This is a genomic window from Moraxella marmotae (assembly GCF_042219885.1).
Lineage (GTDB): Bacteria > Pseudomonadota > Gammaproteobacteria > Pseudomonadales > Moraxellaceae > Moraxella > Moraxella marmotae.
The window spans coordinates 2,073,845-2,189,187 of the sequence record NZ_JBHJHR010000002.1; the positions used below are offsets into that span (position 1 = coordinate 2,073,845).

Consider the following 115,343-nt stretch of genomic DNA (forward strand, 5'->3'; position numbering starts at 1 on the left):
ATGATATTCCTACATGGATTGGTATCTATGTAGGTGATAATTATCATGGGTTTAAAGTCATTTATGACCCATCAATAGCAGCCCCACCCTAATCATCTCTTACCTATCACAGATATACCGCTTTTTATGGTGGTATATCTTTTTTATTTATTTATTTATTCATTTATCACTATCAGCCATGAGACAGGATTTGTTATGAACTACACCAACAATGCCAATATTCCCCTACCACTAGCGGTATTCTTAGCCACAGATACTTATGATGGACTACCTAACAGTATCAGTGCCACTACCCTACTTAAGCCAATCAGACAGATTATCCTAAGCCAAAGATTAGATAATGAAGCTACCTTTACTGATGTGGCTGACTTGGTCTCATCTCGTATGGGTAGTGCCATTCATACAGCGATTGAGCAAGCATGGCTTAATCCCACCAATGCCTTGCGTGCTTTAGGTTATAGCCAAAAGGTGATTGATAAGATTAAGGTTAATCCTACCAATCCCAATCCAGACGATATTAATATCTATATGGAGCAGCGTAGCTGTAAAGACATTGCTGGTATGACAGTAACAGGTAAGTTTGACTTTGTTGCAGAAGGACAAGTCCAAGACTTTAAGAGTACTTCTGTATGGACTTATCTAAACCAATCCAATGCAGAAAAGTATCAGCTACAAGGCTCTATTTACCGTTGGCTTAATCCACGGATTATCCATAAAGACTATATGACCATTCATTATATCTTTACAGATTTTAATAAGGTTGAGTCATTGCGTAATAAGGATTATCCACCCAATCGTGTTCATTCCCAACGCATTCCTTTATTAGACCTAGATGCCACAGAGCATTATGTACGCACTAAGATTAAGCAAATCATATCTCATAAAGACACCCCAGAGTGTGATTTGCCCCAGTGTACTGATGCTGATTTATGGCGTAAACCTACGGTCTATAAATATTACAAAGACCCAAACAAGCTAGACAGAAGTACCAAGAACTTTGACAACTTTACAGATGCGGCTGCTTATATGGCTACCAAATACCATAACAACGGCATGATTAAAGAAGTCAAAGGACAAGTGGTTGCTTGTCGTTATTGTCCTGCATTAACCCTATGCACCCAAAAAGATGCTTATTTAGCCAGTGGAGAGCTTATCTTATGACAGAACTATTTTTTGTATTTACGGTACTGATTGGTTTACCTTGTGTATTTGCAGCCTTAGAAGTGCTTTATCGTTTATTCACCAAACAAAAGGACAGCTACCATGATTAGTTGGTTTGATTTTATCAAAGCCCTAGCCATCAGTATGATACTGGCTTTGTGTACGCTTTATATTACCCAAGAGCTATTAGCACCTACTTTGGTTTATGTAGCCAGTTTACTTATCACCTGTTATTTACTCATTGTATTTAAGGATACATTATGAAACCCTTTGAACAGATGAAGTATCACCCTACATCAGAGCGGTTGGTAGAGATACTTCAAACCAAAACCCAAAATACCAATCCCTTATTTTTTAGAGTGATTGTGGCTTATTACATGGCTTTGATGGCATCACATATGCGTGTGAGTATCAAAGGCTGGTCAGGACGCAGTACCATTCCTGTCAATATGTATGCCATGGCTTTATCACCGTCAGGTTCAGGTAAAGGACACAGCACTTCACTGATGGAAAATGAAGTGATTAACAGCTTTAAAACGGTATTTATGGAACACACCTTCCCCATTACCGCAGAGCAAAACTGTGAGCTATTAGCAGCCAAGAGAGCCACTCGTAATGGTACAGACATTGAAGATGAGTTAATCAAGCTGGGTAAAGCATTCCAAGAGCTAGGTGCATTGTTATTTAGCTTTGATAGTGCCACAGTCCCAGCGATTAAGCAGATGCGTCAAAAGCTACTGATGGCAAATGCTGGTTCATGTAACTTACAAGTAGATGAGATTGGAGCTAATTTCAGTGGCTCTATTGAAGCATTGACTGCTTATTTAGAGCTGTATGACAAAGGCTTGATTAAAGATAAGCTGGTTAAATCCAGTGCAGATAACACACGCTTTGAACGCATTGATGGCTACACGCCTGCCAATATGCTGCTGTTTGGTACACCATCTAAGTTATTGGACGGTGCTAGAACTGAAGAGCAGCTGATGGAGATGCTGGAGATGGGTTATGCACGCAGATGCTTTTTTGGCTTTGCTGATAAATCCACCAAGCAGACTTCACTGACCGTAGAAGAAGTGATGGAGCAATTGTTTAATACTGATAATGATGATTATATTGAACAAATCTCAGAGCAGTTTGGCTTATTAGCAGATTTATCATTAATCAATAAGACAGTGAGCTTACCTAAGTCATCAGTACAGTTATTGATTGAGTATAAGCTACATTGTGAGCATCTAAGCCAAAATATCAGTGAGCTTGAAACCATCAAAAAAGCAGAGCTAGAGCATCGTTATTTTAAAGTAATGAAATTGGCTGGTGTTTATGCTTTTGTGGATAATAGTGATGAAATCCTACCACAGCATATTGAATACGCCATTCGCTTAGCTGAAGATTCAGGTCAAGCATTTGTTCGCTTGATGACCCCACAGCGTCCTTATATCAAGCTGGCTAATTATCTAGCCCAAACCAACACCCAAGTTACCTTAGCAGACTTAGACGAAGACTTACCCAGTTTTCGTGGGAGTAAAGCCCAAAAAGATGAGCAAATCATGATGGCAATTGCTTGGGGTTATAAAAATAACATTGTGATTAAAAAGACCTATGCAGAGTCTATTTTATTCCTACACGCAGATACTATCCAAGAAACCAATCTGGATAATTTGATTGTCAGTTATACCAATAACCCTAACATGACCCAAGACTACTTTAACGATACAGTCAGCTTTGATAACTTAGCCAAGCTCGTCAGTATGGACGGATTTCATTGGCTTAGTCATCATGTCAAAGATGGTTATCGTAAAGAAGAAAATGCCATAGACGGCTTTAATCTGTTGGTTTTAGATGTGGATAGTGGTACTAAGTTATCTACGGCAATGATGCTACTTAAGAAGTATCAAGCCATCTATTACACCACCAAGCGTCATACAGACGATGAGAATCGCTATCGCATTATCTTACCACTAAACTATACCCTACGCTTAGATGCCAAAGAGTATAAAGAGCTGTACAACAATGTCATCAGCTCATTGCCCTTTGAAGTAGATATGCAATGTGGTCAGCGTGCTAAGAAGTGGCTTACCCACCCTGATGGACAAGTGATTGTTACTGATGGTGAGTTGTTTGATATATTGCCATTCATTCCTAAGACATCTAAGAATGAAGAGCGAGAAAAATTATTACATGACCAAAGCCAGTTAGATAATCTAGAACGCTGGGTTATCAATAACACAGGTGATGGAAACCGTAATAATATGCTACTACGCTTTGCGATGGTATTGGTAGATGCTGGCTTTAGCTTTGAAGCCATCAAGGATAAAGTAATTTCACTCAATCATAAACTTAGCGATAAGTTAGATGAGTTGGAGTTGCACAATACCATCTTTCATACCGTTGCAGCCAAGCTAGTAGCCTAAGAGTAACCCAATGCCGCATTCTGCGGTGTTGTGGTTTTTATTTTTATTTATGGAGTAATCATATGACAACCAATGACCATTTAGTACTGGTTTGTGGTGAATCATCTACTGGTAAATCAGTAAGTTTAGCTAATTTAGAAAATGTACTTTATCTAAATTGCGAATCGGGTTATTAATTAGCCCCCTACCCCAGTGATGGGGATAGGATAATCCATTGAAATGCTGGAAACCCCTTAGAGCCTTTAGTACCACAGTGTAACAATCTAAAGGATTGGGCAATCAGCAGGTAAGACTTAATGATTAAGTAAACCCCAACGACTATTGCGTAAGCAAGTAGCATCAAGCGATGCGAAGTGGTGGACACCTTAGTAAAGGTGAAGATATAGTCTGCTCTTATATGAAAGTATAAGCAGTTCATTAAAGAACGCAGTGGAAGTAGCGAACCCACTGGAACACACAGGAAAAAACTGCCCTTCAAACCCAAATCATTTATCCAAAAAACCATCACAGACCCATATCAAATCTATGAAGCATTTGATTGGGCTGAAGGGCAAGATGAGATTAAAACCATTGTCATTGATGGTTTAAATTATCTGATGGATATGTATGAGTCTGTTCATGTACTGACCGCAGCCAATACCATGAAAGCATGGTCTGATTATGCCCAGTACTTTAAAAATCTGATGCAGCAATATGTCGCATCTAGCTCAAAGGCAGTGATTTTTACAGCACATACCAAGACTGCTTTGAATGACAAAAACATGGTGATGGAAACCAAAGTACCTATCAAAGGTGCATTGGCAAATCAGGGCGTGGAATCGTATTTTAGTTGTATTGTCAGTACCAAAAAAGTAACGGTAGATAGTCTGAATGACTACCAAAATGAGTTATTGACTTATACAGACCGTGAAAAAGCACTAGGTATTAAATATGTCTTTCAAACCCAAATCACCAAAGAAACCGTAGATGAGCGTATGCGTAGTCCTATGGGTCTATTTGATGACAGTGAGACATTTATTAATAACGATGTCAATTTGGTACTCAAACGCCTAAATGAGTATTATGAATAAACCATGGAATAAATCATGAGTGATTTAACCCAACAACGCTTACAGCAATATCTAAGATACGATGAGCAGTCAGGTGAATTTACTTGGATTAAAAGACCCAGTAAGAACATTCACCTACACACTCGTGCAGGAACTTTAGACAAATCATCTGGTTATCGCAGTATCACTTTATTTGGTAAACGCTATCTTGAGCATCGCTTGGTATGGCTTTATGTACATGGTGAGATGCCCAAGCATCAAATAGACCATATCAACCAAATCCGTGATGATAACCGTCTTAGTAATCTAAGACACATTACCAAAGCAGAAAACCAACGCAATAAGACACGCCGTACCAGTAGGCTAGATGAAATAGGCATCTGGTGGTGTAAGCGTAGAAAACGCTATATTGCGGAGATTAGCTTAAACGGTAAAAAGGTTTATCAAAAGTCCTTTACAGATATTGATGAAGCCATCAAAGCACGCAAACAAAAATCCTTAGAGCTTGGTTTTCATGACAATCATGGTAGCCAAGCCAAATATTAATTATTTAATTATCTATTCACTTAACCCAACCTAACGGAGTATTTTATGAGTTTTTTGACCAATCTATCTTATAGCGATGAAGTTACCCAAGATAAAGACACAGTAGGCGGTAACTTTAGTCTGTTTGAATCAGGTGTCTATCCAGCAACCATTAAGTATGCTTATCTATCTCAAGCCAAATCAGGTGCTGGAGCAGTAAACTTTGAGTTTGATGTAGAAGGTAAAACACTCAAAGAAACCATGTATGTAACCAACAAAGAAGGTAAGAATTACTATGAACGCAACGGTCAGCGTAATTACCTACCATCATTTGTCAATGCTGATGCCATCAGTCTGTTTGCATCAGGTAAGCCATTGTTTGAACAAAAAGATGAAACCAAAATCATCAATCTGTATAATTTTGAAACCAAGTCAGAAGTACCTACTGAAGTCCCTATGCTAACCGCTTTGATTGGTAAACAAGTCAAGCTAGGTATTTTAAAAGAGAAAGTCTTTAAACAAGAAAAGACAGACAACGGCTATCAAGACACGGAAGAGACTCGTGAACAAAACAGTATTAATAAAGTATTTTCAGCCAAAGACAATCGTACAGTTAATGAAGTTCGTGCAGAACAATCAGACGCTGTGTTTATCAATACTTGGCTTGATAAGTGGGAAGGTCAAACCAATGACAAAACCTTGGGTAAAAAACCAACCCAAAGCTCACCAGCTAAGAAAACATCATCACTATTTGCCTAAGACTGACGGAGATACACACATGACTTCACATACTTTATTACACACTGCCAGTGATATGGTTGATGTCATCTCTAAATGGCATAGCAATATCCTATGGGTACTTGAGCGTGATATTGCCAATGCTACTTCCGTAGATGAAAAAGAAGCACTAATCCATGCTTTTGATATGTTCAAAGAATTGCCTTATGACACAGCGATTTATGCTAAGGAATTTTGATGAACGATAATCCAGTGAAAACCATCATTGGCTTTGACCCCAGTTTACGCAACTGGGGTTATTGTATTGCCAATTACAATGAGAATACCCAAGTCCTTGAGTTCACCAAAGGCGGTGTGATTCATTCTAAACCAGATAAAGAACAACGCCAGAACTTACAAGACTTGCAATCAGCCACTCAGTTATATCATGGCTTACACAATTTGATTGGTTTATATCAGCCTAACTTTTTGGTTGCTGAATTACCTGTTGGTAGCCAATCATCTCGTGCGATGGTGTCTTATGCCACTTGTATCAGTCTATCTGCTGCATTGGCTTATCAAGATGGAGAACATACCATTCCCCTGCTGTCCATCACCCCACAACAAGTCAAAGCCACAGTGGGTAAAAAAGATGCCAGTAAAGATGAAGTCATGAACTGGGTATCTGAATACTACCCTGAAGTAGATGACTGGCTTTTACAATTTCCCAAAGGCGAAAGAGAGCATATTTGTGATGCCATCGTAGCCACACATACCGCTATTTTTAATTAATCATTATGGAGTTATTATGAAAATCACCCTAGACAAACAAGAGCTAAACCAAGCTGTCATTGAGTATCTATCAAACCAAGGCTTAACCATTGATGAGTCCAAAGTATCTGTACAAATCACATCAGAAGGTGTGCAGATTGATACCAATAAACCAGCTCAATCTAACCAATCTAACAAACAAAACCAACAGTCAAACAAACCATCTAAACCAGTGAATAATGAGTCTGTAAAGCCTTCTGATGAGCCTAAAGCATCAGCTGGTACAACAATACCAGATGAGCCACAAAACGCCAATACGAGCCATACAGAGCCAACCAAAGCATTGTTTGGTAATACAGCATCAGCACCAGTTACAGATGATGTCATTGAAGATGATACCCATGTTATCCCAGATAAGTCTGATAAGAACAGTGTTGAAAAGACACGCAAGTTATTTCAATAACTGGATTAAGCCATGAGAAATCCCATTACTTTAATGCTACTGGGTTGGTGTTTGATTGCAGCGATATTTATCTATGAATCTGCTCATGCCCAGTCAGCAACTTATTATGCAGATAAATTCCATGGGCGTAAGACAGCATCAGGTGAAAGGTTTAGTCAATATAAACTCACCTGTGCCAGTAATCGCTATGCCTTTGGTACTTATCTAAAAGTTACCAATACTAAGACCAAAGCATCTGTGATTTGTCGTGTCAATGATACTGGCAGATTGGGTCATGGTGTTGTTGTGGATTTATCCAAAGCAGCATTTAAGCAGATAGCCCCATTGTCTTATGGTAAAGTCCCTGTACAGCTGGAGATAGTCAAATGAGCTATACCGTGTTTAATACCACACACAATGACGCTACCAAAGAACCCATGTTCTTAGGTCAAGGTGTCAATGTCTCACGCTTTGATAAGCAGCATTATGCGTTCTTTGAGAACATTACTCAGCAGCAGTTGTCATTCTTTTGGCGACCTGAAGAGATTGATGTATCCAAAGACCGCATAGATTTTATGGAGCTACCAGAGCATGAAAAGCATATCTTTGTTAGCAATCTAAAATACCAAACTTTGCTTGACAGTGTCCAAGGACGCAGTCCCAATGTGGTACTATTACCTTTGGTTTCTATCCCAGAGCTTGAAACTTGGATTGAAACATGGGCATTTTTTGAGTCAATCCACGCACGCAGTTATACGCACATTATCCGTAATATCTTTAATAATCCTAGTGAAGTGTTAGATGATATTGTGGTTAATCCAGAGATTATTAAGCGTGCAGAGTCTATCAGTCAGTACTATGACAGCTTGCATGAGCTATCACTTGAATATCAGCAAGGTAAGCCAGTGGATATGTATGAGCTAAAAAGACGCTTATATCTATGTATTATGAGTGTCAATGTGCTAGAAGCCATTCGCTTTTATGTATCCTTTGCTTGTTCATTTGCTTTTGCTGAGCGTAAGCTGATGGAAGGTAATGCTAAGATTATTAAGATGATTGCTCGTGATGAAGCATTACACCTTAATGGTACACAGCATATGCTTAAGCTGATGCTTGAAGAAGATACTGATTATCAACAGATAGCCAATGAATGTAAAAATGAAATCTATGATATTTTCTGGTTTGCTTATGAACAAGAAAAGGCATGGATTGAATATCTGTTTAAAGACGGTTCAATGATTGGTTTAAATACCCCAATCTTAACGCAGTACTTAGAGTATATCACTGCTCTACGCATGAAAGCCATTGGCTTAAGACCGTTCTTTAATACCAGTAATCCAATCCCATGGATTAATGCGTGGCTATCATCAGACAATGTACAAGTTGCCCCACAAGAGACAGAAATTACTTCTTATCTTGTAGGACAGATTGACGCTGAAGTGTCTGATGATGCGTTTAATGATTTTGAATTGTAAAATTGTAAATAGGAAATAGTTATGAGCAAAAACAAAAGTATTACCCTTACAATGGATACCGCTATGTCAGTATTGACTAGTTGCGTAACATTGGCTTATGCCGTTACCCAGCTACCTGAGTCTATTAATACAGACACTCCCTTTGATATTACCAGAGTCAATAAACTAACAGGTGAAAGAGAGCCAATGACCTTGCAGGAATTTGCCGCTTACATCTTAGACACTGTGGATTTGTCTGCCATACCAAATATTCATTTTGAAAATGATAACGATGATGATAAAATCATTCCCTTTTCACCCACAGTATCTTAATCCTACCTAATAACCACTCACCATCTCTACCAGTTCATCTACCGTAGGATTGTAGTAAGTATTTAATAATACTCGTAAATCCTTATGTCCTGTAATCTTAGCCAAGACTTCCACAGGCATTTGGTATTGATGAACAAATCTGCTGATGGCTTCATGTCTGGTATCATGAAAATGTAAATTTGTGATACCAGCATCTTTTAGTAGATTATGCCAAGTTGTGCTGTTAAATGTCTTTTGTTTAATAGGTATAAATGTCTTATCTGCATCTGCTGTATTGAGCCATAGCTGTCTTAGTAATGCTTTGGCTTGTTTATTTAAGGGTACATTCCTACTTGTCCCATTTTTAGTCTTAGGCAGATGTACATGGTCTTTATGCATGTGCTTGGGTGTCATACCCAGTATTTCCCCTTGTCGCATACAAGTCTGTAAGGCAAATAATACCGTCCATACTATCCACTGTCTGACTGTCTTAGGCGGTGTGTTGGAGCAATACTTAGATACTTTAATCAGTGCGTTAATTTCAGCCTGTGTAATGCGTCTGTTTCTTGGTGGTGATTTGGTGGGTTTGGTTACTTTACTGACTGGATTTTCATCTATCCAATAACGCTCTTTGATTGCATAATTAAATACCCCACTTAACTGGGTTAGCCTATTGACCACAGTACTGTTACTGATGCGTTTCATTAATACATTTCTGTGTGCTGTGATGTCTTGTGGTGTAACTTGATGGATTGGTTTATTAGCAATTGTAGGGTTATCACGGATAAATGATTTCAGATAGTAGTAAGTACATTCACCTGATTTTAATTGCCTAAGATGATGTTGATAATAATCTTGTATCACTTCTTGTAGTGTGGGTGAATAACGCTCATCTGTTTGGAGTTGGTCTTGTATATCGTATAGCTTAATAATCAGTTGTCTTTCACATTCGTATTCACTGTCTGCTGTGATGGTGATACGATGTCCATTTTTCATAATTTGAGCACGGTATTTTTTACCATGCTTTACAATCTTTGGTAATTTCATGGCTTAAATATGGTGTAATATTATTGTTATTTTGATGGGATTTATGCAGATTTTATGATGTACATTGTGCGTGAGATGTTGCTCTATCAATGTGATTTATTATGACTGTTTACTTTATGGTTTTATTTATGAGTACTCAATAAATTTGTCTATTTATTTATAATAAAAATACACCCATAAAAATTAAAAATGATATATCTCAAATACAGCAATTGCTCTCACCAGTCAGTACAAGCATTCGCCAAGATTTACCATCATTTTTAGGAATATTTTTTGTAATAAATTAACAACTTGATTACCATAAAATCATCAAGCAAATAGCCCAAAATCACAACATTACAGCAAAAACACATCATTTTGGTGTAAAACTGGTGATGGGGAGTATTTTACTATGTTTGGGTGGGTTTTGGATATTGATTGGTTTTAATAATGGCTATTTTATTACTTTATGGATTTTGGGTTCTTTTTGTGCCGTCTTTTTTGTGCTATAATAAGGCGATTTTATCCATATCATCAGCCATAAAGAAGAACAGACATGTATGTCCACACCCCCACCGCCCCTGAGCAACCCAATGAGCCACCCATTCGCAGTGCGTTTTTTATCTCTGATGGTACTGCCATCACCGCCGAGACACTGGGAAAATCCCTACTGAGCCAGTTTAGCGATGTGGAATTTGACATTCAGGTCATTCCTTATGTCGATACGCCCGAGCTTGCCCAAATTGCCGTTGGGCGTATCAATCAAGCCTTTGAAAAAAGCGGACTTCGCCCCCTAGTTTTTGACACCATTGTCAGTGATGAAATCCGTGAAATCATCAACTCTGCCAATGCCCATAACCTAGATATTTATGAAGGTCTAATCAACCGCATCGCCACCGAAATCGACCACAAGCCCAATCCGCACGCAGGCATGGCACACAGCAATGTGGATTCGGACGATTATAAAGCTCGCATCGATGCGGTGCATTTTGCTCTAGATAATGACGACGGTGCTCGCACCAATCACTATGACGGTGCTGATATTATCCTAGTTGGGTTATCTCGCTCAGGCAAGACGCCAACTTCTTTATATTTGGCATTACAATACGGTATCCGTGCCGCCAATTATCCTTTGACCGAAGAAGACTTGGACACCAGCCAGCTGCCACGAGCCCTAAAACCTTATCAAAGCAAGCTGTTTGGGCTAACCATCGACACCGAACGCTTGGTGCGTATCCGCCAAGAACGCAAAGCTGGCAGCCGTTATGCCAGCCTTGCCCAGTGCCAAGAAGAGCAGCGTGCCATTCAAGCGATTTATAGCCGCCAAAAAATCCCCAATCTGAATGTCTCAGAGATGTCGGTTGAAGAAATCGCCACTCGCATTCTGCAAATCACAGGATTAAAACGCCGCATCGGTGTCTAAATCAGTGTCTGATTTGGTGCTTGCTTGGTGTATGTTGCAAATTTTGCACGCTATCCAAGCAAAAGGATTTGAGTAAAGCTGCCCAATTGGACTGATGATTTTAAAAGTTTTATTTAAAATTAAATTTACGATTTAATTAATAAAATTGTATTAATAATCGTATTAAGAATTGCGTTAAGCATTTGATTTGGATTTGATTTGGAACTTGAATTTAATTTTTACTCCAAATTTACCCCAAATTAAATCAGCCATTTGCCAAACCATTTAACAACAGTAGTAAATTGTAACCATGATGTCAAAAAATATGCCAAAAAAACGCACCATTTCATCGGTTTTTGCCCTTGCCTGCCTGTCGGTTGCCCTGACTGCGTGTCAAAGCACCGCCCCAAAGCCTGACGCTTGGTACACGCCAGCGTTAGCAACCAAAGACAGTCAAGTGCTAGAAATCCTGCCCACTCGCACTTCTTGCAACTCAGGCAGTCCGATGCAGTGCCTACTGGTCAAGCCGCTGGGTACTGGCGATGGTGAGATTTTTGGTATCGGATTTAATGACATCAAGGGCTTTGAACCCCGTGCAGGCATTTATTATAAAATTCGTGCCAGCCAAGAATATGACCAAAATACTGGCGAGCTGACAGGTCTGTGGCAGCTTGATGAAATCTTATCACAAAGCAAATAAACCACGCCCATCACGCCAGTCCAACCCAAGGGGAGATTATGTCAAAAAAACAAAAAACCACGCAGCAGACCGCCCAAGCCAATGCTGATGCGACCACTGCGACCGCCAAGGCAAATACCCAGACCTTTGAACACATCGATCATGAGCATCTGCACCCTAGCCTAATCAGTCCGCTAGACGGCCATCGCATCGGTATTCGCCGCACGCACAAAAGCCCCATCAAGCACAATTATGAATACGATGCCATCGTACTGGGTGCAGGCCCCGCTGGTGAAGCAGCGGCGATGAAACTTGCCAAATCTGGCTATCGTGTCGCCATCATTGACCCCCGTGATCAAGTTGGCGGTAACTGCGCTCATGTGGGGACAATCCCCAGTAAGGCACTGCGTCAATCGGTGTTTAACATCATTAACTTTCGCCGAGACCCCCTATTTAAGCAAACCAAAGACAGCTATCAAGTACCACTAAGTAAAGTACTGAGCCGCGCTCGTGAAGTAATCCGCCACCAAGTCAATACCCATAAGCTGTTTTATGAGCGTAACCATATCCAAGTAATCCACGGCTGGGGCAGCTTTATTGACTCGCACACGCTAGAGATTTATGCCAATGAGCATGAGCCGACTCGCACCATCACCTTTAACCAAGCGGTGATTGCCGTGGGTTCTCGTCCTTATCGCCCTGATATGCTGGACTTTGACCACCCCCGTGTTTTTGACTCTGACAAAATCCTACAAATGGACTATGTCGCTCGCAAAATCATCATCTATGGTGCTGGTGTCATCGGCTGCGAATATGCGTCCATCTTTACTGGCTTGGGCTATGTGGTTGATTTGATTAATAATAAAGAGCAGCTATTAAGCTACTTGGACGAAGAAATCTCGGACGCACTGAGCCACGACTTGCGTCAGTTTGGCGTGCGTATCCGCAACCACGAAGAGATTGACCACCTAGAGACGCACGATGATTGCGTGATTTTGCACCTAAAAAGCGGCAAAAAAATCAAATCCGATGCCATCTTATGGTGTAACGGTCGCTCAGGCAACACCGATAGCCTAAATCTGGAAGCCGTCGGTCTGACTGCCAACAGCCGTGGTCAGCTAGAAGTCGATCAGACTTACCGCACCAGCGTACCACACATCTACGCTGTCGGTGATGTCATCGGCTGGCCGTCTTTGGCATCTGCCGCCTATGACCAAGGCCGCAATGCCGCAGGCTTTATGGTTGGTGATGAAGATGCCGAATTTATCAGCAGCGTACCGACAGGGATTTACACCATTCCTGAGATTTCTAGCATCGGCAAGACCGAAGCGGAACTGACCGCCGAGCAGATTCCTTATGAAGTGGGTCAAGCGTTCTTTAGACATTTGGCACGCTCGCAGATTATCGGTGAACGCTCAGGCGTCCTAAAAATCCTATTCCACCGTGAGACCTTAGAGATACTTGGCATTCACTGCTACGGCAACCACGCATCGGAGATTATCCACATCGGTCAGGCGGTGATGAAATGTGGGCATACGCTTGAATATTTTATTAACACCACCTTTAATTACCCCACCATGGCAGAAGCCTATCGTGTGGCGGCATTAAACGGCATGAACCGCATTTTTTGATTGATTGATTAAATTCATCAAAAATAATCACCGTCCAACTTACCAAAGCCAGTCATTGCACTGGCTTTTGTTTTATCGGTTTTTTGTTGCATGACAGTAAGTTAAACGATAAATAAACAATACATTTGTTTGCATATTGAAATATTGATAAGAATGAATTAGAATATTTTGTATTGTCCAAACATTTCAGCATTCAAGGATTGCGTATGAAAAAGATGCTAATTTTATCTGGAGCGATTGTCGGTGCGACCATGCTGACCGCTTGCGATGACATCGTCAAGGGCGTGGCTCGTGAAATTCTAAAAGACGAAGCCCCAGCCCAGCAAGCACCAGCTGCCCAGCCGCAAGTACAGAACCTACAACCTGTGATTGTGGACGGTCAAGCACAGCAGCCTGTACAGCAACAATACGACCAAAACGGTCATCCAGTGGCACAGCAGCCTGTCCAACAAGTCCCTGTACAGCAAGCACCCGTCCAACAAGCCCCTGTCCAAGCTGCTCCACCGCCAACCGTGGTTGTATACAAAGAGCGTCAGCCGCCAAAACAAGAAGTTGTGTTCATTGAATCATCGGGCGATAATTATATCCTAACCCAAAAAGATGGTTTTGTTTATATGCGTAGCGAACCATACGCCAAAGCTCACAAAATTGCCAAACTAAAAGATTACACCCCTGTTGCCATTCTTGACTGTGGTGGTGTAACATACCGTCATGATGTTACAGAAGGCAATCGTGGAGCATGGTGTCTTGTAGAAGCTAACGGTAAGCGAGGATATGTATTCAACAGCTATATCCACTCTAGATAATTAAGAATAACAAAAATAATAAATATAAAAAAGCAAAAAGAATGGTTAAAATCGCACCTTAACCATTCTTTTTTTATTTAAATTTAGGGCAAATTAATCACTAACTCAGATTATAGTTTTATCAATTCATATACCACTTTAGGGCTTCTTACCGAATAGCAATTTGGTCGATGTGCCTAAGCAATACACGGCAAAAGCTGAAAAAAATCCACCGAGAAGTTTATGAGCCTTTGATGCAAATGATTGCCGCCGCACGAGCTGATGGCGTTCGCTTGAGCATTGTTTCTGCTTATCGCTCATACGACCACCAAAGACGCATTTGGGAACGCAAATGGGGCAATAACGCCAATAATGACACCAAAAAAGCCTTGGATATTCTTAGATGGTCGTCTTTTCCCGGCACCAGCCGCCATCACTGGGGAACAGATGTTGATTTTAACAGCGTAGAAACAGGCTACTGGAACAGTGCAGAAGGTAAGAAAGTTTATCGCTGGCTCAAACAAAACGCCGCTGATTTTGGTTTTTGCCAAACTTATGACAGTGGGCGTACACAAGGCTATAATGAAGAACCTTGGCATTGGTCGCACTTGCCAACAGCTGATAAATATTATGCACAAATCACCAACCCAGCGGTGCTAGACATTGCCTTGACCCAAAAAATCAAAGGTGCGGTAGCGGTGCGTCAGCTTGGCGTTATGATGAATTATGTTACTGGTATCAATCATTGCCAAGTCAATCAAAGCCGAGTTAAACAAGGCAGCCAAGCCGCTCACAAGCAAGCCGAGCCAGTGCAAATTGTTGATACAGCAGCAAAACCACAATCGCAGCCGCTACATCAACAACAGCCAGAAATGCCACAACAACCAACCATTCAACATGTCCAAAATAGCAATGTACCAAAGCCGCCTTTGGGTGATTTAGAAAGCATTGCTATTCAAAACCCTGACAAATAATCAGGTCTAAAAAATAACGGTATCTAAATCCAAGATGCCGTTATTTTTATTAATCACATTAATCCAATTAAATTTAACTTAAATTATAATTTTTATCAATTTGCCACGCATCTGGCAACGGCTTGTCCAATAACATCAGCGTCTCACGCTCAATCATTCGCACCATATTATCCAACGCCAAATCGTGATGGTCCATGCCAAATGGCTCTTCTAACTGATGGCTCAACTCATCAAGCCCAATCAGCAAATAAGAAATAAAACCCACCAACAGCGGTGTCCACAGCCCCATCACCGACTCCAGCCCAAACGGCAACATCCAACAAAAACAAAACACCGCTCGATGCAGCAGTACCGAATACGGAAACGGCAACGGCGTGCTATGGATACGGTCGCAGCCTGCCTGTACGCCGCCCATCTCCACCAGATGCTTTTGGATTGTGGCGTAGATGATGTCGCTGATTTTGCCTTGTTGTACGGCGGCGGTCAGTTGTTTTTGCATGGATTCTAGCACACGCTGCGGCACATTGATTTGGCTATCGAGCCAGTCTAGGCGTTCTGTGCTGATGTCGGTATAGCCGAACTGCTCACGGCGGATTTTTTGCCCACGCAGGCGGTCTCTGAGCGTCGCCACAAACAAGAGCATATCCATCAATAACGCTTCACGATCCGCCGCTGGCAAAAAACAACTGTCTCGGCTCAGATGGCGAGTATTTGCCACCAATGCACCCCACAGCTTACGCCCTTCCCACCAGCGGTCATAGCAAGCATTATTACGAAAACCCAAAAAAATCGAAATCGCCACACCAAACATGGTAAAACCCACCGCAGGCACTGTGGTCGCACCATACCAGTGAAAGCGTGCCAGCGTGCCAGCCAGTAGCGACAGCGTCATAATGCCCAGAATAATCGGCAGCACCTTTGGCAGTACCGTGCCATGCCAAACAAACAGCAGCTTTAGCCCATTGGATTTGTCCCGAACAATCATTTTTACCCCACAATAACAATCATTTATAATATAACAAATGCTTGCTATTATACGCTGGAAAAATTCTCAAGCAAGCGATTTTGTGCCTGCGTGGTGTTTTGGGAGAAAAATGGGCGGTTTGATGGTTTGGTGGTTTGATAATATAGAAAAAGCACCCTTGATGATAGGGTGCTTTAGGGTGGGGTTTTGGGGTAAAAGTTAAACAGCTAAACAGTTAAACAATTAAAAATCAGATTAAACCAACCAAATTTAAGGTGTTTAAGGCTTAATCAAGCGTGGATTTGAATTGCCCCAAATGGTGTATAAATCGGCAAGCAAGGCATCGTTGATGTCTTCGATTTCGGCTTGGCTAATTTGCCCTTCGCCTTGACGACCATAAATCACCACTTCATCGCCGATATTAATGGCGGTTTTGTTAATAATGTCTGTTACATCAACCATAGTCGTATTCATTGATACCTTACCCAAAACAGGGGCGCGCATACCGCCGATAAGCACCACGCCCTTATTGGTAAAGGCACGGCGATAACCATCAGAATAGCCAAACGGCAGATTTGCCAAATAAGAATCTCTGGTCAAGGTGTGCATACCATCATAGCCGACCTTTGTGCCAGCAGGATAAAACTGCACCGATGCCACTTTGGTCTTAAAGCTCATAATCGGCTGATAGGCGGGCTTGGCATCGATGGTATCGCCATAAATCAAACCACCGGGACGCACCATGTCCAAATGACTCTCAGGCACGGCAATGGTCGCAAATGAGTTGGCGGTGTGCAAAGTCAGCTGGCTGCGGTCAAGTTTGGCAGCTGCTATCAACCAAGCAGTTTGTTCGTTAAATAACGCCAAGCGTTCACGCACATAGCTTTCATCTTCAAAGGCATAATGGGTCATGATGCCTGTCAAGTGCAATGCTGGTAAAGCAGTGATTGCCAAAGCATCACGCTTGCCCTGCTCACTGCCGACATCTAAGCCATTGCGATCCATGCCGCCGCTGTTTAACGCCAAATGCACATTGATGGATTTGCCTTGTGATGCCGCCAAATCATTTAGGGCTTTGGCGTGAGCCAGACTGCCTGTCAGCTCGGTCATCTCATAGGGTAATGCTGCCTTGATTTCTTCCATATCTGCCATACGCACACGCATGATTGTCCCTTGATAGCCGTGTGCCCGTGCCACTCGTGCTTCTTCGTTACTGGCGATACCAATACATGGTACATTGAGCTTAATGATGCTTGGCATCAACAAATCAATGCCGTTACCATAAGCATCTGCTTTCATGATGGCACAAATTTTGGTGCTATCAGACAGATTATTTTGTAGGCGAATGATGTTATTTTCAAAGGCTTGTACATCAATCTCCAGCCAAGCATTGGCTTTTTTGTGATTTTGATAACCATAATCGCCATGCGTCTGTAAGATCGGGGCGGCTTGTACAGTGGCACTCATTAGGCTTGTACCAAAAAGCACGCCTGCCATGGCAAGTTTTAGCGGTGCATATTTCATCAGTATTTCCTTGTTTGTCAAAAATAGAGACAAGGATATTTTTAAATAAAAATCAGCAGACTGCAAGCGTTTTTTGTGTTTTTGTGCATTGATGTGCCGATTTGGCCAAACTGTTGGCAAATTTTTACCAAACGATCTTTGGTTAAACTGGCTTAAAATTGCACGCACCACAGCCCATCTTAATGCCAAAAATAAAAGCACCCTTAATGATAAGCGTGCTTTAAAGTGGATTTTTGGGTTAAAAAGTGAATTAATCCATTTTCATCATCTGATGATAAGCGTCAATTTTGCTTTGACGCAAGGACTGTATCTCGGACGGTGTCAGGACTTTTACCTGAATTGATGATGAATTTTGCTTCCCATTCGGTGAGTTTTGAGAAGTCGTAGCCGAATGTTTGCGTCCAGAATGTTTCAAGTTGTCCATAATTTTCTCTTAATTGCTGCAAAGTTTTAGCACTTAGGCGAAGTTGTGCCGAATATTGCTTGCCAGTTAGAGCGTATGCACCATCGCAAGCATCTTACTTAAAAATCAGATTAAGCCCACCGACCTTAGGGCTTGCTCGACTTCTTGTCTGAATTGAACTTCGTCAATATCGAACTTATGCGGCGAATTGACATCATAATCAGGGTTGAACCTATCACAGGCAGAAAATATCTCACATTCAGCTTTGCTAATAGCCGCATTTTCATAGATAGAAGTGATTTTGCCTTCCCTTTCTTTAATGTATCTGAGCATAAAAACATCTGCTGGCATTTTACCATGATAAAAATCTAACGCCATGTCTAATAAATAAGTCAAAACAGAACTCCATTTTTTAAAAAATTGCGATGCTGGTCGCCATCTGGGTCAAGTTTAAACAAAGTCTTAAATTCGCCCTTGCCGTCAAACGCTGCCGCTACGCCTGTTTTGTCATTATAACCTATTTTATCATTATGGTGTACCACGATGTCTTTCATCATGACAATCACCCACTGGCAAATCCGACTTTGGATTTCGCAATCAAATTTCGCAAAGTGTAAAACAAATTACAAAAAAAATCTCAAGTCGGGGGAGACTTGAGATTACAAAGCAAATAATGGCGCAGCGGACGGGACTCGAACCCGCGACCCCCGGCGTGACAGGCCGGTATTCTAACCAACTGAACTACCGCTGCTAAAGTGGTGGGTGGTAACGGGATCGAACCGCTGACCCTCTGCTTGTAAGGCAGATGCTCTACCAACTGAGCTAACCACCCTAAAATGTTTTGTTTGATACGGTGTCAAGGTATCACATTTTAAGTTTCTAAACTTATCACAGTCAATCACTGAATTTTTAATTTGTGTTGCTGTGTTCGTTCGTTGTGGTGCGTATTATATAGAATTTCCCACCAGTGTCAAATGTTTTTTATCAAAAAAATGCGATATTTTTGATAAAGTTTGTAAGTTATTGATATATAATAAGTTTTTTTTTGGTAGATTTTTAATGGATTTTGGTAAAATTTATATCGATTGGTACCGCTTGGCGGTTGATTGGTTGGCAAATTTTGGCAAAATGGACATCTGCTTGCCAAGTTGGTCATTTGCCAGATTTTGCCAAATACTGCTCAAGCCCTGCCAGTCGCTCCAGCGTGCCGACATCTACCCATTTATCGGCGATATGCTCGCCTGTGATTTGCCCATCTGCCATGGCTGCCCTTAGGCATGGTGCCAAAGGGGCAATCTCGCCCACGCCGACATCTGCCAGCAGCCGTGGCGACATCACACTAATCCCTGCAAAGGTCAATGCCGTATCGTTGGCAGTTTGGTCGGTGGTTTTTGTGCTGACTTTGCCATGGTTTAGCACAAAATCCCCTGCTGGGTTATGCTCAGGATTATCCACCAGTAGCAAATGTGCCAAATTATCCGCCAAATCATGCTCTACTAAGGGGCAAAAATCGTACTCACTCCAGACATCGCCATTGACCAAAATAAACGGCTCATCGTGCAGCAAACCTTGATCTAAGGCGTATTTGATGCCACCTGCTGTCTCCAGTGGCTCACCTGTCTCGATGGAGATTTTTAGGCGGATATTAAGCTTATTTTCAAGGTCCAACTTGTCCAATCCTGCCACCAGCACATCGGACAGATAGCCTGCATTTAGCACGATATGGCGAATGCCTGCCGCTGCCAGTCTTTGGATATGCCAAAGTATCAGCGGCTTATTCGCCACAGGGACTAAGGGTTTTGGCGTGGTGAGTGTCAAAGGTCGCATTCGTGTGCCTTTGCCAGCTGCCAAAATCATCGCTTGCTTAATCATAATCGCCCTTTTTGCTTGTTTGGTTGCTTATTTTTGTCAATTTACCAAATTGCCAATTTTATCGTGAATTATTTTCGCCAATTATTGGCTTTGAAATTTATCTTGATAAGCTGGCAAAACATCGGCTTGTAGCCATGCCAAAAACTCGCCATACACGGCATCATGGGTATGCTCTGACAGCCAACGCAATTCGGTCAATAAATCACGCATCACCTTAGGAATGTCCAAAAGATAGCGGTGCTTGCCATCACGCTCAGACAGGCGGATAAAAATGCCCAGCACTTTTAGGTGTCGTTGCACACCCATGACATTGGTCTGAGCGATAAAACTGCCCAAATCGACACGGGGACGAATCAGCTGATAAAATTCTTGAATGCGTTTTTCGACCCAAGTTTCATCATAATCAATATAAGCATCACGCACCAAACTCACCAAATCATAAGTATAAGCACCGATCACCGCATCTTGAAAATCAATCACGCCCAAGGCATCACTGCCCTTATCCGCCATCAAGTTGCGACTGTGATAATCTCGATGTACGATAACTTTGGGCTGGGCAGCGACTGCATTGATAACTGTCTGTTGTAGCTGTGTCCACAGCTTTTGGGCGTGATCGTTCAGACTTACGCCCAAATACGGCAAAAACCACTGATCAAACAAAGCCATCTCTTGTGCCAGTTTTTCGTCGCTATATGCTGGCAAATCCACATCGGTGCTGATGCTTTGTAGCTGTGCCAAAGTGCCTAAGGCTTGGGTATAATACACATCTTTATGCTTGGCATCTTCGGCAATCAGATGGGCAAATTCCACCGTGCCAAAATCCTGCAACAACAAAAACCCACGAGCCATATCACGAGCGATAATGTCTGGCACATTCACCGCTTCGCTCATCACTTCGGCGACATGGACAAACTCGCTGACGCTTTCTTTTTGGGGCGGTGCGTCCATCAACAGGTAAGTCATCTGACTTTGTGGCAGATAAATGCGATGATAACGGCGAAAACTGGCATCACCAGGCAGGCTCTCCACCGAAAATCCAGCCGCCAAATGGGCATTTAAAAAATCCATCATCTCATCAAAGCGTTCGCTTGCGTGTGTATTGCTCATCATTTTTCTCATCATTTTTAATTTATCGTATCAGCAAACATGGGCATGGCAACATAGCATAAACGCAATATCGGTATTAATATCAATATCAACACAAATGCCTGTTTAATTTAACTTAACCCTACCAATTGCCATGCCAATTGCCGCAACGATAAATCAACTAAATTGGTAAACTAAAACCGATAGTCTAGCGGATTTTGCTTGCTTTTACCAGTAAAACTATCATCGGCAAAATATACCCATCGCTCAAGCTGCCACATTCGCCCACAAAATCTCAAAAATTCTCACAACAAACGCCCACAAATGGTGTAAAATAACCAAGATTTTCTTTGTTTTTATTGTTGTTTCTTGACCAAAAGGGCAAACTGTGACTCGTTCTCGTATTTTTGCAACCCATTCACCAAACACCGTGGTACATCATCAGTCCAAAACCCCTTTGGCAACTGCCATTCGCTGTGTGTTGTTTGGTATGGCAAGTCTGCCTTTTGCCATGCCGATGCACGCCTTGGCACAATCAGCACAGACAGCACACGCCACGCCAATGATAGAGCCAAACGCTGATACTGCGGACAATGCCGACACCGCTGTTAATGCCAATGTTGATGGTATGATGGCAACCGATGGCGACAATGACAATGGCGATAATGGTGCTGATGGCAAGATTGACGATTCAACCAATTTCACCAATTTCACCACCGCCAACAGCCATCAAACCGCCAATCATGGCGACCACGATGACACAGCCAAAGCAAATTTGGGTCAGCAAATTATCGAAAAATTGGGCTTTGATAATGGCGTCGCTCGCAGCCAAAGCCTTGCCAAATTGTCCGAAAATTATCACACCAAACCCAACCAAGAAGCTCGCTGCCAAGGCGTCTGGTTGCAGCCTGCCGCACCGACAACCGCCGATGGCAAAACTTCGCCACGCTTGGACGCTGATGGCAATCTGTTGGCGGCGGACGGTATTTTTGCCCAAGCCGATTATGGCTATTATGACGCCAAAAATTATGCCGAACTGGTGGGCAATGTCATTGTCGAGCAAAACGGCCAGCGTGTCGTTGCCGATAAAATCACGCTAGACACCATCACAGGGCAAGCGGTGGCAAGCGGTCAAGTGCAATTTAGCGATGGCGGTACAAATAATGGCACAGACAGCGGTACGGGCAATGGCACAAATCATGGCAAAAACACTGGCATCATTGGCGTTGCCGAAAGTCTGCAATACAGCACCGATGGGCAAACTGCCACCGCTCGTGATGTCGCCTTTGCCAGCACCAGCATTAACGCCCACGGCTACGCTGGGCAAATGGACAAAATCAGCGACAGCCAGTATCAGCTGCAAGATGTGATGTTTAGCACCTGCCCGCCAACAGAACGCAAATGGTATCTGGACGCCAACAAGATTGATATTAACAGCGACACTGGGCGCGCTGTGGCAAAAAATGCCACTTTGCGTATCAAAGAAATTCCTGTTTTTTATTTGCCGTATTTTAATTTCCCCATCGACTCTCGCCGTGCGTCAGGTTTTTTGTTGCCGACAGCTGGCTTTGGTGCGTCTGATGGCTTTGAGATTAGCACCCCTTATTATCTCAACCTAGCCCCAAATTATGATGCCACCATCACGCCAACGATTTTTACCAACAAAAATCCGATGATTACTGGCGAATTTCGCTATTTGACTGGCAATTTTGGCTCAGGTGAGCTGACGGCATCATATTTGCCAAACGACAGACAATACCACAACCAAGACCGCAGCCGTATCCGCTTTGAGCATGGTTGGCAACCCAAAAAATTTGACAAAATCCACGCTTATGCCCAGTACCAGCATGTCTCTGATGCCAAATACCCTGCCGATTTTGATGCCCTAAGACTAGAATCCACCAGTCTAAACTTGCCCAGACGCATTGGGGCGAGCTTTTTGGACGAAAATGTCTCGGCAGATTTTCGTTTTGAAGATTTTCAACGCTTAGATGGTGCTAAGATTGACGGCACACGCATTTTGGACAAAGACCGCCCTTATGCTCGCCTGCCGCAGTTGTCGGTCAATTATCGCCTGCCAAAAGCATGGCTGGGCTTACCAGACGGCTTACAAATCAGCGGTATCCACAATTCAGCGTATTTCAAAAAAACCATCGATGACAACTCTGAGCCTGAAAAAAGCGGCGGCAGAATGTTTAACCAAATCAGTGCCAGCTACCCCATCTTACGCTCGTGGGGCTATGCCACGCCAAAGCTCTCATTGTCGCACTTGTACGCCAGCTATGACGAAGACAGCCTAGCTGACCAAAATTTGAGCAAACAAGATGGTAAATACTCAGTCTTTGCCCCCACACTCAGCGTGGACGCAGGCTTGTTTTTTGAAAAATCTGGCTCGCCGTTTGCCTTATTTGATGACAAATTGGGCGGCTATCAAGTGCTGACGCCACGCCTGCACTACACTTATACACCATTTAAAAACCAGCAAAATATCCCAAATTTTGAGACTGGTGTCGCCCAATTAAGCTATGAGCAGCTGTTGAGCAATCAGTGGCTTTTGGGTTATGACCGCATTCAAGACTTGCACGCCATCACGCCTGCGATTAGCTATCGCTACATTGACAGCACAGGGCAGACACGCTTTGAAGGTGGTATCGCTGAGCAGATTTTACTTGATGATGTGCGTGTCGGCATTGATAATGACAATCACCAAAATTTCATCGGCAAAAGTTCAGGATTGGCATGGCAAGCCAGTTTACAACCCAAAAATGGCTTATGGCTAGACGCATCAGGGTCGTTTGCCACCAATTATCATCTTAATAACATCGTTGCCCAGCTGCGTTATCAACCCAGCGAACAGACATTATTTAACCTAGGCATCATCGAACGCAAACAAAACCGTGCCTTGAACCAATCCGCCCTGTCTGCTTATACCGCATCGGCGATTTTCCCCATCAACAACCGCTGGCGGCTGATGGGACAGGCGCAATACGATCACGCACAGGGCTATTTGATGGATTCGATTTTGGGGGTCAATTACGAAGATTGCTGCTATGGCTTGTCAATCTACGCACGCCGCTATCGTGATGCCATCAATCCGCACCAGTCGCCAAACACCGCCATCATGGCAGAGATTCGACTCAATGGTATCACCAGTAGTAGCCGCCTAAATCGTCTGTTAAGCGACAGAATTTTGGGCTATGATCAAGTGCAAAACGCATGGCAAAAAGCGTATTGATTGGCTGGATTGATTGTTCTAATTGACCATTTTGGTTCTAATTTACCATTATGTTTTGGTTTTGCGGTGCTGATTTGCACAAATTTTTAACATCGACAATTAAAATTTGCTAAATTGAGCAAATTTGGCAAAATTCGACTTGGCAAATTCAGGCTTAAACTTGGTAAATTAAGCAAATTGGGCTAAAAACTTGCTTAATCTTGGCAATTTTGTAAATGCCCAACAATTATCATGGCGGCGGTTGCTTGTTTGTTTGACGATTGGCGTGGCAAGTGCTACACTTAAGCGGTTTATGACAATTTTGGCGATTTTGCCATTTAACTGATTTTACATAAGTACATAAGGATTTTTCATGCAAGGTAACTTTATCATCAAAACCTTGGCAGCAGCGATGATTGGCTGTCTTAGCTTGGCGGCTCATGCATCAATCAGCAGTAACAGCACTGACGGCATCGTCGCCATCGTCAATGACGAAATCATCTTAAAAAGTGAGCTGGGGCAAGCCGCCCAAATCGTCGCTGACGAAATGAAAAAGCGTGGCACAGTCGCCACCAGTGAGCAAGTGCAAGCAGTGGCGTTAAATGAGCTGATTGATGAAAAACTGCAACTGGGTCTGATTAACCGTGCTGGCATGGTTGTCAATGATGCCATCATCAATCAGCAACTGCTACAAATCGCCCAATCTCAAGGCCTATCAAGCCTAGCAGAGCTACAAAGCACGCTAGATGGTAAGCAAGCAGGCAGTTATGCTGCCTTGCGTCAAGGGCTAATCCAAGACGCATCAATGGCAGCTCTGTGGCAAAGCCAAGTGCAAAGCCGTGTGCGTATCAGCGATGAGCAGGTCAATGCATTCCTAAAAAGCCCAGAAGCGGCACGACTGAACCAAAGCCAATATCAGCTGCTACACATTCGTGTGCCTTATCTGAATCACACCGCCAGCGAACAAAACTACCAGCAAGCACTGACGGTCGCCAAGCAGGTCAAATCGGCACTTGATAACAGCAAAACACTGGATCAAACCCTAAAAACCAACCAAACCAAACTTACTGGCGAACTACAAGGCGTGGACACAGGTCTGATTAATGCCAATGCCCTGCCCGCCAATATCGCCACCGAAGTTGATAAATTAGCGATTGGTCAGACATCACTGCCTTTGGTCAGTGCCGATGGTATCGATGTGATCAAATTGGTCGATAAAAAAGAACAAGCCAGAATCTTGGCATCTGAATGGAACACCAGCCATATCCTAGCTCGTGTCGATGACAACCAAAGCAGCGACATGGCCGAACAAAAAATCAACGCCCTGTACCAAGAGCTACAAAAAGGCGGTGATTTTGCGATGCTGGCAGCCACTTACTCAGACGACACAGGCTCGGCAGCACAGCATGGTGGCTTGGGCTGGGTCAATGAAGGCGAAATGGTTGCCGAATTTGAAACCGTGATGAAAAACACCGCTCGTGGCGACTACTCAACGCCGTTTCGCTCACAATTTGGCTGGCATATCCTAAAAGTCAATGATATCCGCCAAAAAGATGTTACCGAACAATACCGCCGCAACGCCGCTCGTGAATATCTATTCACACGCCAAGCACCGCAAGCACAAGAAGACTGGCTACAAGAATTGCGTTCAGGTGCTTATATTAAGATTTATGAATGATTGTTATTGGATAACTATTGCTAAATAATTATCGCCAAATAATTGTTATTAAATAATTATTTATTAAATAATTGCAATCAATCGCCACCATGCCGCCAACATTTTGGCGGTATTTTCTTTGGGTAAGTTTTTCGACTAAGTTTTTGGGCTAAGTTTTACGAAATTTTCAAAACAACCCATCAAACTGACAAAAAAATCACCCAAACAGATTGTATTTGGGTGATTTTGGGATTTTTATGGTGGCATTTTTGAATGTTATTCAAAGTAAAATGTTATTTGGAGTATGAGCATAACAGCTTACCCATTGATAAATTTTATAAATCTGGCTGGGATTTTAACCGTTATTACCATTATTGCCACCCTTGCCAACACCGTTATTGTGCCATTGTTTTGGCATCGTTTTGGCTATTTTAGCACAGTCAAAGGATCGACATACACGCCATTTTTTGCCACACGAAACTCAAGCAATGCCGCACCGCTTGGCTGATTTTTCATGCTGGCGATACGCTGCCCCAGACGGACGCTGTCGCCAGTTTTGACTTGGGCGTCTTTGATATGGATATAGCTTGATACAAAGCCATTGGTATGCTGAATAATGATGCTGGCACCGTCCATATTGCGGTCAGCTTGAATCACCGTGCCTGCATTACTGGCATTAACCGCATCGCCATCACGCCCAGAGAACCACATGCCATGACTGTCCACAGTTGTCCCTGCCACAGTCGCCTTACCAAAACGGCGTACCACAGGGTTATTGGTGCCAACAGGATAGCGAAACTGCATCACGCCTGAGCTGCCTGTGGCAAAAGGTGCAGCAGCGTTGGTGGCGGCTGCGATGGGTGGCTGTGGTGCTGGTGCTTGGTATGATGGTTGGACTGGTTGTCGAGCTGACTGCTTGGCAGGTTGCCCACCATTTGGCTGTTGGGTTCTGGAGTTTTGGGTGATGACGGTTTGATTTGTGCCGCTGTGTTTGCCTGACTTGATGGCTTGCTCACGAGCTTTTAGCGTGCCCGTCCACAGGGTTAGCCATTGCCCTATCTGAATGGTATAGCTGCTGTTTAGGTTGTTCATTTGTCCAACTTCACGCCAATTTAGACCATAACGCTGGGCAATCTTACTCACCGTGTCGCCTTGCTTGACTTGATAGCGGTTTGGCACGCCTTTACTGTCGGTAATCACCTGATGGCTGGTCGCCGTTTTGCCCGTACCAGATGTGCTGTTATAAGTCGGCTTACTGGCACAGCCTGCCAATGCACACACCATCGCTGCACCAACAATCAATCCCAAATGTTTTACAGGGTTTTGGCTTTGAATCTTTATCGCAATACTCACAGTCATACTCCAAGGTTTGTTGTCATTTGCTTGGTTGGTGCTGACACCATCAAATTAAAATCCCTATTGTAGCACGCCAGCCACAAAATACAAAACCCACCAAAGGCAGGTTTTGTATTTTTTTGTCAAATTGGCAAACTGTCCGCTCATTTATCGATGGGTAATTTGCCAATTTGTTAATATTAATGTTCATGCTGTTTAATCAAGCATGGCAATGATGCGACTATTATGCAGCTGTTGCGATTTCTTTTGGCTTAACCAGTGCATAAGCCACACCAGTCAATAAACTGCCTGCCGCAATCGCCACAAGATACATCAGTGCATGATTGACCGCACCCGGAATGAGCAGTACAAAAACGCCGCCATGCGGTGCAACCAAAGTGATGTTAAATAACGCCACCAATGCACCTGTCAGCACGCCACCGATGATACAGCAAGGAATCACACGCACAGGATCTTTGGCGGCAAATGGAATCGCCCCTTCAGAGATAAAGCACGCACCCAAAACCATCGCCGCTTTACCAGCGTTACGCTCGTTGTCGGTGAATTTTTTGGCAGCCAAGACAGTCGCCAAACCAATGCCAATGGCTGGCACCATACCGCCTGCCATCGCCGCCGCCATGGGAAAATAGCTCTCTGAAGTCAATAGCCCCACCGAGAACGCATAAGCTGCCTTATTAATCGGTCCACCCAAATCCACGCACATCATGCCTGCCAAAATCACACCCAAAATTACCGCATTGGCAGTACCCATATTTGCCAAAAAATGCTCCATTTGGCTAAGTACATAAGCCACTGGCGTGCCGATGACATAATACATGGCAAGACCGACCACCAAACTACTCACCAAAGGAATGATCAAAATCGGCTTAAGTGCTTCAAGCGTTACAGGCAAAGTCAATTTTTTGGCAAGCCACAGCGACACATAGCCTGCCAAAAAACCTGCTGCAATACCGCCCAAAAAGCCTGCTCCCAAAGTACCAGCCAAAGCACCGCCAATCAAACCTGCCGCCAAACCTGGGCGATCAGCGATAGAATAGGCGATATACCCTGCCAACAGTGGCACCATCAGACCAAACGCCGCCTTGCCCGTTCCCATCAACGCCGCCGCCAGCGAGCCTTCAACTTCAAACGCCTTAATGCCAAACACAAAAGATAAAGCAATTAACAAACCACCTGCCACCACCATCGGCAACATGTATGACACACCTGTCAAAAGATGCTTATACACACCTGATTTTTGGGTGCTAGTGTTGGTTTCGCCGCCGACGCTGTCGCCCTTGGTGCTGGCAACCGCTGCGGTAGCGATGGCATCGGCAAAGGTTTTTTCCGTTTGTTTTAGGGCATTGCCTGTGCTGGTGCGATAGATTTTTTTATTGGCAAAGCGATCGGCATTGACTTCAATATCCGTCGCCAAAATCACAAAATCGGCTCGCTCAATGCTTTCATCGCTCAAAATATTCTTTGCCCCCACCGAACCTTGAGTTTCAACATCGATGGTATAGCCCAAGCGTTCTGCACCCAATTTTAGGGCATCTGCCGCCATAAAGGTGTGTGCCACCCCTGTTGGGCAAGCGGTAATCGCCACAAAATGCAGCGGCTTGCCTGTGGTGTGATTTGGCGATTGGCTCGGCAATTTCGATGAATTTTGTAGCAAATTTTGCCCATTGTTTGCAAATAACGATACCAAAAACTGCACATCGGCAAATTCATTGCCTGTCATTTGACTGGCGTCCAAATAAATGACATCGGCTGGTTGCATCGCACCATCACCGATGACGATGCGTGGCACATCTGCCGAATGCGTATTCATAATGGCGGCAACCACGCCTTGTTGATTGAGTGATTTGACCAACTGCTTGGCAACGAGCAACGCATGAACGCTACTTGTTGCCAAACTGATGGCAACCGAAGAAGGGAAATTTTGCATAAAACACCAATTAAACTTAAACTTGCTTAATTTGCCATCAACCTGCCAAATGGCTAAAGATTTGACAAAAGTTTAACAAATCAAGCAACAACCAAACATACAAAATACAGATTAATTTAACAACAGATTAAATTTTAGATAAAAAAATTGCCCAGCATTATTGATAACAGTGATAAATATGTTACCCATAAAATGCCACTTGTGATTTTAGGGCATCAAGACGCACTGGATCTGCCACATCAAAGCCTACAATACTCACCGCATGGGCGGATAATGCCACCGCTGTGGCCAAAATTTCTCTCGGTGAATGCTCACTAAGCAAGCCATAAATCATGCCAGCGACCAAAGTATCACCAGCTCCCACGGTGCTTTTGACCTGCACGGCAGGCGGCGTGGCACGATAAACTTGATTGGCTGTCAGCCAATGCACGCCTTTATCGCCCATGGAGATGACGATATGCTCAATGTCAGTCGCCAGCGTCGCAAATAACGCCTGCTGCTCGTCCAGCGTGTCGCACGGCTTGGCAAACGCTTCAAACAGCTCATCGTTGTTTGGCTTAATCAGCCACAGCGAATGACGCATGGCGATTTTTAGAGCATCGCCACTAACATCGACCGCCACTTTTGGGTTGACCTTGACAAGCTCGCCAAGCAAAGTGTCAAAATCTCTGCCATCAAAACCTTGTGGCAAACTGCCAGCAATCAGCACCGCATCGCAGTGTGCCGCCAGTGTCAAAACTTTTGCCATCAATGCCGCTTTGTCGTCATCTTGCACCACAAAGCCCTTGCCGTTAATGTCGGTGGTCGTGCCGTTATCGGTTAATTTGATGTTGGTGCGAGTTTGCCCTGCCACACGCACAAATTCATCAACCAACAGCGTTGGCAAATGCTCATCAGACGACTTGATATTCGTATGACTTTTGGTAAATAATTTGTCAAATTCACCAACATTATCCGCACCCAAAAATCCAGATGCCACGCCCTGCACACCCAACTGGCTTAAAATCTGAGCGGCATTTAACGCCTTGCCAGCGGCATCGATTTGTACGCCTGTGGCTCGATTGACATTGCCAAGACTTAGACAATCCACCATCACTGTCATATCCAGTGCAGGATTTAGCGTGATACACAGCACTTTTTTCATAACGCACCTTCTGTCAATTGACGCACTTGGCTTGCGGTTTGGCATTGTAATGCTTGCTTGGCAAGGGTTTTGGCATTGGCAAAGGACAGCGTGCGAATCTGTGCTTTGACCAAGGCAATTGCACCAGATGACATCGACAATTCATCGACACCCAAGCCCAATAAAATCGGCACTGCCTTGGCATCACAAGCCAGCTCACCGCACACGCCCACCCATTTGCCATGGGCATGTGCCGCTTGCACCACTTGGTGAATGAGCGTCAAAATGCTTGGGTGCAAGCCGTCAGCATCTTTTGATAACTGTGGGTGGCCACGGTCAATGGCCAGTACATATTGGGTCAAATCGTTGGTACCGATGCTAAAAAAGTCCACTTCTTTGGCAAAATGCGATGCCAGCACTGCCGCACTTGGCACTTCAAGCATAATGCCCACTTGCAAATTGTCGTGCGGATACTCAGCCAACACTTCGTCCAAAATCGCTCGTGCCGCTCGCCACTCTTCGATACGCCCAATCATCGGAAACATGATACGCAAATCACGCCCTTTGGACGCCAAAATCAAGGCGGTCAATTGACTGCGTAACATCTGTGGGTGGGCAAGTAGCAGACGAATGCCACGCAATCCCAAAAATGGGTTTTCTTCGGCAGCCATCGGCAGATATGGCAAGGCTTTATCGCCACCGATATCCAAAACTCGCACCACCAAAGGCTTGCCGTCTAAGGCATCAAACACTTGCTCATAATCGGCAATTTGGGTATCGATATCAGGAATTTGTGTGTGCGACATAAAGACAAGTTCGGTACGCAGTAAGCCCACGCCTTCGGCACCATTGGTAACGGCATCGGCAGTATCGGCGACATTACCCAAGTTTGCCGCCACTTCAATGCGGTGATTATCCAGCGTTATCGCTGGCAAATGAGCCTGTTCACCAGCCAAGCGTTTTTGTTCACGATAGCGGATCTGAGCCTGTTGGCAATCTGATACCATCTGCTCATCTGGACGCACCACAAACCACCCTTGGCTGCCGTCCAATAAAACCGTCGTTTCATTCTCAATCGTCAGCACGCCACCGCCTGCCCCCACCAAAGCAGGAATGCCCAACGCTCTGGCGATGATGGCACTGTGCGAGCTGGCTCCGCCCACTGCCGTGATGATGCCTGCCACACAAGCTGGGTCAAGATTTGCCACATCTGACGGCAATAGGTCTTCTTTGATCAGCACATACGGACTGTCAGGTGCAGTGGCGATTTGTTGGTTAAGTAATTTTAATAAAACTTTTTGACCAATGTCTCGCAAATCTTGGGCCCGCTCGGCAAGCAAGTGATTGCCTAATGCCGCTTGAGCATTGGCAAGTTTTTCAATAAAGCCGTGCCATGCCGCTGGTGCAGACTTGCCTGCCTGAATGTCGGCATACGCACCTGTGGTGATTTCTTCATCGTCAAGCAATGCCAAATGTGCCGAAAAAATTTGGGCAATTTGGGCTTTTTTGGCATCAGCAATTAAGGCGGCAAGCTCATTTTTGACAGCATCAATGGCGGCATTTAGTCGAGCCAGCTCGTCGGCTGGCACATCGGCAGTCATCGGATAATCAAACTGCAGCGGCTTGATGACATACGCCTTACCCACCGCCAAGCCTGCAGCGGCGGCAATCGCTGGGATTTTTTCGCCATCAAGGATTGGTAAATGATCCACCTTGGTATCAGACAACGCCGCCAAATCAGCCAAATCCTGTGCTGGCGTGGTTTTGCTGGCGGTTTTGGTGATTGGTACAACTTCATCGCCAAGCCCTGCTTGCACCGCTTCGACCAATTTTGGTAACAATGCCGCCGCATCAGTCTGCGGTTTGGCAATAAAAGTCAAAGTCTGCCCCATGCCTGCCCCCAAAGACAGCAGGCGAGTTAAGCTCTTGGCGGACACATAATCGCCATCATCAACGCACACTTTGACATCGCCATCAGCCTGCTTGGCAAGCTCGGACAATGCCGTGGCAGGGCGTGCGTGTAAGCCATGGGCAATCGGCAAAACCACCGATGCCGATACCCAGCCGTCTTGATGATCAATGCCAAGCAGCGTCAAAACCGCCGCTTTATCACCCTGCGTGATGGCTTGGGCAAATTCATCGCTCATCAACACATCATACGCCTGTTCCAGTGCGTCTTTGTCGATGCTGGCCGTTGCACTCACCACCGCCAAAGCCTGCGTTTGGTTGGCAGCAATCGCCAATGCCGAGCCTTTGAGTGCAGGGTGATTTTCTAGCACCACACAGCTTAGAGCATGGCTCAATTTGCTTGGCTCGTGCTTTGGCAAAAAAATGGACGAAATCAAATTTTGAGCCTTTAGCTGCTGCAATGCTTGCAGATACAGCTCATCTTCGTCCACAGCTGGCACATCAAGGCAGATCAAGCGTGCCTGCTGGATAAACTGCTTTTTGGCGTTTAACGCATCAATGACATTATCAGCTTGGCGAGCATTGGCAATGGCATCGCTGACATCATCGGACAGCACCTTGGTCAGATTTTGTAAAATTTGCAAATGCTCATCGGATTTGGCAGCAATCACCACCGCCAAATGCACCTTGTCGCCAGCATCATTCCAAACCACACCATCAGCAAAATGCACCAAACGCACGCCAGTTTGCTTGATGCTATCACGAGAGCTGGGCATACCATGCGGAATGGCAATGCCCTGCCCCAGATAAGTCGATGACTGCGTTTCTCTATCTTTTAGCCCCTGCAAATAAGCGGCATCAACCAAACCGTCTTCAACCAAAATATCGCAAAGTACCGCCAACGCTTCATCTTTATTGCCAGCAGTCGCCTGCATACGGACATCGTCTTTGCTCAAACTTAGCATAGTTATCCTTTTTCACTCACATAAAAATGGCTGAAAATCATTTTCAGCCATCGAAAATAAAATAACCAATTATAGCATGATTTTATGCCAATCATACTGGTTAAATGAAAATTTGTTTAAGCATATTGGTGCGGCTTGGTGTAATCGCATTGCCAATTTGCCACAATCCACCACAAATTTGCCCAAATCAGCCAAGCATAGGCTTGGTGATTGCCAAGGTCAAAATGCCCACATAAGCCACTGTCGCAATCAGCAAGCCAGCTTTGGCCTGTGATGGTGCTTGGGTGTAATTACGCTGGGCTTTGATGGTTGCCGATACCGCCACAATCAACAAAACCAGCTTGGCAATCGCCCAATGCTGCACGCCTGCAACTTGGTACAGCTGCCAAAACAGCCAAAACCCAGACAGCACCAACGCCAAATACAGCACATGTGTGGCGATTTTGAACACTTTTGATGTGCTTGCTGCCTTACCTGCCAGTGCTGGCAATGCTTGAAAAATAAACACAAACAGCACCAACATGGCGGCAAACATATGAAAATGTTTCATCGATTTATCCTTATTTTGATAAAATTTAGGCGTAAATCACTTCCAAAATCTCAAATTCCGCCAAACCACTTGGTGTCTGGATTTTGGCTTCATCGCCTTCTGATTTACCAATCAAGCCACGAGCAATGGGCGAATTGACCGAAATTTTACCGACCTTAAAGTCCGCTTCGTCATCACCGACAATCTTATAACGGCGTTCTGCACCATCGTCCAGATTTTCAAGCACCACCGTTACACCAAACACCACTCGCCCATCTTGTGGCAGTTTGCTTGGGTCAATCACCTGAGCACCGCCCAATTTGGCTTCGATATCACGAATGCGTGCTTCACACAGGCCTTGTTGCTCTCGTGCGGCATGATATTCGGCGTTTTCTTTGAGATCGCCGTGCTCTCGTGCTTCGGCAATGGCGACGGTGATGCGTGGACGCTCAACAGTTTTTAGCTGCTTTAGCTCTTCTTCTAGTGCCTGATGTCCTTCTGGGGTCATGGGATAGCGTTGCATAATTTTTCCTTTTTAAAGCAAATAAACAAATGCAAAAAAGCTTGCCAAACTTTCATCTGGCAAGGCTTTCTTGGACAATTTGATAGCGATATTTTACTGGGTTTTAAGAAAATTGCAAGCCTTTTTGATAAAACCAAACGCATTGACCGCTTGCCATTTTATAAAACATACGCCAGTTGGTCGGTTTGGCTCAATTTTTAACCTGCCCAATTTGTCAATCTACCAAATGGTTAAATTGTCCATTTATTCAATTGCTAAATTGTTGAATTGGGCAAGTTAATTTAATTTAAATAATCTAAACCAAATCTACCTTTGCAAATATCACCAAACCAGCGGTACTCATGCCGATGGTTAAGCGTGCAAATCTTGCAATTTGTACACATCAAACGGCAGCTTGACTTGGTACGCCATGCACACCGCATGAGCAGCACTCATGGTGGTTACATAAAACACTTTGGCTTGCAAGGCACTGCGGCGAATCAAGAACGAATCTTCTTGGGCTTGCTTGCCTTCGGTTGTATTCACTACCAAATGAATCTCACCATTTTTAATCATATCGACAATATGCGGACGGCCTTCATTGACTTTATTGATACGCTCGCACTCGATGCCAGCAGCTGCCAGCACGCTTTGAGTGCCGCCAGTTGCCACCAATTTAAAACCATATTCGACAAGCTGCTTGGCGATGGCAGGCAGATTTTTCTTATCGCCATCACGCACTGACAAGAAGGCTTTTTTGATTTCGCCATCAACTGGTAAGCCCGGCAAGCGTTCGTTTGAGCCGATAACTGCCTTATAAAACGCTTCGCCAAAGGTTTTGCCCACGCCCATCACTTCGCCTGTGGATTTCATCTCTGGGCTTAGAATCGGATCGACACCCGGGAATTTGGCAAATGGGAATACCGCTTCTTTGACCGAATAATGGCTTGGGACAATCTCGGTGGTAAAGCCCTGCTCCGCCAAAGACTTGCCTGCCATGCAGCGTGCGGCGACTTTTGCCAAAGAAGTGCCGATGCATTTTGAGACAAATGGCACGGTGCGGCTGGCACGGGGATTGACTTCCAGAATATACACGGTGTTGTCTTTGACTGCATATTGGACATTCATCAAGCCAATCACGCCCAGCTCTTTTGCCATGGCGATAGTCTGCTCACGGATTTGAGCTTGAATGTCAGCACCCAGCGAATATGGCGGCAAGCTACACGCCGAATCGCCAGAATGCACGCCTGCCTGCTCGATGTGCTGCATGATACCGCCAATCACCACATCTTTGCCATCGCTGACACAATCCACATCAACTTCGATGGCATCGTCCAAGAATCGATCAAGCAGCACTGGTGCTTCGTTTGACGCTTGCACCGCTTCACGCAGATAGCGTTTTAGCTCATCTTCGTTATAGACGATTTCCATCGCACGACCGCCCAGCACATACGATGGACGCACCACCAACGGATAGCCGACTGATTGGGCTTTGATTAAGCCTTCTTCGCTGCTGGTCGCCAAGGCATTTGGTGGCTGATTCAGATTAAGCTGATGCAGCATTTTTTGAAAACGCTCACGGTCTTCGGCACGGTCAATGGCGTCTGGGCTAGTACCGATAATCGGCGCACCAGCTTCTTCTAATGCACGAGCCAATTTTAGCGGTGTCTGACCACCGTACTGGACGATGACGCCTTTTGGTTTTTCGGTGCGGATAATCTCTAACACATCTTCAAGCGTAACAGGCTCAAAATACAAGCGATCCGATGTGTCATAATCGGTTGAGACGGTTTCTGGGTTGCAGTTTACCATGATGGTTTCAAAGCCGTCTTCACGCATGGCAAGTGCCGCATGCACACAACAATAATCAAACTCAATGCCTTGACCGATGCGGTTTGGGCCACCGCCGATAACCATGATTTTGTCTTTGTCGCTTGGGCGAGCTTCGCATTCGTCATCATAGCTTGAGTACATATAAGCCGTTGAAGTCTCAAACTCAGCTGCACAAGTATCCACACGCTTATACACAGGATACACGCCCAATTCCCAGCGGTGTTTACGCAGTTGTTTTTGGCTGATGCCCATCAGATTGGCAATGCGTAAATCGCTCATGCCTTTTCGCTTAAATTGGCGTAAATTGTCAGCAGTCAAACCGCCAAAGCCTAGGGTTTTGATTTGGTTTTCGGTGTGCACAATATCTTCAATCTGCACCAAGAACCACTTATCAATGTTGGTATAGCCAAACACTTCATCTAGGCTCATGCCATGGCGGAAGGCTTCGGCGATATAAAAAATGCGGTCAGGCGTTGGGATACTTAGGCGGTTTTTGATTTCGCTGGTGATGGCATCGTCAGACTTGCCTTGCAAATCAATGATTTCATCAAAGCCAGTTGCCCCTGTTTCTAGTCCACGCAGTGCCTTTTGCATCGATTCTTGGAAATTGCGACCAATCGCCATCACTTCACCCACCGATTTCATTTGGGTGGTCAAAGTCGCTTCTGCTTGTGGGAATTTTTCAAAGTTAAAGCGTGGGATTTTGGTAACTACATAGTCAATCGATGGCTCAAAACTGGCTGGCGTTTTGCCGCCTGTGATGTCATTTTTTAGCTCATCAAGCGTATAGCCCACCGCCAATTTGGCAGCGATTTTGGCAATCGGAAAACCTGTCGCCTTGGACGCCAAAGCAGATGAACGACTGACTCGTGGGTTCATTTCGATAACCACCATGCGACCGTTGTTTGGATTGATACCAAACTGCACATTTGAGCCGCCTGTTTCTACGCCAATCTCACGCAAAACTGCAATGGACGCATTACGCATCAGTTGGTATTCTTTGTCCGTCAAGGTCTGGGCAGGAGCAACGGTGATAGAGTCGCCTGTATGCACACCCATCGGATCGAAATTTTCAATCGAGCAGACAATGATGCAGTTGTCGTTTTTATCACGCACCACTTCCATTTCGTATTCTTTCCAGCCGATCAGACTTTCGTCAATCAACAGCTGATGTGTCGGCGACAAGTCAAAACCACGCTCACAAATCTCGATAAATTCATCACGGTTATAAGCAATGCCACCGCCTGAGCCACCCATGGTGAATGATGGACGGATAATCACTGGAAAACCAAAGCGAGATTGAATCTCTAACGCCTGCTCCATGGTCTCGGCAATGTCCGCTCGTGGGCATTCTAGACCGATTTTTTTCATCGCTTTGTCAAACAACTCACGGTCTTCGGCTTTTTCGATGGCGTCTTTGGTTGCACCGATAAGCTCACAGCCGTATTTGGCAAGCACGCCATGCTTATCCAAATCCAACGCACAGTTAAGTGCCGTCTGACCACCCATGGTTGGCAAAATGGCGTCTGGACGCTCTTTGGCGATGATACCTTCAACCGTCTGCCAAGTAATCGGCTCGATATAAGTGGCGTCTGCCATCGCAGGGTCGGTCATGATGGTGGCTGGGTTTGAGTTCACCAAAATCACTCGGTAGCCTTCTTCTTTTAGGGCTTTACAAGCCTGAGCCCCTGAATAGTCAAACTCACAAGCCTGACCAATGACAATAGGGCCTGCACCGATGATAAGAATGGATTTTATGTCTGTACGCTTTGGCATGGTTACTCTCTTTATAATATCAATTACATCATTAGCTAAACTTTAAATTCAACCAATGATATATGTTAGTATTTAGCAATAACTTATTCGCTACCTTAAATGTCAAATCCTACAAATAATTTAACATTCGTTGTACACATATTAACAATTAAATACTCTATACTCTTTTTATTAATATTCACAGCACTAGCGAAATAAATCAATCATTTTCGTTTAAATTCTGCACGTATACCTTCTGTTGGATGCATTGTATACTTTACATCATACCCTTTAAACAAAGCCAAAATGATCGGAATTCCGCCTACAGCTACTATAGCCAATAAAACCGTAGTGCTTACAGCAGGAACACCAGCAGCAGACAGTCCTATTAAGCCAGCAGCACCTACCGCTCCAGACACTCCACCAGTCACTGGCGTAGCAACAATAGCAGCAACTGAAGCTGCCAATCCAAATAAAGCAAACTTATTCAGTGTAGTAACAAACTGCGTTTGCTTGATTTCTTTGGCAAGCTCACCCTCAACAATAAAATACTGAGTTTTGCTATCTATTGCTTTTTTTAGCTCTTCTTTTGTTTTTACAATAATAGCCATATGTTAAAACTCCTTCACCTTTTCCATCTCACTGACAAATCTGTCAAACAACACCGCACAATCATGTGGGCCGGGGCTGGCTTCTGGGTGTCCTTGGAAACTGAATGCTGGGTGATTGGTCAGCTCAATGCCTTGGTTTGAGCCATCAAACAATGAGCGATGCGTTGGGCGGACATGCTCAGGCAAGCTGTCTTCGTCCACACAAAAACCGTGGTTTTGGCTGGTGATCATCACTGTGCCATCGGCTAGGTTTTGTACTGGGTGGTTTGCTCCATGGTGGCCAAATTTCATCTTAACAGTCTTTGCACCACTGGCCAATGCCAAAAGCTGATGACCCAAGCAAATGCCAAATACAGGAATCTTAGTCTGAGTAATCACATGGCGAATCGCTTCGATGGCATAAGTACATGGCTCAGGATCGCCAGGGCCATTTGATAAGAAAATGCCATCAGGATTGTGTTTTAGCACTTCATCAATTGGTGTGGTTGCAGGCACAACCGTCACATGACAGCCACGGTCAGCAAGCATACGCAGGATATTGGTTTTGACACCAAAATCATAAGCCACGATATTAAAACGCTGCTCGATGTCCGTGCCAAGCTCGGCAAATCGTCCGCCAGTTTCGGTTGTCTTGGCATTGCGTCCATCATTGGCAAGCTGCCAAGAGCCTTGCGTCCACACATAGCCTTGTTGGTCGCAGCAGACTTTGGCAAGGTCTTGACCTTTCATTGATGGTGCTGATTTGGCAAGCTCAACGGCACGAGCTTCATCGATATTGCCGTCAGCATCAGCGGTCATGATGCAGCCATTTTGAGCCCCTGTGGTGCGTAGCAGGGTTGTCAATCGGCGTGTGTCAATGTCAGCAATCGCCACCACATTATGTGCCATCAGATAATCAGACAGCGAACCTGTGGCACGAAAATTGCTGTGTAGCAGTGGCAAATCACGGATAATCAGCCCTGTCGCCCACACTTTATGAATGCGGCCTGATTCGCAGTCTTCGTCATTGCAGCCAGTGTTACCGATGTGCGGATAAGTCAAAGTTACCATCTGCCCTGAGTAACTTGGATCGGTCAAAATCTCTTGGTAGCCAGTCATGGCGGTGTTAAAAACCACTTCGCCAACCGTGCTACCTTGAGCACCGATGCTCACACCACGAAAAATTGTCCCATCAGCAAGTGCCAAAATGGCTTTTTGAGTTGTTTGAACCGTCATGAATCTGCCCCAATTTTTTATAAATTTTAAATGTTTATTGGAATAAAAGTTAATCTACCCCAAATTTTGGGCAAAATTTTTTAGCGAAATCGTCGCTAAAACTCGCCCATTGGCAAAAATTGCCCACAAAAAAGCGAATGATTAAAACAAATAACTTACCCTTGCGTCAATGCTAAGATAAAGTTATGTGTATTCATAATCACTCGCTCGTTGTAGATTTTGTCTATTATATACAAAAAAATACAAAAATGCTAGATTTTGTTAAAAATAAATCGAGAAAAATTTGTCCAACATTTGACCAGCATTTTAAATGTCAAATAGTTGCCAAAAAAAATAGTTGGAAAATTGCGTTTATTTACTATTTTGCAAGATTTACTTGCATTTTTATCTTTTGCCAAAGTTTTGTAAATTTTGTAAAGTATAACTTGCATTTTATCTGTCTTTGACATACAATAACCTAACATTCTGGGAAATTTCACATGACAAATACCAACGCCATCACTATCTCTCAAGGCACACGCCTAAAAAACCGCCGCAAAGCATTGGGGCTATCCGCCGAAGCCTTGGCAAATAAAATGGGCGAACTGGGTACGCCTGTTAGCCGTGGTGCGATTGCCAATTGGGAATGCGGCAAAAATGGCATTGTGATGAGTAAATTGCCCATTTTGGCAGCCGCTTTGGGCGTCAGCGAAAGCTATTTATTAAATGGCTTGGACGATTCAACCAATAAAACGCCACAAAACGCCGCTGCCGACTTGTCCGCCCCACTTCCCCAACCCCCATCGGAACCACACACCATGTCAGAGCCAAAACCTTTAAAAAAATCCAACAAACTTGCCAATGTCTGCTACGACATTCGTGGTGAGTTATTACAAACCGCCAACCGCATGGAAGCTGAAGGCCAGCGTATCATCAAGCTCAATATCGGCAACCCTGCCCCATTTGGACTGCTCGCCCCCGAAGAGATTATTCGTGATGTGGCGATAAATTTGCCAGATGCATCAGGCTATTCTGACTCACAAGGGATTTTTGCCGCTCGTAAGGCGGTGCTGCAATATTATCAAGGCAAAGGCTTATTATCAGCCATCGATGTCAATGATGTCTATATCGGCAACGGCGTCAGTGAGCTGATTGTGATGACCATGCAAGCACTGCTCAATGACGGCGATGAAGTGCTGATTCCGATGCCTGATTATCCACTATGGACAGCCGCCGCCAATTTGGCTGGTGGTAAGGCAGTGCATTATCGCTGCGTTGAAGAAGACAACTGGCAGCCTGATTTGGCGGACATCGAAAGCAAAATCACCGCCAACACCAAGGGCATTGTGATTATCAATCCAAACAACCCAACTGGTGCTGTGTATTCTGACGAGATGCTAAAAAGTATCGCCGCACTTGCCAAAAAATACGGTCTGGTCATCATGGCGGACGAAATTTATGACCGCATTTTGTACGATGGCATCACGCACACACCAATGTGTACCATCACCGATGATTGCTTGGTACTGACTTATAATGGCTTATCCAAATCGCATCGCATCGCTGGCTATCGTTCAGGTTGGCTGATGCTATCTGGCAAAAAAGACCACGCCGCCGACTTTATCGAAGGCTTGACCATGCTTGCCAGTATGCGTCTGTGTGCCAATGTGCCAGCCCAATACGCCATTCAGACAGCGATGGGCGGCTACCAATCCATGCAAGCCTTGACCGCCCCCACTGGCAGACTGTACAAGCAGCGAAATCTGGCGGTTGAACGCCTAAACGCCATCAAAGGCATTAGCTGCACAATGCCCCAAGGTGCTTTTTATTGCTTTGCAAAAATTGACCGTGATGTCTATCCGATTGATAATGACATGAAATTTATGATGGAATTGCTAATCGAAGAAAAAGTACTCATCGTCCAAGGCATGGGCTTTAACTGGGACGCCCCTGACCATTTTCGTGTGGTATTTTTGCCAAATCTTATTGATTTGGAAGATGCCATGGACAGACTGGACAGATTTTTTGCCAAAAAACGCAAAGAATTTGGCACAGAATAACGCCGCCAAATTGCCCAGCAAATCGTCCACCCAATTGCCCAAAACCAACAAAGCCGTCTGACACCATCAGGCGGTTTTGTGGATTGGGTGATTTTATTGTGCCATGTTTTGTTGTACAATATTGCCCGATTGCATCATATCCCCAAAACTGTTACTGATATTCCATTTTTGAATTTTAATTTTTAATATCAAACGCTTAACATGATGCGATATCCAAAAACACCACTTTTATCCCATTAGCAATAAGCCAAAGGAATTACCATGTATCAATATAGCTATGCCGACCAAAAGCTGGTTGATGAGCGTGTGGCTCAGTTTCGTGACCAGACCCAGCGTTTTTTGGCAGGCGAGTTACCCGAAGAGCAATTTTTGCCATTACGCTTGCAAAACGGTCTTTATATCCAGCGTCATGCACCAATGTTGCGTATTGCGATTCCTTATGGCTTGATGTCAAGCAATCAGCTGCGTACTTTGGCACAAGTCGCTCGTGATTTTGACAAAGGCTATGGGCATTTTACCACACGCACCAATTTGCAGCTAAACTGGGTAAAACTTGAAGAAGTGCCAGACATTCTTGCTGCACTTGCCGCCAGTCAAATGCACGCCATTCAAACTTCAGGCAACTGTATCCGCAATACCACCACTGACCCTTATGCTGGTATTCATGCTGATGAAGTTGCCGATCCACGCCCTTATTGCGAAATTATCCGCCAGTGGAGTACTTTTCACCCAGAGTTTGCCTTTTTGCCACGCAAATTTAAAATTGCCGTCATCGGCACCAAAACCGACCGTGCCGCCACGCAAGTGCATGATATTGGTCTGCATTTGGTTGAGCGTGATGGCGAAATTGGCTTTGAAGTACTGGTCGGCGGCGGCTTGGGTCGCACACCGATTATCGGCAAGGTGATTAATGAATTTTTACCACGCCGTCATTTGTTAAGCTATCTGGACGCCATTTTGCGAGTGTATAACCTTGAAGGCCGCCGTGATAACAAATACAAAGCACGCATCAAAATCTTGGTTGAAAGCCTTGGCAAAGATGTCTTTGCCCAAAAAGTCGATGCCGAATGGCAAACGCTCAAAGACGGCGATTTGACCCTAAGCGATGCCCATTTTGCCAAAGCTCAAAGCTACTTTAGCGAGCCAGATTATGAGCAAATCGACAGTCTGGCTGCCCAAGCAACACTGGACGAGTTTTTGGCAGACAAGGCATTTAGCGATTGGTACACGCACAACACCGTACCGCACAAAATCAACGGCTACAAGGCGGTGATTATCTCACTAAAAGCTGGCGTTGTTGATGGTAAATACATTCCTGCAGGCGACATTACCGATGCACAGATGTTTGCCTTGGCGGATTTGGCGGACGCTTATAGCTTGGGCGAAATTCGCTCAACGCACCAACAAAATCTGGTGCTTGGCGATGTTAAAATCAGCGATTTGTACACCGTGTGGCAAAAGTTAAGTGAGTTAAACCTAGCTCGTGCCAATATCGGCACTTTGACCGATATGATTATCTGCCCGGGCTTTGACTATTGTGCACTTGCCAATGCCACCACGCATAACATTGCCGAATCCATCGAAAAGCAGTTTGATGATTTGGATTATCTGTATGATTTGGGTGAGATTCGCCTAAATATGTCAGGCTGTATGAACGCCTGTGCCCATCACCATGTGGGTGATATTGGTATTTTGGGCGTGGACAAAAAAGGCGAACATTGGTATCAGATCAGCCTTGGCGGCAATTCTGGCGAAAATGCCAAATTGGGACAAATTTTGGGTCGTGCCGTGGCAGCGGACGATGTTGCCAGTACCATCGCCACCATTGTCGATGTGTATAAAAATGCACGCATCGAAACCGATGAGCATGTCGAAAGTTTCGCTCAAGCCGTTGAGCGATTGGGCATTGCTCCGTTTAAAGCAGCCGTTTATGGTTAATCATGCCAGCTTGCCACCGTGTCAGTTTGCCTACCAATAAAAATAAAAAATTGGCAGGCATTCTGACAAAGCAATGCGGTGGACAATTTAACAAATAATAAGGATAAAAAATGAGTACAATTAAGGTTTTTGCCGATGCAAAGAGTGAAGTTTTGGCAAGTGAATACGATTTGGAGCAGGCATTGACTGCTGATAGCACGCCAGATGACATTGAAACTGCCATCAAAGCCGATGCCCCTTTGCTGTTTAGCGTTGCCAATTTTATGGACGGTCGTGTTTTTAGCTTGGTGCGTCATGCCAGACACAAGGGCTTTGGCGGTGAGATCATCATCGCTGGCGATTTTGCCCTTGATCAGGCCAATTACTTTGTCAAATCAGGCGTTGATGCATTTTTGGTAGATGCCGAGCAAGTGCCGACTTTGACCAAAACCTTGCAGGACTTGGCCACGGGCTACGATGGCGAATCGGTCAGCCGTTTGCCATTGTTCAGTTAATTGTCGTTTAATGAATCATCGGATAATTAATCACCGCTTAATTAATCGTCGTTTGGTTCGTCATCGTCTGCCGAACCAAACGCCAATCCAAGCCAACAAACCCAGAGAGCTGTTGTGAATACTTTGCCATTGTTTTTTAATCTAAAAAATAAAACCGTGCTGATTGTCGGCGGCGGCGATGTCGCTTACCGCAAGGCGACACTCTTGGCAAAGGCAGGTGCGAGCATCGTGGCGATTGCCAAAAATTTTGACGATGAATTTTTGGCATTTTTAGAGCAGCAATCTTTTGTAGCTGTCCAAAAAAGTTTTGATGGCAGTGATGTTGGCAGCCACCAGCCAGACTTGATTGTCAGTGCTACCGATAATCACACCGTCAATCTTGCCGTTCACGCTGCCGCCAAACAGCATGGCGTTGCCATCAATGTGGTCGATACGCCAGATTTGTGCGATTTTATTTTTCCTGCCATCGTGGATCGCAGTCCTATCGTCATCGGTGTATCCAGTAATGGCAAAGCCCCTGTGTTGGCTCGCTTGATTCGTGCCAAAATTGAAAGCAGTTTACCCAGCAGCTTGGGCTTACTTGCCAAAAAAGCAGGAGATTTTCGCCAAACGGTCAAAGATGCCCTACCCAGCATCACCGAACGCCGCTATTTTTGGGAATCGATATTTAACCGGGCGTTAAAAGACGAAAAAATTGCCGAATTGCCCGATGAATTACAAAATTTTTGCCAAAATAACCAAAAAAGCGGCGAAGTGTACATTGTCGGTGCAGGTGCTGGCGACCCAGATTTATTGACTTTTAAGGCATTGCGACTGATGCAACAAGCCGATGTCGTGCTATACGATGCCTTGGTGTCTGATGAAATTTTGGATTTGTGCCGCCGAGACAGCCAAAAAATCTTTGTCGGTAAAAAACGCAAAGACCACACCAAAACACAAGATGAAATCAACGAGCTTTTGGTACATTATGCCAAAATGGGCTTACGAGTGCTACGCCTAAAAGGCGGTGATCCGTTTGTCTTTGGGCGTGGTGGCGAAGAGATGTTGGCTTGCCAACAAGCAGGCGTCGCCTATCAAGTGGTCAGTGGCATCACGGCAGCACTGGCGGCAGGCAGCTATGCCGGCATTCCTTTGACCCATCGTGGCGTGGCGACTTCGGTGCGGTTTTTGACAGGTTGTTATCAGACCAACGAAGCGTTTGACGGCCTAAAAAGTGCTTACCAAACCGATGAAACTTTGGTGTTTTATATGGGTTTGCACGCCCTACCAAAAATCGTTGCAAGCCTTACGGCATCAGGCTTACCAAGTGATTTGCCGATTGCTATCATCTCTAATGCCAGCCTGCCTACGCAGACGGTATTAACAGGCGTGCTTGCAGACATTGTCGCCAAAAAAGAATCTGCCGCCATCAATGCCCCTGCCATCATCATTGTCGGTCATGTGGTCAGTTTATACCAAGCCAACGCACAGTAAAGTACGGTAAAGAACCAGATTTTTTTCTTTGCTGATACTTAGTTTGGTTTATAATCTTAGTTAACTTTAGGCAAATAAAACCCAAAATCGGTGAACAATGCCAGATTTTGGTAAATTCATCAAACTCAATAAACCAACAATCAAAAAAAACACCAGCCACAAACTGGTGTTTTTGCTTTCACGGTCATTTAGGCGTGTTTCTTGGCTTGTTTTTTATTGTATTGGATAGAATTGAAGACAGACAAAGCAATAAACGCCACGCCAATCAAGCCAGTAATCATCTCATGAATGTGAAAACGAGTAGAAAGCAGCATGATAATCGCCAAAGCACCGATGGCATAATGCGCCCCATGCTCCAGATAGACAAATTCGCTCAATGTGCCTTTGTCCACCAAATAAATCGTCATCGAACGCACAAACATCGCTCCAATCGCCAAGCCAAGCATGATGATAATCACATCATTGGTGATGGCAAATGCACCAATCACGCCGTCAAAGCTAAACGATGCGTCCAGTACTTCTAGGTACAAAAACCCTGCCATGCCGCCTTTTAGAATCGTTGATGACACGCCTGCGGTGTTGGTAACTTGGCTGCTTTCGTCATCGGCGTCATCATTGCTGCCTTCAAGCAGTGCCGACAAGACACTCACGCCCAAATACACCAAAATGCCCCAAATGCCTGCCAGCATGACCACGCTTTGCTTGGCTTCTTCGACCCAGCTCATCGAAATCATCAGCACCACCAGTGCCACAAACACACTCATCGCATCAACTTTGCTAAATCTGACCAAGCGTGATTCTAACCAGCGGAACCAATGAATGTCCTTGTCGCCAAAGATGAATTTTAAAAAAACCAGCAACAAAAACATACCACCAAATGCCGAAATCTCGGCATGATGTGCTTTGAGATGCTCGGCGTACTCGGCAGGATTATTCAATGCCAAAGTAACCACTTCCATCATGCCCAGATTTGCCGTGACTGCCACGATGACGATTGGAAATACCAAACGCATGCCAAAAACCGCAATCAACATACCGATAGTCAAAAAGATTTTTTTCCAAAAATCATTCCAGCCCTTTAAGATTGACGCATTGACCACGGCATTATCAAACGACAACGACACTTCCATCACCGCCAAAATCGCAGTAATACCCAATGCCAGCAGCATCGCCGACACACCGCCATGGCTATAACCCCACCATGCAGCGATGGCAAAGCAGACGATGGTAAAAATAATATCAAAGATAAAATGTCGCATAATGACCTTTACTTTATTTCAAATAAAAATCGCCCACTCAGAATGCACCGATGAGCGATGGGATTAATCAATGAATTTGATTGATAATTATACAAGTTTGACCGTCGCCAGACAATGGCTGATGGCTGATTTTATCACAATTTAACAATTTGATAACACTTTTATATATAAGCCTTAGCAAATTGGGAAAATTGGACAAAATCAGGCAAATTCACCACATTGCCACAGCGACTTATCAAAATTCGGTCAATGCTTGCTTTTGGTTTGGCTGTTTTGGTTCAGCCATTTGGTTTAAATTTAATTTAAACTTTTTTTTAGCAGTACAGAGCCAATTGAGTAGCCTGCACCAAACGAACACATCACGCAAATGTCGCCAGCTGCAACGCCTTCTTGGGTTTCGTGAAATGCTACTACAGGACTTGCCGAGCTGGTATTGCCATATTCGGCAATCACCACAGGGGCAATGCCTTTATCGGCATCTTTACCGACTACTGTCCGCAAAATCAAATCAATCATGTTAATATTGGCTTGGTGCAGCCACATACGCTTGATTTGGCTTGGTGTGATGTGATTTTCGCTTAGGTGTGTGGTGATGATTTCCGACACTTTTGGACAAACTTCACGGAACACCTTGCGCCCTTCTTGCAAAAACAGCTTGTCAGTTACAGGCTCTTGCAAATCGCCATACATTGGCACGCCTGCCGCCAAAAATTCGCTGCGATCCATAAAGCCGTATTCGTTTTTGATGTTGGTTGAAAATTGCGTGTACAATTTGCTATCAAGGATTTCATAGCCTTTTGGTGTATCCAGTGTTTCAACAATGCTTGCTGCTGCCACATCACCAAAAATAAAGTGGCTATCACGATTTCGCCAGTTTAGATGTGCCGAAGTAATCTCAACATTGACCACGGCAATTTTTTTACCCAGACCTGCCTTGATGCTGCCCACCGCTTGTGCGATGCCAAAAGTCGCCGCACTACACGCCACATTCATATCATAGGCAAAGCCATGCGTCATGCCGATGGCGTGCTGAATCTCGATGGCGATGGCAGGATAGCAACGCTGAAAATTTGATGATGCACAAATGATACCATCAAGCTCATCGGCTTGTAGCCCAGCATTGTCCAGTGCCTGCATCAAGGCTGCATGACCCATCTGTGCCATCACTGACATCTCTTCGCCCAAATTGCGTGCTGGGACGATGGGAGCCATGATGTTAGGGTCAAGAATGCCTTTTTTATCAATGACATAGCGTGATTTGATACCAGATGCTTTTTCGATAAATTCGCTCGATGAATATTGCAACGCTACCTTTTCACCAGCAGCGATGGCGTCAGCATGTGTCTGATTGTAATTGTCCACATAAGTGTTAAATGCTGCCACCAGCTCGTCATTGCTGATTTTGTCGGCTGGGGTGTGAATGCCTGTGGCGGTTAGATAAATTGCCATCATTACGCTCCTAAATTCTTCTAAAATAAACTGGTTGTTCGTCAGGTTGTCGCCTGTTCGCCGCTATCCTGTCAAATTTCTCCAATTTTATCACAAATAAGTGTAACAAGTTGTAAAAATATACGCTTGTTTACACAAATATTTGCATTATTTTTGCCCAAAGCTCACAAAATCCGCCATCGCCGTGATAATTTGCTAGAATGTTTTATCAAGATGCTTTGACAAGATACTCTGGCAGAATAATTTTAACAAAAACATTTTAGCAAAAATCTCCACGAAAATGCACGCAAACTATGGTCAAGCCAGCCAAGCAGTGCTATACTACAAGTTTGTTTGAGCCAGTTTGCTTGATTGTTTAAATTATTTAATTTAATTATCTGATTTAAACTGTTTAGCTCAAATTACTTAACCAAAATGATTTGGCTTGCATAATCGACCATAACTCGACCAAAAACTTAAACCAAATCAACCAAATTTGACCGACCAAAAGGAAAGAGTCCGCCATGTCCGTACGCCATTTTCGCAATCTCTTAGATATGACACCTGCTGAACTGCAAGCCATCATCAGCCGTGCCAGTGAGTTACGCCAAATGCAGCACCGTGGCGAAATTTACCGACCGTTTGTCGGCCGCACGCTGGGCATGATTTTTGAAAAATCATCAACCCGCACTCGCATTTCTTTTGAGACAGGCATGGGTCAATTTGGCGGCCATGCCATTTTCCTATCACCAAAAGATACCCAGCTGGGGCGTGGTGAACCCATTGAAGACTCTGCCAAAGTCATCTCAAGCATGGTCGATATCATCATGATTCGCACCTTTGAGCATGCCAAATTGCAGCTGTTTTGTGAGCATTCGTCTGTGCCAGTGATTAATGCTTTGACCGACGATTTTCACCCATGCCAGCTGCTGGCGGATATGCAGACTTTTCATGAGCATCGTGGCAGCATCAAAGGCAAGACCGTCACTTGGGTTGGTGATGGCAATAATATGTGTGCATCGTACATTTTGGCAGCACATCAGTTTGGTTTTCATCTGCGAGTGACCGCCCCTTATGGCTTTGAGCCAAATCCTGAGCTTATCGAAGAATACAGCCACTGCGTCACTTATGTCGAAGACCCGCAAGAAGCTGCCAAAGGCGCACACCTGATTGCCACCGATGTCTGGGCAAGCATGGGTCAAGAGTCTGAACAAATGACTCGAGCTCGCCGCTTTGCACCCTATCAAGTCAGCCCTGCCATGCTAGATAAGGCCGATCCTGATGTGCTGTTTATGCACTGCTTGCCTGCACACCGTGGCGAAGAAATCAGCTTTGATTTGCTCAACGATCCACGCTCCGTGGTCTGGGACGAAGCCGAAAACCGCCTACACGCCCAAAAAGCCTTGATGGAATTTTTATTAAAAGACAAAATTAAGCTGGACTAATTTTATAAATTGGGCAAATTTATCCAAATTTTGCTAAATTCTAAGATTCGTATCGATTGCAATCAACCGAAATAACCTAAAATAAAAAGTGCCGTATTTGCATTGGATTGAATACGGCACTTTTTTTTGTTGCTATCAGATTTGATTTTAACTTTTTAATTGGGTTTTAAATTTTAATAAATGTTAAATTTTAATCAATCACACCAAACGAGCACTGGCAAGCTCGGTCAGCTGATACAGGCCTGTGCGATAGCGGTTATCGGGCAAGTTTTGTAGTGCTTGCTGAGCCAGTTGAGTTTCTGATAACGCACGAGATTTGCAATAATCCAACGCACCTGATGACTGCACCAAGGCGATCAGTTCATGGGCATCATCGACCTTGCCAGTCTGTACAGCGATGCGTAATTTATCATAGGCTTGATGGTTGGTATTTTTTAGTAATTCTAAAGTTTTGATAATCGGCAAGGTCGGCTTACCTTCTGCCAAATCATCGCCCAAATTCTTGCCCATTACCGCCGCATCACCGCTAAAGTCCAGCACATCATCAATCATCTGAAAGGCGTTACCAAAATGATACGCAAATGCCCCCAAATCCGCCAAAACTTCTTCACGACCTTGGAGCAGTGCCGCCCCTTGTGTTGCCATCATAAATAGGCGTGATGTTTTGCCATCAATGATTTTTAGGTAATCTTCTTCTTGAGTTTCAGGGTTGTGCTGGTGTTGCAGCTGCAAAACTTCACCTTCAGCAATGTCGCAAGTACCATCACTAAACAGCTTAAGCAGCGGCAAATTATTAAATCCAACCAATAAATTAAATGAGCGAGCAATCAAATAATCCCCCACCAAAACCGCCGTGGCATTATCCCAAGTAGCGTTCGCTGTCGGCTTGCCCCGTCTGAGTCCTGAAGCATCAATCACATCATCATGCACCAATGTCGCCGTATGCAGCATCTCAGTAATTGCCGCCAGTTGCATCGCCTGCTGGCTTTGGCTGTCTTGTAACATTCGCGCGGTCAAAAGCGTAATCAGGGGACGCATTCGCTTGCCGCCAGCATCGATGACATGTTTAGACACGCTCATCACCAGTTGCACTTTGGAATTTAAACTGCCAAAAACCTGCTTATCCATGATGGCAAAATCTTCGGCAACGATGCTTTGAATATCAGCATAGGTTAAATCTGATGCTTTCATAATCACAAATCTTTACAAAAAATAAGGTGTTATGATAGCATAATTTTCACCATCAAAAAACCAATAATCTGCATTTTCGCTCGGCGATTTTTGATAGCAAAACATTGGTTGTCTTGCTTAGAAATATTTTTCATAACTATTTGTTATATTTTCATGTACAAAAGCGACTTTTGTGCTTGTAATCAGCGGCAACAACAGGCATAATGTGGATTTTATATTTGTGCAATTATCTTCATGCTGTATTCATGATTTGTTGCCCAATCCATACAAACAGGAAGCCATGTATGAGCCAACCTACCACACAACATAAAGAAATTGATGACGTGAATATCGAACAATTTATTCCGCTGATTACCCCAAATCGCCTAAAAAGCGAGCTGCCACTGTCTGACACCGCTTACCAAACCGTACTAAACGGTCGCCAAACCATTCAAAATATCCTTGATGGCATTGATAAGCGTGTGCTGGTCGTTGTCGGTCCGTGTTCGATTCACGATCCAGTTGCCGCCCATGAATACGCTGACAAATTGCGGATTCTTTCAGAAGAGCTAAAAAATGAGCTGTTCATTGTGATGCGTGTGTACTTTGAAAAACCCCGCACCACCACTGGTTGGAAAGGTCTGATTAACGACCCTGATATGAATGACAGCTTTGATATCGAAAAAGGGCTGCACATCGCCCGCAAACTGCTGCTAGAGCTGAACGAAAAAGGTCTGCCATGTGCCACCGAAGCACTCGACCCCAACACACCACAATATATGCAAGATCTGATCAGCTGGTCTGCCATTGGTGCTCGCACCACCGAAAGCCAAACGCACCGTGAGATGAGTTCTGGCTTGTCCTGCCCTGTCGGCTTCAAAAATGGCACAGACGGCAGCATGACAGTGGCGGTCAATGCCATGCAAGCGGTGCAATCTGGACATAGCTTTTTGGGACTGTCAGGCGATGGTCAAGTGGCCATCATCAGATCAAAAGGCAACCGCTACGCCCATGTGGTACTGCGTGGCGGCAACGACAAGCCAAACTACGATCAAACGGCCGTGGCTGCTGCCGAAAATGAGCTTGCCAAAGGCAAAACCAATGGCAAAATCATGATTGACGCCAGCCATGCCAACAGCGGCAAAGACCCATATCTGCAGCCGATGGTTATCCAAAATGTCGCTGAGCAAATCGTCAATGGCAACAAATCCATCATGGGACTGATGATTGAAAGCCATCTAAAAGGCGGTCGCCAAAATATCCCTGCCAACCTTGCGGATTTGGAATACGGTAAATCAGTTACCGATGGCTGCTTGGACTGGGAAGCCACCGTTGAGACTTTGCGTCGATTTGCCAAAACCGTCAAAGAGCATTTGCCAAATCGTTAATTGACTTAATTGACCAAAGTTAGAAGTCAAAAGTCAAAATTAAAATCAAAGCCAAGATTTCTACCAAGACTTAACTTGGCTTTAAATCGCAAAAAGCCGCTGATTTTGGCGGTTTTTTGTGTTAAAGTAGCTTTAATGATTTCATAAATGATTTTATAATTGAATGATTTGACAATTTTGCCAGCAGATATTTGCCCAAACTGCCAAATTTGGGCTTTTATTTGAGTCAAAATTGCCATGATTTACCCAAATCACCCTGTCCAAATCACTTTTTGTCTTTAAGTTTATCACTATGTCAAATTTTAAAGAGCCAAGTTTTAAAGATTTATTGTCCAAATCGCTACAAGATGACCTAAAACAAATGGTCAAAACGCCCAAAAAATCTGCCGATAGCAGTTTTGATGGTATGGGCAAGCCAACAAGCGATGCCCTACCCAGTGCCAGACAAGTCGCCAACGAAGTCAAACGCTTTAATCACGATGCTGTCGATGAAGACAAAGTGTTGTTTATGCAGGCAATGAGCGGCGTCGTCCCCCTAAAGACCGATGCCCAAGTCAGCCACGACAAACCCCTTAAGGCAGACGAAAACGCCCTGCGTCGCCGTGCCGCTGCCGAAGGTGGTGAAGACATCGGCGGTGTGTTGTCGGATATGCAAGCTCTGCTAAACCCAGTGGCAGGCGAAGCGTATCTATCGTACAAGCACCCCACGCTACAAAACAAGGTTTTTGAGCAGCTAAAGCAAGGTAAATTACGCTGGTATGATGCGGTGGATTTGCACGGCTCAAGTATCGAAGACGCTCGCCATGCTGTGCAGCTGCTGATTCATCAAGCGATAAGTCAAGGCGAAACGGTGGTCAAAATCGTCCACGGCAAGGGCAAAGATGCCATCATCAAAACTTGTGTGAATGGCTGGCTGCGTCAGATTGTCGATGTGATGGCATTTGTCTCAGCACCTGCCAACGATGGTGGCAATGGTGCTGTGCTGGTGCTACTCAAGCGAAAAAAGAGCAGTTAATTTGGCATATTTATTAAATTCACAGTTTAATCATTTGTCAATTGGGCAGTTTGTCAATTTGCCAATTTAAATTTTCATCGTTTAATTATTTTTAATAATAACCAGATACACACAAAAGAGATCATCATGAGCAACGAACGCACGATTACCATTGGCATTGTCGCAGGAGAAATCTCTGGCGATGCCTTGGGCGGTGATTTTATGCAAAAAATGAACGCCGTCTATCCCAATATCCGCTGGGTCGGCGTTGGCGGTCAGGCGATGGCAAGGCAAGGTTTGACTTCGCTGATTGATATGAGTCGTTTGTCTGTCATGGGGCTTTTGGAAGTTGTCAAGCACCTGCCAGACTTGTTGCGAGCAAAAAAGCAAATATTGAGCGAATTACTCAACCAAAACATTGATATTTTTGTCGGCATTGATGCACCAGATTTTAATTTGCGACTGAGTAAATCATTGAAAAGTCATGGGATTTTTTGTGTGCAATATGTCAGCCCCAGCGTTTGGGCGTGGCGTGAAAACCGCATTCATCATATCAAAGCAGCTACCGATTTGGTGCTGTGCTTATTTCCCTTTGAGCTTGATGTCTATAAAAAGCATAACCACCCTGCCGTCTGTGTGGGTCACCCCCTACTCAATCAGCTGCATAGTGATGAGCGTGATCATGCTGTGCGTCTGCGTGAGCTGCTTGACAGCCAGCCCAACAATGACAAACTGGCACGCCTAAGCAATGCCCAACATAAAATTTGCCTGATGGCAGGCTCTCGCAATGCTGAGATTTATGCCATCTTGCCGCTGCTACTGGACAGTGCCGAGCAGATTTGCCAGACGCTGCCAGCATGTCAATTTATCCTGCCAGTGGTGAGCGATGCCCATGCCGATTTGGTAAAACAGCTCATCAACCAAAAACAGCCAAAGCTATTGGATAAAATACACATTTTATCCGCTGATAATAATGCTTTAACCACTCAAACTAATCCAACCAATAAGCCGCCAAGCCTAAGCCATCTTTGTATGAATGTCAGCGATGTTGTGCTGTTGGCTTCAGGGACGGCAACTTTGGAATGCTTGCTACTAGAGCGTCCCATGGTCGTCGTCTATAAAGTCAATCGACTGACCTTTGCCATCGCCAAGCAACTGGTTAAAATCCCTTATGTGTCGCTGCCTAACATCCTGTCGCATCAGCAGACTGGGCAAGCCATCGTGCCAGAGCTGATACAACAAGACGCCACCGCCTGTCGTGTCAGCCAAGCGGCTTTGGCGATTTTGGACAATCCTTACTCACAAATTGACAAACTGGCACAAACCAACAAAGCCTTGCGAGCCAACAGCCAGCACAACCCTGCTCATGCGGTGCTAAACGCTTATCTTGCTGACGAAACGGAGAACGAATGATGCTACTCACCATGCCAGCTGCGGACGCATTGATTAATGCTTGCAGTATTGTTAGCAAACCAAATGCAACCATCTGTCCAAAAACCCCTGTGGTTATTGGCATTGATGAAGTTGGGCGTGGGGCATTATTTGCCAATATGACCGTGTCGGCGGTGATTTTGCCTGCCGACTTGAGCGGTGATTTTGCCGATTTGGATCTGTCAGCGACTGCCATCAAATGGCTCAATGACAGCAAAAAATTGAGCGAAAAACGCCGTGAATCCTTGTTTGAGCCGATTTGTGATTTGGCATTGGATTATGTGATTGTCGATGTGCCACGAAAAATCATTGATCAGATCAATATCCTAAATGCTACCATGCTGGGCATGCGTGCCGCCATTGAAACTTTGGTCGCCAAGCACCAACTGGACAAAACCTTGACCCACATTTTGGTTGACGGCCATCAATTCCCCAGCCTAGACGGTGGCTGCGCCGCATCATTTTACCAAAATCAAACCGTCATCAAAGGTGATGCCACTCATAGCAGTATCGCCTGTGCCAGTGTCATCGCCAAGGTTCACCGAGATCGGCAAATGCTGGCTTATGCCGACAAATATCCTGAATATCAACTGGCGACGCACAAAGGCTACCTAACCGCCAAACACAAAACCGCCATTTTGACTCATGGGATTTTACCAGAGCATCGCCGCAATTTTTCGCCAATTCGTGAACTTTATCAAGCTGGCAAGGTGAATCCAAGTTACTGGCAAGCGGACGATTCAGCCATTTTTTAATATCATTTTAAATGATTGAAAAATTTAAATCGTAAAAACAAAACGGTGCAATCTGCTGAATGCACCGTTTTTTTGTCAAAACAAACCACAAACCAAATTTGCCCTGATGGTTTTTATATTTTCAATGGAAATTAGCGTTTTTTCTCCGCTCGCTTAAAGCGTTGGATACGCTTTTTCTCACGCATCAATTTGGCTTTGTTTTTGGTGACTGGATTTTTTTTGCCTTCATAAGGGTTGGCATTTTGTTTAAATTCAACCTGCAATGGCGTGCCTTCAAGTTTGTACACATTGCGGTAGATGTTTTCCAAATATCTTTGGTAACTTTTTGGCAAGGCTTGCGTTTGGTTGCCATGAATGACAATCACTGGCGGATTATGCCCGCCCAAGTGTGCATAGCGTAACTTGATGCGGCGGCCGCCCACCATCGGCGGTGGGTGATTGGCGACAGCATCTTCTAAAATGCGAGTCAGTTGGTTGGTTGAGACCTTGAACATTGACGCATCATAGGCTTTATGAATTGATGGGTATAAATTGCCCACGCCATTGCCGTACAAAGCAGAAATCAGATGAATTTTAACCCATGGTACAAAGTTAAATCGACGATCAATTTCGATTTTGACCATGTCTTTTTGTTCTTGAGTCAATCCGTCCCATTTGTTAATCGCCACCACAATTGCACGCCCTGCGTCCAGTGCATAGCCAAGCATATGCAAATCTTGATCAACGATGCCTTCTTTGGCGTCGATGACCACGACCACCACATTGGCATCTTTGATGGCTTGTAAGGTTTTGACCACAGAGAATTTTTCGACCTTTTCATCAATGCGACCACGGCGACGCACGCCAGCGGTGTCGATTAGCACATAATCTCGCCCTTCTCGCTCAAAAGGAATGTAAATACTGTCTCGTGTCGTACCCGGCATATCAAAGACCACCACCCGATCTTCGCCCAGCAAGCGATTGACCAAGGTCGATTTGCCGACATTGGGGCGGCCGATGATGGCAAGTTTTAACGCTTGATTGTCAAGCTCTGCCGCTTCTTCATCTTCTGGCATATCCGCTGTCAAGGCTTCTAGCAAATTGGCAACGCCCTTGCCGTGGCTTGCCGCCATGGGGAATGGCTCGCCAAAACCTAGGGCAAAAAACTCTGCCGATGCCGCTTCATGCACGCCGTCCATTTTATTGGCAACCAAGAATACAGGCTTACCCAAGCCGTGCAAAAACCGTGCAATCTCACTGTCGGCACCAATCAAACCCACTCGTGCGTCCGTAACAAATACCACAATATCCGCTTCGTGAATCGCCGTGTACGACTGCGTTGCCATATAATCATCGATATTGCCTAAGCCGTCGTCCATCTCACCGATGCCGCCAGTATCAACAACAATAAATGACTTATTTTCGTAATGTGCATCTCCGTATTGACGATCACGGGTCAAACCAGCCAAATCCGCCACCAAGGCTTGGCGACTTCTGGTCAGCTGATTAAAAAGTGTGGATTTGCCGACATTGGGGCGACCAATCAAGGCAACGACAGGTTTGATACTCATAATTCACTCTTGAATTTGTATAAAATCAATTGGATTTAATTAATTTTAATAAATTTATAATTAATAACGACGAATTTGGCAGTTGATTGATAAACGATTGGCAAGCAATTGACAAATGGTTAATAAGCGATTGACAATCAATTTACAACAACCAAAAACAGCAAAACCTTTGCCGCCAAAATGCAGCAAAGGATACCGTCAGCATGAGGGTTTAAAATTGCCAAACACTCACCACGCCATTGGCAGATTGGGTGTACAGGCGGTTATTCACCACTTGCAGGCTGGTCAATTCGCCTTTTGTGCTGACACGGCTGATGATTTTGCCTTGACTATTTAGCACATGGATAACGCCAGATTTGTCGCCGACAGCGATATTTTCTCCGATGGCGACAGGGTTGGTCAAGCTGCGATATTTCAGCTCGTCATTTTCCCAAAGTTTATCACCAGTAAATCGATCAAAGGCGACCACTTCACCATCGGTGCTGCTACCGATGATGGCATTTGCCAAAATCACCAGTCTGTCAGTGCTGGACAATTTACTGGCAAACATCAAGCGACCTGTCGCCATATCAAAGCCAGTCAATTGTCCGCTGTAACTGGCAGCGTATAGATGATTGCCGATAAATACTGGTGTGCCGTCCACATCACGCAATTTGTCAATCTCGCCCACGCCTTTTGCCAAGCCAATACGGCGTGTCCAAAGCGGTTCGCCTGTGTGAATGTCCAAAGCATGGATACGACCATCAGAGCCGCCCAAAATGGCAGTTTGGGCATCAAGTTGTAGCGGTTTTGCCATGCCACGCACGCTGGTGCTTGGGCTTTGGGCATTATACTGCCACACGGTTTCGCCAGTTGCACTGCTTAGTCCATAAGTTGTGCCGCTGTTTGTGCTGACAATCACCACTTGGGCAGTAACCAAGGCTGGTGCTAGGCTTGATGATGGCAAGTTTACCGACCAACGCTCTGTACCAGTTTTGGCATCAATGGCGACAATCTTACCTGAGCGTGTCCCCACCACCGCCAACGACCCTGCCGTATCCATGCCCACCGCACTGGTGATGGCATCATCGACATTTAACTGCCAAACTGTCGCCCCATTAACAAAGGCACTGACCAAGCCACCACGACTGGCAGCAATCACGCCATCGGCAGTCGGTGCAACTTGCAAATCAATCACATCACGAGCTTTGGCACGGCTACGCTTGAGCGTGGATTTGCCTTGATCTAGGCGAATGCTTGACACTTGGGTCAGCACCGTAACAGGCGATTGTATATTAAGCAATTTGGCAGGCTTACGCTCGGTGGGCTTGATTGCCTTTGTGCCGCAGCCAGCCATCGCAACTGCCATCGCCACAACCAAAGTTGTCTTGATAAGATGATGATACATACCCTGTCCTTCTTATGTAATTGTCAATAATTGTTAGTCACTGCTAGCAATAAACTTGATAGTAAACTTGAGAATTAATGATTATAAATGACACTTGCTAAACATTAATTGCCGCTTTGTGGTGTTTGTGTGTCTGCTTTTGATTTATCGCCATCAGTGCCTTGACTGGCTTGGTTATCAATAGCAGCATCAGCAGTATCAACCTTAGCAGTAACTTGTGTCGGAATAATCGGCTCAACGCTCACACCCAACGATTGTAATTTTAGTGCCAATACCGCACGGTTTTCTTGGCGTTCACGCAAGGCTTCCCAAGCACTCATGTAGGCTTTTTTGGCATTATCAAGGTCATTTTTGGCAACATACACATCGCCCAACAGCTCTTGGCGTGATGCTTCAAAAGCCGCTGGCAATGCCTGCTCGGCCGCCGCCAACGCCCCTTCGGCATCGCCACTTGCCAGCATCGCACGAGCATGGCGAATCTTGGCAACAGCCAACAAACCTTCGTCATCAATCGGCATCGCCATGGCCTGCTCCAGTGTCGCCACCGCCGCCTTGACATCGCCACTGTCTGACTGATGGCGCGCCTTAATCATCAACGCCTGCCAAGCATAGGCAGTATCGCCGTGAGCTGCCACCAAGCCATCAATATCTGCCAATAGCGACTGCTCTTCTTTGGCAAGTTTTTGCTTAGCGGCATCGTCCAGCTCAGGATTTTGGGCGGCTTGTAAAATTTGCTCATCACGAGATGCGATACTGGTATAAGCATCTGCCGCCACTGTATCAATTTTGGCATAGTTTTTTTGGTAGTATTGCCAACCAAAAAACACCGCCAGCACGATAAGCACCGCATAAATAATCTTCTCGCCATGCATTTTTAGTGCTGTCAGCGATTGTTTGTCTGCAAATTTATTGTCTTGTGAATGCTCTTTTAAATTGTCTTTTGAGTTGTTTTTTGAAGTATCCGTCATAGCCGAACTTAATCCCAAACTGTCATCGAAATTAACGCATTATATCACACGCTTGTGCTTGTGTGATGTCCAATCATCACTTTTTTAAGCCAATTTGAGCGATTTTGGCACGCATTCGGCTCAAAAATCGCTCAAATTGATGATAAAACTTTATAGCGCAAATTGATAATCCATCGCCACACGGCTTTGTTCGCCTGTTGCCATGGTTTTGACGGTGATTTGCTTTGCCAAAGCTTCATCTTCGGCAATGATGACGGTGTATTTGGCTCCAGATTTGTCCGCTTTTTTCATCTGTGCTTTTAGCCCTGTGGCACTTGCCATCTTGACACGCAGCTGACTTTGGCGACATCTTAGTTCATTGGCATATTTTAGAGCATCTGCATAATAATCAGGGTGAGCGATCACAAAAATATCGCATTGATTGGTTGCTTCAAACGGATTTACCGCTTCAATCAATAACATCAATCGCTCAAGCCCCATCGCAAAGCCCACCGCAGGCTCAGACTGCTCAGGCTTGCCCTTAATGATGCCAATTAAGCCATCATAACGACCGCCGCCGCAGACCGTTGCTTGAGATCCCAGTTTGTCCGTTACCCATTCAAACACGGTTTTATTATAATAATCCAAGCCACGCACCAGCTTTTCATTGATTTCAAAATCAATGCCCAACGCCGTCAAATAAGCCTTGAGCGTCTCAAAATGCTGCTTGGTTGCTTCACCCAAAAACTGGCTCAATTTTGGTGCATCTTGCAAAATGGCTTGGGTTTTTTCGTCTTTGGAATCCAAAATCCGCAAAGGATTGGTATACAGGCGACGCTGCGAATCTTCGTCCAAATCCGCTTGATGGCGTGTCAAATACTCAACCAAAGCTGCCTTGTACGCTTGTCGCTCATCTGACTCGCCCAAGGTGTTTAGCTGCAAAGTTAGGTGCTTATCAATGCCCAACTTTTGCCACATGGCATAAGTCATGGCGATTAGTTCAGCATCAGCATCTGGCAGCTCACTGCCAAAGCACTCCACGCCCAATTGGTGAAATTGGCGATAGCGGCCTTTTTGTGGGCGTTCGTAGCGAAACATCGGACCCATGTACCACAGCTTTGGCATATCGCCACGAGTCAAATTATGCTCAATCACCGCACGCACGCAGCCTGCCGTGCCTTCTGGACGCAAGGTAAAAGATGCACTTTCGTCGCCTTTATTGCCGCCATGCACCACGCCAAACATTTCTTTTTCAACAATGTCGGTCGCTTCACCCACGCCTCGAGCAAACAGCTGCGTCTCTTCAACCAAAGGCAGGCGAATCTGGCTAAACCCATAGCCGTCCATCACGCCAATCAAGGCATTTTCCATCGCACGCCACGCTGGTGTTTGGCTAGGCAATACATCATTAAAGCCACGAATGGCGGTAATTTTACTCATAATTTTTCCTTAATTGTGTTCAATGCAAAGTCTGCTTCTTAGATGGTGATGCAGCTCGTCCACCGACAAAATTTTATCAAACTCACCCTTAAATCGGTTTGGATTATCCACATCAAAATCTGTAATGGTTTTTAAAAATTGTGCAAAATTTGGATTTTTATTCGCCAATTCATCAAGCACAGAATAATCCAAATTTTCTTTAAATTTGGCAGGCGATAAAATCTTGCTTTGATGGATATTTTGCAAGTTTAGCTCAACAATGCCAATACCAAAACTTTGGCTAAGTTTTTGCAAGGCTTCAATAAACTGGTTGTCTCGCTTAATCTCCACCGCCACCAAATACCCTTCATTTGCCCAGCTAGAATTACTCACCGCCTGAAAAAAGCTTTCTTTATAATTGCTAAAATTCAATTCTTTTTTGATTTCAAAAGAAAAAATTCCAATTGGTGGCTTGTCAAATTTTTTAATAAAATTTAATACATTATTCTTTTGGTAATTGGCATATTTAAAATTCACCGCCACCATATCAGGATACAGCCATTTGTCTTCGCCACGCACGCCTTTAAAACTTTCTTCATGAAAAATCGTCTTTGAATACGCACGAAAATATTCGTTATGCTTTAAAAAATGGCTAAGCACTGGGTGCAATTCTCGCTCATGATAGCCAACCTTTTTTGGCGTCATTGTATTTTTGTCAATCAATAACTCGGCTGCGATTGGCTCAGATGGCAAATCTATTATGGCATTATGATTAAGATTTTTTAAAATATACTGCTTGGGTTTGGTATTTGGAATGGCTGTAAAAATGTCCTTATGTCTACCAATTTGAGAAGCAAAAGTTGCTTCTGGTGTTTTGCCAATAAAAGATTGCGTTTGTGCATTATAAGAGTTTAGCCGATGGTGCAAGTTATTTTGTAAAACAAATTCCCATAACTCTGCCGCAGTCATTGGCTTGCCAGCCATTTTCATCGCCAACACCGCCAATTGCACAAAACTCAACTTCTCTTGCTCTTTCATTAACAATCAACCCACTCGGATAATCTCATTGGCTCGTGCTTCTTGGATAGTCTTGACCTGTTGGCGTACCATCGCTTCAATCTCATCAACCAAGTCACTGGTACTAATCAGATGGCTTTTAGTGCCGTTTTTGTACACCAAACTGTTGGGACTTGCCCCCACCACGCCGATGGTAGCTTCTTTGGCTTCGCCCGGCCCATTGACCTTACAGCCAATCACCGACAAATCCAGTGGCTCACGCACATCTTCTAGGCGCGCTTCTAGCTCATTCATCACCTTAATCACATCAAACTCTTGGCGGCTGCAGCTTGGGCAAGCGATAAAATTCACCCCATTACTGCGAATGCCCAGCGATTTTAGAATATCAAAGCCAATCTTAATCTCTTCTTCAGGCTCTGCCGCCAAAGAAATACGCATCGTATCACCAATGCCGTCCAGCAATAGCCCGCCCAAGGCGATGGCGGATTTGACCGTGCCAGTACGGTACACGCCTGCTTCTGTTACGCCCAAATGCAAGGGGTTGTCAATCTGTGCCGAAATCAAGCGATAAGCATCAAGGGTCAAAAAGACATTGCTTGCCTTGACCGAGATTTTATAATTCTGAAAATCAAGTTTTTCTAAAATATCAATATGGCGTAATGCCGATTCTAGCATCGCTTCACCAGTCGGCTCACCGTATTTTTTTTGCAAATCTTTTTCAAGTGAGCCAGCATTGACACCGATGCGAATTGGCACATTGTGATGGCGAGCGGCGGCCACCACTTCACGCACTTTGGCATCATTGCCAATGTTGCCGGGGTTGATACGCAAGCAGTCCGCCCCAGCGTCCGCCACCGCCAAAGCAATCTTATAATCAAAATGAATATCGGCAATCAATGGCACTGGCACACGCTTTTTGATTTCGGCAAATGCCGCCACGCTGTCCATGGTCGGTGTCGATACTCGCATCAAATCCGCACCAGCATTGACACAACGCTCAATCTGCGCCACCGTTGCTTCGACATCACAGGTGTTGGTGTTGGTCATGCTCTGCACGCTGATGGGTGCATCGCCGCCAATGGCAACATTACCAACAAAGATTTTTTTGGTGGGGCGGCGTTTGATGGGATTGTGTATAGACATGGCAGTACCGTTGTATTTTTTGTTTGCGTTTGTGTTTTGCTTAATTTAAATCGTTTAAATCGATAATTGCAATCGTTAATTTAATTCAACAATAAATTAATGCTTGATTGAATAAACCATTCAGTTTTGACCAAATGAACCTACCAATTGGCAAAATCTATCAAATCAATCCAGCAAATCAAGCCAAACATACCAAAACTGCTTTTATGCTTTGTGGATTGTTTGTACTATTTGCATTGTTTATCATGAACTTTTATCATCAATTAATTATTATAACTTAATAATAACTGATAAGCCTGTACCAATTCTTGACTTTGACTGCCAGCTTGGATTGCTCGCTGTAATGCCGTTTTGGCTTGATGATGGCTGTCATCTGTTGGCTGTCGATTAAACTGGCGATAACGCACAAAGGCAATGTTCTCAATAGCGGTCAATCGCCCATGATAGCCAATGGTCATCGCAGGTCTTTCAAACTGTCGAATCGCCGCCGCATCATCGCCCATTTGTGCCAAATAATTGCCATAATCCATATAATTTTGCATATCGCTGGCATCGATGGCGATGGCTTTTTGATACAGTGTGTTGGCGTATTGCTGATGTGTAGGCTCGGCAGATGCTTGGTACACCATCGCCATGATGCGATAAGCAGGTGCATATTTTGCATGATAAGCCAACGCCGTATCCAGCTGCACTTTGGCATCATCAAGCCTACCCATCGACAGCAGCTGCTCGGCGATTTGCGTGCGAATCACCGCCAGTTTTTGCTCAGTGCTTAGGCTTAGACTTGAGTTTGAACTGTTTGGGCTGTTTGTGCCGCTTGGTATGCTTTGGCAGCCACTCAACGCCAGCCACGCCAAGCACAGCAAGCATTTGCCCATGCGACCAAACCACCCAAGTGCTGCGTGCAACGGTTGATAAATCAGCATCATCAGCTATCCATTCTAACAATCTTTATCCGCTTTCGCAATACGCCAGCCGATACCCAAGGTTTTATTGGGCATTTTGGCGTTTTTCGATGCTTTCTTGCCATTTTTTGGCACGGCGAGTTCTGTCTGCCACCTGCCCCACCAGTTGCCCACATGCCGCATCGATGTCATCGCCACGAGTTTGGCGAATTGTACAAACAAAGCCAGCATTATTTAAAATATTGCTAAAAGCATGAATGCGGTTATTGCTTGAGCGTCCATAAGGTGCGTGCGGAAATGGATTAAACGGAATCAGATTGATTTTACTTGGCAAGTCTTTTAATAACGCCACCAACTGATGGGCGTGTTCATCGCTGTCATTCACCCCAGCCAGCATCACATACTCGATGGTAACATGCTTTTTGTGGCGTGGATTTTCATCATAAATGTAGGATTTGGCGGCGGCAATCAGCTCTGATAGCGGATATTTTTTGTTAATCGGTACCAGCTCGTTACGCAGCTCGTCGTTCGGTGCGTGCAGACTGATGGCAAGTGCCACATCAATATCTTTTGCCAAATCGTACATTTTTGGTACGACGCCTGAAGTTGAGAGCGTAACTCGCCGCTTTGATAGCCCAAAAGCGTGATCGTCAAGCATCAAAGACATCGCCGCCACCACAGGCTCATAATTGAGTAGCGGCTCACCCATGCCCATCATCACCACATTAGTAACACGGTTTTCACGCTCGGTCGGTGCGACATCTTCCATGTAGGATTGGTTGGCAACCCACAATTGCCCAATAATCTCGCTCGGTGTCAAATCACGCTCAAAACCCTGTTTACCAGTACTACAAAATGAGCAATCCAACGCACAGCCCACCTGCGATGAGATGCACAGCGTTTTGCGTCCAAACTGCTTGCCATCTTCGGCAGGAATCAGCACCGTCTCCACCAGTGAGCCGCCCACCACTTCAAACACCCATTTTCGAGTGCCGTCTTGGCTAAATTCTTTGTACTTGACGGCAGGCGGCAGCACGCAAGCGGTTTCGTGCAGGCGTTGTTGTAGCTTTTTTGAAATGTTGGTCATCTCAAAAAAATCAGTAACGCCAAATTGATAAATCCACTTCATCACCTGCGTGGCACGAAATGGCTTTTCGCCAATCGATACAAAAAATGCCGACAATTCGTCTTTTGACATGCCCAGCAGGTTGATTTTGTCATTCATATCGGCATGGCTCGGCTCTGGCGTATGGATTACAGGAATTTTATTCACGGTTGTCTCTAGTTTTAGGTTTTGCTTTTGGTGTTGATTTTAAAGCAAAAGCGGATAAATTTGTCATAACCGATTATTGTACCAAAATTTTTTCACAAAGTCATAAAATATCATCACCGCAAAGATAGCGACATCTTATGACGCAGCATGATCGCAGTAAATTTACTGATGATAAAAAATAAAAAATCTGTTTTTTTTTGCGATTTTTTGCTATGATAATTTGGTTGGTCAATTTTATCATTTGGCTAATTTGACTATTTTATCTATTTAAACTGCGAAACTGCTTAATTTGATAAACTTTTTAACACAAGGAGTATTTATGAAAAATTTTATCAAAATCGCCCCACTGGCGTTGGCATTAATCATCGCTCCTGACGCTTATGCCAATAATAACCAAAAAATCGCTTTTGTCAAAAAGATGTATGCCGAACAAAAACGAGTAAAAAACTCTAATGCTGCCATTCAAAAATACGGTACTGCTGAGTTTAAGCAAGCTTTGGGCGTCTTTAATAGAAATAGCCAAATTATGGATTGCGTCCCATTAAGCGGTGATCCATTTTTTAATAGCAATGACCCTGATTATAATGCCAAAATTAATTATACAGTAAACGCCCAAGGCAATGTCGTTGCACATATTGCTAGTTATGGTTATCACAGCCAATCAACTTTTGTCTTGGTAAAATCAGGCAATGGCTATAAGCTGGCAGATATTTATTATAAGGAAGGATCTTTGAAAAACAACCTTTCCAATTGCTAACAACCAATCATAATGGCGATTATATAGCTATTCATTCACTAACTTTTAAACAAAAAAAAAATGCCACAAACTTAAACTGTGGCATTTTTTTTATGGCTTCGATAAATAATATTACCGCCAATCGGCAATTATAGACCGCCCTGCACTCGCTGAACTTGGCGAGCAAAATCATCACGGTATTCTAGCAGCTCTTCGCAAGTGATGGCGAATACGCCGCTACCGCCTTTTTCAAAGTCCAGCCAGTCAAACTGAATCTCTGGATACGCCTGACGCAATGCCCATTCGCTATCGCCAACTTCGCAGACCAAAAGACCATCTCGAGTCAGATAATCTGGAGCGGCGTATAAAATCTGATGCACCAAATCCAAGCCGTCTTGACCTGCTGCCAAGGCGTGTTCTGGTTCGTGCAAAAACTCTGGCGGCAAATCCGCCATCACCGCCGCATCGACATAAGGCGGATTGGTAACAATCAGCTCGTACTGGTTCTCGGCAGGCAGTTTGGCGAACAAATCCGACTCCAGCAGATTGACCTGATGAGCCAGCTCATGATGCTCAACATTGGTCCATGCCACTTCCAGAGCGTCTTTGTCAATGTCTGTGGCATCAACATTGGCATCAGGGAACGCTTTGGCAAGAGCGATGGCGATACAGCCTGAACCTGTGCATAAGTCCAAAATCCGCTCAGGGGCGGCAAGTTGCGACTCTTCTAAGCCATGGGCAAAAAATTTGTCTTTATTGACATCATCGACATCAAAATAAGGGTAGAATTTTTGGTTAATCAGCTCGGCAATCGGTGAGCGTGGAATCAGCACACGCTCATCAACATAAAACGGCAAACCGCAGAAATACGCCAAATTAATCAGATATGACAACGGTTTGCGTTGGATAATCCGCTCAGACAGCAGCGTCAGCACTTCTTGTTTTTCGCTCGGTGTCAGCTTGCATTCCAAAATCTGCTCATCTGCCGACCACTCCAGCGACAGCGTATGCAGCACAATCGCCGCCGCTTCAGCAAATTCGTCAGTCGTCCCCTGTGCCACCACCACATCGTATTGACGCAGCTTAGTTACCACAAAGCGGATAAAATCACGAATCGTTACCAACGCCTGCTCTGCTTCGCCAAGCTCGGCATACAAAGCGGCAATGTCCGCTTGGGTCAGTTGTCCGTTTTCGCTCATTACATAATCAAAAGTATGTTCCGCCAAATCATCGGCGTCAAATTGGGTGTCGGTCGTCATAATTTGCCTTGGTTGTTTCTTTGTGCATTTTGTGCGTTGTATGTATTTTGTGCATTTTATAAATTAATGCGTCAATCAACACAATCAATTTAAAAAAATAAATCCATACAAAATGCGTAAAATTTTAGCCATTATAATCAAAATGGCGAAAATTTACCACTGTAAATTTGCCGCTGTGCTGGTGCTTTTATTGGCTATTGCTGAATTATTCGTTGATCTTAACCAGCCATTGACTGGGCAAATTGCTAAGATTGCCAAGATTGCTAAGACTGATAAAACTGGCAAATTTTGCCAAATCTGGTCAAGTTCAGTCAAATTGTGCCAAATTTCACCAAATTCGGTTAAATTCAGTCAAAAGTGATGAATTTTAGCAAATATCTGACAAATTCTGACAATAGGATTGGTTTTAGACCCAAAAAATTGCTAAACTATAAGGCTGTGTTATTTTACCCATTTATCCATTGCAATTTATCGTAATTTACCCAAAGTTATCTAAAGTTATCCACAAATATCGAGAAAATCATGAACCAAAATACCCCATATTGCCTACCTGCTGGCATGAGCGTTGAGACTTTTTTGGCAGAATATTGGCAAAAAAAACCGCTACTGATTAAGGGCGGTTTGCCAGCATTGGTTGGTATGTTTAAGCCAGAAGATGTACTGGGACTGGCTGTTGAAGATGGCGTATCCGCTCGCTTGATTAGCCAAGATGATGCCAATCCTGAGCAATGGTCGCTCAAATCGTCGCCACTGAGTGAAGATGACATTGACCAAACGCCCAAACTGTGGACAATTTTGGTGCAAAATTTGGAACAATGGTCGCCTGAATTGGGCGAAATGTGGTCGCATTTTGACTTTATTCCCAAATGGCAACAGGACGATATTATGGTGTCGGTCGCTCCACAAGGTGGCTCGGTGGGAGCACATTATGATGAATATGATGTGTTTTTGGCTCAAGGCTATGGCAGACGCCGCTGGATGCTTGGCAAAATGTGCGATGGCGATACGCCTTTTGTGCCAAATCAGCCCATTCGCCTGCTTGATGATATGGGCGAGATTATTTTTGATGAAATTTTAGAAGCTGGCGATGTGCTGTATGTGCCGCCGGGACTTAGCCATCATGGCATCGCCCAAGATGATTGCTTGACTTTTTCGTTCGGTTTTCGCCGCCCAAATCTGGTGCAAATCATCGATGAGATTGCCGATGTCGCCACCAATCACAGCCAGCTGTTTCGTGTGCTGACTTTATCACAAGCCGCCCAAAAAGACGCTTTTGAGCTAAGCAGCCAAAGTATCCAAGCGATGAAATCTGCTCTGCTTGAGCTGCTCAATTCCCCTGCTGGCGATGAGCTGTTTGGCAGTGCCGTGGCAGAGCTGGTCAGTAAACGCCAGTACGAGCTGGTGGCGTTTGATGATGAGTTGAGTGATAATGAGCTAAAAGCACGGCTAAACGATGGCGAATGCCTGCTATTAAATCCTGCTTGCCGCTTTGTGCGTGTGGCAGATGACTGGTATATCAATGGTGAATGCGTCTGTCTGGCTGATGACGAACGCCAATTATTGCTGGCATTGATTGGCGGTGCGGTCATCACTAGTGATGATATTGCCAATCACCTGCCGACACTGTGCCAATGGCTCAATGATAACTGGCTGATTTTGGTTTGATAATTGGCTTGATAACTGATTTTGATAGCTGGTTTTGATAATTAAGCTTAATAATAGTTTTGCCCAATGATGCATCATGGCGGTAAGCTTATTATTTGGTTATTTTAATTAATTTATTGATAGATACTTAACTGATAGATATTGAATTTATGTCATTTGTTCATTTAGGCATTCGTAGCGAATACGCCATCGTTGATTCCATCGTCCGCATCAAACAGCTTGTCAAAGCTGCCGCTGCCGATGGTCAAACTTCGCTGGCATTGGCCGATTATAACAATATGTTTGCGGCGGTGAAGTTTTATAAGGCGTGTATCGGTGCAGGCATCAAGCCCATTTTGGGTGCTGAAGTTGTCATTGGCAATCAGCTGGACAGAGAAGCTGCCGAAGCACGGCAAACGGTCATTTTGTACGCCATGAACAATGACGGCTACCAAAATCTCATGCGGCTGATTTCTGATGCCTACACCGAGCGTCCGATGAATGACCATGGCTCGGTGATTTTTGAGACGCCAGTGATTACTAAGCAGGCCTTGAGTGAGCGTGCCGATGGGCTGATTGCCATTTTGACGCACCGCTCGGAGATTGCCCTGTCTTTGAGGGGCAATCACCCTGATCACGCCTTGCCGCTACTACAAGCGTGGCAAGATATTTTTGGCGACAGGCTATATATTGGTATTCGCCGAGTCAAGGCTGGCGACGATCAATTTAACGAAAATGCCATTATCCAAGCCAGTAAATTGGGCATCGCCATCGTTGCCCATAACGATGTGCGATTTATCAACCCAAGCCCCACAGAAACCAACGACAAAAACGACACCATCAGTACTGACTTTGACGCTCATGAAGCTCGTGTCTGCATCGCCAGCGGTTATGCACTGGATAATGCCAAACGCCCCAGAGAATACACCGAGCTGCAATATTTCAAAAGCCAAGACGAGATGGCGGAGCTGTTTGCCGATTTACCACAAGCCATTGAAAATACTGAGCGGCTTGCCAGTCGCTGCAATGTGACGCTGACGCTTGGTATCAATGTTTTGCCAGATTTCCCCATTCCAGAAGGCGACACCATCGAGACATTTTTTAGAAAAGTCTCTCAAGATGGTCTAAATAAACGCCTTGATAAGCTCTACCCCATCGAGCGGCGTGATGATGATTGGGATAAGATTCGCAAGCCCTATGACGAACGGCTTGAATATGAGCTGGGCATTATCCTAAAAATGGGTTTTCCGGGGTATTTTTTGATCGTGATGGACTTTATCCGCTGGGCAAAGGCCAATGGTGTGCCTGTCGGCCCCGGTCGTGGTTCTGGCGCAGGTTCGCTGGTTGCTTATGCCCTAAACATTACCGACTTAGATCCGCTACGCTATGATTTGCTGTTTGAGCGGTTCTTAAACCCTGAGCGTGTCTCGATGCCTGACTTTGATATTGATTTTTGTATCGAAGGGCGTGATCGAGTGATTGACTATGTCGCCCAAACTTATGGCCGTCAAGCGGTCAGCCAAATCATCACCTTTGGTACGATGGCGGCTCGTGCGGTGGTGCGTGATGTGACTCGTGTGCAAGGCAAGCCGTTTGGTCTGGGCGATCGCATCTCAAAACTTATCCCAAAAACGCCCGGCATCAGTCTGGACGATGCTTTTGATCAAGAATTACAGCTAAAAGATCTTTTAACCAACCCTGAAGCACCTGATCACGATTCGGCAAAAGAAATCTGGGAGATGGCCAAAAAATTAGAAGGCATCACTCGCAATGTCGGCAAGCACGCTGGTGGTGTTCTGATCGCTCCCAACCGCATCAGCGATTTTAGCCCAGTGTATTGCGACAGCGAAGGACATCTAGTCAGCCAGTTTGATAAAGGTGATGTCGAAGATGTCGGCTTGGTCAAATTTGACTTTTTGGGGCTGCGTAACCTGACCGTTATCCAAGCGGCCGTGGATAACATCAACCACACACGCCAGCAGCTGGGGCAAGCACCGATTGATCTAGACGAGCTGCCCCTTGATGATGCTGCCGTTTATGAATCCGTGCTACAAGAAGCCAAAACCACCGCCGTGTTTCAGCTAGAAAGTAGCGGCATGAAAAAATATCTCACCAAACTTAGACCGTCAAATATCGAAGATGTGATTGCGATGTGTGCCTTGTATCGCCCCGGCCCACTGGAATCTGGCATGGTGTCGGACTTTATTGACCGCAAGCACGGCATTCAAGAAGTCGCCTATCCGCACCCACAATTTCAGCACGAGTGGCTCAAGCCGCCTTTGGAATCCACCTACGGCGTCATCGTCTATCAAGAGCAAGTCATGCAAATCGCTCAGGTGCTGGCAGGCTATACCTTGGGCGGTGCCGATATGCTTCGCCGTGCGATGGGTAAGAAAAAACCCGAAGAGATGGCAGCACAACGCAGCAGCTTTGTCGATGGTGCAATTAACCAAAATATTGACGGCGGTTTGGCAGCACAGATTTTTGATTTGGTTGAAAAATTTGCTGGCTACGGCTTTAACAAATCGCACTCAGCCGCCTATGGTGTGCTGGCTTATCAGACCGCTTATCTGAAGCATTATTACCCTGCCGAATTTATGGCGGCGGTTTTGACTTCAGAGATGGATAATACCGACCAGGTGGTTTTTTTGTTGAGTGATTGCAAAGACAATTTCCACCTAAATGTCATTCCGCCAAGCGTCAATCACAGCCAATGGAAATTTGTCGTGCGTGATGCCAAAACCATCGTTTATGGGCTGGGTGCGGTCAAAGGCGTGGGCGAAGAAGCGGTTAATAGCATCGTGCAAGCCAGAAAAGACGGGCCATTTAAGGATTTGTACGATTTTTGTAATCGTGTCGATATCAAAAAAGTCGGCAAGCGTTCCTTGGAAGCCTTGATTAAGGCAGGCTGTTTTGATATTTTGGCAGAAACGCTCAAACCGCATTATCTTGGCGAAAATTTTGATTACAGTTATCAAATTCGCCGTGGTCTGTGGCGGCAGCTGCCCGAAGCCATGGCAGCAGCTGACCAAAACTATCAAAACCGTCTAGCAGGCACAATGGATTTATTTGCCGAAGTGGACGACGGCTTGTCTGTCGCCCCTGTTTTGGAAGATGTGTTTTGGCAGACCCAAGACCGCTTACGCTACGAAGAGCAGACCATTGGGCTGTATTTGACAGGCCACCCACTGGACGAATACCGCAGCGAATTGCCACTATACACCACCGTCAATAGCGTGCTGGATATCAAAGACACTGGCAAAGGTGGCTTTATTTGGATTGCGGGGTTGGTGTTTGATGTGGCATTTTTTGGTGAGCGAGTGGTGGTCAAGATTGACGATGGCAAAGGCCGCCTTGAGATTAGCTGTTATAATGATACCTTTAAAAAGTTTAAAGATGTGCTAACTGCTGGCAAGCGTGTTCCTGCCATTAACGAAGAATATCAACCAGCATATACCAGCAAAGGCGATCGTGAAAATATGACCATCGCCAATGTCGTGGTCGCCAAAATCAGCGTCCGAGAAGGCGACGATGGTCGGCTATTTACTCGGCTGTTACACATTGAGCCGATTGAGCGGGCACGCCTGCGTCGTCTCAAAGAAATTCACATCAAACTGCCTGCCGATAATCAAATGCAGATTGATGGTATTATAAGCCTACTTAAAGAAAACAGCCCACCGCCTGAAGTAATTCGCTACGGCACTTACCCCACATCGGCAGATGATGAGTCGATGGATATCGCTCAAGCGGGCGATTTGTGCGTGCCGATTGCTTTGTATTTATACGATGAATGCAGCATTGGGCGTGTGCAGGTCAATGAGCGATTCCGCATTTATCCAAGCGATTCTAATATCGCCCAACTAAAAACCACCATTGCTGCTGAAAATTTGGTATTTCGCTGATGACAACGACACTTTTACCGCCACCAAATCCGCTGGAGCGTATCCGCATCGTCATGATTGGCACGACGCTGCCTGCCAATATCGGTTCGGCAGCACGAGCATTACACACCATGGGGCTAAGCAACCTTGTGGTGGTCAATCCCCGCCTGCCGATTGATGACAGCAGTTTTGCCAATGCCGCTGGAGCAAAGGATATTTTAAGTAAAACTTACATCACTGACAACCTGCATGATGCCATCGCTGACTGCACGCTGATTTTTGCTGCCAGTGCTCGCAGTCGGCACATGCCAAGACCTGTGGTTAGCCCCAGCACGGCAGCCGATATTGTCAAGCAGCAGTTTAATTTATCCAAACAATTAACAAGCCCATCAGACACGCCAAGTGATTTGTCGCCCAAAGAGCTGCCACAAATTGCCATCTTATTTGGACGAGAAGATCGTGGCTTGACCAACGAAGAGCTGGCACTTGCCAATTATCATATCCAAATCCCCGCCAATCCAGCGTATCCTGTGCTAAATGTCGCCAGTGCCATACAGGTGATTGCCGCCACTTTTTATGACAGGCTTATCCATGCCGAACAAGACGGCATCGCCAGCACCAAGCAAACTCAAGGCGTCGCCCAAGACACGCACACGCTTGCCGTCAGCATTCGCAGCGATTGGGACGAACCTGCCATCACTCACGAGCAAGCGGCCAATCTAAATCACGCCGTCATTGCCCTGATGCAGCGGCTTGGTCTGGCTCATGATGATTCGCTCAAGCATTTGCCCAATCGACTTGCTCGACTTGGCAGCCGCTTACAGCTGGATAAAAAAGAATATGCCCTGCTGCGATCGTTGATTGCCAAAATTGATAAAAAGCTGCCTTAATTAACGATTTATCCACGCTGGCAAGTCTTTTATCAAAGCGATAGTGGCTTTATTATCATCATGGCAATTTGCAGTTTTGATAAATTGGATCAATTGGGCAAACTTGATAAATCAATCATTTGACAAACTGGCTGCATTGACAATTTTCATCATATAAATATGCCAATATTGACTTGATTTACCAAATTATCATCGATATGATGGCAGTAATCCATGAGTTGGATAACAGATAAATTGATCAGTTGATACATTGATACAGATAGCATTGATAAACTTGCACGGCAGCCACCAAGCTATGATAGCCAAACACCATTAAGATTATCTTAAAATTATCAAAATCATCAGGAAAAATTATGCTAAAAAACTTAATCAAATCATTCAATCGCCTAAAAAATGCCATCAATGACGACTTAGAAGCGGTGTTAGAGCGAGACCCTGCCGCTCGCACCAAGCCTGAGATTTTACTTACCTATCCGGGGGTTCACGCTCGCATCATGCATCGTGGGGCGCATGCCCTTTGGAATGCCGATCAAAAATTTATGGCACGAGCATTGTCACATTTTAGCCGCTGCACCACAGGCATCGAGATTCACCCTGCCGCCAAAATCGGCAAGCGTTTGTTCATCGATCACGGCATGGGTGTGGTTATTGGCGAGACTGCCGAGATTGGCGATGATGTTACACTGTATCATGGCGTAACCTTGGGCGGCGTGTCGTGGGAAAAAGGGGCAAAACGCCACCCCACACTTGGCAATAATGTCGTAGTCGGTGCTGGGGCAAAGATTTTGGGTGGCTTTACGGTCGGCCATGATGCCAAAGTTGGCTCCAATGCCGTGGTCGTCAAACCTGTGCCTGCTGGGGCAACGATGGTTGGCAGTGCTGCACGCATGATTGTCAAGGACAAAGAAGACACCACTCCGCCATCTGAGCATCACGCCCAATCCCAAGAGCTGTTTAACGCCTATGGGCTAAAACCCAACGCCAAAGACCCTGTGGCATCTAGCATCGCCGCCCTACTGGCACATATCCAAGCCCAAGATCAGCAAATTTGTGCCTTGATGGCGGCGGTCAAACGCTTAGACCCCAGCTTTAACCCAGAAACCATCAAATCAATCTGCAAAGATGACCTAGATGTGCTAGAGTCTGATGCTGTGATTGATTTTCATATCTGATGCGATAAAAAGATGAACAAACGCTGCTCATGGTGCTTATCCGACCCCACATACATCGCCTATCACGATAACGAATGGGGTAAGCCAATCTATGACGATCAGGCATTATTTGCCTGCCTAAATTTAGAAGCCATGCAATCAGGCCTAAGCTGGATTACCATCTTAAAGCGGCGTGATGGCTATTATCGTGCTTTTGATGATTTTGATGCCCAAAAAATCGCCAATTATGATGATGCCAAAGTCGCCGCCTTAATGCAAGATACTGGCATTATCCGCCATCGTGCTAAGATTCTTGCCATCATTGCCAACGCCAAAGCCTATCTTGCCATCACTGCCAAACAAAGTTTTAGTGATTACCTATGGGGCATCGCCACACCTGATGGCAAGTCTGTGATAAACCATTGGCAAACTCCAGAACAGATCCCTGCCCAAACCGAAATCTCAGCAAAACTTGCCAAGCAACTCAAAAAAGACGGCTTTAAATTCATCGGTGCAACCACCTGCTATGCGTTTATGCAAGCGGTCGGCATGGTCAATGATCATTTGGCAGATTGTGATTTTCGTTAGGTTTTTAAAAATTTTGGTCTAATGGATATTTTTATACTGTAAGTATTTTTAACGGATGTTTTGATTTTAGAATATTAATTCTAACAAACCAATTTAAAAAATTTACACCACAAAATCCTTGCCCAGATACACTTTTCGCACCAATTCATTGGATAAAATCTCATCTTTATTGCCTTCGGCGATAATTGTGCCTTCAGAGACAATGTAGGCTTTTTGACAAATGGATAAAGTCTCACGCACATTGTGATCGGTAATCAGCACGCCAATGCCACGCTGCCGCAGCGTCTCAATCACCTGCATGATGTCGCCCACCGAAATCGGATCGACACCAGCAAATGGCTCATCAAGCAAAATAAACTTAGGATTTGATGCCAAGCAGCGAGCAATCTCACAACGGCGACGCTCACCGCCAGACACGCTCATGCCCAGCGAATGGCGAACATGCTCTAGGTGAAATTCCGCCATCAGTTTTTCCAATTCAGCAGTCTGTTGCACTGCGTTTAGGTCTTTGCGTGTTTGCAAAATCGCCATGATGTTTTGTTCGATGGTCAATTTGCGAAAAATCGATGCTTCTTGTGGCAAATAACCAATGCCTTGGGCGGCACGCTCGTGCATTGCTTTTTTTGAGATGTCAATATCGCCAAGCTTGACCTGCCCTTTGTCCATCGGCACCAAGCCAATCACCATATAAAAACTGGTGGTTTTGCCAGCACCGTTGGGACCCAAAATGCCAACCACTTGCCCCTGCTCAATCTCAAAAGACACATCTTTGACCACCCAGCGTTGCCCATAACGCTTACCCAGATGACGCATTGATAAAGTCGTCATGGTCAAACCCTAGCGTACGCCACGATGTGAGCGAGATTCGCTCGGCGGAAATATCAGCTCAACACGCTGCCCACCGCCAGCATTGGCTTCCACATCACCTTCAGACAGGCTATAACGAATCACATTGCCAGAAAAACTCGAACCTGCTTGGGTCAATTTGGCATTGCCAGTCAAAGTTACAATGCCTGTAACCGCATTATAATCAATGCGATTTGCCTGCCCTTTTGCCAGACCCTTTTCTTGAGTAACCACTTGCTGCATGGTTGCAGGTCGGCCTGTTGCCACAGCGGTTTTGATGCTGCGGTTATTGGTGTCTAAATTGACGGTTAAATTGTCAGCGGCGATTTTTAGCGTGCCTTGCTCGATGGTTACTTTGCCCGAATAAGTGGTTACGCCAGTGCGATCGCTATAAGTGGCACGGTCGGCAAGCAGGCGAATTGGTTGGTTAGCGTCCGATGGCAATGCCGCTGCAATCATTGGCGTACTGACAATGCACGCCAAAAATAAAGATTTGACAAATACAGATTGATTAAACATACAAAACCCTAAATCTTTTTGTAAGTGATGGCTAAAATTATTGTAACAATGGCTTGTTTTGGCGTTTTGGTGCATCAAACAGCACTTCGATATGATCAAATTCATAATCGCCAGTTTGCAAATTTGCCGAAAATCCTGCCGCTTTGAATTTGTCATCGCCTTGGGTAACTGTCAAAGGCTCTTGGCTGCTCACCGTGCGTGTTTTGGTGTTGCCAGTCAAACTGTTGCCAACAATCACCAGCTCAGGCTTGTCGGCAGTGGCTTGACGCACCAATTGAAAACCCTTGGATAACAAAATATCGCCAGTACTTTGGGTAAAAATCGCCCCAGTGGCAGTCAGGACATATTTTTCCCCTGATGGCGGCTGCCAGTTCATCGTCGCCCCACGCAGCTCATCTTGGCCATCGGCGTTTTGTACCAGTGAATCGGCGGTCAAGGTGTATTCAGTCTCGCCAGTTTCAGGACTGGTCTGCACGGCACTGATTTGGGTAACTTCAGCACTGGCGACAGGTGCTTTGGGTAAAGCAGGTTTTACTTCGACATCTTCTTGATAAAAAAACCACACCGCCACCGCCAAAGCCATCACGCCAAGCACGCTTAATATGCGAATATTCATGCCGTCGCCTTATTCAAACTTAGCAAGAAATGCCGCAAAGTTATCCTGTGCCTGCAAAATCAGTTCGCACGCTTCACGCACCGCTCCATTGCCGCCAGTGCGAGCGGTTACATAGTCCGCCACCGCTTGGGTTTGTGGGCAAGCATTCGCCACACTGATGCCCAGCCCTGCCATTTTGACCGCTTTCAAATCTGGCAAATCATCACCCATATAGGCACATTCAGACAGTGTCAAACCCAGCTCATCTGCCAAAGCTGTCAATGCTGTGTATTTGTCATCACGGCCTTGGATAATGTGAGCAATGCCCAACTCTTTGGCACGGCGATCCACCATCGGCGATGTTCTCCCTGTGATAATCGCCAAAATCACGCCAGACTCACGCACCGCCTGCAAACCTACGCCATCTTGTACAAAAAATGCTTTGGTTTCAACATCATATGAGTTATAAATAATCTTGCCATCGGTCAATACGCCGTCCACGTCCATGGCAAACAGCTTGATATTTTTAGCTTTTTGAAAAATTGCGTCGTTCATCATTACTATCTGAATTTAAATGGTTGATTAAGTATAAATGAATATTTTGTTATCTGACAATGGATTTTATCACTGATTTTGGCACAATGCTCACAACGCTTGGCTATGATTGATTGATAAAATTAATTGATAAAACTCTTAAATTGATAAAACCAACCAAATTGCCCATGTCGAATTTGTTTCAATCCATCATATCAGTCATTATATCAATTCATATTTTATCAAGTTAAAATTAACTTACGCCAGCTTTTAGCAAATCATGAATGCTGATTACGCCTACCAGTTTTTTGTCATCAACCACCAACAATTGACTGATGCCATTTTCATTCATCAGCGTCAGAGCATCAGATGCTCGCATTTGTTTATCGATGGTTTTGGGTGTTTTGGTCATCAGCTCGCCAATTTTTGCCGATAAATTGGTCTGCTGTGCCAATTTGCGGCGTAAATCGCCATCGGTAAAAATCCCTACAACTTCGTCCAAATCATCAAGCACCACCGCCAAACCCAAGCGTCCGCCAGTCATCACAAATAGGCTGTCGTTTAGGCTGGCGTGCTGATTGACCGTTGGCAAGTTGTCGGTGTGCATCACATCTTGGACACGAGTCAAAAGCCTACGCCCCAACGCCCCCGCAGGGTGCGACAGTGCAAAATCAGTGCTGGTAAAGCCTCGAGCGTGTAACAATGCCACCGCCAAAGCATCACCCAATGCCAAAGTCGCCGTGGTGCTGGAAGTTGGTGCCAAGCCCAAAGGACAAGCCTCGTCGGACAAACCCAAAGTCAAAGCAATGTCCGCCGATTTTGGCAATACGCCCCGCTTATCACGGCTGATGCTAATGAGCGGAATGTTGAGCTGTTTGACCACTGGCAAAAGCATGCGGATTTCGTCCGACTCGCCAGAATTTGAGATGGCAATCAGCACATCGCCTGACACCAACATGCCCAAATCGCCATGCCCTGCTTCACCCGGGTGCATAAAAAACGCTGGCGTGCCAGTTGATGCAAAGGTTGCTGCAATCTTGCGTCCAATATGCCCAGATTTACCCATGCCAGTCACCACCACACGGCCTGAACACGCCAAAATCGTCCGACACGCCTGCACAAACCGTTCATCAAGCTCTTGGATTAGCAAATCCAACGCTCGCTGCTCGGTACGAATGGCGGTGATGGCGTCATGGATAAAGTCTGTCGGTTGCAAATTGGTCTTGGTCATCGCTGATACAGCCCATCAAATCGTCAAAATTTATGGCTCATGATAGCATATTTTTGGGTGGGATTTGGTGGTATTTTGGTGATTTTTTACTTCTAATCAGCAAATTTATCTTTATTCAATCGGCATTCAATCAACACTCAATCGGCATTTGCCAAAACCCACAACAATCAATTAAACCAATCCAGAACAAATCCGCCAAACAGCCAATACAAAACTTGCACGGCAACCAAAGCTGTCGTGCAAGCCAAATTAAATTTTAATCAAGTTATTTTAATCGATTTTTTGATGATTATTTAATTTTTATTGAATAATTATTGATAACCATTTAATAACTGCGTGATCATCAAACCCATTATTTTAATTATCAAATCAGCAAAATCTGACAATCACTTGCCAAAATCACTCATCAAAATTGTCATCATCGCCAAATCTGCCTTCGGTTTTTTTGTCAAAACCTGAGCGGTTAAAATTGCGAGTGTCGTTGCTTTCAAATGCTTTGCCATCAAAGCCACGCTCTTCAAAACCAGCACGATCAAAGCCTTGACGCTCAAAACCCAAACCGCCACGCTCAAAGCCAGATTGACCCATGCCAGACATTGAGCCGCCCTGATAACCCATATTGGCACGATCAAAGCCTTGACGCTCAAAGCCAGATTGTGGCGTGCGAGTAAAGCCGCCTTGTGGACGAGAGCCGCTTTGATAATTCATGCTTGGACGCTCAAACCCTTGACGCTCAAAGCCGCTGCCTTGATAAGTACCGCTACTCATCACACCAACATTACCGCCTTGATAACCGCCAGTCGCTGGGCTAGGCGTTGCACTGCCTTCGGTGCGTGGGTTGCGTGTTGGCACTACCGTTGAGATGGCGTGCTTGTACACCATTTGGCTGACTGTGTTTTTTAGCAAAACCACATATTGGTCAAAAGATTCAATTTGCCCTTGTAGCTTAATGCCATTGACCAAAAAAATTGACACAGGAATACGATCTTTACGCAGGGCATTCAAAAATGGATCTTGCAAGGTTTGTCCTTTTGACATAAGTCTCTCCGGTTAAAATAGCTAAGCAATGCAAATGATTTCAGTCCCAACTGGGCGATTGCAAAAGTTGCTGTTCTACTTGTTGTATGCTATCAAACGATACTATTGTTAAATTGGTTATTGTTGGTTTATCAAGCAAGGTCAGCTGTCTTAGCCAAGTGTACTGACGCTTGGCAAGCTGCCTTGTTGCATATAATGCCTTATTTTTCATATCTTGACAAGCCAAATTCCCTATGTTGGGCGTGGTTTTTTGGGATTTTTTGTTAAAATTGTTAAAAATGGCTGAATTTTGGGAATTTTTGCCAGTTTTTTGGGTGTTTTGCTCAGTTTGGGCGTGGTGTTGAGCATGATAATCTTGATAATATGGCATCAGTCCTGCATGATTGACCAGACAAGGGTGGCAAGTTGCCGCCAAATATTCCAGCACTTGCCGATAGCCGACCGCACGCATCGCTGGCATATCCGCTGTCAAATCAGGATAGCGATTGATCAGCTCAATCACTTCCGCCACAAACCCCTGCGACCACATCAAATCCAGCCGCTGCTCGATGCGTTCGTGCAACCACGCTCGATCAGGCATAACGATGATGCCGTACCATTGCCATTTTGGGTCGTGGCTTAGGGCGATTTTTGGCAAATCTTGCCATTGGCTCATGCACCGCCCTGTTTGTAGATGCACTTCGACCGCTCGAGTAATTCGCTGCGTGTCCGACGGCCCAAGTTTTTGGCAAATGGCAGGATCGTGCTGTTTTAGATAATCGTACAAGGCTTGGTTGCCTTGTGTATCTTTCCACACCTTAACCTGCTCACGAATCGCAGAATCGGTCTCTGGCACGCTAGAAATGCCGTCAAGCAGTGCCATATAATACATCATCGTACCGCCCACCAACAGCGGAATTTTACCACGCTGATGAATCTGCCCAATCAGCCGTTCGGTGTCGCTGACAAAATTTGCCACGCTATAACTGTCGGTCGGTGCGATAATATCCACCAAATGATGGGGAAATTGTCGCAGCTCGCTGGGGCTTGGCTTGGCAGTGCCGATATTCATACCACGATAAATCAACGCACTGTCCACCGAAATCAGCTCAAAACGCCCTGTTTGATACAGTTTAAATGCCAAATCGGTCTTACCGCTGGCCGTTGGCGACATCAGGCAAACCACGCTGTTATCAGGCAAATCTTGGTAATTGGACAATGCCGCCATCAAACCGCCCCCAAGCCAGTCAGCTGCACACGGCGACTGTCGTCATCACAGCGGACGATGTCAATGCGATAATCAGGCGGCGGCAATACTTGCTCAGCACGGCTTGCCCACTCGATAATTACCAGGCTGTTTGGCTCATCAAAATATTCAAAAAACCCAATAAAATCAAGCTCTTCGGCATCGTTTAGCCGATACAAATCGGCATGATAAACAGATCTTGGCTCACCGCCTGCTCCAGCGATGCGGTACGGCTCAACCAAAGTATAAGTTGGGCTTTTTACCGCCCCTTGGTGTCCCATCGCTTGCAGCCAATAACGCACCAAAGTAGTCTTACCCGCCCCCAAATCACCCGACAGCCAAACACTGCCCGTCAAATTCATCTGTGCCAAAGTATGGGCAAGTGCTTGGGTGTCAGCTTCACTGGCTAAAGTTAATGTTTGCACGCTCATACTTGAACCTGCTGTACGGCCACAGGATTATAAAATTTCTCGCCGCTGATTAATTTGTCATACATTTGGCCATCTTGCCATTCGGCTTTGATTTGTTCGCTAAATTCAAAATTGGTCAATGCCAACACACCCATTTGGGCATTTTCGACATCTTGGCGAAAACACTGGGCATAACCTGTCGCCGTCTCGTGGACAATCACCGAATAAACGCTGACATCGCTTTCGCCATTTTGCATTTGGGTTTGTTTTAAAATCGCATCTGCCCAAAAAAATATCACACGGCTAAACTGCTCTGCCGATGGCGAAACAGGCAAGCTCACCCAGCGAGAGCTAAACTGTTTGCAGGCTGTGATATAGTCTGGATTATCTTTATTCCAAAAAGTGATGGCATGATCAAAGCTGTCGATGATGTCTTTGATGTGGCTTTTTAATAAGCCAAAATCATACACCATCTGCCCATGATCCAAGCGATCTGCCTGCAAAATCAGCTCCACTTGATAGCTGTGTCCATGAATGGAATATTTGCAGCGATCGGACGAGCAGTTACGCACGATGTGAGCATTTTCAAATTTAAACAGTTTGCGGATTCGCATAATTGACCTTTTGTCGTGTTATTTGTCGTGTTGTCTGAAATTCATGGCAATAATTTATGGCAATTATACCACAACCACACCAAGCCGAACAAAAACAAAACACACCAACAGTGATGTGTTTTGTTTATTTGTTTTATCAGCTCTCGGCTGATGGCTGATAACTGCCGCTAATCGGTTTGTGAAATTTTAATCATTTAGTCAAATTACAATACAATTTAGCAAAATGATTATTAAAATCCATCACAAGGCATACTCAAGTAGCTCATCACCATCTGGGCGGCTGATGCGTGTTGGTAAGCCCATATTGTTGAGCAGATTGATAAATGGGCGAGCGTCCAGCTCTTCGACATTGACCATCGTGCTGACATTCCACTCGCCTGTGGCAATCAGCAAGGCGGCGGCAACTGGTGGCACGCCTGCAGTGTATGAGATGCCTTGGCTGCCAACTTCGGCATAAGCGTCTTGGTGATCGGCGATATTATAAATAAAAATCTCTTGCTCATCGCCGTCTTTTTTGCCTTTGACTTTGTTGCCAATGCAAGTTTTGCCCTGATAATTTGCCGCCAAACTCGATGGATCTGGCAGCACCGCCTTGACCACTTTTAGCGGCACAACTTCCAAACCTTCGGCAGTAACCACAGGCTGCTCGGACAAAAGACCCAGATTTTTTAGCACGCCAAAAACATTCATATAATGCTCACCAAAACCCATCCAAAAACGAATGTTTGGCACATTTAGGTTTTTGTGCAGTGAGTGCAGCTCATCATGGCCACTCAGGTAGCTGTTTTGGACACCGACCACGGGCAAGTCATCACTGCGTTTGACTTCAAACATTTGATTGGTCTGCCATTGGCGATTTTGCCACGAATACACCACGCCAGTGAACTCACGAAAATTAATCTCAGGATCAAAATTGGTGGCAAAATACTTGCCATGACTACCTGCGTTAATGTCAATAATATCAATATCGGTAACGCTGTCTTTGTCAAAATATTCCACGCCCAAGCGAGCATAAGCATTGACCACGCCGGGGTCAAATCCCACGCCCAAAATCGCCGTTACGCCTGCGTTTTTAAAGGCATCTTTCTTTTTCCATTCATAATTGGCATACCACGGCGGTGCTTCGCAAATCTTGCTTGGGTCTTCATAAATCGCCGTATCCAAATAATGCGTCTTGGTCTGGATACAAGCGTCCATCACGCTCATATTGACAAATGGCGAGCCAACATTAATCACAATATCCGCCGAAATTTGCTCAATCAGCCGAGCGACCGCTTGCGTATCTAGTGCATCGACAGCGTGCGTATGTAGCACCGCTGGACGCTTAAAACTGCCCTTTTCGGCGACGCTTTGAGCGATGGCGTCACATTTTTGCAAGGTGCGTGATGCGATATGAATCTCGCCAAAAATATCGTTTGCCATCGCACATTTGTGGGCGACGACCTGTGCCACACCACCTGCACCGATAATCAATACATTGTTTGCAGGCGTGTTGGTTTGTGTCTGATTGATTGTACTCATAAATCCTCCTTAGTGTCCTGCTTGTGGACTTATCAAGTTTTGTGCATGAATTAAAAGGAAGACTTCAAGGAAAACTCATGCACCCGAATGTTTTTTGTCAAAGATTGCCAAAATTGCCAATTTATCAATTTGCCAATTCGCCAATTTTTAATCTTAATTTAAAATCAAATCAGCTGGGTTAAAATTAGCAACCGCAGCGACCATTGTTATGGCAGATTGTGGCAAATGATGCAATAATGGCAAATTTTGTCTAAACAACAAAGCTGTCAATAATAGCGATTTTTTGGCGTTTTTTCAACCATTTGCCCAATTTTTGCGACTTTTGGCGGTTTTTTGGCAAATTTAATAAAATTGGTAAAATTAGCAAAATTTACCAAAAGCCGATAAATTTAAGAAAATTTAATAAGTTTAGGACAAACTATCTTTATAATCTGCATAATCAAATTGCCGCTGTACGCTGATTTCGCCATTTTCACGGATAATCACAATCGCTGGCATATCCACGCCATTAAACCAATTTTTCTTAACCATGGTGTAAGCGGCGGCATTGCCAAAAGCGACTTTATCACCAACTTTAAGCGGCTCATTCAGCGGATAATCGCCAAAAATATCGCCCGCCAAGCACGATTTGCCATAGATACGCACCGAATGCTCATCTGCCGTTACGCCATCAAAATCACCGCCTGCGATGGCGTATGGCGTATCATTGACATAGGCAAGCGGTGCCGATTGACGATAAATCAACAAATCAAGCATATGTGCTTCAATGGACGCATCAACCACCGCCAAGGGCTTGCCGTTGTGCAATGTGTCTAGCACGCTAGTCACCAATACCGCCCCTTGGTGTACCGATGCTTCGCCCGGCTCTAAGTAAATTTGCACGCCGTATTTATCAGAAAAATCCTTTAAGCAATCAATAAAATCCTGCAGCGGATAATCAGGGTCAATATAATGAATGCCACCACCAAAGCTGATCCACTGCAAGCGATGAAACAGCGGTGCAAAACGGCTCTCGATGTCTTGCAGGCTTTGGCTAAATGCCGCAAAATCATTGTTTTCACAATTATTATGAATCATCACGCCAGTAATCTCGTCCGCCACCGCCATGATTTTGTCCAGTTCATGCTCTCCCAGACGACTAAATGGTCTGGCAGGATCGGCGATGACAAATGATGAATTGCTGGTTTGTGGGTTTAGACGCAGTCCCACGGCGATGCCCCTGTCTTTGGCTTTTTGACCAAAGCGTATCAATTGGTTGATAGAATTAAAGATAATCTTATCAGCATAGTTTAGCACTTCGTCAATTTCATGATCGGCATATGCCACACTATAAGCATGCGTCTCGCCACCAAAGCACTCTTTGCCCAGTCGCACTTCATTCAGTGATGACGATGTCGTGCCGTCCAAAAACGGACGCATGGCATCAAACACCCCCCAAGTGGCAAAGCATTTGAGTGCCAACAATGCCTTTGCCCCTGATGCTTGGCAAACTTGCTGGCTGATTTTTAGATTGTCAATAATTGCTCGCTCATCAAGCAGATAATACGGCGTTTGCAGTGTATCTAAAATCTGTTTTTGCTCTTGGCTAAGTCTGTCAAAAAATGGCTCAGTCGCTAAATTCATGCGTTTTTCCTTTTAACTGTCGCTATGGTAAATATATCAAAATGTATCATCAACAAATGGCTTATTTTAACAAAATTTTGCCGCACGATTGATAAATAATTGACAAATAGTTGGCAAATCATTGACAGGTTATTGGTGAATTATTGGTAAATGCCAACAAAAACAGCAAAGCCAATGGCAAAAATCCCACCATTTCATCACAAATCATCGCAAGTGATTGTAAATTCATCATAAATCCATCGCACAACCCATCTGGCTACAAAAACTTACCGAGCAAATACACATCTTTTATCAAAGTTTGTTACAATAATCAGTCAATGTTAGTCAGTGATGCCGCTATCGTTGATAATTTTAGCATTGATAATGTTAGCCCTTTAATTAAACTTTTGTTGATTTTTATTGAATTTTACTTGTAAATTTTAACAAAACCATCAAGACAGCCATGGAAAATATGGACAATACTGCCACAACCGACACCCAAAACCCCAAATCAAGCCAAGCCAAGCAGGTCGAATCTGTACGCCCTTTGGATTTTGAAAGCAGCAATAACAATCAACTTTTGGCAAATGATGGCCTGCCGATTGGCGACAGCTTACTCATCGGTTGGCAACAATTATTTAGTAATATTAAACACAACTACATAAAAACTGCGGACAATTTGTTTGATGAATTTTTGCTCACCATCAGTCAAGAGCAAATCAACACCCTGCTGCATACTTTTGTCACCAAAAAAGTCAAAATGCTGCACGATTTACAGCTTGAGCTGAATGATGGTCAGCTAAGACTGAGCTGCACGGTGAATGCGGCAGGATTGTTTGCCAGTGTTGCCAGTAATTTTGAGCTGGTGCATATCGAAGCCAACCGCCACGCCCAACGGCTTGTACTGCGACAAATCAGCGACACCGAAGTGATTGAACTGCACGCCAAGCGATGGTTTTTGGCACCGCTGGCTCGGTTTGCTGTTGGGGCATATCGGACGATTTTACGCAAAGATCCACTACCGTTTATCCTAAGTAATATTGTCATCAGCGACCAGCCTTTTACCGAGCATAAGGGCGATGTGATTTATCTAGAGATTGGGCGATGGCTAAAATACAGCGATTTGGTGATGAACGCCCTACAAAAAGCCCGCATCAATCACGGCGAGCTAAAACATGAGCAACTACTGCTCAAAGTTCAGCCAGATTTTGAAGGGATTTTTAGTTTTGGTAATGATGGCGATGAAATCATCAGCGAAAAAGACAACCCTAATAAAGCCGATTAAAAGCGGTGAGTGGCAATAAATTAAATTTGCTTAATTAAGATTGGTTTGCAATCATGAGTTTTGAGTGTGTCTAGTGTTTGTCCGCATCATCATGATCAAATAACGCCAGCTGCTGCTCGTTTTTGGGTTGATAGCTAACCTTAGTGCTGCCAGTCAATCGGCAACAGCACGCCAGTATTTCATTATCGGCAAGCACGGCAATGGGTTTTTTGATGTAGTGGATTTCACCTGTCTTGGCCAGCACCGTCATGCGACAAGAACCACAATAACCCTGCCGACATTCGTATCTGATCTGCCGATGCTGCGTGCGAATCATGCCGTCCAACAGCACTTCGTTTTCGTGCAAATAAAACCGCATTTCATCGGTAAACACCCAGCCCATTGATAACTTTCCTAAAGTATGATATTATTTTTATTTATAAAACTGTGTTTAATATTTAAAATTTATACTTAAGATTTGATCGGTAATTTTTTATTTTTATTGCAATGTTACAAAAAATGTCGCAAAAACAAATTTGATAAAACTGGGCTTGCCCTTGGTGTCAAACAGACAAGCCCAAGCGTTTTATTAATTTAATTTACAATTCAAAGTCGTCCAAATTCACATCGTCCAAATCCGAATCAATCTGACCGACCAAATAAGTGGTAATCTCAGTTTCTTGTGGGGCAACCTGCACATTGTCCGATGATAACCAAGAATTGATCCATGGAATTGGGTTGCTCTTGGTTTCAAAAATCGTTGGCAGACCGATTGCCGTCATGCGTGTATTGGTGATAAATTCGACATATTGACACAGAATATCTCGGTTTAGGCCAATCATTGAGCCATCTTTGAACAGATAATCCGCCCACGCTTTTTCTTGTTCGGCGGCACTTCTAAAAATCTCAATCGCTTCATCTTTGCACGCTTCGGCGATGGCGACCATCTCAGGATCGTCCTTGCCTTGACGCATCAGATTAATGATGTGCTGCGTGCCATTTAGGTGCAACGCCTCATCACGGGCAATCATTTTGATGATTTTGGCATTGCCCTCCATCACTTTTCGCTCGGCAAAAGCAAAAGAGCAGGCAAACGACACATAAAAACGAATCGCCTCCAATACATTGACAGCAACAATGCACAGATAAAGCTGTTTTTTAAGTTTTGGTAAATTAACCTCGATGTCCTTGCCATCAATCTGATAAACGCCCTCGCCGTACAAATCGTACAATTTGGCACACAAGTGCAAATCGTCATAATATTTGGCAATGTCCGCCGCTCGCTCTAGGATATATTCATTATCAACAATATCTTCAAAAATCTTGCTCGGATCATTGACGACATTACGGATAATGTGCGTATAGCTGCGAGAGTGAATGGTCTCACTAAATGACCATGTCTCAATCCAAGTCTCAAGCTCTGGGATTGATACCAGCGGCAACAAAACCACATTGGGACTGCGTCCTTGGATACTATCTAGCAGCGTTTGATATTTTAGATTGCTTAAAAAAATGTGCTGCTCATGCACAGACAATTCAGCAAAGTCAATGCGGTCTTTGGACACATCAATCTCTTCTGGCCGCCAAAAAAACGACAGCTGTTTTTCGATCAACTGCTCAAAAATCGGGTGCTTTTGTTGGTCGTAGCGTGATACATTGACCGGCTGACCAAAAAACATCGGTTCAAGCAAAGCGTTATTTTTGGTTTGACAAAAAATTGAATAATGCATAGTACAGCCCAAATATGATGAATTGTGAATTAATGGATTTAATACAGTTGGTTTAATCAGATTGATTTAAAAAGTTAATTTAATAAGATTTATTTAAATACTTATATAATAATTTTTAACATTTAGCAAAAATGTTGCCCAATAATTTTAGCACAATTTTCCCATTTCGTAACCATTAAGTACAAAAATTTTCTCCAAACTCAAGCCGAGTTATTAAAATGTTGCAATCCATTATAACCAAAGCAATTACCAAGCCAAACACCATCGCCCACACCGACCGCCGATGTTGCTAATGTTAAGTTATTGCAAAAATCTGGCAAAATAATTTGGCATACAGAAAACTAATTAGCCATGCAGAAAAACAACACAATATTTGGCAAGATTTTCTTACATTAGCACCATTGAATATAAGTAGTGTTTCTATTAATATATTTCACAGGCCAAGCGATAAAGTGATTTGACAGCCATTGTTATCACCCCCTTGCCTACAAGCTTAATGGTTGATAAAATTGCCCCAATTATTAAGCATTGTGAAATAATCTTGTTTTAAATTTTGTGCTTATTTTCAAGGATTTTATATGAAAAAAATCATTCCTGCTATCGTTTTGGCATTGACCAGTACCGCTGTATTTGCAAACAGTGCACCACAATCTGATGCACAGCAAGCTTACCAAAATACCGTTAAAACTCGCACGGTTAATTACAGCTGCCAAAATGACAACCAAGTTGAAGTCACCTATGGCTTTGACAAGCACAGCAAACCAACTTATGCCGAAGCAAAAATTGATGGCAAAAACCGCTTTATGCCAGTCAATCTTAAGCACAGCGATGTCGTCAGTAGTGCCTTTGGCGACGAAGACAACTTTAGCCTAATGGCAAATGTCCTAACACCAAGAAATGTTCGCAAATCAAGCATCAATATTCAAGATCCAGCCAGCCAAATCATCTTTAAAGGCTGCGAAGCGACCAAAGCTCATAAAGCAAAATAATTGGCGTTTATTTGCTAATTTGCTATAAAGTCTAAAAATAGCCCGTGATAATCATGGGCTATTTTTTATTAGCTTGCCAAAATTATTAATTAATTTTTGAGAATATCAATCATTGATGAATTTATCGTGATGGTTGATATTTGATAAATTCATCAATTCTGGCGATTTTTTTGGCAATATCAATATATTATCACAACCAATCACGCCAAGCTGTCCAAGCCCCGTGATAAATCTGCAATAATATCATTCACATTTTCTAAACCAACAGACAGGCGAATCAAGCCATCGGATACGCCTGCTGCCAGCCGTTGTTCTGGTGTCATGCGAAAATGTGTGGTTGTTGCAGGGTGAGTGATGGTGGATTTGGCATCACCCAAATTGTTAGTAATACTAATCACACGAGTGCTGTCAATCACCTGCCAAGCCGCCTTTTGATCCGCCACTTCAAAGCCGATAATCGCCCCAAAAGCACCACCATCGACTGCCAAAGCGGTGTGCTGGCGTTTGGCGACTTGGTGCGAAGGGTGGTCTGGCAAACCTGAAAAATGCACTTTGCTCACTTTGGGGTGCTGGGATAAAAATGCCGCCACCTGATTGGCATTTTCACAATGTACTTTCATGCGTAATGACAGCGTTTCTAGACCCTTCAGCAGTACCCAAGCATTAAATGGCGACAGGCTGATGCCACCAGTACGCACCACACCAAACGCCTTTTCCATCAGTTCATCAGAGCCGACCAACGCCCCACCAAGCACTCGCCCTTGTCCGTCAATGTATTTTGATGCCGAATGAATCACCACATCAGCACCCAGCTCAAGTGGCTTTTGGATAGCAGGCGTTGCAAAGCAATTATCGACAATCAGTAACGCATTGTGGCGATGTGCCAAATCTGCCAAATGGCGTAAGTCGGCAATTTGTGCCAAAGGATTTGATGGGCTTTCGCAGTACAGCACACGAGTATTTGGCAAAATGGCAGCCGCCCATGCGTCATTATCAAAGCAGTCCACATAGCTGACTTCCACGCCAAAAGCACGAAAATAGGTATCAAACAACGCCACCGATGAGCCAAACAACTGCTTGGCACACAGCAGATGATCGCCTGCTTTTAGGTACGCCAAGCACATGGTCAAAATCGCCCCCATACCTGATGCTGTCGCCACGGCACGCTCGCCATTTTCAAGCAGTGCCAAACGACGCTCAAAGGCTCGGACGGTTGGGTTGGTGTGGCGAGAATAGACATTGCCTTTTTTGTTGCCATTAAAATGATCGGCAGCATCGGCAGCACTTTGGTACACATAACTACTGGTGGTAAAAATCGCTTCGCCATGCTCGCCTTCATCAGTGCGATGATAGCCGCCACGCACCGCCAAAGTCTGTTCAAAAAAACCAAGACTGGGGTCAAGTGCATCCGATTGCCAGTTGGGATCAAGTTGGGTCATCTCAAATTCCTTATTTGTCGTAAAAATGGGCAAAATTTTGTCGCAAAGTGGGCAAAATCAACCCCATCAGCATACCACAATTTTGATATTTTTTCATCAAGGCTTAACGATACTGGTCAAATTTTATTCACTTGCCTTTGCCAATGCAGTTCAATGCGGTCAAAATGCTTTAAAAATCGCCCACTAATTCCAAAATCGAAAATAAAAAGTCTGTTTTATCCTTGTTTTTTATGATGGATTTTGTGTAAAGTATGTATCAATTCAATCAAATTATCCATTTGTTAAGCTATCCATTTCCCATTTTGGGTATTTTTTGATTTTGTTATTAGGAAAAATTATGTCAAATTTTAATCTACTTAAAAAAACTGCCATCGCTGCCGCCACTTTTGGTGCAGCATTGGCATTTACTGCTTGCTCAAACAATGCAAGCGATAAATCTGCCGAAAAAGCAGACGCTGCCGCTGGCACAAAAGCCATTGAACTATTGAATGTTTCTTATGATGTGTCTCGTGATTTTTATAAAGACTACAATGAAGTTTTTAAAAAACATTATCTGTCTGAGCATGCCGATGCCAAAATCGAAATCAAACAATCGCATGGTGGCTCAAGCAAACAAGCACTGTCTGTTAAGAATGGTTTACAAGCCGATGTGGCAACCATGAACCAAGGTTCGGATATTGAACTGCTTGCCGATGCCAAACTGGTGGACACCAACTGGCGTCAGGCTTTCCCAAATAATGCCATTCCTTTTACCAGTACGGTTGTGTTTTTGGTGCGTGAAGGCAATCCAAAAGGCGTCAAAGATTGGAATGATTTGGCAGCATCGGGTACAGAAATCATTCTTGCCAACCCAAAAACTTCTGGCAACGGACGCTATGCGTTTCTAGGTGCTTATGGCTATGGCTTGCACAACTTCAACCAAGACGAAGCCAAAACCAAAGAATTTACCAAGCAATTACTTGGCAATGTCAAAGTCTTTGAAAATGGCGGCCGTGCTGCGACCACCACCTTTGCCCAGCGTGGTATCGGTGATGTGCTGATCACCTTTGAAAATGAAGCCAATGTCATCAAAGGCAAATTTAGCAATGTTGAGATTGTTTATCCTAGCTACACAGTCAATGCCGAAAACCCAGTGGCAGTGGTTAAATCTGTTACCGACAGCAAAGGCACAACCGAAGCGGCAACCGACTATCTGAACTATCTGTACAGCGATGAAGCACAAGAATTGGCGACCAACTTCTACTTACGCCCACAAAATGCCGATATTTTGGCCAAGCACGCCGACAAATTCCCTGCCATGGAAACATTTTTCCCAAATGATGTATTTGGCGACTGGGCAAGCATCATGAAAACCTACTTCAGCGATGGTGGCGTGTATGACCAACTTTCTGTTGCCGCCCAAAACAAATGATGCTTTTGATTAAACTTAGCTGAGTTTGGTTAAGTTAATTATTGATAAATTAAACTAAATTAAACTTGGTTTAATATCAAATCAATCAATCAGTCAAGCCAATGCTTGGCTGATTTTTTTATCTGCTCTTTGCTGTTAAATTATTAATGATTTAAAAATTTACTGAATGCATCAGCCATCTTTATCGTCAGCGTCTGGCTCAATGCTCGCCAAAATCTCACCGTATAAGACTTTGGCAAGTTCGGCGGCTTTTTGCAATTCGTCCAGTGGTGGATTTGCTCCCAAAAGCAGCTGCCAAGCGACACTTGAATAGTGCTCGTCATAGTTGCCATTGAGCCATGCACCGAAGGTTTTTTCGTCAAAGGTTAGCTGATTTTTGGTAGCCAATGCCGCCATGGTCAATGCTGGCATCACTGGCAGCACCACAGGGCAGGCTTGCATCAACAGCCCCATTGCCACAAAATTGGCCAACTGCCGTCTGGCGGCATCTGCTGGCACAGGTCTTAACACAATGAGCGAAGTGTCCTTTGACACCAAAGCATCGATGTCATCACTGGCTTTGTTAAACTGCCAATAGCTAAAACCCCTGCCGTGTGCGATGTCGTCCGTTTGCCCATTTCTGCGTACTTGCCACGCCAAATGGTGCAGATAATACCGCAAAAAATGGCTGGCTCGTGCGGTATTTGGTAACACGCTTAGCCATGCTTTGGCATCGGCAGGCGGCGTCTTGGCACTGATGGCAATCTGCGTTTGCCCCAGTGTGATTGGCAAATGGCACTCGCTGGTCTGGGTAATCATCGATGAATAAGCCAGCTTATCAAGCTGATGAGCCAATTGCCCAAAATCCGTATCGCCCCTATCCGCCAGACTTTGGGCAAACATGGCAGTCAAATCGGCAAGTGCCGACACTTGAGCGTCCAAAGCTGTCAAGCGATTGGCACCAGCGGGCAGGCGATTGTCAAAATATGCCGAAAAAACCTTAGTGGCGGTTTGTTGTTTTGGCAAATTATCGGTTGATAAATCCGCCCAACGATTTAATTTATCCAAAACACTTTGATAAGAAAAACTATCCATTGGCAAATCATCAAACACGCCTTGTGCCATCGCATCAATCAGCTCATCTTTGATTAGATAATTGTCCAGTGATGATAACGCCAACGGCTCTTCGCCCTGCTCCATCACTTCTTCGGCAAACATCAGCAGCTTGTTTTTTAGGTAAGTGATGGCAGGATTTTTTAGGTTTTGGTGAATTTGGTGAATGTCCAAACTACTCGGTAATGCCAACTGATAATCGTCCAATAATTGCACCAACGGCCGCTCATCGCCTTGATTGGCATCGATAAACGCTTGGGTGATTTTGTCATAAGTGTCTGCATCAGTAATCGCTACCTTAGGCGGTGGCGGTGGCTGCTTGCTGTCTAAAATTTGGCGAATTTGCACCCAAAACGGTGCTGGCGGCATTTGTTGGCTCATTTTATCCTTGGTAGCATCAATTTGCCGCTTGATAAATGCTGCCACCATCGCCTTGGTATCTGTGCCGTCTGCTTGGCTGTCGCCCTGCTCGCCACTTGCCCCATGGCTGTCTTGATAAAACACCGCCTTATCAAACGCTGTCGCCGTGTGATGGGTCTTGAGATACGACTCAACCAATGCCGGTGCGATGTCGATGATTTGGCTTTGGATTGCCATGGTTTGGCTGTTGTCGTTGTTGGTATTGTCGGCATTTTTAGCATTTTTAGCATTATCAATGTTCATCAAAGGCATTTGCCAATCGACATTGGATTTAAAAAATTCCAACAGCTCACTGACAGGCGACGCTGGCAATAGCTCCGTGCCGTCGTCTGCTTGGCTGGTATAAAAAATAGCACAAGCATCACGGCTGCACAACAAAGCGTCCAAAAACGCGCCGTTGTCGTCATCTTCGCCAGAGCGGTCGCCACGCCGCTTAAGTCCTGCTTTCATCAAGTCCATACGCATGATTCGCTCTTGTCTTGGAAAAGCGGACAAATTCATATCCAGCATCACCGTCAAACCAAAAGGAATACTACGCAACGCCCCAAATCTGGCAAAAGTAATCACGCCTGCAGGCTCGGCACTGACCGCTTGGGCGGATAACAGCTGACTGATACTCTCAAGCACAAATTGCAAGGACAAACATATCGGCTGTGCTGAGTTTTGGGCGGTGTGAATGTGCTTGTGGTATTGCTTATTGGCACGGATATTGGCGGCAATGCTGTTCATCGCTTCAAAAATGGCACGCATTTGACTGGTTTCGTGCCAAATGCCAAAATAGCGATTGATTACCTGTGTCTCAATGTGATTGAGCCAATGCTCCACCAAATCTACCTTGGTGTACTCATCTTGCAATGCTGACATGCCTTGATAAATGCGGCACAGCATATCGACAATGTGAGCATCTGCCAAATTCACCCCAACCAAAGGCAAACTGGCTTCGGCAAATTCGTGCGACTGCCAGTCAAAAGGATACAGCAAACGGTTGGGCGATGCCGATTCGCTTGGGCTTAAAAATCCCAGCACAATCCGATCCAAGGCATAAGCAAAACTGTAACGATAGTCCTTATCCGCCATATCCAGCGTCTGTGCCATGTGCCGTGCATCAAAACCACGGACAAACCCTGCATCAGTTAGCAGCTGACACGCTCGGCTGACATCATCAAAACTTACGCCAAAACTTTCATAAACCGCTGGCATCATCAGCCATTCAAAAAAATCTTCACGATAAAATCTGGAACCTTTTTGCCCCAAAAGCGTATAAAAACCGCTGATTGCCTGCATCAGCTCATCAATTTGGCGGTTGGTTGTCCCTGTGATTTTGGCAGGTAAATTTAGCCCATCAACGCCCACCCCTTCGGCAAAAACCAGCCGAATCAAATCCTGTGCTTCGGCAACATCTGGCAGATAAACCACAACATCAGACAGCTTGCGGCGGCTGCCATCGGCATTGGGCTGGTTTAAGTATTTGGCGATAATGATGCGTGCCACTTCCAGCTGCCGCTTTAGATTGTGGCAAGCGTGAATGCTTAGGCTGGGCAAATCTTGTATCTCATCAGGCAGCTGCATTTGACTGTTTGGCTTGATTTTATTTTGTAGCTCTTGTTCAAAATTTAGCACCCCAAGCATATGATTGTCCAGCCAAGTTTTGGCGTGCGTATCTTCAAGCATCAAAATGTCTTGCTTCAGCTGATGCAGCAGCCCAGTGCCATGATTTGCCACAAAATCATCTTGCCAATCCACTTGCCAATTTTGGGGCATTGGCTCAAGCATCTGATGATGCGGATAAGACAAATGCTCATTGGCTGCTTTTTCATAATAAAATTCACCGCCTGACATATCCGCCAGCATCGCAAAGGTTTCTCGTGATTCTTTGCCCAGTCTAGACAGCAGCGTGTGTCCGTGGTCTTTCAGATAGACATGATTTGGGTTGATGATGCGTTGGGTCGCCAGCCAATTTTTATCGACAATATCCGCCCAAAACATCTGCGATGGATTAAAATGCAACAAATGCACATCAATATGCACCGACAGGCGTTTTAAAAACTGCAATTCCACCGACGGAATCTGCTGCACGGTAAATAAATACAGTGTCTGCGGCAAAGACGCTTGTGCTTGCTGTCTAATTGGCTCTCCACGCACGCCATCAAGCACCTGCCAAAACCGCTCTTCCAACGCTTCACGATACGCATAAACCGCCGAAAACAGCTGCTGCCACAGATAGCAAAGTAGCCGCTCCAAATTCTCATATTGTGCCGCCAACCAATCAGGCGTCGGCTCAGTGTCGCCATATTGACTGCCAAATCTGTCCTTATCAGCCAGCATCTGCCCCACACTCACAGGCAAATCCAGCCCATGCGTCCATGCGTGTAGCCACTCCAAGCGGTGCGTCAAATAGCGTACATACACCGCCGCCAGCTCATCGCAGCTTTGCCACAGGCGATGCTCTGGCAAGCTCTGGCTTTGGCTGTCGTACAAACCTGTCAGCAGCGTATATAAAGGGTGCGTATCGTCCGCCAAAATCCGTGCCAAATCATCGCTTGAGATAGCACTGACATAACCAAAAATCCGCCAACGCATCACCGAACCAGACAGCACCGCCACTTCAGGAACTTGCAGGGCATCATTGGGCAGATGGCGAGCATCAACTTGCAACACCTTTTGGATCATCTGCCATTGATACTGCCCCCAAAATTGTGCCGTAAACAGCGTGCTGATGCCAATTTTATCCGCCACCGCTTGCGTCAGCCAATCACCCAGTACCATCGATGGCACAATCACCGTAAACTTGGCAAACGCCACTGCCCCCAGCGATGTGCCAGCACTCGCTTTGGTTTGTTGATAAGCATCAACCAAATGTTCAAGCAGCTTTGTCGTGTCATTGGACTGAGTAATTTTAAACATAAGTTAAAATCTTATGGCAAATTGATGAAGATTATTTAAATATTTTGTATGGTTAAATGAAATGATAAATCAGCAAATCACCAATGGTAAGGGCAAGTTTTTAGGGTGGATTTTTGGTCATTTGCCCATTTATCAAATCATTCAAAGCAGAAATCAGGCAGAAATCAAATCGCTTGCAGTTGCAGACTTTGGGCGGCTTTGACAGCATTACGCACTGCCAGCGATTTTGCCCAGCGAATCACATGACTGTACTGCTCTACCGCCAAAAATCTCGCCGCATCATAATGCTCGCCAACATACAGCTCGCCTAGGCACAGTCTGCCATACCAAGGGTAAATCGCCATATCTGCAATGGTGTATTCATCACCGACCATAAATTCATTATCCGCCAAATGATTATTAAGCACATCTAACTGACGCTTGGTTTCCATCGCATAGCGGTTGATGGGGTATTCCATCGGCTCGGGTGCATAAGCATAAAAATGCCCAAAACCGCCACCAACAAACGGTGCTGAACCCATCTGCCACATCAGCCAAGACAGCATTTGGGCGTGTTTAGCGGCATCACTCGGCAAAAACGCCTGATATTTGTTCGCCAAATACAGCAAAATCGCCCCACTTTCAAATACTGGTATCGCTGGCGAAACCGACTTATCCAATAAGGCAGGAATTTTGGAATTTGGGTTAATTTTGACAAAATCTGAACCAAATTGATCGCCTTTGATGATGTCAATTTTATAAGCATCATAACCATCAATTCTATCCAAATTTTTTAGCTCTTCTAATAAAATATTGACCTTAATGCCATTGGGCGTGTTCAAAGAATACAGCTGATAATCAGCATCGCCTGTTGGCAGAGTTTGCTCGTGCGTTGCTCCAGCGGTTGGGCGGTTGGTGCCACCAAATTTGCCACCATTTTTGGTTTTGACAGCTTCAAAATCCCAAACGGCAGGCGGTGCGTAATCGGTCATAAAAAATTACCCTTTATGGTTTATTCTGGATTAATTATTAAGTTAATCATTAATAAATACAAATCATCTCTAAATAATCATCGCTGACGATGGCACAGCCCATATTCGCCAGTGGCTTCGTCCAAGATTTCATGATAAGTGTTGTTATCAATGAATTGAATTCTTGAAGTTGACTGTGGTGTGATATTGGCGTTTTGTGTGGCAATCGATCGCATCAGCTGTGTATACTCTTCGCCCAAGGGCTGCCCTGACTCATCATAAGATTTTAAATCCAGTATTTGCCAGTCATCACTTTGCAGTTGATCGCCTGACAGCTGCCAGTGCAACAGGTTTCTGCTCAGATTGGTGCTGGTTACTTTGCCTGCTTGCAGATAATCCACTTTCATCACCGCATGAGCTGTGCCATCTTTTTGATAATTAAGATAGCCTTGAATACGCATATCGTCATCAGCAAAATGACACTGCCAAATACCGACCAATTTATCACTATCACTCATTTTGGCTGCATGGTTTGGCTTTGCCACGGCGGTTGCACCAAGCATCATGGCAGCGGCAATCATTGGCATAATTAAGTATTTTTTCATAGTATTGCCCATTTTTAAGTATTTATCATGATGTACTTATCACGGTGTGTTTGGCATGATAGTTTATCACGATGTTTGTCCATGTTTTACAATATTTTATCACCAATGGCAAACCTTGATAACAAAACGCACAAATCCCCCAATCATTTGTCAAAAAAACCCAACCAAATGGCTTTGGCTGGGCTTTGGTTTGTCAATCATTAGGCATCGTATGGATCACGCAGTACGATGGTCTCATCACGATCAGGGCCAGTTGAGATGATGTCCACAGGGCAGCCAACCAGTTGCTCGATGCGTTTGATGTACGCTTGTGCATTGGCAGGCAAATCTTCAAACTTGGTTACGCCAATCGTTGATTCGCTCCAACCCGGCAGCGTTTCGTATTTTGGCGTAACTTTTTCGTAATATTCGGCATCATACGCACCAGCACACTCATCGGCTGGCAGTTCATATTCGGTGCAAATTTTTACTTCTTTTAAGCCATCAAGCACATCAAGCTTGGTTAAGCAAATGCCGCTCATTGAGTTTAGTACCACAGCACGGCGTAGGATAACGGCATCAAACCAACCGCAGCGGCGAGCTCGGCCTGTGGTTGCCCCAAACTCATGGCCGACTTTGGCAAGGTGTTCGCCAATGTCATCAAACAGCTCAGTTGGGAATGGACCTGAACCGACACGAGTCGTGTATGCCTTGGTGATGCCCAAAACATAATCAAAATACAATGGACCCAAGCCAGTGCCTGTCGCCACGCCGCCTGCGGTGGTGTTTGAGCTGGTAACAAACGGATAAGTACCATGGTCGATATCCAGCAGCGTACCTTGCGCCCCTTCGAACATTAGGTTTTCGCCATTTTGACGGTAAGTCTCCAGCGTGCTGGTAACATCAACCACCAAGTCTTTTAGCTCGTTTGCCCATTCTTGGCAAAGTTTTAGCGTTGCTTCATAATCAATCGCTTCAACCTGATAATATTGGGTCAAAGCAAAATTATGATATTCTAGCAGACTTTGTAGTTTTTCTGGCAAATCAGCACGGAATAAGTCCGCCACTTTTAAGGCACGGCGTGCCACTTTGTCTTCATAAGCTGGGCCAATGCCACGGCCTGTAGTACCGATTTTGCCATTGCCACGCTTGATTTCACGAGCTTGATCCAGTGCCACATGATACGGCATAATCAACGGACACGCTGGCGAGATACGCAGACGCTCACGCACTGGCACGCCTTTTTCGATCAGACCATTCATTTCTTTTAATAAAGCATCTGGTGCTAGCACCACGCCATTGCCGATAAAGCAAGTGACATCTTCACGCAAAATGCCTGACGGAATCAAATGCAGGACGGTTTTTTCACCGCCAACGACCAAGGTATGGCCAGCATTATGCCCACCTTGATAGCGTGTTACTGCGGTGGCTTTTTCGGTCAGCAAGTCGACAATTTTGCCCTTGCCTTCATCGCCCCACTGGCTGCCCAGTACTACGACATTTTTACCCATAATGTTTCCTTAAAGTTGCTTAAATTAGCGAAAAATTCTAAACTTACCAATAATTATTGATAAATATCAACCATGTAATCAGTCATCACCAACCAATTGCACTGCCCATACACTGTCTGTGCCATCACAATCCAAATGCAAAACGCCATCAAGCTGCTTTGGCTTATCATCGGCAGATAAAGGCTTAATCACGATACAGCCTTCAGCTTGCAAGGTTTTGATTTGCTCGGCCAAATCTGCTTTTTGGGCGGCGGTGGCTTGTTGCAAGTCTTGATAATCCACCCAAATCACGGTATCTTCTTGCAGCTGCACAAACTCAAGCAGGCGATTAATATCCATACTAAAACCTGTCGCTGCTCGCTTATCAGTGCCATAAAAACGGCCACCACGCACCAGTGCCTGCGTCTGTGCCGTTTGGCTGGCGGACAGATACGCATTAAACACAATGCCTGTGTGGTAGTGATAGCCTGACAGCTCGGTAACATCGATGCTGACACTCATACCGACTTGGCGAATGTGTGCCGCCAAAGTCGCAAGCTCCCCTGCCGCCTGCACAATCTGTGCATCTGTGCGTGCTTTATCGGACAGTTTGGATAACAGATAATCGGCGTTTGGCGTGCGATCATTGCTCAAAGTATGCTTGGCAAGTACCCAAAAATCATTGGCATCATTGGCATTATCCAAGCATTTGCCTGCCTTGGCACACCATTCGGCAAGCTCTGGCATTGCTTTTTTGTGATAAATGGTCATCAGCTCATTGCCATCGGCTGCCGACACGCCATGCAACTGACACAAGCGATCAAAGATGGCAACATGGCCAATATCGACATGCAACGCATCTTTGGCAAGTCCAATCTCGTCCATCAATGCCGCCAATAAATCAATCAAAGCAATCTCGGCATCGATACTGTGAATGCCAAAAATCTCTGCCCCCAGCTGCAGCGGCGTACGCAGACCAAACAAACCTGTTGGCAAAGTCTTGACTACCTGTCCGACATAACAATAACGGCTCACGCCTTCGCCGTATTTGCTGTCAATGCGTAAAATCTGCGGCGTAATATCGGCACGCAAACCCATCAGGCGACCATTGAGCTGATCGACAAAACGAAAAGTTTGACGCTTAAGATCTTCGTCAGCGTTATCCAATAAAGTTTCGGTATATTCAATCAAAGGCGGCGAAACCAAGCGATAACCGTGAGCAGTCAGCACAAATAACAAAGCATCACGCAAACTTTCTTGTTTTTGGGCATCATCAAAAAGCACATCAGCCACGCCATCAGGCAGCAGCCAATTTTGTTGGATATGCTTGGTGTGATTTTTGGTATCGCTGCTAAAATTTGGCACAAAAAACCCCTGTCAGCAAACAAAATCAGTCAAACAATGCGTCTGACCTAAAATATCGTTAAATACAAATCTAAATACAGATCAAATAAAACTTGAAATCTTAAACAATTTTGAAAAACTTGAAAAAATCGGCGAGCAAATGCGGTTTGGCGACAAGCAAACTGCCAAAAGTGGGCAAATCGTGAATTTTTTCCTAACTAGTGTATCATACCTACACGCCCATGCAAGGTAAATTTGCAAAATTTTTTGAATTTTATGACAAATTTTTGTCAATCCAAACCAAATCCGCCGCCGATTTGACCGCACCACCATCGCAGATTAACAGATAAAAATACAGATGAAAATTTGGCAAATTGTTGCTATAATCTTAATTTTTTCACACACCAAATTGATTAGCGAAAAAGGTGCATTGGGCATCTTTTGGAGGGGTTTATGACACAAAACAACAACGACACAGCCAACACCCCACAAAATCCATCGACAGCAGAGCCAAATCACAGCCACGACAAACACGACGGCGGCTACGATAGCAATCACAATAGCAGTTACGATAACAGCCACGACAGCCACAATCACAATCACAGCACAAAGCAGCATGAACTGTTTGATGACTTGGATCTAAAAGCCACTGACGACGCCGACGATGAGAGCGTTGAGACTTTTCACGACACCCAAGACAGCTATATCTATGGCGATGCTGAAGCCACCGAAGAAGACACCATCGAGACCATGACGGTCTATGACCCTGATGCCGATCGTCTTGAAGATATTGAGCAATCAGGCGATAACGAAACCATCGTTTGTTATTCGTATTCTCGCAAAACTGGCGCACCGATTGAGCCATTAGCCATCGAAGATGTCAGCCGTACTTTGACCAATAATAATCAATTCATTTGGCTGGGACTGTACGACCCAAGCCTTGAGACTGTGCAAGAAGTGCAGGACGCTTTTGACTTGCACGAGCTGGCACTAGAAGACGCCTTTGCCGACCATCAACGCCCAAAAGTCGAAAGCTACGGCAACGATACCATCTTTGTGGTCGTGCGTACCGCCAAACTGGAAGACAACCAAATCCGCTATGGCACGACTGCCGTTTTTATGGGCAAAAATTTCATCATCAGCGTGCGTCGTGGTGCGTCCAACTCTTACACGCCAGTCCGTGAGCATTGCCACCGCCGCCCCGAAAAACTACGCCTTGGCCCCATTTTTGTGCTGCACGCCATCATGGACTTTATTGTCGATAACTATTTGCCGATTACCGACCGCTTGGGCAATTACTTGCGAGAGCAAGAACGAAACATTTTTTCTTATGAATTTAGTAAATCCACCCTAAAAAGTCTCTACGAACTCAAATCGCAACTGGTGCATATGCGTGCGGTGATTTTGCCAGTGCAAGATGTTTGTAACTTTTTTATCAATCACAAAAAAAATGAGCTGGTTTCTAGCTTTCCTGCCGCCGCCAAGCCTTATTTTCGTGATGTAAACGACCACCTGCTACGCTCGATTGATGCCGTCAATGGCCTAAACGAAATGCTGTCTGTCGCCATGGATACTTATATGGCGATGGTTACTATGGGGCAAAACGATGTCGTGCGTAAGCTGGCGGCTTGGGCAGGTATTGCCGCCGTGCCGACTGCCGTGGCAGGCATCTACGGCATGAACTTTGATTATATGCCTGAGCTGCACATCAAATACGCCTATTTTGTGGTCATTGGCATTGTGATTGCCGTGTGTTTATTTTTGTACCACAAATTCCGCAAAGCTGGCTGGTTATAGTTACAACCCCACTTTATCACCCATTTGACATTTGACATCTGACACCAAGCCCATTTTGGCGGCTTGGTGGTTTTGTTATACCAAGTTATTGTGTTTTAAATTAAGCATCATTTGGCCGATTGGATAACACAAATTGTCTTGACAAAACACGCATTGTATAGATAATTTGACTTTGGTTAATTAAGCCCAATCGCTTGACAAAATAGCTTTTTAAAACAGCATTTGATACGCAATTAAAACCGCAATTTAAAATGTGTTTGGGTAATTTGGTTAGCATATTTATTGGCAGATTTATTAATACACTTTTAATTTATTTATACCATACCAATTAAATTAATTAAAAACTTTTAATCCAAAAAATTATCAATCTAAAAGGTGAAATTATGGCTGAAGTTGGCATCGCCAGCGAACTGATTAAAGTGGTAACGCTACTGGGGGCGGCGGTCATTGCCGTGCCACTGTTTCGTAAAATTGGGCTTGGCTCGGTCTTGGGTTATCTGGCAGGCGGTCTGATTATTGGGCCGTTTGGTTTGGGGATTTTTACCGATCCAGATACCATCATTCATGTGGCAGAATTGGGCGTGGTGATGTTTTTGTTCATCATCGGACTTGAGATGAACCCTGCCCATCTGTGGGGTCTGCGGCGGCAAATTTTTGGGCTTGGCTCACTGCAAGTACTGGGAGCGACGGTGCTGATGACGGCGGTGCTGATGCTGTTTGGCGTGTCGTGGCAAGTGGCGTTTGTGGGTGCTGCTGGCTTTGTTTTGACTTCGACCGCCATCGTCATGCAGAGCCTTGGCGAAAATAACGCCCTATCCACACCCCGTGGGCAGAGCATGGTGTCGATTTTATTGTTTGAAGATTTGCTCATCGTGCCGCTGCTTGCCTTTGTTACCTTTTTATCACCTGTGGCAGATACGCACGATGCCCCTGCTTGGCAGTCCATCGCCATCGCTTTGGGTTCGTTGGCGGCATTGGTTTTTGTTGGTCATGTATTGATTAATCCTTTGTTCAAAAAACTTGCCAATACAGGCGTGCGTGAGATTATGACCGCTGCCGCCCTGCTGGTGGTGTTAGGTTCGGCATTATTGATGGAGCTTGGCGGTCTATCTATGGCGATGGGGGCGTTTGTCGCTGGGGTTTTGTTGTCCGAATCCAGTTTTCGCCATCAACTCGAAGCGGATATTGAGCCGTTTCGTGGCTTGCTTTTGGGCTTGTTCTTCTTGGGCGTCGGCATGTCGCTGGATTTGTCCATTGTCGCCCAAAATTGGCTATTGATTGGGCTTGGCGTGGTTGCTTTGATGGCCACCAAAGGCATCTGGATTTATATAGTGGCTCGCTTGACCAAGTCCGATCACGCCACCGCCACCCATCGTGCAGTGATGATGGCTCAAGGCGGTGAATTTGCCTTTGTGCTGTTTTCGGCGGCATCAGCCCAGTCGGTGATTGATGCCAATACTCACGCCAATTTGACGGCGGTGGTGGTCTTATCGATGATATTAACGCCGCTGTTTTTGACTTTGCATGATAAATTTGCCAAACACAATCAGACCACTAGCCCAACTCGTGATAGCGACACCATCGATGAAGAAAACCCCATCATCATCTTGGGACATGGCAGATATGGGCAGGTTATTAATGGCATGATGACGGCTTGTGGCTATCATACCACACTGATTGACAGCGATGCCGATCATGTCGATGGTCTATCATCGCTTGGGGTCAAGACTTATTATGGCGATGCCACACGCTTTGATTTGCTTGAGACATCTGGTGTCGCCAAGGCAAAATTGGTGGTCATTGCCATCAATCACCCTGATGAGACGCTCTCCATTGTCAAGCATCTGCACGGCGATTATCCAGATTTGCCGATTGTGGCTCGTGCTTATGACCGTATTCACGCCTATCAGCTGCACAAAGCAGGTGCGACAGCGGTGATTCGTGAAACCTTTGATTCGGCAGTACGCAGTGCCAGAACGGGGCTTGAGATTTTAGGCATGGACAGCGACACCGCCGAACGCATCGCCCATCTTTATCATCATCGAGACCGTGATGGCGTGGCAGCGGCGGCACAGACTTATGACCCAAGCATCGCACGCTACAAAAACACCCACATGATCAGCATGCTCAACGAACACCGTGCCGAAACCAAGGCGATGATTGAGCGGATTTTACAGGGTGAAACGGTAGAATGGCAACCCAAAATTGGCACTTATCTAAAGCGAGATGATGGTTGATTTGTGAGTTGTTGTTTTGGTAAATTTTAATTATTTTTAAATATTAAAACCCCAAATTATTAAGTGTTGAACCACACCCCAAAAGTTAGACACCTAGCCTTTGGGGTGATTTTTATGGCAGAAAGCTCCTTTAAAATAAAAAACACTTAAAATCATTGAGTTTTAACAAATGGGGTTATCCTTCCTGCAAAAAATAACATGCCACAAAAATACTTTTCACACGGCATTATTACAAAAAATCCACAATTTCAGACCGCTTGCACAAAAAGAGCGGACGGTTTTTTGAAAGTTTTTAATAGCAACTTATCAAATTAGGCAATTTTTATGCTATTTTTGGCAAATAATTCTGCCACAAATCCCCTATCATATACTCACACACAAAACGCACATTTGTGCTTAACTGATGAGGTAATGATAATGAACAAATCTTTTGCAAATCGTAAATTATTAGTGGTCGGCGGTACTGCTGGCATGGGTTTTGCCACAGCGGGGTTGATTGCCAAACAAGGCGGTAGCGTGGTGGTTGTGGGCAGTAATCCGCAAAAAGCCGAAGAGGCTCGCCAAAAATTAGCAGCGATTGCCGGCAATGATAAAGCCTTTGCCTATTCGGCGAATTTGACAAATTTTGCTGAAGTGGAAAAACTGATTACGCAAATTACTGATGAGCATAGCGATATTGATTTATTGGTAAACTCGGCTGGTATTTTCTATCCGGTAAACTTTGTTGATCACAGCCGTCAAGATTATGATAATTTCCTTGATTTTAACCGTGCGATTTTCTTTATCACACAAGCGGTGGCAAAAAATCTGATCGCTCGTGGCAAGTCAGGATCAATCGTGAATATCTCTGCGGTGCTTTCTCGCCTGCCGCTGGAAGGCACACCGATGGCGGCTTATTCAATGGCAAAAATCGGTTTGGATACCTTGACCAAACACGCTGCGGCTGAACTTGCCGTCCACAATATCCGTGTCAATTCAGTTGCCCCTGCGATGATGGAAACTCGTTTGCTTTCTCGCATTATGGACGATGAGCAGATCAAAGGGGCAATGGCGGCTTTTGCCAAAATCCACCCGCTCGGTCGCAATGGGCAACCAGAAGAAGTGGCACAAACCATCGCCTTTTTGTTGTCAGAACAGGCAAGCTGGATCACAGGTGCCATCTGGGATGTGGACGGCGGTTTGATGACTAGCCGTAAAGCAGGCTAAGGGGGCATTTATGAGTCAAGTAATTTATACCAATGATGAAGGTTTTGAAAAAGCCGTGCTGAATAGCCAACTGCCTGTTTTGGTGGATTTTTATGCCGACGGTTGTCCGCCGTGCAATGCCATTTCGTCGTCTTTAGATGAGCTGTCCGATGAATATGCCGGCAAACTGAGAGTGGTTAAAGTCAATGTATTTCAATCTGGACACACTGCCGCCAACTACAACATTCGTGCCGTGCCACAACTGATGGCATTTAAAAATGGCAAAATGTTGCTACGCAGCGAAGGTGCCAGACCGAAATCCGAAATTGAAAAATTGATCAAGCACGCCCTTGCTGCTTAAGGTCAATCACGCAAAGCCCAGATTTGAAATAGCCAAATCTGGCTTTGTTTTTATCATTTGGCAATTTAGGCAAAAATCTGCTTATTTTAAGCAAGGTTTTGGATCAGGTTTGTCCTATAATAAACGCCATCAAACATACCGATTTGGAGAACGCTATGAAATTATCCGCTTTAAATCTTGTGCCTATCCGTGAAGGGCAAAACGCTCAAGATGCCATTGCATCGCACATCAAACTTGCTCAACATTTGGAAAAAATCGGCATTGAGCGAATGTGGATCGCCGAGCATCACAATATGCAAAATCTGGCGAGTTCGTCCACCCAGCTGTTGATTATGCACACCCTTGCCAACACGCAAACGCTCAAAGTCGGCTCAGGCGGCGTGATGTTGCCCAACCACAGCCCTTATGTGGTGGCGGAGCAATACGGTACGCTGGCAACCATTTTCCCTGGTCGAGTAGAGCTGGGGCTGGGACGTGCGCCAGGTACTGACGGACTAACCGCCTTTGCCTTGCGAAAAGGTCGCAAGCACGGTGATTTTAGGCAAGAAATTGCCGAACTGCGGAGCTATTTTGATGGCACGGCAGAGGTTAATGCCTATCCAGCCAAAAACGTAGCTGTGCCGTTTTATATTCTTGGCTCAAGCACCGAAAGTGCCTATTTGGCGGCAGAACTCGGTTTGCCTTACGCTTTTGCCTCGCATTTTGCCCCGGCGATGTTGGTTGATGCGGTGAACATTTACCGTCAGCATTTCAAACCCAGCCAATATCTTGCCAAGCCTTATGTGATCGTGGGGGTGAATGCGATTGTCGCCGACAGCGATGAAGAAGCCGAGAGTCTGGCAACCACGCAAAGCCAGTTTTATTTGAATGTGGTTACTAACGCCCAAAATAAACTGCAACCGCCGGCAAAATCCGATGATGCCTTGTGGGACGAGATCATTAGCTCCAACCGTTCCATTCATTTTGGCCCTGTGGATATTAGCGAGCTGAGCCAGCATAACAGTTATCGCCGTTTGGTGGATAAAATGACTGGCTATACGCTCAAAGGCACAAAGGAGAGCGTTAAAGCCCAGCTACACGCCCTGCAAACCAAAGTGGAATTTGACGAAATCATCGCCCAAAGTTTTATCTTTGATGAAGGTAAACAGGCTTATTCTTATACTTTGTTAAAAGAAGTGGTGGAGGAGATGGGCTAAATGTGAAAACGAATGGCTGTGTTTTAACAATCTGTTGATATTTTCACTAAAACTTGATAAAATCCTTTGTAGCTAATTGAACTGCAAAGGATTTTATCATGTCGGGTGTAACAAAAGAATTAGATTATTTTAAAACAACTTTTTGAGAATTTGCCCGACACAGACAAACAGGCTTTTTTGACTTCTGTTAGCCAAAAAGAACAGGTTAAAAAAGTGATTGAACCAAGAAAAATTACGAATTGCCCACATTGCCAATCTACGCACTTTGTCAAAAATGGAAAAGACTGCGGTAATCAACGCTATTAATGTCGCAATTGCAAAAAATCCTTTGTTGAACAAACAGGCACGATTTTATTTGGTACGCAAAAAGATATTGAAGTTTGGGAAAAATACATTCATTGCATGATTGAAAAATATCCACTTCGTAAATGTGCTGAAATTTGTGAAATCAATCTTGCTACTGCTTTTGCATGGCGACACAAAATTTTAGATGCACTTCAAAACATGATGAATGAAGTTGAGTTAGATGGTGTTATCCAAGTTGATGAAACTTATTCAACCATTTCTTACAAGAGTAATCACAAAAATTTTAACCTGCCACGTCCCGCTCACAAACGAGGAACGAGAGCGACTAAACGTGGCATTTCTAAAGAACAGGTTTGCGTTTCTTGTGGTATTAACCTTAATGGCTTATCTATTGCTAGAATTAGTAATCTCGGTAAACCTTCATTGCGAGATTTGCAGAAAGTTTTGAATGGTAAAATTGCCAAAGATTCGGTATTTGTTACCGATTCATTAAGACCATATCAAAAACTATCGCTGGATATGAATTTAAGCCATATTCGTATTCCACGCGGTAAACGTGCAGTCGGTACGTTCAATATTCAAATAATCAACAGCTATCATAGCCGACTGAAAAATATGTTGGTACATCGTTTCAAGGGTGTAGCCACTAAATACTTAAATAATTATTTGGTGTATCACAATTTTGTGAATTTCGCCAAAGACACTTTGACAAATAAAGAAGCGGTTTTGTTAGATTTCATTCGCAAAACCATGTATGCGATTAGGTCGGCAGATATGGCTAAACGTCCTGCTATACCTGTGTAAATTAACTTGACTTTTTAAAATAAGACACAAAAATGAAACAGCCAACAGCCAACAGCCAACAGCCAACAGCCAACAGCCAACATTAGACCTTAAAGAAGGATACATCTTTGATTTCATATCTAACATTCCAGTTAGAGGTAATCCAGAAGAAATAGATGCTGTACAACCTTATTCTCAAATCTTGGTTAGTGATTACAAATATGAAAAAAACCAAATTCAAACACGCCCACAGCATTTTGTAAAAAAATCTCCATCTGATACAAATGGCAGCTTTCCTATTGATATTGCTGTATTCAAAACCGCCCAAAAAAAAGAAAGCGAACTGTATATCATCGTTGAGTGTAAAAAAGCACATGAAAAAGATGGCGTTTCTCAACTAAAAGATTACATGACACTATCTTCTGCTGAGTTTGGCGTATGGTATAACGGTTCTGATACGCCCATCTATTTACAAAAAATTGTTTCAAGCAACGGTATTCAGTTTAAGCAAATTCCTAATATCCCGAAAAATGGCGAAAATGTTGAAGATATTGGGCGATACAAAAGGAAAGATTTGATTGTTCCACATAATTTAAAAGCTGTATTTAATTCTTTGCGAAACCATCTAGCAGGTAATGCAGTAGGTACAACTCGCGATGAAGAATTAGCCAAACAGCTTATTAACATTATTTTTGCCAAAATCTACGATGAAAAATTCACTGCGCCAAACGATATAGTTAATTTTAGAGCAGGTACAAATGAATCAGAAGAATGCGTAGCAGACAGAATTAGCAAACTATTTAAAGCTGTAAAAACAAAATACAAAGAAGTTATTGATGTTACCGATGATATTAATTTGGATAGCCATTCTTTATATTACGTTGTCGGTCAATTACATAATTACAGTCTGATAGATGCAAAAAGAGATGCTATTGCGGACGCTTTTGAAACCTTTATTGGTTACACTTTAAAAGGACCACAAGGGCAATTTTTTACACCTAGAAATGTTGTCAAACTTATGGTTAATATTCTAAATCAGAATACTGATGAAAAAGTAATTGACCCCGCCTGTGGCTCAGGCGGTTTCATTGTTGAATCATTGCGACATATTTGGAACATCTTAGATAAAGAGTCGCAGCGTTTAGAATGGAATCAGTTAGCACTCCAAGAAGAAAAACAAAAAGCAGCTATGAGTTTGATACATGGGATTGAAAAAGATTCACTCTTGGCAAAAGTATCAAAGGCATATATGGCAATTTTGGGCGATGGTAAAGGTGGTATTTTTTGTGAAGATAGTCTAGAACTACCAAATAATTGGAATAATAAAACGCAGCAGAGTATTCATCTAAATAGCTTTGATTGTTTATTAGCTAATCCGCCATTTGGCAAAGATATTAAAATCAAAGGTAAAGATAAATTAGCACAATACAAACTAGCTAAAAAATGGAAAAAAGAAGGCAATGTTTTTGTTGAAACCAATAAAGCTAATACGGAAATGCCACCTCAAATTCTATTTATTGAGCGTTGTTTAGAATTGCTTACTGATGGTGGGCGCATGGGGATTATTATTCCTGAAACATATTTTCATGCACCAAGAGCACAGTATGTAATGGACTTTATGGCTAAACATAATATTTTTTGTTTGCTTGATTTACCACATAATACGTTCAGGCCACACAATAATGCTAAATGTATTGCCATTTTTTTAGAAAAAAATAGACCGCAACAAAAACATATCTTGATGTGTGTTGCAGAAGAAATGGGACATGACCATCAAGGTAAAGAAATTTTTAGATGGGACTTCGATAGCAATCAATCTACAAATGTTCTTTGGGACGATATTGAAACGGTTAACGATGAAATTAGTCAGTTAAAACAAAAAATTGCAGAATGCAAGCAAGTAGAAAATCAAGTGGAAGATTTGGGTAGTTGGGTTTCTAAATTAACGCAAGAATGTTTTAATAATCAAAAATATTCTTTTTTAGTTGAAGCCGACATTGTACACAAAGCAAAAGTGTTTGTTCCAAGGTATTTTTGGCAAGAGAAAACAAAAGAGTTGCAATCTGTTGCAAGTAAAGCCGATATAACTCTTATATCTGTTCAAAACTTAATTGCTGCTAAAGTGTTGAAGTATTTTGACGGACACGGCTCTCCTGAATCTGAAAACAAAGGCAAGGGTGATGTACCCTATATTCGTGTTAAGGATATTGTAAATTGGGAAATATACAAAGACCCCACTTCGCGTATTCCATATAGCACCTACCAATCAATTTTCTCAGAAAGAAAAGCATTATTAGAGTGTGATGTGCTGTATGTAAGACGTGGTAGTTATCGCATTGGTAGTGTCGCTATGGTCTCCCCACTTGATAAAGAAGTTCTTTTAACACGAGAAATCTTGGTTTTACGAGTATTGCCTGATAATGAATACGGTATTACACCTTATTATCTTTTATACCTTTTTAGTCACTGGATAACACAAGAGCAAGCAAAAAATAAAATTTTGATTGAAACTACGCTGCCTAATATTGCAGACCGTTGGAAAGAACTATTATTACCTATTCACAATGACAAACAGAAAATTAAAGAAATTTCTGACAAAATAAAAGCTGCAATGGATAATAAATGGCTAGCAGTTAGCCAAATTCAAGAAATTGCGAAAGAATTGGGTAACTTAACAACCTGATAGCCATATCTTAAGCCGCCGAATTTCTGTGAATAAGAAATTCGGCGGCTTTAATGTGCTTATTCGTATCAACGGGTTATTAAAACACAGCCAAACGAATTAAAAGCGTAGCGTTTTGTAAATGCCGTCTGAAAACCTAAAGATCTCATTTTCAGACGGCGTTTTTATTTACAAACTTCCAACCAAAACAAAAGAGCGAAATCCCATTCGCCCTTTGATATGTTAATGATAACAACAACTACACAATCTCTAATGCTTGCAAGGTTTTAAAACTATCATTTAAGAAATTGTCGGTCAATTCTGCTAAGTGGGCAAGATTGTCTTCTGCGGTTAATAATTCTTCGCCGTTTTTAATCATTCGCTGCCCTGCATTATCCAGAATTTGCCACGCAAATTTCGCCCATTTATCTTTCTTGTGACCTTGTTTGTGAGCAAGCAAGAACAGGGCATCAATCCGTGTCAGCATAAACGCCGAACCCGCCAATGGGCTAATCAAATGAATTGAACCGCTACTAGAAGATTTAGCACTTTCCAACATCTGCAAATTAAACTTGTGGCAATACGCCGCTTTGGCTTGCACCACTTGTTCATCTTGCACCAAAATTAAATCGTCCTTAGCATTAAGGATAGACAAGGCAACAATCAAATCTCGTTGGCTAACCTTATTGTCCAACTGCTTATAAAGCTCGCCCACATTATGGGTTTTGTTATCCGCCAATAAGGTTAAAACCGGCGTGAAAACTTCTTTGTTTAACTCGACACTACGGCGGCGGCTTGCCTTATATTCAAACTGATTGACATCGTGAATGTAGCGAACATTGAGCTTAGACCATTCATCAAACACCGCTTCACGGCTTAATGGCAAGCCGCCTTTGACCCAAAGATCACGGCGGAATTGGACGTTTAGCAGATAATCTTTGGCAGTTTGGGCAAAAGACGGATTGTCAATTTGTGCCATAAATTGCTGCTGTTCATCATCAAATAAACAAGACTGAAAATCATCTAGAAAATCGCTGGACGCCGCATAAGTTAATTTTGCATCGGCAAGCCATTTTTCAACTTCGGCAAAATACATCGGCTGCCAATGACTATTTAAATATTCGTGTGCCAAATAAACCGGATTTTTATCTTTTAAAGAAATTATTTTATCTTTCATATTTGGCGTTTCTTCCTGCAATCGATAACTTAAGGAAAGCAGTTCTTCGCTTTTATCCAGTAGCGAAGACAAATTCGCCGGCGATGTATTGGCAAAGGTGATTTTATTATATTCACTCAATAAATGGCGGATTGGGCTATTTGCCGCCCAGCCCGGCAAAGTGTTATAGCTGATATAAACCACACCGCCGACTTTTAATTTACGGCGTAAAAAATCCACAATAATGTGGCGGTTTTCATCAGAAATCCATGACCAAATGCCGTGAAAGGCAATAAAATCAAAATCAGGCAAATCATCACGCTGACAAAACTCGGCAAAACTCTGATCGCAGGCAAAAGAGCTGTCCATACCTGATTGTTCTAAAAGATTTTTCGCATTGTGTGCGTGAGTAGGATTGAAATCGGTGCCGTGCCATTGTGCATCGGTGGCAATGCTATGCACGGCAAAGGAAACGCCCTGCCCAAATCCCAGTTCACAAGCGGTAACGATTTTGGGCGGTTTGATGCCGGCGGTAAGAAAAGGAATAATCACCGATTGTGGATTTAAACCTGAAAAATAGCCATGCGTATAACCAATAGAATTGATATAACCGTCGGACCAATTAGACATAAAAACTCTCTATAAATAAAATTTAAACTTAAAAAACAGCCGGCTATTTTATATTTTTTGTCAAAAATTTTCTATACCACTTTTGTATCTCAAGCCAGTGCATTACATTATTTTACGCTTTGTTTCAGTTGATTTTTTTGCCATATTATGGATAAAAATATTATCAATATTTTAACATGGCTTGATGGTCTGTTTATCTAAAAATTCAGACGGCATTTTTGCAAATGTTTTGTCAAAACCGACCGCTTACACCGCTACATCTTCTTTTGGCGAATGCCCAAAATAACGGCTATATTCTCGGCTAAACTGGCTGGGACTTTCATAACCGACAGCAAAGGCGACGGTGGCGATGCTTTCAGGCTTGGCTTGCAGTTGTTTGCGAGCTTCAGTGAGACGCAAGGATTTTTGGTATTGCAGCGGTGATAAATGGGTGATTTTTTTGAAATGATGATGAAACCCTGACACCGACATTCCGCATTGGCTCGCCAGATTTTCTACGCTTAACGGCTCAGCAAAATGGGCTTGGATCCATTGGGTGGCTTGGGCGATGCGTTGGGTGTGGCTGCCGAAACTCAGCAACGCTCGCAATTTTTCGCCAGCTTGCCCTTGCAATAAACGATAATAAATTTCCTGCTGATATAAAGGTGTAAGAAAATCCAAATCATTTGGGGGTTTTAAGCAAATTGAGCAAGCGTTCAAAGGCGTCGCTTAGGCTCTGTTCCAAATGCCATTGATGAAAAGCGTGATCGTCTGTGGCGGTGGGATAATGGCTCGGCAAACGAAGCAGCAGGCGAGAAACTTCTTCCAAATCCAATTTCATTGATACGGATAAATAAGGCGTTTGCGTGCTTGCGTGTGAAACTTGCATGGTAACAGGCATATTCACTGGGCAGAACATAAAATGCGGCTGTGAAAACATAGTACATTCATCACCTAAGCAAATTTGTCGTTCCCCTTGTAACACAATACAAATACTCGGCTCTTGGATAAAACTTTCAAAGCATTGTGGTTTGTCGCATTGATGGACAAACAGTCCGTTGATCGGCGTTTGCCACACTTGATTTTTTGGGGCGAGTTGTAATAAGGTTTGGATAGTTTGTTCAGATAGCATAAAATTATAGATAATTAGGCAAAAAGTTTGTAGGAATAATATAGGCTATTGGGCAACATTTCAATATAATAACCATACTTTTTATCAACAACCAAAGAGAGCAAACTATGAAAATTTTTTACAAAACCAGCGCAACAGCAACTGGCGGTCGTGATGGACATACTCAAGTGGACGACGGCTCAATCGGCTTTGACTTGGTCGGCTTTCAAAACGACAGCGGCAAAGTCGGCACTAACCCAGAACAGCTTTTCGCAATGGGCTATGCGGCGTGCTTTGACAGTGTAATGAATCACGTTGCCCCAACTTTGGGCTTAAAACCGAGCAAATCTTCCACCACTGTTGGCGTGGGCATCGGACAAAAAGCAGACGGTGCGTTTGGCTTGGATTTGGACATCACCATCACCGTGGAAGGCTTAAGCGAAGAAGAAGCCAAAACCTTAATCACTCGCGCCCACGAAGTTTGCCCATATTCCAACGCAACGCGTGGCAACGTGGATGTACGTTTACACGTGAAAGTTGTGAATTCCTTTGATTTATAAGGAGCAATGCGATGGCAATCATCAAAGATTATTTACACAACAGTTTTAAGCACAACGTTGAAGCAGGCAAAATGCAGTTTGGTGTGGGCTTAGAAACCACATCGGCGGATGTGGCGGAAGCCTTGGCGACCACGGATTTTGACTGGTTGTTTATTGATGGCGAACACGGCTCACATACGGTGCAAACCATTTTGGATGCCGCTCGTGCCATCGCGCCTTATGACATGATCCCTGTGGTGCG

General features: G+C 44.5%; 96 protein-coding genes, 2 tRNA genes and 1 pseudogene (2 of these 99 running past the window's edge). 47 read left to right on the forward strand and 52 right to left on the reverse strand.

Annotated elements, in window-relative coordinates; genetic code table 11:
* From ACFBZI_RS09625 to ACFBZI_RS09685, 13 genes are all read left to right on the forward strand, one after another.
* Nucleotides 1-92, forward strand: the 3' end of a protein-coding gene (locus ACFBZI_RS09625; protein WP_375716115.1) for a hypothetical protein. Its footprint begins 1,051 nt before the window's first position; only the last 92 of its 1,143 coding nucleotides appear in the window; its start codon lies off the left edge, out of view; its stop codon occupies nt 90-92.
* Nucleotides 93-195: 103 nt separating this feature from the next.
* Nucleotides 196-1,161 (forward strand): hypothetical protein, encoded by a 966-nt coding sequence (locus ACFBZI_RS09630; protein WP_375716116.1) that lies wholly within the window; start codon nt 196-198, stop codon nt 1,159-1,161.
* 102 nt (nt 1,162-1,263) lie between these two features.
* Nucleotides 1,264-1,425, forward strand: coding sequence for a hypothetical protein (locus ACFBZI_RS09635; protein ID WP_375716117.1), 162 nt, complete (start codon nt 1,264-1,266; stop codon nt 1,423-1,425).
* Nucleotides 1,422-3,572: a YfjI family protein gene (locus ACFBZI_RS09640; protein ID WP_375716118.1), complete on the forward strand. Its 2,151-nt coding sequence runs from the start codon at nt 1,422-1,424 to the stop codon at nt 3,570-3,572. Before ACFBZI_RS09635 ends, ACFBZI_RS09640 begins: the two co-directional genes overlap by 4 nt.
* Before the next feature lie 521 nt (nt 3,573-4,093).
* Nucleotides 4,094-4,642 (forward strand): AAA family ATPase, encoded by a 549-nt coding sequence (locus ACFBZI_RS09645; RefSeq protein ID WP_375716345.1) that lies wholly within the window; start codon nt 4,094-4,096, stop codon nt 4,640-4,642.
* A gap of 15 nt (nt 4,643-4,657) precedes the next feature.
* Nucleotides 4,658-5,167: an HNH endonuclease signature motif containing protein gene (locus tag ACFBZI_RS09650; protein ID WP_375716119.1), complete on the forward strand. Its 510-nt coding sequence runs from the start codon at nt 4,658-4,660 to the stop codon at nt 5,165-5,167.
* A gap of 45 nt (nt 5,168-5,212) precedes the next feature.
* Nucleotides 5,213-5,905: a hypothetical protein gene (locus ACFBZI_RS09655; protein ID WP_375716120.1), complete on the forward strand. Its 693-nt coding sequence runs from the start codon at nt 5,213-5,215 to the stop codon at nt 5,903-5,905.
* 19 nt (nt 5,906-5,924) lie between these two features.
* Nucleotides 5,925-6,122 carry a hypothetical protein gene (locus ACFBZI_RS09660; protein WP_375716121.1) on the forward strand — a complete coding sequence of 66 codons (198 nt, stop codon included), beginning with the start codon at nt 5,925-5,927 and terminating at the stop codon, nt 6,120-6,122.
* Nucleotides 6,122-6,655, forward strand: coding sequence for a crossover junction endodeoxyribonuclease RuvC (locus ACFBZI_RS09665; RefSeq protein ID WP_375716122.1), 534 nt, complete (start codon nt 6,122-6,124; stop codon nt 6,653-6,655). The genes ACFBZI_RS09660 and ACFBZI_RS09665 overlap by 1 nt, the downstream gene beginning before the upstream one ends.
* 16 nt (nt 6,656-6,671) lie before the next feature.
* A complete protein-coding gene (locus tag ACFBZI_RS09670; RefSeq protein ID WP_375716123.1) occupies nt 6,672-7,097 on the forward strand; it encodes a hypothetical protein in 426 nt (141 codons plus the stop codon).
* Nucleotides 7,098-7,109: 12 nt separating this feature from the next.
* Nucleotides 7,110-7,466, forward strand: a complete 357-nt coding sequence (locus tag ACFBZI_RS09675; RefSeq protein WP_375716124.1) for a septal ring lytic transglycosylase RlpA family protein — start codon at nt 7,110-7,112, stop codon at nt 7,464-7,466.
* Nucleotides 7,463-8,551, forward strand: a complete 1,089-nt coding sequence (nrdB, locus tag ACFBZI_RS09680; protein WP_375716125.1) for a class Ia ribonucleoside-diphosphate reductase subunit beta — start codon at nt 7,463-7,465, stop codon at nt 8,549-8,551. Before ACFBZI_RS09675 ends, nrdB (ACFBZI_RS09680) begins: the two co-directional genes overlap by 4 nt.
* Nucleotides 8,552-8,614: 63 nt before the next feature.
* A complete protein-coding gene (locus ACFBZI_RS09685) occupies nt 8,615-8,863 on the forward strand; it encodes a hypothetical protein (RefSeq protein ID WP_375716126.1) in 249 nt (82 codons plus the stop codon).
* A gap of 6 nt (nt 8,864-8,869) precedes the next feature.
* On the opposite strand, the gene ACFBZI_RS09690 is transcribed toward ACFBZI_RS09685, so the two are convergent.
* Nucleotides 8,870-9,838: a tyrosine-type recombinase/integrase gene (locus tag ACFBZI_RS09690; protein ID WP_375716127.1), complete on the reverse strand. Its 969-nt coding sequence runs from the start codon at nt 9,836-9,838 to the stop codon at nt 8,870-8,872.
* A 586-nt stretch (nt 9,839-10,424) separates the two neighbouring features.
* On the opposite strand from ACFBZI_RS09690, the gene ppsR reads away from it, so the two are divergent.
* From ppsR to ACFBZI_RS09715, 5 genes are all read left to right on the forward strand, one after another.
* Entirely contained in the window at nt 10,425-11,291 is an 867-nt protein-coding gene (ppsR, locus tag ACFBZI_RS09695; RefSeq protein ID WP_375716128.1) for a posphoenolpyruvate synthetase regulatory kinase/phosphorylase PpsR, read from the forward strand.
* A 292-nt stretch (nt 11,292-11,583) separates the two neighbouring features.
* On the forward strand, nt 11,584-11,970 hold the full coding sequence (locus tag ACFBZI_RS09700) for a DUF4377 domain-containing protein (protein ID WP_375716129.1): 387 nt from the start codon (nt 11,584-11,586) through the stop codon (nt 11,968-11,970).
* A 38-nt stretch (nt 11,971-12,008) separates the two neighbouring features.
* Complete coding sequence (sthA, locus tag ACFBZI_RS09705; protein ID WP_375716130.1) at nt 12,009-13,580, forward strand: Si-specific NAD(P)(+) transhydrogenase; 1,572 nt, start codon at nt 12,009-12,011, stop codon at nt 13,578-13,580.
* A 206-nt stretch (nt 13,581-13,786) separates the two neighbouring features.
* Nucleotides 13,787-14,386: an SH3 domain-containing protein gene (locus ACFBZI_RS09710; RefSeq protein WP_375716131.1), complete on the forward strand. Its 600-nt coding sequence runs from the start codon at nt 13,787-13,789 to the stop codon at nt 14,384-14,386.
* Between the two features lie 170 nt (nt 14,387-14,556).
* Nucleotides 14,557-15,339, forward strand: a complete 783-nt coding sequence (locus ACFBZI_RS09715; RefSeq protein WP_375716132.1) for a M15 family metallopeptidase — start codon at nt 14,557-14,559, stop codon at nt 15,337-15,339.
* A gap of 73 nt (nt 15,340-15,412) precedes the next feature.
* Here ACFBZI_RS09715 and ACFBZI_RS09720 read toward each other — a convergent pair whose 3' ends face one another.
* From ACFBZI_RS09720 to ACFBZI_RS09755, 8 genes are all read right to left on the reverse strand, one after another.
* Nucleotides 15,413-16,324, reverse strand: coding sequence for a bestrophin family protein (locus tag ACFBZI_RS09720; RefSeq protein WP_375716133.1), 912 nt, complete (start codon nt 16,322-16,324; stop codon nt 15,413-15,415).
* 258 nt (nt 16,325-16,582) lie between these two features.
* The gene (alr, locus tag ACFBZI_RS09725) at nt 16,583-17,827 is read right to left on the reverse strand and encodes an alanine racemase (protein ID WP_375716134.1); all 1,245 of its coding nucleotides are present in this window, start codon (nt 17,825-17,827) and stop codon (nt 16,583-16,585) included.
* A gap of 529 nt (nt 17,828-18,356) precedes the next feature.
* Nucleotides 18,357-18,626 (reverse strand): colicin immunity domain-containing protein, encoded by a 270-nt coding sequence (locus ACFBZI_RS09730; RefSeq protein ID WP_375716135.1) that lies wholly within the window; start codon nt 18,624-18,626, stop codon nt 18,357-18,359.
* Nucleotides 18,623-18,787 (reverse strand): hypothetical protein, encoded by a 165-nt coding sequence (locus tag ACFBZI_RS09735; RefSeq protein ID WP_375716136.1) that lies wholly within the window; start codon nt 18,785-18,787, stop codon nt 18,623-18,625. Before ACFBZI_RS09735 ends, ACFBZI_RS09730 begins: the two co-directional genes overlap by 4 nt.
* Before the next feature lie 117 nt (nt 18,788-18,904).
* Nucleotides 18,905-18,981: transfer RNA gene (locus ACFBZI_RS09740), tRNA-Asp, on the reverse strand.
* Nucleotides 18,982-18,986: 5 nt separating this feature from the next.
* A tRNA-Val gene (locus tag ACFBZI_RS09745) sits at nt 18,987-19,062 on the reverse strand.
* A 320-nt stretch (nt 19,063-19,382) separates the two neighbouring features.
* Nucleotides 19,383-20,102, reverse strand: coding sequence for a nucleotidyltransferase family protein (locus ACFBZI_RS09750; protein ID WP_375716137.1), 720 nt, complete (start codon nt 20,100-20,102; stop codon nt 19,383-19,385).
* A gap of 81 nt (nt 20,103-20,183) precedes the next feature.
* Nucleotides 20,184-21,212 (reverse strand): aminoglycoside phosphotransferase family protein, encoded by a 1,029-nt coding sequence (locus tag ACFBZI_RS09755; protein WP_375716138.1) that lies wholly within the window; start codon nt 21,210-21,212, stop codon nt 20,184-20,186.
* Nucleotides 21,213-21,576: 364 nt separating this feature from the next.
* Here ACFBZI_RS09755 and ACFBZI_RS09760 point away from each other — a divergent pair, with 364 nt between their 5' ends.
* Nucleotides 21,577-24,423, forward strand: coding sequence for an LPS-assembly protein LptD (locus ACFBZI_RS09760; protein WP_375716139.1), 2,847 nt, complete (start codon nt 21,577-21,579; stop codon nt 24,421-24,423).
* A 352-nt stretch (nt 24,424-24,775) separates the two neighbouring features.
* Nucleotides 24,776-26,080 carry a peptidylprolyl isomerase gene (locus ACFBZI_RS09765; RefSeq protein WP_375716140.1) on the forward strand — a complete coding sequence of 435 codons (1,305 nt, stop codon included), beginning with the start codon at nt 24,776-24,778 and terminating at the stop codon, nt 26,078-26,080.
* 405 nt (nt 26,081-26,485) lie between these two features.
* Here the strand turns inward: ACFBZI_RS09765 and ACFBZI_RS09770 are convergent, their stop codons facing one another.
* From ACFBZI_RS09770 to carA, 9 genes are all read right to left on the reverse strand, one after another.
* Nucleotides 26,486-27,418, reverse strand: coding sequence for a peptidoglycan DD-metalloendopeptidase family protein (locus ACFBZI_RS09770; RefSeq protein ID WP_375716141.1), 933 nt, complete (start codon nt 27,416-27,418; stop codon nt 26,486-26,488).
* A gap of 220 nt (nt 27,419-27,638) precedes the next feature.
* Nucleotides 27,639-29,342 (reverse strand): fructose-specific PTS transporter subunit EIIC, encoded by a 1,704-nt coding sequence (locus ACFBZI_RS09775; protein WP_375716142.1) that lies wholly within the window; start codon nt 29,340-29,342, stop codon nt 27,639-27,641.
* 181 nt (nt 29,343-29,523) lie between these two features.
* Entirely contained in the window at nt 29,524-30,486 is a 963-nt protein-coding gene (locus ACFBZI_RS09780; protein WP_375716143.1) for a 1-phosphofructokinase, read from the reverse strand.
* Complete coding sequence (gene ptsP / locus ACFBZI_RS09785) at nt 30,483-33,338, reverse strand: phosphoenolpyruvate--protein phosphotransferase (RefSeq protein ID WP_375716144.1); 2,856 nt, start codon at nt 33,336-33,338, stop codon at nt 30,483-30,485. Before ptsP ends, ACFBZI_RS09780 begins: the two co-directional genes overlap by 4 nt.
* Nucleotides 33,339-33,525: 187 nt before the next feature.
* Nucleotides 33,526-33,888 (reverse strand): SirB2 family protein, encoded by a 363-nt coding sequence (locus ACFBZI_RS09790; RefSeq protein WP_375716145.1) that lies wholly within the window; start codon nt 33,886-33,888, stop codon nt 33,526-33,528.
* A 25-nt stretch (nt 33,889-33,913) separates the two neighbouring features.
* On the reverse strand, nt 33,914-34,390 hold the full coding sequence (gene greA / locus ACFBZI_RS09795; protein ID WP_375716146.1) for a transcription elongation factor GreA: 477 nt from the start codon (nt 34,388-34,390) through the stop codon (nt 33,914-33,916).
* A 351-nt stretch (nt 34,391-34,741) separates the two neighbouring features.
* Nucleotides 34,742-37,978: a carbamoyl-phosphate synthase large subunit gene (gene carB / locus ACFBZI_RS09800; RefSeq protein ID WP_375716147.1), complete on the reverse strand. Its 3,237-nt coding sequence runs from the start codon at nt 37,976-37,978 to the stop codon at nt 34,742-34,744.
* A 203-nt stretch (nt 37,979-38,181) separates the two neighbouring features.
* Nucleotides 38,182-38,568, reverse strand: coding sequence for a PM1101 family membrane protein (locus ACFBZI_RS09805; RefSeq protein ID WP_375716148.1), 387 nt, complete (start codon nt 38,566-38,568; stop codon nt 38,182-38,184).
* A 3-nt stretch (nt 38,569-38,571) separates the two neighbouring features.
* Complete coding sequence (gene carA / locus ACFBZI_RS09810) at nt 38,572-39,783, reverse strand: glutamine-hydrolyzing carbamoyl-phosphate synthase small subunit (RefSeq protein WP_375716149.1); 1,212 nt, start codon at nt 39,781-39,783, stop codon at nt 38,572-38,574.
* Nucleotides 39,784-40,262: 479 nt separating this feature from the next.
* On the opposite strand from carA, the gene ACFBZI_RS09815 reads away from it, so the two are divergent.
* The 4 genes from ACFBZI_RS09815 (at nt 40,263) to cysG (ending at nt 45,727) form a co-directional block, all read left to right on the forward strand.
* Nucleotides 40,263-41,822 (forward strand): aminotransferase class I/II-fold pyridoxal phosphate-dependent enzyme, encoded by a 1,560-nt coding sequence (locus tag ACFBZI_RS09815; protein ID WP_375716150.1) that lies wholly within the window; start codon nt 40,263-40,265, stop codon nt 41,820-41,822.
* A 261-nt stretch (nt 41,823-42,083) separates the two neighbouring features.
* Nucleotides 42,084-43,760, forward strand: coding sequence for a nitrite/sulfite reductase (locus ACFBZI_RS09820; protein WP_375716151.1), 1,677 nt, complete (start codon nt 42,084-42,086; stop codon nt 43,758-43,760).
* Between the two features lie 110 nt (nt 43,761-43,870).
* Entirely contained in the window at nt 43,871-44,254 is a 384-nt protein-coding gene (locus ACFBZI_RS09825; protein ID WP_375716152.1) for a DUF934 domain-containing protein, read from the forward strand.
* 114 nt (nt 44,255-44,368) lie between these two features.
* Nucleotides 44,369-45,727, forward strand: coding sequence for a siroheme synthase CysG (gene cysG / locus ACFBZI_RS09830; RefSeq protein WP_375716153.1), 1,359 nt, complete (start codon nt 44,369-44,371; stop codon nt 45,725-45,727).
* A gap of 188 nt (nt 45,728-45,915) precedes the next feature.
* On the opposite strand, the gene ACFBZI_RS09835 is transcribed toward cysG, so the two are convergent.
* Together ACFBZI_RS09835 and ACFBZI_RS09840 are read right to left on the reverse strand one after the other, a co-directional pair.
* The gene (locus ACFBZI_RS09835; protein WP_375716154.1) at nt 45,916-46,986 is read right to left on the reverse strand and encodes a DUF475 domain-containing protein; all 1,071 of its coding nucleotides are present in this window, start codon (nt 46,984-46,986) and stop codon (nt 45,916-45,918) included.
* 297 nt (nt 46,987-47,283) lie between these two features.
* Nucleotides 47,284-48,435 carry a beta-ketoacyl-ACP synthase III gene (locus tag ACFBZI_RS09840; protein ID WP_375716346.1) on the reverse strand — a complete coding sequence of 384 codons (1,152 nt, stop codon included), beginning with the start codon at nt 48,433-48,435 and terminating at the stop codon, nt 47,284-47,286.
* 503 nt (nt 48,436-48,938) lie between these two features.
* Between ACFBZI_RS09840 and argF the strand changes: the two genes are divergently transcribed.
* Complete coding sequence (gene argF / locus ACFBZI_RS09845; protein WP_375716155.1) at nt 48,939-49,859, forward strand: ornithine carbamoyltransferase; 921 nt, start codon at nt 48,939-48,941, stop codon at nt 49,857-49,859.
* A 198-nt stretch (nt 49,860-50,057) separates the two neighbouring features.
* On the opposite strand, the gene ACFBZI_RS09850 is transcribed toward argF, so the two are convergent.
* Complete coding sequence (locus ACFBZI_RS09850; protein WP_375716156.1) at nt 50,058-51,050, reverse strand: polyprenyl synthetase family protein; 993 nt, start codon at nt 51,048-51,050, stop codon at nt 50,058-50,060.
* Nucleotides 51,051-51,334: 284 nt separating this feature from the next.
* Here ACFBZI_RS09850 and ACFBZI_RS09855 point away from each other — a divergent pair, with 284 nt between their 5' ends.
* The 4 genes from ACFBZI_RS09855 (at nt 51,335) to rnhB (ending at nt 55,597) form a co-directional block, all read left to right on the forward strand.
* Nucleotides 51,335-52,417 carry a 3-deoxy-7-phosphoheptulonate synthase gene (locus ACFBZI_RS09855; protein ID WP_375716157.1) on the forward strand — a complete coding sequence of 361 codons (1,083 nt, stop codon included), beginning with the start codon at nt 51,335-51,337 and terminating at the stop codon, nt 52,415-52,417.
* A 292-nt stretch (nt 52,418-52,709) separates the two neighbouring features.
* Entirely contained in the window at nt 52,710-53,432 is a 723-nt protein-coding gene (locus ACFBZI_RS09860; protein ID WP_375716158.1) for a Smr/MutS family protein, read from the forward strand.
* A 126-nt stretch (nt 53,433-53,558) separates the two neighbouring features.
* On the forward strand, nt 53,559-54,824 hold the full coding sequence (gene lpxB, locus ACFBZI_RS09865; RefSeq protein ID WP_375716159.1) for a lipid-A-disaccharide synthase: 1,266 nt from the start codon (nt 53,559-53,561) through the stop codon (nt 54,822-54,824).
* Complete coding sequence (gene rnhB, locus ACFBZI_RS09870) at nt 54,821-55,597, forward strand: ribonuclease HII (protein WP_375716160.1); 777 nt, start codon at nt 54,821-54,823, stop codon at nt 55,595-55,597. The genes lpxB and rnhB overlap by 4 nt, the downstream gene beginning before the upstream one ends.
* A gap of 131 nt (nt 55,598-55,728) precedes the next feature.
* On the opposite strand, the gene der is transcribed toward rnhB, so the two are convergent.
* From der to rlmN, 8 genes are all read right to left on the reverse strand, one after another.
* Entirely contained in the window at nt 55,729-57,147 is a 1,419-nt protein-coding gene (gene der / locus ACFBZI_RS09875; protein ID WP_375716161.1) for a ribosome biogenesis GTPase Der, read from the reverse strand.
* 211 nt (nt 57,148-57,358) lie between these two features.
* Nucleotides 57,359-58,534 carry an outer membrane protein assembly factor BamB gene (gene bamB / locus ACFBZI_RS09880; RefSeq protein WP_375716162.1) on the reverse strand — a complete coding sequence of 392 codons (1,176 nt, stop codon included), beginning with the start codon at nt 58,532-58,534 and terminating at the stop codon, nt 57,359-57,361.
* Nucleotides 58,535-58,638: 104 nt separating this feature from the next.
* Nucleotides 58,639-59,502: a YfgM family protein gene (locus tag ACFBZI_RS09885; protein WP_375716163.1), complete on the reverse strand. Its 864-nt coding sequence runs from the start codon at nt 59,500-59,502 to the stop codon at nt 58,639-58,641.
* 150 nt (nt 59,503-59,652) lie between these two features.
* Nucleotides 59,653-60,921, reverse strand: coding sequence for a histidine--tRNA ligase (gene hisS, locus ACFBZI_RS09890; RefSeq protein ID WP_375716164.1), 1,269 nt, complete (start codon nt 60,919-60,921; stop codon nt 59,653-59,655).
* A 9-nt stretch (nt 60,922-60,930) separates the two neighbouring features.
* Entirely contained in the window at nt 60,931-61,938 is a 1,008-nt protein-coding gene (locus ACFBZI_RS09895) for a hypothetical protein (RefSeq protein WP_375716165.1), read from the reverse strand.
* A gap of 6 nt (nt 61,939-61,944) precedes the next feature.
* Nucleotides 61,945-63,060 (reverse strand): flavodoxin-dependent (E)-4-hydroxy-3-methylbut-2-enyl-diphosphate synthase, encoded by a 1,116-nt coding sequence (gene ispG, locus ACFBZI_RS09900; protein ID WP_375716166.1) that lies wholly within the window; start codon nt 63,058-63,060, stop codon nt 61,945-61,947.
* A gap of 263 nt (nt 63,061-63,323) precedes the next feature.
* Entirely contained in the window at nt 63,324-63,989 is a 666-nt protein-coding gene (locus ACFBZI_RS09905) for a pilus assembly protein (RefSeq protein WP_375716167.1), read from the reverse strand.
* Between the two features lie 61 nt (nt 63,990-64,050).
* Nucleotides 64,051-65,238, reverse strand: a complete 1,188-nt coding sequence (rlmN, locus tag ACFBZI_RS09910; RefSeq protein WP_375716168.1) for a dual-specificity RNA methyltransferase RlmN — start codon at nt 65,236-65,238, stop codon at nt 64,051-64,053.
* A gap of 319 nt (nt 65,239-65,557) precedes the next feature.
* Between rlmN and ACFBZI_RS09915 the strand changes: the two genes are divergently transcribed.
* On the forward strand, nt 65,558-65,995 hold the full coding sequence (locus ACFBZI_RS09915) for a hypothetical protein (protein WP_375716169.1): 438 nt from the start codon (nt 65,558-65,560) through the stop codon (nt 65,993-65,995).
* A 128-nt stretch (nt 65,996-66,123) separates the two neighbouring features.
* Here the strand turns inward: ACFBZI_RS09915 and prmB are convergent, their stop codons facing one another.
* Entirely contained in the window at nt 66,124-67,233 is a 1,110-nt protein-coding gene (gene prmB, locus ACFBZI_RS09920; RefSeq protein WP_375716170.1) for a 50S ribosomal protein L3 N(5)-glutamine methyltransferase, read from the reverse strand.
* Between the two features lie 522 nt (nt 67,234-67,755).
* Between prmB and ACFBZI_RS09925 the strand changes: the two genes are divergently transcribed.
* The 5 genes from ACFBZI_RS09925 (at nt 67,756) to ACFBZI_RS09945 (ending at nt 75,387) form a co-directional block, all read left to right on the forward strand.
* Nucleotides 67,756-68,898: a JmjC domain-containing protein gene (locus ACFBZI_RS09925; protein ID WP_375716171.1), complete on the forward strand. Its 1,143-nt coding sequence runs from the start codon at nt 67,756-67,758 to the stop codon at nt 68,896-68,898.
* A 149-nt stretch (nt 68,899-69,047) separates the two neighbouring features.
* Entirely contained in the window at nt 69,048-72,779 is a 3,732-nt protein-coding gene (gene dnaE / locus ACFBZI_RS09930; protein ID WP_375716172.1) for a DNA polymerase III subunit alpha, read from the forward strand.
* Entirely contained in the window at nt 72,779-73,648 is an 870-nt protein-coding gene (locus ACFBZI_RS09935; protein ID WP_375716173.1) for an RNA methyltransferase, read from the forward strand. Before dnaE ends, ACFBZI_RS09935 begins: the two co-directional genes overlap by 1 nt.
* A 353-nt stretch (nt 73,649-74,001) precedes the next feature.
* Entirely contained in the window at nt 74,002-74,820 is an 819-nt protein-coding gene (cysE, locus tag ACFBZI_RS09940) for a serine O-acetyltransferase (RefSeq protein ID WP_375716174.1), read from the forward strand.
* A 12-nt stretch (nt 74,821-74,832) separates the two neighbouring features.
* Nucleotides 74,833-75,387, forward strand: a complete 555-nt coding sequence (locus ACFBZI_RS09945; protein ID WP_375716175.1) for a DNA-3-methyladenine glycosylase I — start codon at nt 74,833-74,835, stop codon at nt 75,385-75,387.
* 102 nt (nt 75,388-75,489) lie between these two features.
* Here ACFBZI_RS09945 and lptB read toward each other — a convergent pair whose 3' ends face one another.
* From lptB to ACFBZI_RS10000, 11 genes are all read right to left on the reverse strand, one after another.
* Complete coding sequence (gene lptB / locus ACFBZI_RS09950; RefSeq protein WP_375716176.1) at nt 75,490-76,215, reverse strand: LPS export ABC transporter ATP-binding protein; 726 nt, start codon at nt 76,213-76,215, stop codon at nt 75,490-75,492.
* Nucleotides 76,216-76,224: 9 nt separating this feature from the next.
* Nucleotides 76,225-76,752 carry a lipopolysaccharide transport periplasmic protein LptA gene (gene lptA / locus ACFBZI_RS09955; protein ID WP_375716177.1) on the reverse strand — a complete coding sequence of 176 codons (528 nt, stop codon included), beginning with the start codon at nt 76,750-76,752 and terminating at the stop codon, nt 76,225-76,227.
* Between the two features lie 37 nt (nt 76,753-76,789).
* Nucleotides 76,790-77,368 (reverse strand): LPS export ABC transporter periplasmic protein LptC, encoded by a 579-nt coding sequence (lptC, locus tag ACFBZI_RS09960; protein ID WP_375716178.1) that lies wholly within the window; start codon nt 77,366-77,368, stop codon nt 76,790-76,792.
* Between the two features lie 9 nt (nt 77,369-77,377).
* Nucleotides 77,378-77,902 carry a KdsC family phosphatase gene (locus ACFBZI_RS09965; RefSeq protein ID WP_375716347.1) on the reverse strand — a complete coding sequence of 175 codons (525 nt, stop codon included), beginning with the start codon at nt 77,900-77,902 and terminating at the stop codon, nt 77,378-77,380.
* 232 nt (nt 77,903-78,134) lie between these two features.
* Nucleotides 78,135-79,112, reverse strand: a complete 978-nt coding sequence (locus tag ACFBZI_RS09970; protein ID WP_375716179.1) for a KpsF/GutQ family sugar-phosphate isomerase — start codon at nt 79,110-79,112, stop codon at nt 78,135-78,137.
* A 399-nt stretch (nt 79,113-79,511) separates the two neighbouring features.
* The gene (hfq, locus tag ACFBZI_RS09975) at nt 79,512-80,150 is read right to left on the reverse strand and encodes an RNA chaperone Hfq (RefSeq protein WP_375716180.1); all 639 of its coding nucleotides are present in this window, start codon (nt 80,148-80,150) and stop codon (nt 79,512-79,514) included.
* A gap of 40 nt (nt 80,151-80,190) precedes the next feature.
* Entirely contained in the window at nt 80,191-81,357 is a 1,167-nt protein-coding gene (gene miaA, locus ACFBZI_RS09980; RefSeq protein ID WP_375716181.1) for a tRNA (adenosine(37)-N6)-dimethylallyltransferase MiaA, read from the reverse strand.
* Complete coding sequence (gene tsaE / locus ACFBZI_RS09985) at nt 81,357-81,806, reverse strand: tRNA (adenosine(37)-N6)-threonylcarbamoyltransferase complex ATPase subunit type 1 TsaE (protein ID WP_375716182.1); 450 nt, start codon at nt 81,804-81,806, stop codon at nt 81,357-81,359. The genes miaA and tsaE overlap by 1 nt, the downstream gene beginning before the upstream one ends.
* A complete protein-coding gene (locus ACFBZI_RS09990; RefSeq protein WP_375716183.1) occupies nt 81,803-82,399 on the reverse strand; it encodes a 6-pyruvoyl trahydropterin synthase family protein in 597 nt (198 codons plus the stop codon). Before ACFBZI_RS09990 ends, tsaE begins: the two co-directional genes overlap by 4 nt.
* A gap of 240 nt (nt 82,400-82,639) precedes the next feature.
* On the reverse strand, nt 82,640-83,920 hold the full coding sequence (locus tag ACFBZI_RS09995; RefSeq protein WP_375716184.1) for a saccharopine dehydrogenase family protein: 1,281 nt from the start codon (nt 83,918-83,920) through the stop codon (nt 82,640-82,642).
* Nucleotides 83,921-84,328: 408 nt separating this feature from the next.
* Nucleotides 84,329-85,543 carry a carboxynorspermidine decarboxylase gene (locus ACFBZI_RS10000; protein WP_375716185.1) on the reverse strand — a complete coding sequence of 405 codons (1,215 nt, stop codon included), beginning with the start codon at nt 85,541-85,543 and terminating at the stop codon, nt 84,329-84,331.
* 451 nt (nt 85,544-85,994) lie between these two features.
* Between ACFBZI_RS10000 and ACFBZI_RS10005 the strand changes: the two genes are divergently transcribed.
* Nucleotides 85,995-86,807, forward strand: coding sequence for a hypothetical protein (locus ACFBZI_RS10005; RefSeq protein ID WP_375716186.1), 813 nt, complete (start codon nt 85,995-85,997; stop codon nt 86,805-86,807).
* A 70-nt stretch (nt 86,808-86,877) separates the two neighbouring features.
* Here the strand turns inward: ACFBZI_RS10005 and ACFBZI_RS10010 are convergent, their stop codons facing one another.
* Together ACFBZI_RS10010 and nrdB (ACFBZI_RS10015) are read right to left on the reverse strand one after the other, a co-directional pair.
* Nucleotides 86,878-87,189 carry a 2Fe-2S iron-sulfur cluster-binding protein gene (locus ACFBZI_RS10010; RefSeq protein ID WP_375716187.1) on the reverse strand — a complete coding sequence of 104 codons (312 nt, stop codon included), beginning with the start codon at nt 87,187-87,189 and terminating at the stop codon, nt 86,878-86,880.
* Nucleotides 87,190-87,385: 196 nt separating this feature from the next.
* Nucleotides 87,386-88,516: a class Ia ribonucleoside-diphosphate reductase subunit beta gene (gene nrdB / locus ACFBZI_RS10015; RefSeq protein WP_375716188.1), complete on the reverse strand. Its 1,131-nt coding sequence runs from the start codon at nt 88,514-88,516 to the stop codon at nt 87,386-87,388.
* A gap of 578 nt (nt 88,517-89,094) precedes the next feature.
* Between nrdB (ACFBZI_RS10015) and ACFBZI_RS10020 the strand changes: the two genes are divergently transcribed.
* On the forward strand, nt 89,095-89,505 hold the full coding sequence (locus ACFBZI_RS10020; protein WP_375716189.1) for an ACP-like domain-containing protein: 411 nt from the start codon (nt 89,095-89,097) through the stop codon (nt 89,503-89,505).
* A 200-nt stretch (nt 89,506-89,705) separates the two neighbouring features.
* On the opposite strand, the gene ACFBZI_RS10025 is transcribed toward ACFBZI_RS10020, so the two are convergent.
* On the reverse strand, nt 89,706-90,944 hold the full coding sequence (locus ACFBZI_RS10025) for an O-succinylhomoserine sulfhydrylase (protein WP_375716190.1): 1,239 nt from the start codon (nt 90,942-90,944) through the stop codon (nt 89,706-89,708).
* Nucleotides 90,945-91,281: 337 nt separating this feature from the next.
* Between ACFBZI_RS10025 and ACFBZI_RS10030 the strand changes: the two genes are divergently transcribed.
* Entirely contained in the window at nt 91,282-92,355 is a 1,074-nt protein-coding gene (locus tag ACFBZI_RS10030; RefSeq protein ID WP_375716191.1) for a sulfate ABC transporter substrate-binding protein, read from the forward strand.
* 171 nt (nt 92,356-92,526) lie between these two features.
* Here ACFBZI_RS10030 and ACFBZI_RS10035 read toward each other — a convergent pair whose 3' ends face one another.
* The 5 genes from ACFBZI_RS10035 to ACFBZI_RS10055 form a co-directional block, all read right to left on the reverse strand.
* Nucleotides 92,527-96,771 carry an exodeoxyribonuclease V subunit gamma gene (locus tag ACFBZI_RS10035; protein ID WP_375716192.1) on the reverse strand — a complete coding sequence of 1,415 codons (4,245 nt, stop codon included), beginning with the start codon at nt 96,769-96,771 and terminating at the stop codon, nt 92,527-92,529.
* A gap of 164 nt (nt 96,772-96,935) precedes the next feature.
* Nucleotides 96,936-97,742: a glutathione-dependent disulfide-bond oxidoreductase gene (yghU, locus tag ACFBZI_RS10040; protein ID WP_375716193.1), complete on the reverse strand. Its 807-nt coding sequence runs from the start codon at nt 97,740-97,742 to the stop codon at nt 96,936-96,938.
* Between the two features lie 77 nt (nt 97,743-97,819).
* Complete coding sequence (locus ACFBZI_RS10045; protein ID WP_375716194.1) at nt 97,820-98,326, reverse strand: hypothetical protein; 507 nt, start codon at nt 98,324-98,326, stop codon at nt 97,820-97,822.
* A gap of 200 nt (nt 98,327-98,526) precedes the next feature.
* On the reverse strand, nt 98,527-99,816 hold the full coding sequence (locus ACFBZI_RS10050; RefSeq protein WP_375716195.1) for an adenylosuccinate synthase: 1,290 nt from the start codon (nt 99,814-99,816) through the stop codon (nt 98,527-98,529).
* A 78-nt stretch (nt 99,817-99,894) separates the two neighbouring features.
* Nucleotides 99,895-101,160 (reverse strand): ATP phosphoribosyltransferase regulatory subunit, encoded by a 1,266-nt coding sequence (locus tag ACFBZI_RS10055; RefSeq protein ID WP_375716196.1) that lies wholly within the window; start codon nt 101,158-101,160, stop codon nt 99,895-99,897.
* A 432-nt stretch (nt 101,161-101,592) separates the two neighbouring features.
* Between ACFBZI_RS10055 and ACFBZI_RS10060 the strand changes: the two genes are divergently transcribed.
* The 7 genes and pseudogenes from ACFBZI_RS10060 (at nt 101,593) to ACFBZI_RS10090 (ending at nt 111,687) form a co-directional block, all read left to right on the forward strand.
* Nucleotides 101,593-102,936 carry a magnesium and cobalt transport protein CorA gene (locus ACFBZI_RS10060; RefSeq protein WP_375716197.1) on the forward strand — a complete coding sequence of 448 codons (1,344 nt, stop codon included), beginning with the start codon at nt 101,593-101,595 and terminating at the stop codon, nt 102,934-102,936.
* 383 nt (nt 102,937-103,319) lie between these two features.
* Nucleotides 103,320-105,173: a monovalent cation:proton antiporter-2 (CPA2) family protein gene (locus ACFBZI_RS10065; protein WP_375716198.1), complete on the forward strand. Its 1,854-nt coding sequence runs from the start codon at nt 103,320-103,322 to the stop codon at nt 105,171-105,173.
* Between the two features lie 417 nt (nt 105,174-105,590).
* Nucleotides 105,591-106,379, forward strand: coding sequence for an SDR family NAD(P)-dependent oxidoreductase (locus tag ACFBZI_RS10070; RefSeq protein WP_375716199.1), 789 nt, complete (start codon nt 105,591-105,593; stop codon nt 106,377-106,379).
* Nucleotides 106,380-106,389: 10 nt separating this feature from the next.
* Nucleotides 106,390-106,719 carry a thioredoxin family protein gene (locus ACFBZI_RS10075; protein WP_165008487.1) on the forward strand — a complete coding sequence of 110 codons (330 nt, stop codon included), beginning with the start codon at nt 106,390-106,392 and terminating at the stop codon, nt 106,717-106,719.
* Nucleotides 106,720-106,874: 155 nt separating this feature from the next.
* On the forward strand, nt 106,875-107,915 hold the full coding sequence (locus tag ACFBZI_RS10080) for an LLM class flavin-dependent oxidoreductase (RefSeq protein ID WP_375716200.1): 1,041 nt from the start codon (nt 106,875-106,877) through the stop codon (nt 107,913-107,915).
* Between the two features lie 98 nt (nt 107,916-108,013).
* Nucleotides 108,014-109,025 (forward strand): annotated as a pseudogene (locus tag ACFBZI_RS10085) (IS1595 family transposase).
* A 151-nt stretch (nt 109,026-109,176) separates the two neighbouring features.
* Entirely contained in the window at nt 109,177-111,687 is a 2,511-nt protein-coding gene (locus tag ACFBZI_RS10090) for an N-6 DNA methylase (protein ID WP_375716348.1), read from the forward strand.
* A 238-nt stretch (nt 111,688-111,925) separates the two neighbouring features.
* On the opposite strand, the gene ACFBZI_RS10095 is transcribed toward ACFBZI_RS10090, so the two are convergent.
* The 3 genes from ACFBZI_RS10095 to ACFBZI_RS10105 all read right to left on the reverse strand — a co-directional run bounded on the left by ACFBZI_RS10095 (nt 111,926) and on the right by ACFBZI_RS10105 (nt 114,563).
* Nucleotides 111,926-113,452 carry a methyltransferase regulatory domain-containing protein gene (locus ACFBZI_RS10095; protein WP_375716201.1) on the reverse strand — a complete coding sequence of 509 codons (1,527 nt, stop codon included), beginning with the start codon at nt 113,450-113,452 and terminating at the stop codon, nt 111,926-111,928.
* 246 nt (nt 113,453-113,698) lie between these two features.
* Complete coding sequence (locus ACFBZI_RS10100; RefSeq protein WP_375716202.1) at nt 113,699-114,112, reverse strand: helix-turn-helix domain-containing protein; 414 nt, start codon at nt 114,110-114,112, stop codon at nt 113,699-113,701.
* A 1-nt stretch (nt 114,113) separates the two neighbouring features.
* On the reverse strand, nt 114,114-114,563 hold the full coding sequence (locus ACFBZI_RS10105; RefSeq protein ID WP_375716203.1) for an AraC family transcriptional regulator: 450 nt from the start codon (nt 114,561-114,563) through the stop codon (nt 114,114-114,116).
* Between the two features lie 107 nt (nt 114,564-114,670).
* On the opposite strand from ACFBZI_RS10105, the gene ACFBZI_RS10110 reads away from it, so the two are divergent.
* Both ACFBZI_RS10110 and ACFBZI_RS10115 read left to right on the forward strand, forming a co-directional pair.
* A complete protein-coding gene (locus ACFBZI_RS10110; RefSeq protein ID WP_375716204.1) occupies nt 114,671-115,102 on the forward strand; it encodes an organic hydroperoxide resistance protein in 432 nt (143 codons plus the stop codon).
* 11 nt (nt 115,103-115,113) lie between these two features.
* On the forward strand, nt 115,114-115,343 hold the 5' portion of the coding sequence (locus ACFBZI_RS10115; RefSeq protein WP_375716205.1) for an HpcH/HpaI aldolase family protein. Its footprint extends 556 nt past the window's final position; 230 of the gene's 786 nt are visible here — the first part of the coding sequence; the start codon lies at nt 115,114-115,116; the stop codon falls past the right edge of the window.

Coding starts and splice junctions, on each gene's coding strand:
- ACFBZI_RS09630 (WP_375716116.1), top strand. CDS start 196: ATGAACTACACCAACAATGCCAATATTCCCCTACCACTAGCGGTATTC.
- ACFBZI_RS09635 (WP_375716117.1), top strand. CDS start 1,264: ATGATTAGTTGGTTTGATTTTATCAAAGCCCTAGCCATCAGTATGATA.
- ACFBZI_RS09640 (WP_375716118.1), top strand. CDS start 1,422: ATGAAACCCTTTGAACAGATGAAGTATCACCCTACATCAGAGCGGTTG.
- ACFBZI_RS09650 (WP_375716119.1), top strand. CDS start 4,658: ATGAGTGATTTAACCCAACAACGCTTACAGCAATATCTAAGATACGAT.
- ACFBZI_RS09655 (WP_375716120.1), top strand. CDS start 5,213: ATGAGTTTTTTGACCAATCTATCTTATAGCGATGAAGTTACCCAAGAT.
- ACFBZI_RS09660 (WP_375716121.1), top strand. CDS start 5,925: ATGACTTCACATACTTTATTACACACTGCCAGTGATATGGTTGATGTC.
- ACFBZI_RS09665 (WP_375716122.1), top strand. CDS start 6,122: ATGAACGATAATCCAGTGAAAACCATCATTGGCTTTGACCCCAGTTTA.
- ACFBZI_RS09670 (WP_375716123.1), top strand. CDS start 6,672: ATGAAAATCACCCTAGACAAACAAGAGCTAAACCAAGCTGTCATTGAG.
- ACFBZI_RS09675 (WP_375716124.1), top strand. CDS start 7,110: ATGAGAAATCCCATTACTTTAATGCTACTGGGTTGGTGTTTGATTGCA.
- nrdB (WP_375716125.1), top strand. CDS start 7,463: ATGAGCTATACCGTGTTTAATACCACACACAATGACGCTACCAAAGAA.
- ACFBZI_RS09685 (WP_375716126.1), top strand. CDS start 8,615: ATGTCAGTATTGACTAGTTGCGTAACATTGGCTTATGCCGTTACCCAG.
- ACFBZI_RS09690 (WP_375716127.1), bottom strand. CDS start 9,838: ATGAAAAATGGACATCGTATCACCATCACAGCAGACAGTGAATACGAA.
- ppsR (WP_375716128.1), top strand. CDS start 10,425: ATGTATGTCCACACCCCCACCGCCCCTGAGCAACCCAATGAGCCACCC.
- ACFBZI_RS09700 (WP_375716129.1), top strand. CDS start 11,584: ATGTCAAAAAATATGCCAAAAAAACGCACCATTTCATCGGTTTTTGCC.
- sthA (WP_375716130.1), top strand. CDS start 12,009: ATGTCAAAAAAACAAAAAACCACGCAGCAGACCGCCCAAGCCAATGCT.
- ACFBZI_RS09710 (WP_375716131.1), top strand. CDS start 13,787: ATGAAAAAGATGCTAATTTTATCTGGAGCGATTGTCGGTGCGACCATG.
- ACFBZI_RS09715 (WP_375716132.1), top strand. CDS start 14,557: ATGTGCCTAAGCAATACACGGCAAAAGCTGAAAAAAATCCACCGAGAA.
- ACFBZI_RS09720 (WP_375716133.1), bottom strand. CDS start 16,324: ATGATTGTTCGGGACAAATCCAATGGGCTAAAGCTGCTGTTTGTTTGG.
- alr (WP_375716134.1), bottom strand. CDS start 17,827: ATGAAATATGCACCGCTAAAACTTGCCATGGCAGGCGTGCTTTTTGGT.
- ACFBZI_RS09735 (WP_375716136.1), bottom strand. CDS start 18,787: ATGATGAAAGACATCGTGGTACACCATAATGATAAAATAGGTTATAAT.
- ACFBZI_RS09750 (WP_375716137.1), bottom strand. CDS start 20,102: ATGATTAAGCAAGCGATGATTTTGGCAGCTGGCAAAGGCACACGAATG.
- ACFBZI_RS09755 (WP_375716138.1), bottom strand. CDS start 21,212: ATGATGAGCAATACACACGCAAGCGAACGCTTTGATGAGATGATGGAT.
- ACFBZI_RS09765 (WP_375716140.1), top strand. CDS start 24,776: ATGCAAGGTAACTTTATCATCAAAACCTTGGCAGCAGCGATGATTGGC.
- ACFBZI_RS09770 (WP_375716141.1), bottom strand. CDS start 27,418: ATGACTGTGAGTATTGCGATAAAGATTCAAAGCCAAAACCCTGTAAAA.
- ACFBZI_RS09775 (WP_375716142.1), bottom strand. CDS start 29,342: ATGCAAAATTTCCCTTCTTCGGTTGCCATCAGTTTGGCAACAAGTAGC.
- ACFBZI_RS09780 (WP_375716143.1), bottom strand. CDS start 30,486: ATGAAAAAAGTGCTGTGTATCACGCTAAATCCTGCACTGGATATGACA.
- ptsP (WP_375716144.1), bottom strand. CDS start 33,338: ATGCTAAGTTTGAGCAAAGACGATGTCCGTATGCAGGCGACTGCTGGC.
- ACFBZI_RS09790 (WP_375716145.1), bottom strand. CDS start 33,888: ATGAAACATTTTCATATGTTTGCCGCCATGTTGGTGCTGTTTGTGTTT.
- greA (WP_375716146.1), bottom strand. CDS start 34,390: ATGCAACGCTATCCCATGACCCCAGAAGGACATCAGGCACTAGAAGAA.
- carB (WP_375716147.1), bottom strand. CDS start 37,978: ATGCCAAAGCGTACAGACATAAAATCCATTCTTATCATCGGTGCAGGC.
- ACFBZI_RS09805 (WP_375716148.1), bottom strand. CDS start 38,568: ATGGCTATTATTGTAAAAACAAAAGAAGAGCTAAAAAAAGCAATAGAT.
- carA (WP_375716149.1), bottom strand. CDS start 39,783: ATGACGGTTCAAACAACTCAAAAAGCCATTTTGGCACTTGCTGATGGG.
- ACFBZI_RS09815 (WP_375716150.1), top strand. CDS start 40,263: ATGACAAATACCAACGCCATCACTATCTCTCAAGGCACACGCCTAAAA.
- ACFBZI_RS09820 (WP_375716151.1), top strand. CDS start 42,084: ATGTATCAATATAGCTATGCCGACCAAAAGCTGGTTGATGAGCGTGTG.
- ACFBZI_RS09825 (WP_375716152.1), top strand. CDS start 43,871: ATGAGTACAATTAAGGTTTTTGCCGATGCAAAGAGTGAAGTTTTGGCA.
- ACFBZI_RS09835 (WP_375716154.1), bottom strand. CDS start 46,986: ATGCGACATTTTATCTTTGATATTATTTTTACCATCGTCTGCTTTGCC.
- ACFBZI_RS09840 (WP_375716346.1), bottom strand. CDS start 48,435: ATGGCAATTTATCTAACCGCCACAGGCATTCACACCCCAGCCGACAAA.
- argF (WP_375716155.1), top strand. CDS start 48,939: ATGTCCGTACGCCATTTTCGCAATCTCTTAGATATGACACCTGCTGAA.
- ACFBZI_RS09850 (WP_375716156.1), bottom strand. CDS start 51,050: ATGAAAGCATCAGATTTAACCTATGCTGATATTCAAAGCATCGTTGCC.
- ACFBZI_RS09855 (WP_375716157.1), top strand. CDS start 51,335: ATGAGCCAACCTACCACACAACATAAAGAAATTGATGACGTGAATATC.
- ACFBZI_RS09860 (WP_375716158.1), top strand. CDS start 52,710: ATGTCAAATTTTAAAGAGCCAAGTTTTAAAGATTTATTGTCCAAATCG.
- lpxB (WP_375716159.1), top strand. CDS start 53,559: ATGAGCAACGAACGCACGATTACCATTGGCATTGTCGCAGGAGAAATC.
- rnhB (WP_375716160.1), top strand. CDS start 54,821: ATGATGCTACTCACCATGCCAGCTGCGGACGCATTGATTAATGCTTGC.
- der (WP_375716161.1), bottom strand. CDS start 57,147: ATGAGTATCAAACCTGTCGTTGCCTTGATTGGTCGCCCCAATGTCGGC.
- bamB (WP_375716162.1), bottom strand. CDS start 58,534: ATGTATCATCATCTTATCAAGACAACTTTGGTTGTGGCGATGGCAGTT.
- ACFBZI_RS09885 (WP_375716163.1), bottom strand. CDS start 59,502: ATGACGGATACTTCAAAAAACAACTCAAAAGACAATTTAAAAGAGCAT.
- hisS (WP_375716164.1), bottom strand. CDS start 60,921: ATGAGTAAAATTACCGCCATTCGTGGCTTTAATGATGTATTGCCTAGC.
- ACFBZI_RS09895 (WP_375716165.1), bottom strand. CDS start 61,938: ATGAAAGAGCAAGAGAAGTTGAGTTTTGTGCAATTGGCGGTGTTGGCG.
- ispG (WP_375716166.1), bottom strand. CDS start 63,060: ATGTCTATACACAATCCCATCAAACGCCGCCCCACCAAAAAAATCTTT.
- ACFBZI_RS09905 (WP_375716167.1), bottom strand. CDS start 63,989: ATGATGCTGATTTATCAACCGTTGCACGCAGCACTTGGGTGGTTTGGT.
- ACFBZI_RS09915 (WP_375716169.1), top strand. CDS start 65,558: ATGAAAAATTTTATCAAAATCGCCCCACTGGCGTTGGCATTAATCATC.
- prmB (WP_375716170.1), bottom strand. CDS start 67,233: ATGACGACCGACACCCAATTTGACGCCGATGATTTGGCGGAACATACT.
- ACFBZI_RS09925 (WP_375716171.1), top strand. CDS start 67,756: ATGAACCAAAATACCCCATATTGCCTACCTGCTGGCATGAGCGTTGAG.
- dnaE (WP_375716172.1), top strand. CDS start 69,048: ATGTCATTTGTTCATTTAGGCATTCGTAGCGAATACGCCATCGTTGAT.
- ACFBZI_RS09935 (WP_375716173.1), top strand. CDS start 72,779: ATGACAACGACACTTTTACCGCCACCAAATCCGCTGGAGCGTATCCGC.
- cysE (WP_375716174.1), top strand. CDS start 74,002: ATGCTAAAAAACTTAATCAAATCATTCAATCGCCTAAAAAATGCCATC.
- ACFBZI_RS09945 (WP_375716175.1), top strand. CDS start 74,833: ATGAACAAACGCTGCTCATGGTGCTTATCCGACCCCACATACATCGCC.
- lptB (WP_375716176.1), bottom strand. CDS start 76,215: ATGACGACTTTATCAATGCGTCATCTGGGTAAGCGTTATGGGCAACGC.
- lptA (WP_375716177.1), bottom strand. CDS start 76,752: ATGTTTAATCAATCTGTATTTGTCAAATCTTTATTTTTGGCGTGCATT.
- lptC (WP_375716178.1), bottom strand. CDS start 77,368: ATGAATATTCGCATATTAAGCGTGCTTGGCGTGATGGCTTTGGCGGTG.
- ACFBZI_RS09965 (WP_375716347.1), bottom strand. CDS start 77,902: ATGAACGACGCAATTTTTCAAAAAGCTAAAAATATCAAGCTGTTTGCC.
- ACFBZI_RS09970 (WP_375716179.1), bottom strand. CDS start 79,112: ATGACCAAGACCAATTTGCAACCGACAGACTTTATCCATGACGCCATC.
- hfq (WP_375716180.1), bottom strand. CDS start 80,150: ATGTCAAAAGGACAAACCTTGCAAGATCCATTTTTGAATGCCCTGCGT.
- miaA (WP_375716181.1), bottom strand. CDS start 81,357: ATGGCGGCATTGTCCAATTACCAAGATTTGCCTGATAACAGCGTGGTT.
- tsaE (WP_375716182.1), bottom strand. CDS start 81,806: ATGAGCGTGCAAACATTAACTTTAGCCAGTGAAGCTGACACCCAAGCA.
- ACFBZI_RS09990 (WP_375716183.1), bottom strand. CDS start 82,399: ATGCGAATCCGCAAACTGTTTAAATTTGAAAATGCTCACATCGTGCGT.
- ACFBZI_RS09995 (WP_375716184.1), bottom strand. CDS start 83,920: ATGAGTACAATCAATCAGACACAAACCAACACGCCTGCAAACAATGTA.
- ACFBZI_RS10000 (WP_375716185.1), bottom strand. CDS start 85,543: ATGAATTTAGCGACTGAGCCATTTTTTGACAGACTTAGCCAAGAGCAA.
- ACFBZI_RS10005 (WP_375716186.1), top strand. CDS start 85,995: ATGGACAATACTGCCACAACCGACACCCAAAACCCCAAATCAAGCCAA.
- ACFBZI_RS10010 (WP_375716187.1), bottom strand. CDS start 87,189: ATGGGCTGGGTGTTTACCGATGAAATGCGGTTTTATTTGCACGAAAAC.
- nrdB (WP_375716188.1), bottom strand. CDS start 88,516: ATGCATTATTCAATTTTTTGTCAAACCAAAAATAACGCTTTGCTTGAA.
- ACFBZI_RS10020 (WP_375716189.1), top strand. CDS start 89,095: ATGAAAAAAATCATTCCTGCTATCGTTTTGGCATTGACCAGTACCGCT.
- ACFBZI_RS10025 (WP_375716190.1), bottom strand. CDS start 90,944: ATGACCCAACTTGATCCCAACTGGCAATCGGATGCACTTGACCCCAGT.
- ACFBZI_RS10030 (WP_375716191.1), top strand. CDS start 91,282: ATGTCAAATTTTAATCTACTTAAAAAAACTGCCATCGCTGCCGCCACT.
- ACFBZI_RS10035 (WP_375716192.1), bottom strand. CDS start 96,771: ATGTTTAAAATTACTCAGTCCAATGACACGACAAAGCTGCTTGAACAT.
- yghU (WP_375716193.1), bottom strand. CDS start 97,742: ATGACCGATTACGCACCGCCTGCCGTTTGGGATTTTGAAGCTGTCAAA.
- ACFBZI_RS10045 (WP_375716194.1), bottom strand. CDS start 98,326: ATGAAAAAATACTTAATTATGCCAATGATTGCCGCTGCCATGATGCTT.
- ACFBZI_RS10050 (WP_375716195.1), bottom strand. CDS start 99,816: ATGGGTAAAAATGTCGTAGTACTGGGCAGCCAGTGGGGCGATGAAGGC.
- ACFBZI_RS10060 (WP_375716197.1), top strand. CDS start 101,593: ATGACACAAAACAACAACGACACAGCCAACACCCCACAAAATCCATCG.
- ACFBZI_RS10065 (WP_375716198.1), top strand. CDS start 103,320: ATGGCTGAAGTTGGCATCGCCAGCGAACTGATTAAAGTGGTAACGCTA.
- ACFBZI_RS10070 (WP_375716199.1), top strand. CDS start 105,591: ATGAACAAATCTTTTGCAAATCGTAAATTATTAGTGGTCGGCGGTACT.
- ACFBZI_RS10075 (WP_165008487.1), top strand. CDS start 106,390: ATGAGTCAAGTAATTTATACCAATGATGAAGGTTTTGAAAAAGCCGTG.
- ACFBZI_RS10080 (WP_375716200.1), top strand. CDS start 106,875: ATGAAATTATCCGCTTTAAATCTTGTGCCTATCCGTGAAGGGCAAAAC.
- ACFBZI_RS10095 (WP_375716201.1), bottom strand. CDS start 113,452: ATGTCTAATTGGTCCGACGGTTATATCAATTCTATTGGTTATACGCAT.
- ACFBZI_RS10105 (WP_375716203.1), bottom strand. CDS start 114,563: ATGCTATCTGAACAAACTATCCAAACCTTATTACAACTCGCCCCAAAA.
- ACFBZI_RS10110 (WP_375716204.1), top strand. CDS start 114,671: ATGAAAATTTTTTACAAAACCAGCGCAACAGCAACTGGCGGTCGTGAT.